The sequence below is a fragment of the Pseudomonas mendocina genome, assembly GCF_900636545.1.
Taxonomy (GTDB): Bacteria; Pseudomonadota; Gammaproteobacteria; order Pseudomonadales; family Pseudomonadaceae; genus Aquipseudomonas; species Aquipseudomonas mendocina.
In genome coordinates this window covers 3,085,162-3,195,893 of the sequence record NZ_LR134290.1, presented here as the reverse complement: position 1 = coordinate 3,195,893, position 110,732 = coordinate 3,085,162, and the positions used below count along the sequence as shown (strand labels likewise).

General features: G+C 63.4%; 110 protein-coding genes, 3 tRNA genes, 2 pseudogenes and 1 riboswitch (2 of these 116 only partly in view). Of the genes and pseudogenes, 69 read left to right on the top strand and 46 right to left on the bottom strand.

The annotated features are described in order from the left end of the window. Positions 1–1,231, top strand: the 3' portion of a protein-coding gene (gene metE / locus EL191_RS14795) for a 5-methyltetrahydropteroyltriglutamate--homocysteine S-methyltransferase (protein WP_041980847.1). The gene continues 1,073 nt to the left of window position 1, outside the view; the window shows 1,231 of its 2,304 coding nt (coding positions 1,074–2,304); its start codon lies off the left edge, out of view; the stop codon is at positions 1,229–1,231. A gap of 196 nt (positions 1,232–1,427) precedes the next feature. After that, a complete protein-coding gene (locus tag EL191_RS14790; protein WP_041980848.1) occupies positions 1,428–2,417 on the top strand; it encodes an alpha/beta fold hydrolase in 990 nt (329 codons plus the stop codon). 84 nt (positions 2,418–2,501) lie between these two features. On the opposite strand, the pseudogene EL191_RS14785 reads toward EL191_RS14790, so the two are convergent. Continuing rightward, positions 2,502–2,690, bottom strand: a pseudogene (locus tag EL191_RS14785) (DUF6316 family protein); the annotation flags it as partial. Between the two features lie 278 nt (positions 2,691–2,968). Here EL191_RS14785 and EL191_RS14780 point away from each other — a divergent pair. Next, positions 2,969–3,919 carry a DMT family transporter gene (locus EL191_RS14780; protein WP_041980849.1) on the top strand — a complete coding sequence of 317 codons (951 nt, stop codon included), beginning with the start codon at positions 2,969–2,971 and terminating at the stop codon, positions 3,917–3,919. Between the two features lie 6 nt (positions 3,920–3,925). Here the strand turns inward: EL191_RS14780 and EL191_RS14775 are convergent, their stop codons facing one another. The 3 genes from EL191_RS14775 to EL191_RS14765 all read right to left on the bottom strand — a co-directional run bounded on the left by EL191_RS14775 (position 3,926) and on the right by EL191_RS14765 (position 7,025). Then, positions 3,926–4,543, bottom strand: a complete 618-nt coding sequence (locus EL191_RS14775; RefSeq protein ID WP_041980850.1) for an NAD(P)H-dependent oxidoreductase — start codon at positions 4,541–4,543, stop codon at positions 3,926–3,928. Further along, positions 4,536–5,930, bottom strand: coding sequence for a class II fumarate hydratase (locus tag EL191_RS14770; protein ID WP_041980851.1), 1,395 nt, complete (start codon positions 5,928–5,930; stop codon positions 4,536–4,538). The genes EL191_RS14775 and EL191_RS14770 overlap by 8 nt, the downstream gene beginning before the upstream one ends. An 84-nt stretch (positions 5,931–6,014) precedes the next feature. After that, complete coding sequence (locus EL191_RS14765) at positions 6,015–7,025, bottom strand: DUF2804 domain-containing protein (protein ID WP_041980852.1); 1,011 nt, start codon at positions 7,023–7,025, stop codon at positions 6,015–6,017. 275 nt (positions 7,026–7,300) lie between these two features. Here EL191_RS14765 and EL191_RS14760 point away from each other — a divergent pair, with 275 nt between their 5' ends. From EL191_RS14760 to EL191_RS14740, 5 genes are all read left to right on the top strand, one after another. Continuing rightward, positions 7,301–7,798, top strand: a complete 498-nt coding sequence (locus EL191_RS14760; protein WP_013716254.1) for a DUF2059 domain-containing protein — start codon at positions 7,301–7,303, stop codon at positions 7,796–7,798. Between the two features lie 11 nt (positions 7,799–7,809). Further along, complete coding sequence (locus tag EL191_RS14755; protein WP_013716253.1) at positions 7,810–8,115, top strand: BolA family protein; 306 nt, start codon at positions 7,810–7,812, stop codon at positions 8,113–8,115. A 216-nt stretch (positions 8,116–8,331) separates the two neighbouring features. After that, the gene (gene trhO / locus EL191_RS14750) at positions 8,332–9,270 is read left to right on the top strand and encodes an oxygen-dependent tRNA uridine(34) hydroxylase TrhO (protein WP_041980853.1); all 939 of its coding nucleotides are present in this window, start codon (positions 8,332–8,334) and stop codon (positions 9,268–9,270) included. A 4-nt stretch (positions 9,271–9,274) separates the two neighbouring features. After that, entirely contained in the window at positions 9,275–9,907 is a 633-nt protein-coding gene (locus tag EL191_RS14745; RefSeq protein ID WP_041980854.1) for a DsbA family protein, read from the top strand. Then, positions 9,900–11,681: an ABC transporter ATP-binding protein gene (locus tag EL191_RS14740; protein WP_041980855.1), complete on the top strand. Its 1,782-nt coding sequence runs from the start codon at positions 9,900–9,902 to the stop codon at positions 11,679–11,681. The genes EL191_RS14745 and EL191_RS14740 overlap by 8 nt, the downstream gene beginning before the upstream one ends. Before the next feature lie 277 nt (positions 11,682–11,958). Here the strand turns inward: EL191_RS14740 and EL191_RS14735 are convergent, their stop codons facing one another. After that, positions 11,959–12,822 (bottom strand): LysR family transcriptional regulator, encoded by an 864-nt coding sequence (locus tag EL191_RS14735; RefSeq protein ID WP_041980856.1) that lies wholly within the window; start codon positions 12,820–12,822, stop codon positions 11,959–11,961. Positions 12,823–12,915: 93 nt separating this feature from the next. Here EL191_RS14735 and EL191_RS14730 point away from each other — a divergent pair, with 93 nt between their 5' ends. The 8 genes from EL191_RS14730 (at position 12,916) to EL191_RS14695 (ending at position 22,027) form a co-directional block, all read left to right on the top strand. Then, positions 12,916–13,653 carry a CTP synthase C-terminal region-related (seleno)protein gene (locus EL191_RS14730; protein WP_041980858.1) on the top strand — a complete coding sequence of 246 codons (738 nt, stop codon included), beginning with the start codon at positions 12,916–12,918 and terminating at the stop codon, positions 13,651–13,653. Continuing rightward, the gene (locus EL191_RS14725; protein WP_041980859.1) at positions 13,650–13,976 is read left to right on the top strand and encodes an antibiotic biosynthesis monooxygenase family protein; all 327 of its coding nucleotides are present in this window, start codon (positions 13,650–13,652) and stop codon (positions 13,974–13,976) included. Before EL191_RS14730 ends, EL191_RS14725 begins: the two co-directional genes overlap by 4 nt. A gap of 223 nt (positions 13,977–14,199) precedes the next feature. Beyond that, positions 14,200–15,282: a 4-hydroxyphenylpyruvate dioxygenase gene (gene hppD, locus EL191_RS14720; protein ID WP_041980860.1), complete on the top strand. Its 1,083-nt coding sequence runs from the start codon at positions 14,200–14,202 to the stop codon at positions 15,280–15,282. 4 nt (positions 15,283–15,286) lie between these two features. Next, positions 15,287–16,420: a homogentisate 1,2-dioxygenase gene (locus tag EL191_RS14715; protein WP_041980861.1), complete on the top strand. Its 1,134-nt coding sequence runs from the start codon at positions 15,287–15,289 to the stop codon at positions 16,418–16,420. Between the two features lie 57 nt (positions 16,421–16,477). Next, positions 16,478–17,464: a fumarylacetoacetate hydrolase family protein gene (locus EL191_RS14710; protein ID WP_041980863.1), complete on the top strand. Its 987-nt coding sequence runs from the start codon at positions 16,478–16,480 to the stop codon at positions 17,462–17,464. Positions 17,465–17,560: 96 nt separating this feature from the next. Further along, positions 17,561–18,211 (top strand): maleylacetoacetate isomerase, encoded by a 651-nt coding sequence (gene maiA, locus EL191_RS14705; protein ID WP_041980864.1) that lies wholly within the window; start codon positions 17,561–17,563, stop codon positions 18,209–18,211. Positions 18,212–18,302: 91 nt separating this feature from the next. Next, complete coding sequence (locus EL191_RS14700; protein WP_041980867.1) at positions 18,303–19,763, top strand: sodium-dependent transporter; 1,461 nt, start codon at positions 18,303–18,305, stop codon at positions 19,761–19,763. A 314-nt stretch (positions 19,764–20,077) separates the two neighbouring features. Then, complete coding sequence (locus EL191_RS14695) at positions 20,078–22,027, top strand: HAMP domain-containing methyl-accepting chemotaxis protein (protein WP_017362511.1); 1,950 nt, start codon at positions 20,078–20,080, stop codon at positions 22,025–22,027. A 3-nt stretch (positions 22,028–22,030) separates the two neighbouring features. On the opposite strand, the gene EL191_RS14690 is transcribed toward EL191_RS14695, so the two are convergent. The 8 genes from EL191_RS14690 to EL191_RS14655 form a co-directional block, all read right to left on the bottom strand. Next, the gene (locus EL191_RS14690) at positions 22,031–22,804 is read right to left on the bottom strand and encodes an SDR family oxidoreductase (protein WP_041980868.1); all 774 of its coding nucleotides are present in this window, start codon (positions 22,802–22,804) and stop codon (positions 22,031–22,033) included. A 114-nt stretch (positions 22,805–22,918) separates the two neighbouring features. Beyond that, a complete protein-coding gene (gene tsaA, locus EL191_RS14685) occupies positions 22,919–23,623 on the bottom strand; it encodes a tRNA (N6-threonylcarbamoyladenosine(37)-N6)-methyltransferase TrmO (protein ID WP_017362513.1) in 705 nt (234 codons plus the stop codon). 10 nt (positions 23,624–23,633) lie between these two features. Then, positions 23,634–23,840: a hypothetical protein gene (locus tag EL191_RS14680; protein WP_013716238.1), complete on the bottom strand. Its 207-nt coding sequence runs from the start codon at positions 23,838–23,840 to the stop codon at positions 23,634–23,636. Positions 23,841–23,883: 43 nt separating this feature from the next. After that, a complete protein-coding gene (locus EL191_RS14675) occupies positions 23,884–24,594 on the bottom strand; it encodes an rRNA pseudouridine synthase (RefSeq protein WP_026042072.1) in 711 nt (236 codons plus the stop codon). Between the two features lie 100 nt (positions 24,595–24,694). Beyond that, the gene (rimO, locus tag EL191_RS14670) at positions 24,695–26,017 is read right to left on the bottom strand and encodes a 30S ribosomal protein S12 methylthiotransferase RimO (protein WP_041980869.1); all 1,323 of its coding nucleotides are present in this window, start codon (positions 26,015–26,017) and stop codon (positions 24,695–24,697) included. A gap of 96 nt (positions 26,018–26,113) precedes the next feature. Beyond that, the gene (locus EL191_RS14665) at positions 26,114–26,662 is read right to left on the bottom strand and encodes a cytochrome b (protein ID WP_013716235.1); all 549 of its coding nucleotides are present in this window, start codon (positions 26,660–26,662) and stop codon (positions 26,114–26,116) included. A gap of 136 nt (positions 26,663–26,798) precedes the next feature. Next, a tRNA-Met gene (locus EL191_RS14660) sits at positions 26,799–26,875 on the bottom strand. A gap of 114 nt (positions 26,876–26,989) precedes the next feature. Beyond that, positions 26,990–27,066, bottom strand: a tRNA-Met gene (locus EL191_RS14655). A gap of 195 nt (positions 27,067–27,261) precedes the next feature. Here EL191_RS14655 and dinB point away from each other — a divergent pair. Continuing rightward, positions 27,262–28,263: a DNA polymerase IV gene (dinB, locus tag EL191_RS14650; protein WP_041981025.1), complete on the top strand. Its 1,002-nt coding sequence runs from the start codon at positions 27,262–27,264 to the stop codon at positions 28,261–28,263. Positions 28,264–28,363: 100 nt separating this feature from the next. Here dinB and EL191_RS14645 read toward each other — a convergent pair whose 3' ends face one another. The 3 genes from EL191_RS14645 to EL191_RS14635 all read right to left on the bottom strand — a co-directional run bounded on the left by EL191_RS14645 (position 28,364) and on the right by EL191_RS14635 (position 32,065). Next, positions 28,364–28,762, bottom strand: a complete 399-nt coding sequence (locus EL191_RS14645; protein ID WP_041980870.1) for an META domain-containing protein — start codon at positions 28,760–28,762, stop codon at positions 28,364–28,366. A 3-nt stretch (positions 28,763–28,765) separates the two neighbouring features. Next, entirely contained in the window at positions 28,766–29,197 is a 432-nt protein-coding gene (locus EL191_RS14640) for a hypothetical protein (protein WP_013716232.1), read from the bottom strand. A gap of 117 nt (positions 29,198–29,314) precedes the next feature. Next, a complete protein-coding gene (locus EL191_RS14635) occupies positions 29,315–32,065 on the bottom strand; it encodes a response regulator (protein ID WP_041980874.1) in 2,751 nt (916 codons plus the stop codon). A gap of 118 nt (positions 32,066–32,183) precedes the next feature. Here EL191_RS14635 and EL191_RS14630 point away from each other — a divergent pair, with 118 nt between their 5' ends. From EL191_RS14630 to EL191_RS14595, 8 genes are all read left to right on the top strand, one after another. Beyond that, a complete protein-coding gene (locus EL191_RS14630; RefSeq protein ID WP_041980876.1) occupies positions 32,184–32,894 on the top strand; it encodes a response regulator transcription factor in 711 nt (236 codons plus the stop codon). Further along, positions 32,891–34,228, top strand: a complete 1,338-nt coding sequence (locus EL191_RS14625) for a histidine kinase sensor domain-containing protein (protein WP_041980877.1) — start codon at positions 32,891–32,893, stop codon at positions 34,226–34,228. The genes EL191_RS14630 and EL191_RS14625 overlap by 4 nt, the downstream gene beginning before the upstream one ends. Before the next feature lie 83 nt (positions 34,229–34,311). After that, positions 34,312–35,280, top strand: coding sequence for a siderophore ABC transporter substrate-binding protein (locus EL191_RS14620; RefSeq protein ID WP_041980879.1), 969 nt, complete (start codon positions 34,312–34,314; stop codon positions 35,278–35,280). 133 nt (positions 35,281–35,413) lie between these two features. Continuing rightward, the gene (gene cysM, locus EL191_RS14615) at positions 35,414–36,319 is read left to right on the top strand and encodes a cysteine synthase CysM (protein WP_013716227.1); all 906 of its coding nucleotides are present in this window, start codon (positions 35,414–35,416) and stop codon (positions 36,317–36,319) included. After that, positions 36,319–37,677: a 23S rRNA (uracil(1939)-C(5))-methyltransferase RlmD gene (rlmD, locus tag EL191_RS14610; RefSeq protein WP_041980880.1), complete on the top strand. Its 1,359-nt coding sequence runs from the start codon at positions 36,319–36,321 to the stop codon at positions 37,675–37,677. Before cysM ends, rlmD begins: the two co-directional genes overlap by 1 nt. Before the next feature lie 159 nt (positions 37,678–37,836). Next, the gene (relA, locus tag EL191_RS14605; RefSeq protein ID WP_041980881.1) at positions 37,837–40,080 is read left to right on the top strand and encodes a GTP diphosphokinase; all 2,244 of its coding nucleotides are present in this window, start codon (positions 37,837–37,839) and stop codon (positions 40,078–40,080) included. A 12-nt stretch (positions 40,081–40,092) separates the two neighbouring features. After that, positions 40,093–40,923 (top strand): nucleoside triphosphate pyrophosphohydrolase, encoded by an 831-nt coding sequence (gene mazG, locus EL191_RS14600; RefSeq protein ID WP_041980882.1) that lies wholly within the window; start codon positions 40,093–40,095, stop codon positions 40,921–40,923. Between the two features lie 180 nt (positions 40,924–41,103). After that, a complete protein-coding gene (locus tag EL191_RS14595; RefSeq protein WP_041980883.1) occupies positions 41,104–41,643 on the top strand; it encodes a DUF2058 domain-containing protein in 540 nt (179 codons plus the stop codon). Between the two features lie 104 nt (positions 41,644–41,747). Here the strand turns inward: EL191_RS14595 and EL191_RS14590 are convergent, their stop codons facing one another. After that, positions 41,748–42,020 (bottom strand): Rho-binding antiterminator, encoded by a 273-nt coding sequence (locus EL191_RS14590; RefSeq protein WP_041980884.1) that lies wholly within the window; start codon positions 42,018–42,020, stop codon positions 41,748–41,750. Positions 42,021–42,127: 107 nt separating this feature from the next. Continuing rightward, complete coding sequence (locus EL191_RS14585; protein ID WP_041980885.1) at positions 42,128–43,372, bottom strand: OprD family porin; 1,245 nt, start codon at positions 43,370–43,372, stop codon at positions 42,128–42,130. A gap of 316 nt (positions 43,373–43,688) precedes the next feature. On the opposite strand from EL191_RS14585, the gene EL191_RS14580 reads away from it, so the two are divergent. Together EL191_RS14580 and EL191_RS14575 are read left to right on the top strand one after the other, a co-directional pair. After that, on the top strand, positions 43,689–44,831 hold the full coding sequence (locus EL191_RS14580) for a DUF5610 domain-containing protein (protein WP_041980886.1): 1,143 nt from the start codon (positions 43,689–43,691) through the stop codon (positions 44,829–44,831). Positions 44,832–44,879: 48 nt separating this feature from the next. Further along, positions 44,880–45,116: a glutaredoxin family protein gene (locus EL191_RS14575; RefSeq protein ID WP_013716219.1), complete on the top strand. Its 237-nt coding sequence runs from the start codon at positions 44,880–44,882 to the stop codon at positions 45,114–45,116. Between the two features lie 62 nt (positions 45,117–45,178). On the opposite strand, the gene EL191_RS14570 is transcribed toward EL191_RS14575, so the two are convergent. The 3 genes from EL191_RS14570 to mobA form a co-directional block, all read right to left on the bottom strand. Continuing rightward, positions 45,179–45,255 (bottom strand) — tRNA-Pro (locus EL191_RS14570). Between the two features lie 130 nt (positions 45,256–45,385). Further along, positions 45,386–45,607 (bottom strand): YgdI/YgdR family lipoprotein, encoded by a 222-nt coding sequence (locus EL191_RS14565; protein ID WP_013716218.1) that lies wholly within the window; start codon positions 45,605–45,607, stop codon positions 45,386–45,388. A gap of 86 nt (positions 45,608–45,693) precedes the next feature. After that, positions 45,694–46,284, bottom strand: a complete 591-nt coding sequence (gene mobA, locus EL191_RS14560; RefSeq protein ID WP_041980887.1) for a molybdenum cofactor guanylyltransferase MobA — start codon at positions 46,282–46,284, stop codon at positions 45,694–45,696. A gap of 68 nt (positions 46,285–46,352) precedes the next feature. Between mobA and moaB the strand changes: the two genes are divergently transcribed. From moaB to EL191_RS14455, 22 genes are all read left to right on the top strand, one after another. Then, a complete protein-coding gene (gene moaB, locus EL191_RS14555; protein ID WP_017362908.1) occupies positions 46,353–46,892 on the top strand; it encodes a molybdenum cofactor biosynthesis protein B in 540 nt (179 codons plus the stop codon). Further along, positions 46,889–48,106: a molybdopterin molybdotransferase MoeA gene (locus EL191_RS14550; protein ID WP_041980888.1), complete on the top strand. Its 1,218-nt coding sequence runs from the start codon at positions 46,889–46,891 to the stop codon at positions 48,104–48,106. Before moaB ends, EL191_RS14550 begins: the two co-directional genes overlap by 4 nt. Before the next feature lie 149 nt (positions 48,107–48,255). Further along, positions 48,256–48,876: a C40 family peptidase gene (locus tag EL191_RS14545; RefSeq protein ID WP_017362906.1), complete on the top strand. Its 621-nt coding sequence runs from the start codon at positions 48,256–48,258 to the stop codon at positions 48,874–48,876. 84 nt (positions 48,877–48,960) lie between these two features. Further along, the gene (locus tag EL191_RS14540; protein ID WP_041980889.1) at positions 48,961–49,485 is read left to right on the top strand and encodes a C40 family peptidase; all 525 of its coding nucleotides are present in this window, start codon (positions 48,961–48,963) and stop codon (positions 49,483–49,485) included. Between the two features lie 6 nt (positions 49,486–49,491). Further along, positions 49,492–49,812 (top strand): hypothetical protein, encoded by a 321-nt coding sequence (locus tag EL191_RS14535; RefSeq protein ID WP_017362904.1) that lies wholly within the window; start codon positions 49,492–49,494, stop codon positions 49,810–49,812. 37 nt (positions 49,813–49,849) lie between these two features. After that, positions 49,850–50,059, top strand: a riboswitch (cobalamin riboswitch). Between the two features lie 182 nt (positions 50,060–50,241). After that, complete coding sequence (gene cobO, locus EL191_RS14530) at positions 50,242–50,853, top strand: cob(I)yrinic acid a,c-diamide adenosyltransferase (RefSeq protein WP_041980890.1); 612 nt, start codon at positions 50,242–50,244, stop codon at positions 50,851–50,853. Continuing rightward, entirely contained in the window at positions 50,853–52,145 is a 1,293-nt protein-coding gene (locus EL191_RS14525; RefSeq protein WP_041980892.1) for a cobyrinate a,c-diamide synthase, read from the top strand. Before cobO ends, EL191_RS14525 begins: the two co-directional genes overlap by 1 nt. Beyond that, on the top strand, positions 52,142–52,795 hold the full coding sequence (bluB, locus tag EL191_RS14520; protein ID WP_041980893.1) for a 5,6-dimethylbenzimidazole synthase: 654 nt from the start codon (positions 52,142–52,144) through the stop codon (positions 52,793–52,795). Before EL191_RS14525 ends, bluB begins: the two co-directional genes overlap by 4 nt. Before the next feature lie 3 nt (positions 52,796–52,798). Then, entirely contained in the window at positions 52,799–53,707 is a 909-nt protein-coding gene (gene cbiB / locus EL191_RS14515) for an adenosylcobinamide-phosphate synthase CbiB (protein ID WP_041980895.1), read from the top strand. Then, complete coding sequence (gene cobD / locus EL191_RS14510) at positions 53,700–54,710, top strand: threonine-phosphate decarboxylase CobD (RefSeq protein ID WP_013716207.1); 1,011 nt, start codon at positions 53,700–53,702, stop codon at positions 54,708–54,710. Before cbiB ends, cobD begins: the two co-directional genes overlap by 8 nt. Then, positions 54,710–56,161, top strand: a complete 1,452-nt coding sequence (locus tag EL191_RS14505) for a cobyric acid synthase (RefSeq protein WP_041980897.1) — start codon at positions 54,710–54,712, stop codon at positions 56,159–56,161. The genes cobD and EL191_RS14505 overlap by 1 nt, the downstream gene beginning before the upstream one ends. 74 nt (positions 56,162–56,235) lie before the next feature. Further along, positions 56,236–56,757 (top strand): bifunctional adenosylcobinamide kinase/adenosylcobinamide-phosphate guanylyltransferase, encoded by a 522-nt coding sequence (gene cobU, locus EL191_RS14500; protein ID WP_041980898.1) that lies wholly within the window; start codon positions 56,236–56,238, stop codon positions 56,755–56,757. Then, positions 56,754–57,809, top strand: coding sequence for a nicotinate-nucleotide--dimethylbenzimidazole phosphoribosyltransferase (gene cobT / locus EL191_RS14495; RefSeq protein ID WP_041980899.1), 1,056 nt, complete (start codon positions 56,754–56,756; stop codon positions 57,807–57,809). The genes cobU and cobT overlap by 4 nt, the downstream gene beginning before the upstream one ends. Continuing rightward, on the top strand, positions 57,809–58,381 hold the full coding sequence (gene cobC / locus EL191_RS14490; RefSeq protein ID WP_041980900.1) for an alpha-ribazole phosphatase family protein: 573 nt from the start codon (positions 57,809–57,811) through the stop codon (positions 58,379–58,381). The genes cobT and cobC overlap by 1 nt, the downstream gene beginning before the upstream one ends. Further along, entirely contained in the window at positions 58,378–59,109 is a 732-nt protein-coding gene (locus EL191_RS14485) for an adenosylcobinamide-GDP ribazoletransferase (protein WP_041980902.1), read from the top strand. Before cobC ends, EL191_RS14485 begins: the two co-directional genes overlap by 4 nt. 72 nt (positions 59,110–59,181) lie before the next feature. Continuing rightward, positions 59,182–59,586 carry a MarR family winged helix-turn-helix transcriptional regulator gene (locus tag EL191_RS14480; protein WP_041980903.1) on the top strand — a complete coding sequence of 135 codons (405 nt, stop codon included), beginning with the start codon at positions 59,182–59,184 and terminating at the stop codon, positions 59,584–59,586. Positions 59,587–59,638: 52 nt separating this feature from the next. Next, on the top strand, positions 59,639–60,844 hold the full coding sequence (locus tag EL191_RS14475) for an MFS transporter (RefSeq protein WP_017362894.1): 1,206 nt from the start codon (positions 59,639–59,641) through the stop codon (positions 60,842–60,844). Beyond that, positions 60,841–60,966 (top strand): hypothetical protein, encoded by a 126-nt coding sequence (locus EL191_RS24665; RefSeq protein WP_017362893.1) that lies wholly within the window; start codon positions 60,841–60,843, stop codon positions 60,964–60,966. Before EL191_RS14475 ends, EL191_RS24665 begins: the two co-directional genes overlap by 4 nt. A gap of 64 nt (positions 60,967–61,030) precedes the next feature. Beyond that, the gene (locus tag EL191_RS14470) at positions 61,031–61,582 is read left to right on the top strand and encodes a glutathione peroxidase (RefSeq protein ID WP_041981026.1); all 552 of its coding nucleotides are present in this window, start codon (positions 61,031–61,033) and stop codon (positions 61,580–61,582) included. 309 nt (positions 61,583–61,891) lie between these two features. Beyond that, positions 61,892–62,818 carry an esterase/lipase family protein gene (locus tag EL191_RS14465; protein WP_041980904.1) on the top strand — a complete coding sequence of 309 codons (927 nt, stop codon included), beginning with the start codon at positions 61,892–61,894 and terminating at the stop codon, positions 62,816–62,818. A gap of 43 nt (positions 62,819–62,861) precedes the next feature. After that, the gene (locus EL191_RS14460) at positions 62,862–63,920 is read left to right on the top strand and encodes a lipase secretion chaperone (RefSeq protein ID WP_041980905.1); all 1,059 of its coding nucleotides are present in this window, start codon (positions 62,862–62,864) and stop codon (positions 63,918–63,920) included. Positions 63,921–63,932: 12 nt separating this feature from the next. After that, positions 63,933–65,681 carry a hybrid sensor histidine kinase/response regulator gene (locus EL191_RS14455; protein ID WP_041980906.1) on the top strand — a complete coding sequence of 583 codons (1,749 nt, stop codon included), beginning with the start codon at positions 63,933–63,935 and terminating at the stop codon, positions 65,679–65,681. Here EL191_RS14455 and EL191_RS14450 read toward each other — a convergent pair whose 3' ends face one another. The 4 genes from EL191_RS14450 to EL191_RS14435 form a co-directional block, all read right to left on the bottom strand. After that, positions 65,682–66,293, bottom strand: coding sequence for a response regulator transcription factor (locus EL191_RS14450; protein WP_013716195.1), 612 nt, complete (start codon positions 66,291–66,293; stop codon positions 65,682–65,684). A gap of 63 nt (positions 66,294–66,356) precedes the next feature. Beyond that, a complete protein-coding gene (locus EL191_RS14445) occupies positions 66,357–67,619 on the bottom strand; it encodes an OmpP1/FadL family transporter (protein ID WP_013716194.1) in 1,263 nt (420 codons plus the stop codon). A gap of 152 nt (positions 67,620–67,771) precedes the next feature. Then, a complete protein-coding gene (locus EL191_RS14440) occupies positions 67,772–68,251 on the bottom strand; it encodes a hypothetical protein (protein WP_013716193.1) in 480 nt (159 codons plus the stop codon). A 199-nt stretch (positions 68,252–68,450) separates the two neighbouring features. Then, positions 68,451–69,305 carry a sulfurtransferase gene (locus tag EL191_RS14435; RefSeq protein WP_013716192.1) on the bottom strand — a complete coding sequence of 285 codons (855 nt, stop codon included), beginning with the start codon at positions 69,303–69,305 and terminating at the stop codon, positions 68,451–68,453. Positions 69,306–69,401: 96 nt separating this feature from the next. Between EL191_RS14435 and EL191_RS14430 the strand changes: the two genes are divergently transcribed. The 3 genes from EL191_RS14430 (at position 69,402) to EL191_RS14420 (ending at position 72,572) form a co-directional block, all read left to right on the top strand. Beyond that, a complete protein-coding gene (locus EL191_RS14430; RefSeq protein ID WP_041980908.1) occupies positions 69,402–70,208 on the top strand; it encodes a lysophospholipid acyltransferase family protein in 807 nt (268 codons plus the stop codon). A gap of 176 nt (positions 70,209–70,384) precedes the next feature. After that, complete coding sequence (gene gdhA, locus EL191_RS14425; protein ID WP_041980909.1) at positions 70,385–71,722, top strand: NADP-specific glutamate dehydrogenase; 1,338 nt, start codon at positions 70,385–70,387, stop codon at positions 71,720–71,722. Positions 71,723–71,891: 169 nt separating this feature from the next. Beyond that, the gene (locus tag EL191_RS14420) at positions 71,892–72,572 is read left to right on the top strand and encodes a spermidine synthase (RefSeq protein ID WP_041980910.1); all 681 of its coding nucleotides are present in this window, start codon (positions 71,892–71,894) and stop codon (positions 72,570–72,572) included. A gap of 139 nt (positions 72,573–72,711) precedes the next feature. Here the strand turns inward: EL191_RS14420 and EL191_RS14415 are convergent, their stop codons facing one another. Continuing rightward, positions 72,712–73,776 (bottom strand): SMP-30/gluconolactonase/LRE family protein, encoded by a 1,065-nt coding sequence (locus EL191_RS14415; RefSeq protein ID WP_041980911.1) that lies wholly within the window; start codon positions 73,774–73,776, stop codon positions 72,712–72,714. A gap of 127 nt (positions 73,777–73,903) precedes the next feature. Here EL191_RS14415 and rnd point away from each other — a divergent pair, with 127 nt between their 5' ends. The 5 genes from rnd (at position 73,904) to EL191_RS14390 (ending at position 78,126) form a co-directional block, all read left to right on the top strand. Beyond that, positions 73,904–75,037: a ribonuclease D gene (rnd, locus tag EL191_RS14410; RefSeq protein ID WP_013716187.1), complete on the top strand. Its 1,134-nt coding sequence runs from the start codon at positions 73,904–73,906 to the stop codon at positions 75,035–75,037. Beyond that, entirely contained in the window at positions 75,034–75,327 is a 294-nt protein-coding gene (locus tag EL191_RS14405; RefSeq protein WP_013716186.1) for a YcgL domain-containing protein, read from the top strand. The genes rnd and EL191_RS14405 overlap by 4 nt, the downstream gene beginning before the upstream one ends. Positions 75,328–75,330: 3 nt before the next feature. Continuing rightward, complete coding sequence (locus EL191_RS14400; RefSeq protein WP_041980913.1) at positions 75,331–76,263, top strand: D-2-hydroxyacid dehydrogenase; 933 nt, start codon at positions 75,331–75,333, stop codon at positions 76,261–76,263. Positions 76,264–76,348: 85 nt separating this feature from the next. Then, on the top strand, positions 76,349–76,798 hold the full coding sequence (locus tag EL191_RS14395) for a YcgN family cysteine cluster protein (RefSeq protein ID WP_041980914.1): 450 nt from the start codon (positions 76,349–76,351) through the stop codon (positions 76,796–76,798). 101 nt (positions 76,799–76,899) lie between these two features. Beyond that, positions 76,900–78,126: a gluzincin family metallopeptidase gene (locus EL191_RS14390; RefSeq protein ID WP_041980915.1), complete on the top strand. Its 1,227-nt coding sequence runs from the start codon at positions 76,900–76,902 to the stop codon at positions 78,124–78,126. A gap of 35 nt (positions 78,127–78,161) precedes the next feature. On the opposite strand, the gene EL191_RS14385 is transcribed toward EL191_RS14390, so the two are convergent. The 3 genes and pseudogenes from EL191_RS14385 to EL191_RS14375 form a co-directional block, all read right to left on the bottom strand. Continuing rightward, positions 78,162–78,632: an RNA methyltransferase gene (locus tag EL191_RS14385; RefSeq protein ID WP_026042123.1), complete on the bottom strand. Its 471-nt coding sequence runs from the start codon at positions 78,630–78,632 to the stop codon at positions 78,162–78,164. A gap of 47 nt (positions 78,633–78,679) precedes the next feature. Next, positions 78,680–78,839 (bottom strand): annotated as a pseudogene (locus EL191_RS24595) (YajD family HNH nuclease); the annotation flags it as partial. 73 nt (positions 78,840–78,912) lie between these two features. Next, positions 78,913–79,281, bottom strand: a complete 369-nt coding sequence (locus tag EL191_RS14375) for a YajD family HNH nuclease (RefSeq protein WP_013716181.1) — start codon at positions 79,279–79,281, stop codon at positions 78,913–78,915. Positions 79,282–79,356: 75 nt separating this feature from the next. Between EL191_RS14375 and EL191_RS14370 the strand changes: the two genes are divergently transcribed. Then, complete coding sequence (locus EL191_RS14370; protein WP_041980916.1) at positions 79,357–79,671, top strand: hypothetical protein; 315 nt, start codon at positions 79,357–79,359, stop codon at positions 79,669–79,671. 76 nt (positions 79,672–79,747) lie between these two features. Here EL191_RS14370 and EL191_RS14365 read toward each other — a convergent pair whose 3' ends face one another. Then, positions 79,748–81,790: a S9 family peptidase gene (locus tag EL191_RS14365; RefSeq protein WP_041980917.1), complete on the bottom strand. Its 2,043-nt coding sequence runs from the start codon at positions 81,788–81,790 to the stop codon at positions 79,748–79,750. Positions 81,791–81,891: 101 nt separating this feature from the next. Between EL191_RS14365 and EL191_RS14360 the strand changes: the two genes are divergently transcribed. The 5 genes from EL191_RS14360 (at position 81,892) to EL191_RS14340 (ending at position 85,391) form a co-directional block, all read left to right on the top strand. Beyond that, positions 81,892–82,365, top strand: a complete 474-nt coding sequence (locus EL191_RS14360) for a hypothetical protein (protein WP_017362877.1) — start codon at positions 81,892–81,894, stop codon at positions 82,363–82,365. Between the two features lie 63 nt (positions 82,366–82,428). After that, complete coding sequence (locus EL191_RS14355; RefSeq protein WP_026042122.1) at positions 82,429–82,875, top strand: HIT family protein; 447 nt, start codon at positions 82,429–82,431, stop codon at positions 82,873–82,875. Positions 82,876–82,879: 4 nt separating this feature from the next. Then, positions 82,880–83,653 carry a class II glutamine amidotransferase gene (locus EL191_RS14350; RefSeq protein ID WP_041980918.1) on the top strand — a complete coding sequence of 258 codons (774 nt, stop codon included), beginning with the start codon at positions 82,880–82,882 and terminating at the stop codon, positions 83,651–83,653. A 4-nt stretch (positions 83,654–83,657) separates the two neighbouring features. Further along, positions 83,658–84,182 carry a DUF2937 family protein gene (locus tag EL191_RS14345; protein ID WP_041980919.1) on the top strand — a complete coding sequence of 175 codons (525 nt, stop codon included), beginning with the start codon at positions 83,658–83,660 and terminating at the stop codon, positions 84,180–84,182. Positions 84,183–84,323: 141 nt separating this feature from the next. Beyond that, on the top strand, positions 84,324–85,391 hold the full coding sequence (locus EL191_RS14340) for a DUF2167 domain-containing protein (RefSeq protein WP_041980920.1): 1,068 nt from the start codon (positions 84,324–84,326) through the stop codon (positions 85,389–85,391). A 129-nt stretch (positions 85,392–85,520) separates the two neighbouring features. Here the strand turns inward: EL191_RS14340 and EL191_RS14335 are convergent, their stop codons facing one another. From EL191_RS14335 to EL191_RS14325, 3 genes are all read right to left on the bottom strand, one after another. Beyond that, the gene (locus EL191_RS14335; protein ID WP_041980921.1) at positions 85,521–86,699 is read right to left on the bottom strand and encodes a vWA domain-containing protein; all 1,179 of its coding nucleotides are present in this window, start codon (positions 86,697–86,699) and stop codon (positions 85,521–85,523) included. Between the two features lie 177 nt (positions 86,700–86,876). Next, on the bottom strand, positions 86,877–87,722 hold the full coding sequence (locus EL191_RS14330; RefSeq protein ID WP_017362874.1) for an AAA family ATPase: 846 nt from the start codon (positions 87,720–87,722) through the stop codon (positions 86,877–86,879). Positions 87,723–87,867: 145 nt separating this feature from the next. Continuing rightward, on the bottom strand, positions 87,868–88,950 hold the full coding sequence (locus tag EL191_RS14325) for a DUF748 domain-containing protein (RefSeq protein WP_013716164.1): 1,083 nt from the start codon (positions 88,948–88,950) through the stop codon (positions 87,868–87,870). Positions 88,951–89,077: 127 nt separating this feature from the next. Here EL191_RS14325 and cysK point away from each other — a divergent pair, with 127 nt between their 5' ends. Next, on the top strand, positions 89,078–90,049 hold the full coding sequence (gene cysK, locus EL191_RS14320) for a cysteine synthase A (protein ID WP_041980923.1): 972 nt from the start codon (positions 89,078–89,080) through the stop codon (positions 90,047–90,049). Between the two features lie 74 nt (positions 90,050–90,123). Here cysK and EL191_RS14315 read toward each other — a convergent pair whose 3' ends face one another. After that, the gene (locus EL191_RS14315; RefSeq protein ID WP_041980924.1) at positions 90,124–91,014 is read right to left on the bottom strand and encodes a DMT family transporter; all 891 of its coding nucleotides are present in this window, start codon (positions 91,012–91,014) and stop codon (positions 90,124–90,126) included. Positions 91,015–91,237: 223 nt separating this feature from the next. On the opposite strand from EL191_RS14315, the gene aceK reads away from it, so the two are divergent. Further along, positions 91,238–92,956 (top strand): bifunctional isocitrate dehydrogenase kinase/phosphatase, encoded by a 1,719-nt coding sequence (gene aceK, locus EL191_RS14310; RefSeq protein WP_041980927.1) that lies wholly within the window; start codon positions 91,238–91,240, stop codon positions 92,954–92,956. Positions 92,957–93,043: 87 nt separating this feature from the next. After that, on the top strand, positions 93,044–93,175 hold the full coding sequence (locus EL191_RS24660; RefSeq protein ID WP_017362870.1) for a PA1414 family protein: 132 nt from the start codon (positions 93,044–93,046) through the stop codon (positions 93,173–93,175). A gap of 6 nt (positions 93,176–93,181) precedes the next feature. Here the strand turns inward: EL191_RS24660 and EL191_RS14305 are convergent, their stop codons facing one another. The 10 genes from EL191_RS14305 to EL191_RS14260 all read right to left on the bottom strand — a co-directional run bounded on the left by EL191_RS14305 (position 93,182) and on the right by EL191_RS14260 (position 104,818). Continuing rightward, positions 93,182–93,913 (bottom strand): MBL fold metallo-hydrolase, encoded by a 732-nt coding sequence (locus EL191_RS14305; protein ID WP_041980929.1) that lies wholly within the window; start codon positions 93,911–93,913, stop codon positions 93,182–93,184. A 91-nt stretch (positions 93,914–94,004) separates the two neighbouring features. Beyond that, a complete protein-coding gene (locus EL191_RS14300; RefSeq protein WP_041980930.1) occupies positions 94,005–95,345 on the bottom strand; it encodes a purine-cytosine permease family protein in 1,341 nt (446 codons plus the stop codon). Positions 95,346–95,523: 178 nt separating this feature from the next. After that, complete coding sequence (locus EL191_RS14295; protein ID WP_041980931.1) at positions 95,524–97,125, bottom strand: 5-guanidino-2-oxopentanoate decarboxylase; 1,602 nt, start codon at positions 97,123–97,125, stop codon at positions 95,524–95,526. 21 nt (positions 97,126–97,146) lie between these two features. Beyond that, complete coding sequence (locus tag EL191_RS14290; protein ID WP_041980932.1) at positions 97,147–98,553, bottom strand: YjiH family protein; 1,407 nt, start codon at positions 98,551–98,553, stop codon at positions 97,147–97,149. Between the two features lie 72 nt (positions 98,554–98,625). Further along, the gene (gene speB, locus EL191_RS14285; protein WP_041980933.1) at positions 98,626–99,585 is read right to left on the bottom strand and encodes an agmatinase; all 960 of its coding nucleotides are present in this window, start codon (positions 99,583–99,585) and stop codon (positions 98,626–98,628) included. Between the two features lie 146 nt (positions 99,586–99,731). Then, positions 99,732–100,454 (bottom strand): class II aldolase/adducin family protein, encoded by a 723-nt coding sequence (locus tag EL191_RS14280; RefSeq protein WP_041980934.1) that lies wholly within the window; start codon positions 100,452–100,454, stop codon positions 99,732–99,734. Further along, on the bottom strand, positions 100,451–101,965 hold the full coding sequence (locus tag EL191_RS14275; RefSeq protein WP_041980935.1) for an amino acid ABC transporter permease/ATP-binding protein: 1,515 nt from the start codon (positions 101,963–101,965) through the stop codon (positions 100,451–100,453). The genes EL191_RS14280 and EL191_RS14275 overlap by 4 nt, the downstream gene beginning before the upstream one ends. Positions 101,966–102,074: 109 nt before the next feature. Next, on the bottom strand, positions 102,075–102,881 hold the full coding sequence (locus tag EL191_RS14270) for an ABC transporter substrate-binding protein (protein ID WP_041980936.1): 807 nt from the start codon (positions 102,879–102,881) through the stop codon (positions 102,075–102,077). A 44-nt stretch (positions 102,882–102,925) separates the two neighbouring features. Continuing rightward, complete coding sequence (locus EL191_RS14265) at positions 102,926–103,966, bottom strand: isopenicillin N synthase family dioxygenase (RefSeq protein WP_041980938.1); 1,041 nt, start codon at positions 103,964–103,966, stop codon at positions 102,926–102,928. A 9-nt stretch (positions 103,967–103,975) separates the two neighbouring features. Beyond that, positions 103,976–104,818 carry a sugar phosphate isomerase/epimerase family protein gene (locus tag EL191_RS14260; protein WP_041980939.1) on the bottom strand — a complete coding sequence of 281 codons (843 nt, stop codon included), beginning with the start codon at positions 104,816–104,818 and terminating at the stop codon, positions 103,976–103,978. 317 nt (positions 104,819–105,135) lie between these two features. Between EL191_RS14260 and EL191_RS14255 the strand changes: the two genes are divergently transcribed. The 3 genes from EL191_RS14255 to EL191_RS14245 all read left to right on the top strand — a co-directional run bounded on the left by EL191_RS14255 (position 105,136) and on the right by EL191_RS14245 (position 108,400). Then, positions 105,136–106,029 (top strand): LysR family transcriptional regulator, encoded by an 894-nt coding sequence (locus EL191_RS14255; RefSeq protein ID WP_013716150.1) that lies wholly within the window; start codon positions 105,136–105,138, stop codon positions 106,027–106,029. 117 nt (positions 106,030–106,146) lie between these two features. Next, the gene (locus EL191_RS14250; protein ID WP_013716149.1) at positions 106,147–107,712 is read left to right on the top strand and encodes a methyl-accepting chemotaxis protein; all 1,566 of its coding nucleotides are present in this window, start codon (positions 106,147–106,149) and stop codon (positions 107,710–107,712) included. Positions 107,713–107,806: 94 nt separating this feature from the next. Continuing rightward, positions 107,807–108,400, top strand: coding sequence for a tRNA-uridine aminocarboxypropyltransferase (locus EL191_RS14245; protein ID WP_026042121.1), 594 nt, complete (start codon positions 107,807–107,809; stop codon positions 108,398–108,400). Positions 108,401–108,445: 45 nt separating this feature from the next. On the opposite strand, the gene EL191_RS14240 is transcribed toward EL191_RS14245, so the two are convergent. Both EL191_RS14240 and EL191_RS14235 read right to left on the bottom strand, forming a co-directional pair. Then, positions 108,446–109,804: an HlyD family type I secretion periplasmic adaptor subunit gene (locus EL191_RS14240; protein WP_013716147.1), complete on the bottom strand. Its 1,359-nt coding sequence runs from the start codon at positions 109,802–109,804 to the stop codon at positions 108,446–108,448. A 12-nt stretch (positions 109,805–109,816) separates the two neighbouring features. Further along, on the bottom strand, positions 109,817–110,732 hold the 3' end of the coding sequence (locus EL191_RS14235; protein ID WP_085982473.1) for a type I secretion system permease/ATPase. It continues 1,235 nt past the right edge of the window; the window shows 916 of its 2,151 coding nt (coding positions 1,236–2,151); the start codon falls outside the window, past its right edge; it ends in the stop codon at positions 109,817–109,819.

Genomic DNA, 110,732 nt, shown 5'->3' with positions numbered 1-110,732 from the left:
ACAGAAGTGCCAGGAGGTCGCCGTGCTCGGCAGGGCACTGGAGGCGCCGGACGACGCCGCTGTTCAGGCCGCGCTGGAAGCCTGCCGTGCGGTACAGGCCGTACGTGCTGCATCGACGCGCATTCACAAAACCGAGGTGCAGGCGCGTCTGGAGGCGATTCGCCCGCGCCACGCTCAGCGTCAGTCAGCATTCGCCGAGCGTATCGGCAAGCAGCGTGAGCGCCTGCAGTTGCCGCTGCTACCGACCACCACCATCGGTTCGTTTCCGCAGACTTCGGCCATTCGCCTGGCTCGCCAGGCGTTCAAGCAGGGCAAGCTCGGCGTTGCCGATTACACCGAGGCCATGCACAGCGAAATTCGCCAGGCGGTGCAGGTGCAGGAGCGTCTGGGGCTGGACGTGCTGGTGCATGGGGAGGCCGAGCGCAACGACATGGTCGAGTACTTCGCCGAGCAGCTTGACGGCTATGCCTTCACCCGCTTCGGCTGGGTGCAGAGCTATGGTTCGCGCTGCGTCAAACCGGCAGTGATCGTCGGCGACCTGAGTCGACCCAGGGCGATGACCGTGGAGTGGATCCGCTATGCACAGAGCCTGACCGACAAGGTGGTGAAGGGCATGTTGACCGGCCCGGTGACCATGCTGATGTGGTCGTTCCCGCGCGAGGACGTGCCCCGTGAGGTGCAGGCCAGGCAACTGGCGCTGGCGATTCGCGACGAGGTGGTAGACCTGGAGGCTGCGGGCATCAGAATCATCCAGATAGACGAGGCTGCGTTTCGCGAAGGACTGCCGCTGCGCCAGGCAGCCTGGCAGCACTATCTGGACTGGGCCACCGAGGCCTTCCGCCTGACCGCCAGTGGCGTGCGTGACGAAACCCAGATCCACACCCACATGTGCTACAGCGAGTTCAACGACGTGATCGAATCCATCGCGGCGATGGATGCCGACGTGATCACCATCGAAACCTCGCGTTCGGACATGGAGTTGTTGGAGGCGTTCGAGCGCTTCGATTATCCCAACGAGATCGGCCCGGGCGTCTATGACATTCACTCTCCACGGGTGCCGGACAGCGCCGAGATGGCCGGGCTGTTGCGCAAGGCGGCGCGGCGTATCCCGCTGGAGCGTCTTTGGGTCAACCCAGATTGCGGCCTAAAAACCCGCGCCTGGCCGGAGACCGAGGCCGCGCTGGTGAACATGGTCGCAGCAGCTCGACAGTTACGCGCCGAGCTGGCCTGATTCCTCTGGTCGCGGCTAAAGCCCCTCCCACGTAGCGAGGGGCTTCATGGCGCGACGTTCTGGCTGGCCGCTATCGTCACCTGACCGCCGACCGTTCGTCCTCCTTCATCAAACTGTCACGCTGATGTGGCAGCGCCGTCGAACGACTTTCACCAGAATCGCGTTCCAGTGGGGTTCTGCGTTTCTGGTGTTTTTCATGCGTGCATTCTTCTTCGTGGTCGCAATGCTGTGCGTCCTGCCGTCTTTTGCGGCCAACCGTTGTGATATTTCCGAGCCAACCCGGTATGCCGACGTCGGCGACGTGCGCCTGGCCTACCAGAGTGTCGGTAGCGAGCGCGACCCGGCTCTGCTACTGGTCATGGGCCTGGGTGGACAGCTGATCCATTGGCCTGACGAGGTGGTCGAGCGCCTGTGCCAGCAGGGCTTTCGTGTGGTGCGCTTCGACAATCGCGATGTGGGGCTGAGCACCTGGCGCAAGCCTGCGCCGAGCATCAATCTGCCTTATGAGGTGCTGCGCTATCGCCTGGGGTTGTCGCTTGGCGCGCCTTATCATCTGCGTGACATGGCGGGGGATGCCCTGGGATTGATGGACAGCCTCGGGGTCGAAGCCTTTCACGTCTTGGGCGCGAGTATGGGCGGGATGATCGCCCAACACCTGGCCGACCTGGCGCCGCAGCGCGTGCTCAGCCTGACGCTGGTTATGACAAGCTCGGGTGCACAAGGCTTGCCAGCGCCAAGCGATGCCCTGGTTGCCCTGTTGGCGCGACGTGAGGCCGGCAGTCGCGAGGCCGCTCTGCAGCAGCAGGCTGACCTGCTCGCCGCGCTGGGAAGTCCGGCCGTGCATGATGATCGTGCTCTGCTTCTGCGTCAGGCCGAAGTGGCCTATGACCGCGCATTCAATCCCGAGGGGGTGCAGCGGCAGTTGCTGGCGATTCTCGCCGAGTCGAGCCGGGTCGAGTTGCTCAACCGCTTGAACGTGCCGACGCTGGTGGTGCATGGCACGGCTGATCCGCTATTGCCGGTGATGCACGGCGTGCATGTCGCGGCACATATCAAGGGCTCCGAACTCAAGCTGATTCCGGGGTTGGCACATCGCTTCCAAGATGCCTTCAAGGAGCCGCTGCTGGCAGCGGTATTACCACACCTGGCGGCGCATCGGGAGGATATGGGCTTGGCGCGTTTGTAGCGAGGCGTGCGCTCAAAGCTCCTGATTGTGCTTGATCGCTTCGCGGCGCTGCAGGTTGTCGATGTGCTCGCTGCTATGGCGCAGCAGCTTGTCGGCCATGGCCATGCGCTCGATATAGCGCGCTATGCTCTGTTCGGCGTCGTGGCGGGAGAGATAGGGGCCTTCCAGCGTGCCTTCGCGTGTGGCGAAGAAATACTGGCCATTGACGGCGCTGACACGTGAACTGCGGTAGTGCGTACCCGGCTGCGGGTCAGCTGTACGTTGGCCGAACATGACGAAAGCTCCATGTGAGGGGGCTGAATAATCTGAGTCTAATGCCAGCGAAGCGGTGCGTTGGGTAAAGCGACAGATGGTCGTAATTGGCTGATTTTTGGTGGTTTTTAGCAATTCTTATGGATTTCTGGCGTCGATCTTCTGGCAGGCTTCAGCTGTCGATCAGTACAGTTATGTTCGTCAGCCAGGCTGAACTGTTACTGTGTCGATAGCCTGACCTCTCCTAGAATGGCCGGCTGCGGACGACATGCTCTGTCGACCGCTTGCCAGAGGTCTCCATGCACATTTCCTCCGGTCGTTGGATATACGGCCTGCTACTCGCCCTGACCACCTCCGTGCTCTGGGGCATCCTGCCAATCAAACTGAAAGAAGTTCTTCAGGTGATGGATCCGGTAACCGTCACCTGGTACCGCCTGGCTGTGGCGGGCTCCCTGTTGTTCGCCTATCTGGCGGCCACTCGGCGCCTACCGCGTTTTCGCCCGCTCGGGCGCAAGGGGGGCTGGCTACTGGCCTTGGCCATCGGCGGACTGACTGCCAACTACGTGCTGTATCTGGTCGGGCTCAACCTGCTTAGCCCCGGAACCACGCAACTGGTGATTCAGGTCGCGCCAATTTTGCTTTTGATCAGCAGCCTGTTCGTCTTTCGCGAACGTTTCAGTCTGGGCCAGGCGATTGGCCTGATGGTGATGCTGCTGGGCTTCGGCCTGTTCTTCAACCAGCGCCTGAGTGAGTTGCTGACCTCGCTGACCACCTATACCACCGGCGTGCTGACCGTGCTGGCCGCTGCTTTCGTCTGGACCTTCTATGGTCTGGCGCAGAAGCAACTGCTGACTTCGTGGAATTCGGTGCAGGTGATGATGGTCATCTACCTGGCCTGTGCACTGCTGCTAACGCCTTGGGCACAGCCAATGCAGGTGCTGGAGCTGAGCCCGCTTCAAGGCTGGCTGCTGCTGGCCTGCTGCCTGAATACCCTGGTCGCCTACGGTGCTTTCGCCGAGGCGTTGGCGCATTGGGAGGCCTCCAGGGTCAGCGCGACCCTGGCGCTGACACCGCTGGTGACCTTCGTTTCCGTAGCCCTGGCCTCGACCTGGTGGCCGGATCACGTGCTGCCTGAGCAGGTCAACTGGATCGCCTATACCGGCGCCGTAGTCGTGGTGCTCGGTTCTGCATTCACCGCCCTCGGTCCGTCATTGATGGCTGCATTGCGGGCACGCAAGACTAGGCGATGAGGTTGCTTAAACGCTGCTGCCCAGCGCTTCAGCCTTGCGCAGCCAGCTCTGGCGCTGTTCTTCACTGGAGGGGCGCACTGGGGCGAACTCGCTCAGGCGGCGGGTCTTGATGCCGGAGAAGCCGAGGATGGTACGCACCATCTGCCGATGCGCCGGGGCGCCGTAGACCCAGCGGAAGTACCAGCGCGGCGTGTCCATGGTCACCAGCAGATCGGCGTTGCGGCCGCTGAGCAGTTTATCCCAGAGCTGCGAGCGGTTGCGGTACTTGAAGGCGAAGCCGGGCAGGAACACCCGGTCGAAGAAACCTTTCAGCAGCGCTGGTATTCCGCCCCACCAGACCGGGTAGACGAACACCAGATGCTCGGCCCAGTGGATCAGACGCTGCGCCTCCAGCAGGTCCGGCTCCAGGCTCTGGCTCTGTTCATAGCCGTCGCGCAGTATCGGGTCGAACTGCATTTCGCCCAGCTTCAGTTGGCGAACCACGTGGCCTTTGCTGCGTGCACCCTGGCTATAGGCCTCCGCCAAGGCGTGGCAGAGACTGTTCTTCTTCGGTGTGCCGAGTACCAGCAGGATTCGTTTGCCATCGCCTTCCAGCGGTGTGGCGCCGCTCTTGCCCTCACTCATGCCGCCCGGCTCCGAGCATGTCTTGTGGTCTGACCCATTGGTCGAACTCCTCTTCATTCAGGTAACCGAGTTGCAGTGCTGCCTGGCGTAGCGTGCTGCCTTCGGCGTAGGCCTTCTTGGCGATCTCTGCGGCTTTGTCGTAGCCGATGTGGGGATTGAGCGCTGTCACCAGCATCAGGCCGTTTTCCAGGTGCGCAGCCATTTGCGCGGCATCCGGTTGCAGGTCCGCCACGCAGTGCTGCTGGAAGTTGCGGCAGCCGTCGGCAAGCAGGCGGATCGACTGCAACAGGTTATGGATGATCACCGGTTTGAACACGTTGAGCTGCAAGTGCCCCTGACTGGCGGCGAAGCTGATAGTGGCATCGTTGCCCAGCACCTGGCAGGCGAGCATCGACAGCGCTTCGCACTGGGTTGGATTGACCTTGCCGGGCATGATCGAGCTGCCCGGCTCGTTGGCTGGCAGGCGTACCTCGGCGAATCCGGCGCGCGGGCCGGAGCCCAGCAGGCGCAGATCGTTGGCCAGTTTCATCAATGCCACGGCCAGGGTCTTCAGCGCGCCGGAGAGCTGCACCAGCGGCTCGTGCCCGGCCAGTGCGGCGAACTTGTTCGGTGCGCTGGTCAGCGGCAGGCCGGAGAGGGCCGCCAGCTCGGCTGCGATGGCCTCGGCGAAACCGGCCGGCGCGTTCAGCCCGGTGCCGACGGCAGTCCCGCCCTGGGCCAGTTCACAGACGGCGGGCAGGGCAGCGCGAATCGCCGCTTCGGCATGGCCGAGCTGGGCAACGAAGGCAGACAGCTCCTGGCCGAAGGTGATGGGGGTGGCGTCCATCATATGGGTGCGCCCGGTCTTGACCAGATTGGCATGGCGCTGCGCCTGCTCTTGCAGGCCGTCACGCAGTTCGGCCAATGCCGGTAGCAGGCAATGGCGCACACCCTGGACGGCGGCAATGTGCATGGCCGTGGGGAAGCAGTCGTTGGAGCTCTGGGCGCGGTTGACGTGGTCGTTGGGGTGGACCGGGCTCTTGCCGCCACGTTGGCCGCCAGCCAGTTCGTTGGCGCGGCCGGCGATCACTTCGTTGACGTTCATGTTGCTCTGCGTGCCGCTACCGGTCTGCCAGACCACCAGGGGAAACTGCGAGTCGTGCTGGCCTTCGAGTACTTCATCGGCCGCCTGCTCGATAAGCCGGGCGATATCCGCAGGCAGTTCGCCGCTGCGGCTGTTTACCCGTGCAGCAGCTTTCTTGATCAACGCCAGGGCATGCAACACGGCCAGCGGCATACGTTCCTGGCCGATGGCGAAGTTGATCAGCGAGCGCTGTGTCTGCGCACCCCAGTAGGCGTCGTTGGGTACTTCGATGGGGCCGATGCTGTCGGTTTCGGTACGGCTCATGGCGTTCTCCGGGCATGTTCGAGGTTGCTGGCAGTTTAGGTCGCGCCGCTGGAGACTGGTTCCGCAACTTATCTATCGCGTCGATTACCAGCGGGCGTGGGTCTCACCCAGCCAGCCCAATGCACTGTCTACCGGAACGCGTTCGCCCTTCGGGCCACGCAGCACACCATCGTAATGGCCGAAGCGCTGCACGGTGTGGGCATGGAAGGGGCCGAACTTGGGACGGGCTCTATGCAACTGGCGGGGAGTGAAGCGCAGGGACACCCGATCGTCCTCGCTGTCCAGGCGCCAGGGTGCCAGCGGTGCCTGCGAACTGCGGACGATATGCAGCGTACTGTCGAGCTGCTGTACTTCACCGCCGAACCAAAGCGAGTTCTCCGACAAACCGCTGTAATCCAGCCAGCCTGTACCGAAGTTGCCGGCGATGCCGCCCGCGGCAGCGAAGGCTGCCCGCTGCCAGTGGCTGTTCAACGGCCAGACGCCGCGGCCGAAGTCCAATGCGGCGAAGCTCTGGCCCGGCACGCAGCTGTAATGTTTATGACCCAGTTGCAGGCTGCCTGCAGCGGGTAGGCCCAACTGACGACTGGTGGCATGAAAGCCACCATTTTTCAGCGGCGCCACCAGATTGACCGACTGCAGGTGGGCAGGGCGCTGAATGTCCAGGGCGATCTGCAGCGGTTGGCCGCCGATATCGGGCGCTGATGCGGTAAGACGCAGGCGACCAGGGTGTTCGTCGATGCGCAGTTGCAGTCGAGAATGACTGAAAGCGTGGCTGTCCAGCGGCACATCGGGCAGCTGGCAGCCCAGGGCGAAAGGGCGCAGTTGGGTGTGGGCGGCTGGCTGGCCGGTTTCCATATCTAGAAAGTAGGCGGCGCCGTAACCGACGTAGTCGAGGTCGGCCAGCGTCAGCGCGAGCATCCATTGCGGCGTGGTGATGCACCAGTGGTTCCAGCGTTTGCGCCGCCCCAGGTGACCGTGCAGGGCGCAGTCCACCAGCGGGCGGCTGGACCAGCCGACAGCCTCGTCCAGCAAACGGCCCTTGCTGTCGCAGAGTGGCTGGAGCGGAAAAGGTGCATGTGAAGTGAGGCTGGTCATCGGGCACGTCCATGTATGTGCGCAGGCTGGCGATCAATTGCCGGTCGGGAGAGTGCGCACGCCTTGATAAGAATGGCGAATATCACGCAGGATGCCGAGCTTGCCCAAGCATGGGCAAGTGCTGGCATTTTGGCAACTGACCAATGGGTGCGCCGGTCTGCATGGCTATTGTGAGCCAGTGCGCAACTCGCCTCGCTTGAGGGTTTTGGGCGTAGGGCACAAAATGCCGCCACCGCAGTCTACCCAGACTCATTCATAACCCTGGACGCCTTCTCATGCTCCGTTTCTCCAAACTCTGCACCGCCGTTCTGCTCAGCGCGAGCGCATCCCTGGCCATGGCCGATGCTGCCAGCCACGCTGCCGATGCCGAGCGTTTTCTCAAGCTGGCCCATGCCGACAAGTTGACCGTGCCGGTGTACGGCCAGGTGCAGCAGATGTTCGCCCAGCGTTTCGCTCAGGCTCCGGATGGCAAGAAGGCGGTGCTGGAGAGCTATCAGGCCAAGGCCAACGCCGCGCTGGACAAGGCGGTGGGCTGGGACAAGCTGAAGCCGGACATGGTCAAGCTCTACACCAGCAACTTCAACGAGCAGGAGCTCAAGGACCTGATCGCGTTCTACGAGTCGCCGTTGGGGCAGAAGGTGCTGCAGAAGATGCCGACCCTGACCGCGCAATCTGCGCAGATCACCCAGAGCAAGCTGGAATCTGCGGTACCTGAGGTGAACAAGCTGCTGGCCGACATGAGCGGCGAGCTCGGATTGCCTAAACAACCCTGATGGAGCTCAAGATGTCCAAGCAAGACCTGATTGCCGCTGCCCTCGCCGCGCTGGAACCCGAGCATCTCGAAGTGCTGGATGAGAGCCATATGCACAGCCGTGGCCTGGAAACCCACTACAAGGCGGTGATCGTCAGCTCGGCATTCGCCGAGCTGAATGCGGTCAAGCGACATCAGAAGGTCTATGCCACCGTCGGTGAGCTGATGGGGCAGATCCACGCGCTGGCGCTGCATACCTACACGCCGCAGGAGTGGGCGGCGCAGGGCGTGGCGCCAGCCTCGCCGACCTGCCATGGTGGCAGCAAGCACGACCATTGAGTCAGGCTGCGCGACGACCTGTCGCTGCGCTTGGTCGCCCGCCGGAGTGCGAGGCCTTCATCTCTGCGGTAGAATTGCCCCCGCGCCGGCCCACGCCGGCGCTTTCGTTTGAGTTCTCGATCTCGCTAGAGCCTGTTTTTAACGCGACAGGTCCTGCACGCAGCAGATCGAGGTCCAGTCCGCCCTTTACGTGGGCGACTACTGAGAGAACTGTTCATGACCGACAAGATCGTCGTCGCGGCGCTGTATAAATTCGTCTCCCTGCCGGATTACCAGGCGCTGCGCGAGCCTTTGCTGCAAACCCTTATCGACAATGGCATCAAGGGCACGCTGTTGCTTGCCGAAGAAGGCATCAACGGCACCGTGTCCGGCAGCCGTACCGGCATCGACGCGCTGCTCGCTTGGTTCCGTCTGGATGCTCGTCTGGCCGATATCGACCACAAGGAATCCTATTGCGATGAACAGCCGTTCTATCGCACCAAGGTCAAGCTGAAAAAGGAAATCGTCACCCTTGGCGTGCCGGGCGTCGACCCCAACCAGCGCGTCGGCACTTATGTCGAGCCGCAGGACTGGAATGCCCTGATCAGCGATCCGGAAGTGCTGCTGATCGATACGCGTAATGACTACGAAGTAGCCATCGGTACCTTCGAGGGTGCCATCGACCCCAAGACCAAGTCTTTCCGCGAGTTCCCGGAGTACATCAAGGCCCACTTCGACCCGAGCAAACACAAGAAGGTGGCGATGTTCTGCACCGGCGGTATCCGCTGCGAGAAGGCCTCCAGCTACATGCTCGGCGAAGGTTTCGAGGAGGTCTATCACCTCAAGGGCGGCATTCTCAAATACCTTGAGGAAGTGCCACAGGATCAGACCAAGTGGCAGGGCGACTGCTTCGTCTTCGACAACCGTGTGACCGTGCGCCACGACCTGTCCGAAGGCGACTACGATCAGTGCCATGCCTGCCGCAATCCGATCTCCGTGGAAGACCGCCAGTCCGAGTTCTACAGCCCCGGCGTCAGCTGCCCGCATTGCTGGGATTCGCTGCCGGAGAAGACTCGCGAAGGTGCCCGTGAACGGCAGAAGCAGATCGAGCTGGCGCGCCAGCGCAACCAGCCGCACCCCATCGGCCGTGACCCCCGCCAACTGAACGAGGCCTGACCCCATGGCGAGCCGCCTGCTCTACGTGATGGACCCGATGTGCTCCTGGTGCTGGGGCTTTGCCCCTGTGGTCGAAGCACTGGCCGAGCAGGCGGCGGGAGCCGGCGTGCCGCTGCAGATCGTGGTGGGCGGCCTGCGTCGCGATCAAGTGGCGATCGACGCCGCCGCGCGCGTGCGTTATCTGGGTTATTGGCAGGCGGTGAACGCCAGTACCGGGCAATTATTCGATTTCGACCGCGGTCTGCCCGAGGGGCTGGTGTACGACACCGAGCCAGCGTGTCGTGCACTGGTCACTGCGCGCAATCTCGACGCGCCCAGTGCCTGGACCTTGCTCAAGCTTATCCAGCGCGCCTTCTACACCGAGGGCGTCGATGTCACCCAGGCCAGCGTGCTGGTGCAACTGGCCGAGCGGGCCGGTATTCCGCGTATCGAGTTCGCCGAGGCCTTCGACAGCCAGGCGATGCATGAGGCCACCGCCGCAGACTTCACCTGGGTGCAGGATCTGGGTATCGCCGGCTTCCCGACGCTGCTGGCCGAGCGCGATGGTCAACTGGCGCTGCTGACCAACGGCTACCAGCCACTCGAGGCCTTGTCTCCGCTGCTGGGCCGCTGGCTGGAGCGCGCTGCCAATGCCTGATCGGTTGAGCTGGGCAGAAATTCGCCGCCTGGCCCTGCGTCACAAGAAAGCGCTGATTCTGGCCAATCTGGTCGCCGTGCTGGCGACCCTGTGCAGCGTGCCAATCCCGTTGCTATTGCCGTTGCTGGTGGACGAAGTGCTACTGCACGACGGTGATGCGGCGCTCAAGGTGATGGACAACTTCCTGCCAGCCAACTGGGAAACGGCGGCCGGCTATATCGGCCTGATGTTGCTGTTGACCCTGCTGCTGCGCGGCTCGGCGCTGATTTTCAACGTATTGCAGGCGCGCCTGTTCGCCAGGCTGTCGAAGGACATCGTCTACCGCATCCGCATGCGCCTGATCGAGCGGCTCAAGCGCATTTCCCTCGGCGAGTACGAGAGTTTGGGGGGCGGCACGGTGAGCACTCACCTGGTCACCGATCTGGATACCCTGGACAAGTTCGTCGGTGAGACCCTCAGCCGCTTTCTGGTGGCGGTGCTGACCCTGGTCGGCACCTCGGCCATCCTGATCTGGATGCACTGGCAATTGGCGCTGCTGATCCTCCTGTTCAATCCGCTGGTGATCTACGCCACCGTGCTGCTGGGCAAGAAGGTCAAGCACCTGAAGAAGCTGGAGAACGACAGTACCTCGCGTTTCACCCAGGCACTGACCGAGACCTTGGAAGCGATCCAGGAAGTACGTGCCGGCAACCGCCAGGGCTACTTCCTGGGGCGTCTTGGCGGGCGAGCGCGTGAGGTGCGCGATTATGCCGTGGCCTCGCAATGGAAAAGCGACGCGTCGAACCGTGCCAGCGGCCTGCTGTTCCAGTTCGGCATCGATGTGTTCCGCGCCGCGGCGATGCTTACCGTGCTGTTCTCCGACCTGTCCATCGGCCAGATGCTCGCGGTGTTCAGCTACCTGTGGTTCATGATCGGTCCGGTCGAACAGTTGCTTAGCCTGCAGTACGCCTTCTATGCCGCAGGCGGGGCGCTGACGCGGATCAACGAGCTGCTGGCGCGCAAGGATGAGCCGCAGTACGAAGGGCGCGTCGATCCCTTCAAGGGCCGTGACACGGTGGGTATCGAGGTGCGCGGGCTGACCTTCGGCTATGGTGAGGAGCCAGTGCTGGATCGTCTCGACCTGTCCATCGGCCCAGGCGAGAAGGTCGCCATCGTTGGCGCTTCCGGCGGCGGCAAGAGCACCCTGGTGCAACTGCTGCTGGGGCTCTATACACCGCAGGCAGGCAGCATCCGCTTCGGCGGCAGCGCGCTGGAGGAGATCGGGCTGGACGGTGTGCGCGACAACGTCGCGGTGGTGCTGCAGCACCCGGCGCTGTTCAACGACACGGTGCGCGCTAACCTGACCATGGGCCGCGAACGCAGCGACGAGGCCTGCTGGCAGGCGCTGCGCATCGCCCAGCTGCATGACAGCATTGCGCAACTGCCGCAGGGGCTGGACAGTGTGGTCGGGCGTAGCGGCGTGCGTCTGTCCGGCGGGCAGCGCCAGCGCCTGGCCATCGCTCGTATGGTGCTGGCCGAGCCCAAGGTGGTGATCCTCGACGAAGCGACTTCGGCGCTGGATGCGGCCACCGAGTACGCCCTGCACCAGGCGCTGGCGCAGTTCCTCGAAGGGCGCACCACGCTGATCATCGCCCACCGCCTGAGCGCGGTGAAGCAAGCCGACCGCGTGCTGGTATTCGACGGCGGCAGCGTGGCCGAGGATGGCGACCACCAGCAACTGATCGCCGAGGGTGGGCTGTACGCCAAGCTGTATGGGCATTTGCAGCAGGGCTGAACTGCCTAGGCTTCGCGCTGAAACCACTCATACGTGATCTGTGTTGTAGGGCGGGTGCAACCCGCCACAAATGGCTGGCGGGTTGCACACGCCCTACGGTTCTACGCTCCCTGTACGTTAGGAACGGCTTCAGCCGCGATGCTCTTTTTCGTAACCCATGCTCCCGGATTGCATCCGGGCTACAGAACCTTCTGGGCTGTCGCGGCTAAAGCCCTCTCATAAGGCATGACAGATTGCTCCGCGCCTGTGGGAGGCGCTTCAGCGGCGACGCTTTATCTCAATCGCTGCTTATCAAGGCTTCGCTCAACTCCTCGAACAAGGTCTGCACCGAACGCAGGGCGCGGCAGTCGGGGCGGGTCAGCAGCCACAGCTCGGTGTCGCAGCCTGGCAGCGGGGCGCTGAGTGCGCGCAGATCCTGCTGATTGCGCAGGATGAAGTCGGGCAGGGCGGCCACGCCGAGCCCGGCGCGGGTCAGTTGCGCCACGGCGTACATGCTGCTGCAGCGGTAGCTGGGCATGACCCCTGGCAGATCATGTAGACGCCAGAGCACCGTGGCGTGATCCGGCATCGACTCATCCGGGGCGATCCAACTCTGCCGCGCCAGGTCGCTGCGATCCTGCCCGTCGTCGCGTGCGCAGACCACGTAGGACACCTTGGCCAGACGGCGGCCGATCAGATGCTCCGGCGGCTGGTTGGTCAGGCGCAGGGCCAGGTCGGCGTCGCGGCGGCTGAGGTTGGCGAAGTCGTTGGAGGTCACCAGTTCCAGCGACAGTGCCGGATAGTTGGGCATGAAGCGCGCCAGCGCCGGCAGCAGCAGGCTGCTCAGCACTGCGTCGGTACAGGTCAGGCGTACCGTGCCGCTGACCACCTGCTTGCCCTGCTCCAGCGCCACGCGTGCGGCATCCAGCGCCTGTTCGGCGCGTTCGGCCTGTTCGGCCAGAGCCTGGGCCGTTTCACTGGGCTCGTAGCCGCGCCGGCTTTTCTCGAACAGTGCCACGCCCAGGGCGGCCTCGAGGCGGCGTACGGCGCGAAATACCGTGGAAACGTCCACCTGGAGCAGCTCGGCCGCTCGTGCCAGGGAGCGGCCACGCACCAGGGCGAGTACCAGGGAAAGGTCGGTGTGATCGATCTGATATTGCACGGCTGCAATCTCTGCTTGTCAGTGCGCCAATTATTATTGCGCGAGCGCCATCTTATAGTGCCAGGCAGACCGCCATGCAAGAGGGGCAAAATCATGTACAGCAAGTGTCGAGTCAAGGTCGCCCTGGTGGGCGACTACAGTGCAGCCATTACTGCGCACCGCGCCATTCCCGAGGCGCTACGCCTGGCTGGTGAAGCGCTGGGGGTGGCGGTCGAATATGACTGGCTGGCCACTGAGCGCATTCTCGATGATGCGACCTTGTTGGCCTATGACGGTATCTGGTGCGTGCCGGGCAGCCCCTATGTCGCCACCGAGGGTGCGCTGCGCGCGATTCGTTTCGCCCGCGAGCAGGGCGTGCCATTTCTCGGCACCTGTGGTGGCTTCCAGCATGCGCTGCTGGAATACGCACGCAATCAGCTGGGTTGGACGGATGTCGAACATGCCGAGCTGTCGCCGCAGGCGCCAACGCCGCTTATCGCGCCGCTGGCCTGTGCCCTGCAGGATGTCAGCGAGCGCGTGCACCTGGTATCCGGCTCGCGTATCGCCGAGCTGTACGGGGTACGCGAGATCAGCGAGCAGTACCTGTGCCGCTATGGCCTCGACGATGCCTTCGTCGAGCCGCTGATGGTGCAGGCGCTGAAGGCCTCCGGGCATGACGAAGCGGGTGCAGTGCGCGCCATCGAGCTTGAGGATCATCCTTTCTTCATTGCCACCCTGTTTCAGCCCGAGCGTGCGGCGCTGGAGGGGCGCCTGCCGCCGCTGGTCGCCGGCCTGGTCGGTGCTTGTGCGGTGCAAGCGGTACATGAAGCGCAGCAGGAGGCAGTGGCTTGATCGCCGCCACGCCAGAGCCACCCTATTACGTGGTGATGTTCACCTCAGTGCGTACCGAGGTGGACGCCGGTTATGCCGAGGCGGCGCAGCGCATGCTGGAACTGGCCGTACAACAACCCGGTTTTCTCGGCGTGGAGTCGGCGCGCAGCGATGGCCTGGGCATCACGCTGTCCTATTGGCAGAGCGAGGAGGCGATTCGCGCCTGGCGTGAGCACGCGGAGCACAGCGCCGTGCGTGAGCAGGGGCGAGCTGATTGGTACGCCGCATTTGTCACACGGGTGGCCAAGGTCGAGCGCGCCTACACCTTCTCGCGCTCTGAGTGAGCGCCAGCGGCAAGCCGGCAGACCACGATGTAAGGTTTTTTTTACGCTAAGCAAGGCATTGCATGCCTTGGCTGCCTGGCGTAACGAAAGTTTGCCAGCGCTGCGCTCGGCCACTGTGTCGAAGTGTCGCAAGTCATCTTGAGAGCGCGTCTGCGCTCGGTTGTCATGAGGTTGTCCGCAACGCATTCGTGCGCTGCCATAACAATGACAATCAGGAGGCGAGATGAACGCCGTGGCCAAGATCGAGCAGCACAACCCCATCGGAACCGACGGTTTCGAGTTCGTCGAATTCACCGCACCGAATGCTGAAGGCATCGAACAACTGCGTCAGTTGTTCACCGCCATGGGCTTTACCGAGACCGCCAAGCACCGCTCGAAAGAGGTGTGGCTGTTCCAGCAGAACGACATCAACATCGTGCTCAACGGCAGCCCCACCGGGCACGTGCGTGCCTTCGGCGAGAAGCATGGCCCCAGCGCCTGCGCCATGGCCTTCCGGGTCAAGAACGCCGCCCAGGCCGCGGCCTACGTCGAGCAGCAGGGCGCCACGCTGGTGGGCAGCCACGCCAACTTCGGCGAACTGAACATCCCCTGCGTCGAAGGCATCGGCGGCTCCCTGCTGTATCTGGTCGACCGCTACGGCGACAAGAGCATCTACGACGTTGACTTCGAGTACATCGAAGGCCGCAGCTCCAACGACAATGCTGTCGGCCTGCAGTGCATCGACCATTTGACCCACAACGTGCGCCGCGGGCAGATGGACGTCTGGTCCGGTTTCTACGAGCGCATCGCCAACTTCCGCGAGATCCGCTACTTCGACATCGAGGGCAAGCTCACCGGCCTGTTCTCCCGCGCCATGACCGCACCGTGCGGCAAGATCCGCATCCCGATCAACGAGTCGGCCGACGACAAGTCGCAGATCGAGGAATTCATCCGCGAATACCACGGCGAAGGCATCCAGCACATCGCGCTGTCCACCGACGACATCTACGCCACCGTGCGCCAACTTCGCGCCAATGGCGTGGACTTCATGACCACCCCGGACACTTACTACGAGAAGGTCGATACCCGCGTCGCCGGGCATGGCGAGCCGACCGACGTATTGCACGAGCTGAACATCCTGATCGATGGCGCGCCGGGCGATGACGGCATCCTGCTGCAGATTTTCACCAACACGGTGATCGGCCCGATCTTCTTCGAGATCATCCAGCGCAAGGGCAATCAGGGTTTTGGCGAGGGCAACTTCAAGGCCCTGTTCGAGTCGATCGAGGAAGACCAACTGCGTCGCGGTGTGATCGCCGAGGAGTGATGCCATGAGCCGTCAATGGATCCGCTTTCCCCTGCGTGAAGGTGAGTGCTCGCGCCAGGCGCACTGCGATCTGCCGCAGGGCACCTACGAGCGCGAGATGGGCCGTGAAGGCTTCTTCGGCCCCACCGCGCACCTGCACCACAAGCATCCGCCCACCGGCTGGATCGACTGGGAAGGCCCGCTGCGTCCGCACGCGTTCAACTTCAACGACATCCCCAGTGAGCGCGATTGCCCGTTGGCAGCGCCGCTGACGCTGCACAACGCCGACGTCAAGCTGCGCGTGTGGCGCACCCACGGCGCCATGCGTCACCTGGTGCGCAATGCCGATGGCGACGAGCTGCTGTTCGTCCATGAAGGCAGCGGGCACTTTTATTGCGACTTCGGCCATCTGGAGTACCGCGACGGCGACTATCTGCTGATCCCCCGTGGCACCGCCTGGCGTATCGAGGCCAGTACGCCGAGTTACTTCCTGCTGATCGAGAACAGCGACGGCGCTTACCAGTTGCCGGACAAGGGCCTGCTCGGCCCGCAGGCAATCTTCGACCTGGCGGTGCTGGAACACCCGCACATAGACGACGCCTTCAAGGCGCAGCAGGACGAGAGCACCTGGCAGATCCGCATCAAGCGGCGCGGCCAGATCAGCACCGTGACCTACCCCTACAACCCGCTGGATGTGGTCGGCTGGCATGGCGACAACACCGTGGTGCGCCTGAACTGGCGTGACATTCGTCCGTTGGTCAGCCATCGCTACCACCTGCCGCCGTCGGTGCACACCACCTTCGTCGCCAACGGCTTCGTGATCTGCACCTTCACCCCGCGCCCGGTGGAATCGGACCCAGGTGCGCTCAAGGTGCCGTTCTTCCACAACAACGACGACTACGACGAAGTGCTGTTCTACCACCGTGGCAACTTCTTCAGCCGCGACAACATCGAGCAGGGCATGGTCACCCTGCATCCGTGCGGCTTCCCTCACGGGCCACACCCCAAGGCGCTGAAGAAGAGCCAGGTCGATCCGGCCACTTTCATCGACGAGGTGGCGGTGATGATCGACACCCGCCGCGCCCTGGAGGTGAGCGATGCCGCTGCTGCGGTGGACGTGGCCGAGTACGTCAATTCCTGGCGTGCGCCAGGTCTGTAGCTGCCCACGAATGTCTGATTGCAATGGTGCGCATGGCGCACCCTACGAGGTTTGAGTATGAAACTCGCATCACTGAACCAAGGCCGCGATGGCGTGTTGATCGTGGTCTCTCGCGATCTGACCCGTGCCGTGCGCGTACCGCAGATCGCCGCCACGCTGCAGGCGGCGCTGGACGAATGGGGCGTGGCCCGGCCCAAGCTCGAAGTAGTCTACCAGCGCCTCAACGATGGTCTGGAGGAGGGCTCCTTCGCCTTCGATCAGGCCGCCTGCCACAGCCCCTTACCGCGCGCCTACCACTGGGCCGACGGCAGTGCCTACGTCAACCACGTCGAACTGGTGCGCAAGGCCCGTGGCGCAGAGATGCCCGAGTCCTTCTGGCATGATCCACTGATGTACCAGGGCGGCGCCGATGCCTTCATCCCGCCGCACAGTCCGATCAGCCTGGCCGATGAGGCTTGGGGCATCGACCTGGAAGCCGAGCTGGCGGTGATCACCGATGACGTGCCGATGGGGGCCACACCGGCCGAAGCGGGCGGCCATATCCGTCTGCTGATGCTGGTCAACGATGTGTCGCTGCGCAACCTGATCCCCGGCGAGCTGGCCAAGGGCTTCGGTTTCTACCAGAGCAAACCGTCGTCGAGCTTCTCCCCAGTCGCCATCACCCCGGACGAACTGGGCGAGAGCTGGAAGGACGGCAAGGTGCACCGGCCGCTGGTGTCGCATATCAACAATGTGCTGTTCGGCCAGCCGGATGCTGGCGTGGACATGACCTTCAACTTCCCAACTCTGGTGGCACACGCGGCTAAGACCCGGCCGCTGGGCGCCGGCACCATCATTGGCTCGGGCACCGTGTCCAACTACGACCGCAGTGCCGGCTCCAGCTGCCTGGCGGAGAAACGCATGCTGGAAATCGTCGAGCAGGGCGAGGCGAAAACGCCGTTCCTCAAGTTTGGCGACCGGGTGCGCATCGAGATGTTCGACGCAGCTGGCCAGAGCATTTTCGGCGCCATCGACCAGGTGGTGGAGCGCTACGGCGCCAGATGAATTGTAGGAGCGGCTTCAGCCGCGATCAGCCTTGAGCGTGCTGAAAACATCGCGGCTGAAGCCGCTCCTACGGTTTGCGTTTAAAAGGAATGCACAATGTTGAAACTCTACGGCTACTGGCGCTCCAGCGCCGCCTACCGTGTGCGTATCGCCCTGAACCTCAAGGGCCTGGCCTACGAGCAAGTGCCGGTGCATCTGATCAAGGATGGTGGCCAGCAGCATGGCGCAGCCTACCGCACGCTGAACCCGCAGGGCCTGTTGCCGCTGTTGGTGGACGAGGAAAACGGCGGCGTACGCATCGCCCAGTCACTGGCGATCATTGAGTACCTCGAGGAAATCTTCCCGGTGCCGACGCTGTTGCCGGCCGATCCGGCCGAGCGTGCGCAGGTGCGTGCACTGGCGCTGCATCTTGCCTGTGACGTGCATCCGCTGAACAACCTGCGCGTGCTGCAGTACTTGTCCAGCGAACTGGGCGTCGCCGATGAGGCGAAGAACACCTGGTATCGCCACTGGGTCGCGCTCGGCCTGGCTGCAGTGGAGGAGGGCCTGGCCGTATTCGAAGGGCGCCTGTCGCTCGGTGAGCGACCTGGATATCTGGAGGCCTGTCTGATCCCGCAGCTGTATAATGCGCGGCGTTTTAACTGTGACCTTGCCGCGTACCCACGCATTGTCGCCATGGCAGCATGCTGTGAACTCCTGGAGGCCTTCCAACTGGCCATGCCGGAGGCACAAGCCGACGCCCAGTGACACCTTTGGCTTCAACCCAAGCCTTGCATTCCGCTGCGCCACGAGCGCGGCGGGTCCGATTCCGTCACAGATAAAAACAAACAGGTGACGCATGACCCGTGAAAAACCGAAGAATCTCTGGCTCTCGCGCTGGGGCTTCATCCTCGCAGCAACCGGCTCGGCCGTCGGCCTGGGCAATATCTGGAAATTCCCCTACATCACCGGCGAATACGGCGGCGGCGCCTTCGTGCTGATGTACCTGGCGTGCATCCTGGCCATCGGCATTCCGGTGATGATGACCGAGATCGCCATTGGTCGTCGTGGCCGCGGCAGCCCCATCGACGCCATCGGTCGCGTGGTGCGCGAGAACAATGGCAACCCGCTGTGGAAGACCGTCGGCGGCATGGCCATGCTCGCCGGTTTCATGATCCTGTGTTTCTACGTGGTCGTCGCCGGTTGGGCCTTCGCCTACACTTGGAAGATGCTCGACGGCTCCCTGGCCGCCACCAGCGTCGAGGCGCTGGGCGGGGTGTTCGAGGCGCACAACGCCAACCCCTGGCAGCTCGGTGGCTGGAGCGTGCTGGTGGCGTTGCTGACTCTGTGGATCGTGGCCAAGGGCGTACAGCAAGGTATCGAGAACGCGGTTCGCTGGATGATGCCAGGCCTGGCCCTGATGCTCGTCGCGCTGGTCGGCTATGCCTTTACCAGTGGTAGTTTCGACGCCGGATTCGCCTTCCTCTTCCACTTCGATGCCTCGAAGATCACCGGCGAGGCGCTGCTGGCTGCCCTGGGTCATGCCTTCTTCACCCTCAGCCTGGCTTCGGGCGCCATTCTCACTTACGGCTCCTATGTGCCGGATGGCCAGTCCATCGCCCGTACCACCTTCATGGTCGCCATCTGCGACACCCTGGTGGCGTTGCTTGCCGGTCTGGCGATCTTCCCGATCATCTTCGCCAACGGCATGAGCCCGAGCGCCGGGCCGGGGCTGATCTTCATGAGCCTGCCGCTGGCCTTCCAGCAGATGCCATTTGGCACCGCTTTTGGCGTGCTGTTCTTCGCCATGGTGTCGATCGCCGCGCTGACCTCGGCGATCTCGATGATCGAAGCCACGGTGGCCTACCTGAACGAGAAGCACGGTATCAGCCGTGTGCGTGCCGCCCTGGCTTCCGGGGCTGTGCTGCTGGTGATCAGCCTGCTGGCCATGCTGTCGTTCAACCTGCTGTCAGGCTGGACGCCTTTGGGCAAGAACCTCTTCGACTGGCTGGACTACCTCACCTCGCGCTGGATGATGCCGCTGGGTGGCATCTTCATCGTGCTTCTGGCTGGCTACGCGCTGCGCAGCGAGATCATGCGCGAGGAGCTTGACCTGCCGCCGGCCGGCTATGCGCTGTGGCTGTTCATGGTGCGCTACGTCAGCCCGGTGCTAATCATGGTGGTGTTCCTGCATGCACTGGGCTGGCTGCTGTTCGACCCGGTCGCGCAGTGGTACTGGATCGCGGGCGCCATTGGCCTGCTGGCGGTGGTCGGTGAAGCCCTGCGACCGCGGGTGATGCCGGTGCTCGCCGGCCGCTAAGACTCCGGCTCAAGCCAAACAGGCGCAGCTTCGTCGGAAGCTGCGCCTTTTTTATGGCGTTGAGGGATAGGTCTGATCGGCGATAAATCGCCAGTTGTTGGGCGTCAATAAGCGGATAGTTGCCGAATCTTCCCGCCTGCTCGTACGACTATGGCTATGCTGCGAGTAATGAATTGGCTAATTGCCAGTACTCAAGCGGTGCCACTCTCCTGCCGATAATCTGAATTCGATATGGCATAGCAGTTGCGTAGCCCATCGGCCAGGTCGCGTCCATGAGGCGCGGCTGTATAAGAAAAAAACCTGGAGTCGCCGTTATGTTCAATCCTGCTGCACGCCTTTTCGCCAATCTTGCCGTAGGCAAGAAACTCTTTATCGGTTTCGGTCTGGTGCTATTGCTGACAGCCGCCATGACGGTCAGTGGCTATCTGGCGGTCCAGGCGGTGTTGAAAGGACACGAACAGGTCGGACAGCTGGCGCAGGTGAATCAGGAAATCCTCCAGGCACGCCGCCTCGAGCGCAATTTCGCCATCGAGCAGACCCAGGAGAGCGCCGAGCGTGTGCGCGAGAGTCTGCTCATGGTACAGGGCATGCTGGAGCGCCTCGGCAAGGATGTGGCCGAAAACACGCGCGTACAGACCATGCAGCAAGCCACTGCCGAGTACCTCAAGCAGTTCGATAATTATGTCGAGCAGCAGGGCAAGGCGCGCGAAGCACGCCAGGACATGCGCACTGCTGCAGCGGAAACTCGCGATCAGTTCGAGGTGATCGAACTGGACATGTACGACGCAGTGCGCGAGTTGCGTCTGCAGGGTGACCGCCTGCGTGGCAGTGACCCGCTGACCCTGGCGGAAACCGCATCCGGCCTGAGCAAGCGCATGCTCGATCTACGGGGGCACGAGAGTCTTTACATCATCGATGGCTCGCCAGAAGCGCTGGAGGAGTGGGAGTACGTCAGCGAAGACCTGCAGACCGTCGCCGGCAGCCTGAAGGTCTGGCTCGACGACGATCAGAAAGCAGCCATCGACACCGCCTTGCAGGCGCTGACCCTTTACCAGCGTTCCTTCCTCTACTACCAGCAGCTGCGTGAGCAGAACCAGGCGACCGAGAAAGCCATGATCGAGCGCGCGCGCTCGGTCGTCGATCTCGCCGAGTCGGCCCAGGCCAGCGCCGAAACCTATATGCGCGCCGATACCCAGCGTGCGCTGGTGATGCTCGGCATCATGGGTGTCGCTGCGGTGGTGCTGGGACTGTGCGCTGCGCTGCTGATCACTCGCCTGATCGTTGTGCCGCTGCGCCAGACCGTGACCTTTGCCCAGCGTATCGCAGCCGGTGATCTCAGCCAGGACATCCCGCAGGATCGCCGCGACGAAGTCGGGCAACTGCTCGCTGCCATGCAGGATATGACCGTCAGTTTGCGCAATCTGGTTGGTCGCATCGGTGGCGGCGTCGGCCAGATCGCCGCGGCTGCCGAGCAGCTTTCTTCGATCACTGCGCAGACCAGCGCCGGTGTGCAGACGCAAAAGCTGGAGACCGAGCAGACCGCCACCGCCATGCATCAGATGGCGGCCACCGTACAGGAAGTGGCGCAGAACGCCGAGCAGGCCTCGCTGGCGGCGCGCGATGCCGACCTGGAGGCGCAGCAGGGCAATCGCGTGGTGCAGCAGGCCGTCGATCAGATCGATAGCCTTGCCGGCGAGGTCGAGCAGTCGGCCAAGGCCATCGCCGACCTGAATCAGGAGAGTGCGCGTATCGGCACCGTGCTGGAGGTGATTCGCAACGTCGCCGAGCAGACCAATTTGCTCGCGCTCAATGCTGCCATCGAGGCGGCGCGAGCGGGTGAGCAGGGCCGCGGCTTCGCCGTGGTCGCCGATGAGGTGCGGGCACTGGCCAAGCGCGCACAGGACAGCACCGAGGAGATCGAAAGCCTGATCGCAGGCTTGCAACGCATGGCCAAAGGTGCTGTGCAGCAGATGGACAGCAGTCGTGACCTGACGCGTCGGACCGTCGAGCTGGCCGGTGAAGCCGGTGATGCCCTTGGCCGTATCACCCAGGCGGTCAGCACCATCGAACAGATGAACCAGCAGATCGCCGCAGCCGCCGAGCAGCAGAGTGCCGTGGCCGAGGCGATCAACGAGAGCGTGACCCGCGTGCGTGATATCGGCGAGCAGAGCGCCGCGGCCAGCGAGCAGACCGCATCTTCCAGTGCCGAGCTGGCGCGCCTGGGCGTGGAGCTGCAGGGGATGGTGCGGCAGTTCCGCACCTGACCCTCAGCCCAGGTGAAAGCCGCCGTCGATGGGGATGATGGCGCCAGTCATGTAGGCACCGGCGCTGCCTGCCAGGCTCAGCGCCAGTGCGGCCATCTCTTCCTCACGTCCCCAGCGCTTCATCGGGATCACTGCGGTATCGGCGGCCAGCGCGGCTTCATCCTCGGCGATGAAACGGGTCATCTTGCTCGGGAAGCGCCCCGGGGCGATCACGTTGACGTTGATGTGATCGCCCACCAGTTCCTTGGCCAGCATGCGCGACAGCTGATGCAGCGCGGCCTTGCTGGGGCCGTAGGCGTAGGCTTGCTCGCCCATGGCGCTGATACCGGCCACCGAGCCGATATTGATCACCCGTGCCGGGCAGTCCGGCGAGCCGGCCTTGCGTAGCAGCGGCAGTAGCTGCTGGATGCAGCCGAATACCGAGGTGACATTGAGCTGCATGACTTTCTCCCAGCCCTTGGCCGGGTAGCTTTCCAGTGGTGCGCCCCAGGTAGTGCCGGCGTTGTTGACCAGAATATCCAGCCGTCCGATGCGCTCGCTCAGCTCCCTGGCCAGCGCCTGTACGCCTTCTTCGCTGGCCAGGTTGGCGGCTATGCCGGTGCATTGGCCCAGCGCCGACAGCTCGCTGGCGGTTTGCGCGCAGGCTTTGCCGTCACGGGCACAAACATAGACATGGGCGCCTGCCTCGACGAAGGCCTTGGCGATCATCAGGCCGATGCCGCGAGTGCCGCCAGTGACCAGGGCTGTACGCCCGGCAAGGGAGTAGTAAGGATGCATGTGAAGGCCTCGAAGAATAGTGAGGTCTTCACCCTAGGGCTTGGCCCCAGGGAAAGCAGGCATCATTGCCCGCCGAAATGACGCTTCATGCACGGCCGTAAGGTGCACTGCGTTTCAGGCTGCGCCGTCGACCCGCTGCAGGTCCAGCACGCGTATACGCCCTGGCTCGGGGTAATGCCAGTGCACGTCCAGGTCCCAGAAGCGCGCGCCGTAGCGCCGTTCGGGCTGCGGTTGCTGATAGGCCGGGCGTGGGTCTTGCGCCAAGCACTGTTCGATCAGCTCCACCAGCGGCTCGGCCAGACGCAGCGCATGCTGACGTGCCAGCAGCAACGCATCGTCTTGCCAGACCACCGCGATCAGTGGCGGCGGCGCCTCGGCCATGTCATTACGTGCGTCGGCCACGGCATCGGCATAGGGCACATACGGCTTGATATCCAGTACCGGCGTGCCGTCGAGCAGATCGATGCCGGACAGGTGCAGGCGACCCGCTTCGACTTTTTCCAGGCGCACCACCGATTGGCCGATGCCGTTGGGGCGATGGGTGGCACGGGTGCTGAATACGCCGACCGACTGGTTGCCGCCCAGGCGTGGCGGGCGCACCTTCAGGCGCGGTTTATCTTCCAGCGCCTGGTGAAACAGAAACAGCAGCCAGACGTGACTGACCTGTTCCAGCCCCTGCACGGCATCGCCCTGATCGAACGGTGGCAGCAACTCCAGCACGCCGCGTGCAGCGGGTGCGAGATGCGGCTGGCGGGGGATGGCGAATTTTTCCTTGAAGCAGGAGCGGACGATACCGACCGGGGAAACCTGATGCTGCATGGCGTTCTGCTTAGCGTCTGGAAACCGGTGCGTCATGTGCCACCCGGCAGCCGGCATCGCGGAACGGGCCGGTGAAACGAATCCAGCCCTCGCCAGGGCTGGTCTGGGCGCAGGTCAGGTGGCCGTCGACCTTGCTCTGCCAGAGAAAGAAGGGCGCCGGCGCGGCGAAGCTGGGCAGGCTCATGGCGAGCAGGGCGGTAAGCAGCAGAGTGCGCATGATGATGGTCTCCAGAGCGTGACGAACACAGCCTAACACGGCCTCAGAATCGTTCCTTGTCACCCAGATAGCGCCACTGCCCGACTGGCAGTTTGGCCATCGGCACGCCGCCGACGCGGATGCGCTTCATCGCGTTGACTTGCAGGCCCAGCGCCTTGCAGATCTGCTGCAGCAGGTCGGGCGCAGGATTCTTCAGGGCGAAGCGCAGGCGCTGCTCGCTCTGCCAGCTGGCCTTGCACGGTGGAAACTGCGTGCCCTTGTGGGCCAGCCCCTTCTTCAGGCGCTCGAAGGTGCTGGCCGGCAGTTCGCCAGTGACATCGACCAGATACTCCTGCTCCAGCTTGGCGCCGTCCTCGCGCAGCTTGCGCTGGGCGCGCCAGTCCTGGCTGAGGATCACCAGGCCGCTGGCGCCGTGCTGCAGTGGCAGGCTTTGCTCCTGGCGCAGGAAGTGGCCATGCAGAATGCGCTGCGCATGCGGGTCTTCTTCCCAGTGGTTCTCGCGTGCCAGCAGATGCTGTAGCTGTGCGGCGTTGGAGCCGGCTGGGCAATGCACCAGCAGAGTGACCGGCTCCACCGGCTCGAGGCTGGCGCCTGGCAGCAACTCGACGCGCTGATCGTCGACCTTGAACTGCGGCGCCTCGACCACCTGGCCGTCCACGGTGACCCAGCCACCAGTGATGTACAGATCCGCCTCGCGCCGAGAACAGCCGAACAGTTCGATGACGCGTTTGGACAGGCGGGTGGGTTCGGTCATGGTGGCACTCGACAAAAAGAAGATCATTGTACCGGCAAGGTGTTGGCAGGTCGGAAAGAAAAAGCCCCGCAGGCTGCGGGGCTCTTCGGACTGGAGTGGATCAGACCAGTTCGCCCCACATGTCGTACTCGTCCGCATCGACGATGCGCACACGCACCTTGTCGCCTGGCTTGACGTTGGGGGAGTCGATGAACACGCTGCCGTCGATCTCCGGGGCGTCGGCCCAGGAGCGGGCTACGGCGCCTTCGCCGTCCACTTCGTCGACCAGCACATCCATCTCCAGGCCGATCTTGGCCTGCAGGCGCGCTGAGCTGATGGCCTGCTGGTGCGCCATGAAGCGCTCCCAACGCTCCTGCTTGACGTCATCCGGCACCGGCTCGAGGCCCAGATCGTTGGCCGGTGCACCTTCTACCGGCGAGTATTGGAAGCAGCCGACGCGGTCGAGCTGTGCCTCGGTCAGCCAGTCCAGCAGGTACTGAAAGTCTTCCTCGGTCTCGCCAGGGAAGCCAACGATGAAAGTGGAGCGGATGGTCAGCTCCGGGCAGATCTCGCGCCACTTCTTGATGCGCGCCAGAGTCTTGTCTTCGAAGGCCGGACGCTTCATCGACTTGAGCACTTTCGGGCTGGCGTGCTGGAAGGGGATATCCAGGTACGGCAGCAGCTTGCCGGCGGCCATCAGCGGGATCACGTCATCGACGTTGGGGTAGGGGTAGACGTAGTGCAGGCGCACCCATACGCCCATGGAGGAGAGCGTCTCGCACAGTTCCAGCATGCGCGTCTTCACCGGCTGGCCGTTCCAGAAGTCCAGCTTGTACTTCAGGTCCACGCCGTAGGCGCTGGTGTCCTGGCTGATCACCAGCAGCTCCTTAACGCCAGCCTTGACCAGGCGCTCGGCTTCGCTGAGCACGTCGCCCACCGGGCGGCTGACCAGCTTGCCGCGCATCGAGGGGATGATGCAGAAGCTGCAGGTATGGTTGCAGCCTTCAGAAATCTTCAGGTACGCGTAGTGGCGCGGGGTGAGTTTGATGCCCTGCGGCGGCACCAGGTCGATCAGCGGGTTGTGCTCGGTCTTCGGCGGAATGACCTCGTGTACGGCGTTGACCACCTGCTCGTATTGTTGCGGGCCGGTGACGGCCAGCACGCTCGGGTGCACGTCGCGGATGCTGTCTTCGGCCACGCCCATGCAGCCGGTGACGATCACCTTGCCGTTCTCGGCCAGGGCTTCGCCGATGGCGTCCAGCGACTCGGCTTTGGCGCTGTCGATGAAGCCACAGGTGTTGACCACCACGACGTCGGCATCCTGGTAGGTCGGCACGATCTCGTAACCTTCCATGCGCAGTTGGGTCAGGATGCGTTCGGAGTCGACAGTTGCTTTCGGGCAACCAAGGCTGACGAATCCGACTTTCGGGGTGGCGGTGGACATGCGGGCTAACCTCTAAGGGCGCCTGAATGGCGCCTCTGATCAAAAAGTGCGCAATTCTAGCGGCGCTTCGAGCACTTGACCAGAGGCGTCGTCACCTCAATTACGCTCAGGCAGCATGCGCTTCAGGGTGTTATCACGGACCACATAATGATGGTACAGACCGGCGAGTGCATGCAGGCCGATCAGCCAGTAGCCAGCGGTACCGGCCAATTCGTGCAGTTCCTTGATCTGGCCGGCCAGTTCCTTGTTTGGGGCGATAAGCGCCGGCAGCTCCAGGCCAAAGAAGGGGATGGGCTTGCCGGCGGCACTGAGAATCAGCCAGCCGGCCAGCGGTGCTCCGATCATCAGGGCGTACAGTGCCAGGTGCATCAGCTTGGCGAGCAGGTTTTGCCAGCCCGGTGGAGCAGGTTCGATGGTAGGCGTCGGATTCAATGCGCGCGCCAGCAGGCGCAGCCAGACCAGTGCGAATACTGTCAGGCCGAGCATGAAGTGCCATTGCTTGAGCAGCTCGCGTGTATCGCTGCCCTTGGGGAAATTGCCTTTAAGTTCGATACAGGCGTAGACGGCGGCGATAAGAAGCAGCATCAGCCAGTGGAGGCCAATGGACAGGCTGCCATAACGGGATGGGGTGTTCTTCCAGTTCATGAGACGTTCCTCGGTCAATCCCCTGCATTTGCGGCAGGTGCATTGAGCATAGGCCCGCTTGGCTTAAGAGAAACTGAGGAAGATCAATGATCGGAAACGAAAAAGGCCACTCAATCGAGTGGCCTTTTTCTGAAGGTGGTTGCGGGAGCAGGATTTGAACCTACGACCTTCGGGTTATGAGCCCGACGAGCTACCAGACTGCTCCATCCCGCGCCGGCAATTCTACGCCTGCTTAAAGTGTTGTCAATCGATTTATTGCTTTTGATCGAAAAAGTTAATTTCGAGCAAATAAAAAGGCCACTCGTTTGAGTGGCCTTTTCGTGAAGGTGGTTGCGGGAGCAGGATTTGAACCTACGACCTTCGGGTTATGAGCCCGACGAGCTACCAGACTGCTCCATCCCGCGTCTGTGGGGCGGCATTCTACAGCCAGATGCTGCGGTGTCAACCGCTATTTGCGAGAAAAGTGTTTTCAACTCAGATGCTTAGCATCAAACAGCTGTTAGACTGCAACGCTCCAGGCCAGGCTGGACAAGGCTTCCGAGGATGTTGTGCGCAAGATAATTCATGTGGATTGCGACTGCTTTTACGCCGCCATCGAGATGCGTGACGACCCGAGCCTGGCCAATCGTCCGCTGGCCGTTGGCGGTTCGGCTGACCGTCGTGGGGTGATCGCTACCTGCAACTACGAGGCACGTGCCTATGGCGTGCGTTCGGCTATGTCCTCGCGGCATGCACTTAAGCTGTGCCCGGACCTGCTGATCGTCAAGCCGCGCTTCGAGGTGTACCGCAGTGTATCGCGGGATATTCACGGCATCTTTCGTCAATTCACCGACCTGATCGAGCCGCTGTCGCTGGACGAGGCCTATCTGGATGTCAGCGACTCGCCGCACTTTTCCGGCAGCGCTACGCGTATCGCCCAGGAAATTCGCCGACGCGTGGCGCAGGAGCTGCACATCACTGTATCGGCCGGCGTGGCGCCGAATAAATTCCTGGCCAAGATCGCCAGCGATTGGCGAAAACCCAATGGGCTGTTCGTCATCACGCCGGATCAGGTCGATGATTTCGTCGCCGAGTTGCCGGTGGGCAAGCTTCATGGCGTTGGCAAGGTTACGGCCGACAAGCTGACGCGGATGGGCATTCGTACCTGCCTGGATCTGCGTGACTGGAACAAGTTGGCGCTGGTGCGCGAGTTCGGCAGTTTCGGTGAGCGTCTGTGGCGGTTGGCTCACGGCATCGACGAGCGCGAAGTGAAGGTGGACAGCCGTCGCCAATCACTGAGCGTGGAGCACACCTACGATCAAGATCTACCTGATCTGGAGGCCTGCCTGGAAAAGCTACCGGCACTGCTCGAGGAGATGAACGGCCGCCTGCAACGCCTGGATGCCAGCTATCGGCCGGACAAACCTTTCGTCAAGGTGAAGTTTCACGACTTTACCCAGACCACCTTGGAGCAGGCGGGGGCCAGTCGGGATCTGGACAGTTATCGACTCTTGCTGAGCAATGCCTTTGCCCGTGGCGACAAGCCGGTGCGGCTGCTTGGCGTTGGAGTCAGGTTGCATGACTTGCGTGGACGGCAGGAGCAGTTGGAGCTGTTTGCCTAGTTGCCGTTGTGGGGGGCTTTAGCCACGAGGTTTTCGAGGTTTTATCGCGGCTGAAGCCGCTCCTACAGGAACAGGATGCGTTCTGTAGGGCAGCGTCGTGTCATTCCGCCCAGAGGCGAATCGGCTTGCCACTCGCCGGCCATAGCTGCAGTTGGCCGATACCGTTGAAGTCCCAGCGCTGTACCTCACGGAGAGCTGCGAGGAAGCGTTGTTCCTGTTCCATCAGTGCCGGTGCGCACATCTTGCGGGTGCTGCCGGCCGGCTCGAAGCTGAGCGAGTCGCCTTTGAGCGTATAGCCGGCGAACCAGTGATTGCAGCCTGCGTGGCCATGGGCACGGCCGTCAGCGGCGAAGGTGATGGTCAGATGGCTGCGGTCGATCAGCGGGCGCTCGCCGATCCACTCCACGCGGTAGCTGCGTTCGGTTTCTAGCTGCGGTGCGTCGCTGGCGCAGCCGGCCAGTGTGGCGGCGAGCAGGGCGAGGGGCAGGGCGCGATACATGGGTCAGGCCTCCTGGCAGGTACGACACAGATGACGGCCGGCGTCGTTGCGCCAACCCAGCTCGCTGATGCGGGCCTCGGCAGCCGGCGCTTGTGCGGCTTTGCCAAGGGCTGCATCGACGGCGAATTCGAAATCCAGCTGCTTGCCGCAGCCGTCGCAGTTCACCTGCCAGTTGTGAATGGCCAGTTCCTTGAACTGCGGTCCTTTGCACACCGCCAGCCACTGCCCGGGTGGGTTGATCAGGTGGCGAACCTTTTCCACGTCCAGGCGCATGTGCAGATCGCGGCTGCCTTTGAGGGTGACCAGCAATGTGTCGGCCGCCTGGATCGAGCCGCCGTTGCCGGTGACCTGATAGCGGCCTGGCGCCAGGGCTCGGCACTCGGTGAGGGTGTGCTGCGGGTTGAGCAGGGAATAACGGAAATCGTGTTCGGCCATGGGTCCTCCGGTTCAGCCGGCATGCTATCACGCGCCGGCCTTGTCCTCATGGCTCAGCCGGCTGGTTCCTAGGTCGCAAGGCCTTGCCTCAGGGCCGGATGGACAACAATCTGGTTGTCAGGCGCTCTGTGCGGCTGCTTCGGTCAGGCGTGCGATGGCGTCGTCCAACTCGTCCAGCGCGCGCCGGGCCTCGGGGTCATCCTGCTTGAGCAATGTCTCGCTGCGCTGGCAAGCGGCGCGCAGTTGCGGCACGCCGCAGTAGCGTGTGGCGCCGTGTAGTCGATGAACCCGTTCGATCAGTGCGGTGCGCTCGCCAGCATCACGCGCCTGGCGAATGGCCTGGCGGTCACCCGGCAAACCGGCCAGCAGCATGCTCAACATGTCGGCTGCCAGGTCTGCCTTGCCGGCTGCCAGGCGCAGGCCTTCTTCTGCGTCGAGCACCTTGGGTTGCAGCTGGGTGGGTGCGGGTGGGCTGACCCTGTGGCTCGGCTGATTGCGCAGGTTCAGGCCGGTCCACTTCAAGACCACCTGGGCCAGTTGGCGTTCATTGATCGGCTTGGTCAGGTAGTCGTCCATACCGCTCTGCAGCAGAGCGCGCTTCTCGTTGGCCAGGGCGTGGGCGGTCAGCGCGATGATTGGCGTGGCGCTACGGCCTTCAGCGCCTTCCCATTGGCGAATCGCCTCGGTGGCTTCGCGACCATCCATGCCGGGCATCTGCACATCCATGAATACCAGGTCGAAGCAGCCTTGCTGGATGGCCTCTATCGCCGCGTAGCCGCTGTCCACCGCCGTGACCTGGGCGCCCAGGTCGTCGAGCAGGGTTTGCACCAGTAGCAGGTTGGCCGGGTTGTCATCAACGCAGAGGATCTGCGGTCGGCGCGTGTCGCCAATGGTAATTGGCTCGCTGGCCGGGCGCTGCGGGCTGACCATTTCCACTAGCGCCTTGTGCAGCTTGCGCGTGCAGGGCGGCTTGGCCTGCAGTTGGGTGTAGGCGTCGGGCAGCGTTTCGTGGAACAGCCCCAGCTCGGTGGTCGGGCACAGCACCAGGGCCTTGCAGCCAAGGCTGTCTAATTCATGGATACGCTGGCCGAGGGCCTCGGGCGGCATCTGGCTGGCGGTGATGCCCAGCACAGCCAGGCTCAGTGGCTGTTCGCCATGCTGCTGGTCGTTCACGGCCTCGAAGAGCTGGCCAGGGTCGGCGAAGCTTTCCACTTCCAGGCCACAGTCCTCAAGCTGATGAGTCAGCGCCTGACGTGCCAGCTCGTGGCTCTCCAATACGGCTACGCGGCGGCCCAGCAGGGCGGTGCGCGGCAGATCTTCGGCATCGTCGCGAGCCTTGGGCAGGGTCAGGGTGATCCAGAATTCCGAACCTTCGCCTGGAGTGCTGTCGACGCCGATTTCGCCGCCCATCTGCTCGATCAGGCGTTTGGATATTACCAGGCCAAGGCCGGTGCCCCCCGCCTGGCGGCTGAGCGAGTTATCGGCCTGGCTGAAGGCCTGAAACAGTGCGCGCAGGTCTTCATCCGACAGGCCGATACCGGTATCCATCACGCTGATGCGCAATTGCGCGCTGTCGGCGCTTTCGTCCTCGACCATGGCGCGCATGACAATGGTGCCTTCGCGGGTGAATTTGATCGCGTTGCTCACCAGGTTGGTCAGTACCTGCTTCAGACGTAGCGGGTCGCCGCGCAGGGCCAGCGGTGTGTCGCGGTAGATCAGGCTGACCAGCTCCAGCTGCTTTTCATGGGCGGCGGGGGCGAGGATGGTCAGCGTGTCTTGCAGCAGGTCGCGAAGATTGAAGGGGATAGACTCGAGCACCAGCTTGCCAGCCTCGATCTTGGAGAAGTCGAGCACCTCGTTGATGATGCCAAGCAGGCTATCGGCAGATTTTTCGATGGTCGACAGATAGTCCTGCTGACGCGGGCTTAGTTCGCTTTTCTGCAACAGGTTGGTGAAGCCGAGAATGCCGTTGAGCGGGGTGCGAATCTCGTGGCTCATGTTGGCCAAAAATTCGGACTTGATGCGGCTGGCCTCGAGGGCCTCCTTGCGCGCGAAGTCCAGCTCGATGTTCTGGATCTCGATGGTTTCCAGGTTCTGGCGCACGTCCTCGGTGGCCTGCTCGATACTGTGCTGCAGTTCTTCCTGGGCGTTCTGCAGGGCTTCGGCCATGCGGTTGATGCCGGCGGCCAGCTCATCCATCTCATGGCTGCCCAGTGGTGGCAGGCGGGTTTGCAAGTGGCCGTCCTTGAGTTGGGCGACGCCGGCTTTGATCTCGCGCAGCGGACCGTTGATGCTACGACTCATGCGCAAGGCGAGCAGGGCGGTAACGGCAAGGCCGCCGGCGATCAGCAGCAGGCTGGCGAACAGGCTGCGGTAACCGCTGAGCAGCGTGCCCTGGTGCGAGAGTTCCAGTTCGACCCAGCCGAGCAGCTCCAGCTTGCGTTCCTCATCCAGGCCGTCGCTGAGCGCCAGATGCTGGTCGTAGACCGGCAGCAGAAAGCGCGTAGCGTCCTGGCCACTGAGCAGGCTGACACCCGGCTGGCCGGTGGGCGAAGGGTTGAGCATGCTCGGTCCGGCATGTGCCAGTAACGCCCGCTCGGGGGCGAGAAAGCCCACCGCGCGAACGTCCGGGTGCTCCAGCGCCTGCTGGGCGATGCGTTCGAGCTTTTTCACATCGTTCTGTTCCAGCGCCGGGGCCGCGAGGGGCGCCAGGTGTTCGATCAGCATCTCGCCACGCTGCAACAGCTGGGTCTGCAGGCCCGATAGCTGCACCCAGGTGAAATAGCCACCGAGTACCAACGCCAACAGGCTGGTGGGCAGCAGGGTGAGCAGCAATACGCGCCCTTTGATGCTGAGATCCTTGAACACGACCGTCCTCCTTCAGAACATCTGGGCAGTGTAGCGATTCGGCACGCTGGAATCTGTAGGTGAGCGATTGTCGTTTAGTAGGTAGAATTGTTCTCATCTGTCTGTTCGGTTTCTCACCATGATGAGCTCCACTACTGCCTCGGCTCGAATTCTCGCGGTCGAGGACGATCCTCTGCTTGCCCGTCACCTGCAGTCCCATCTGGTGGGCTGTGGCTTCGATGTGACGCTCAGCCATGACGGCAGCGAAGGCCTGCAACTGGCCGAAAGCGAAGATTTCGATCTGATCCTGATGGATATCCTGCTACCCGGCACCAACGGCCTCAAGGCGCTGCAGCGTCTGCGCCGGCAGCGCAGCGTGCCGGTGCTGCTGATGTCGGCGCTGGGGGACGAGCAGAACCGCATCGCCGGTTTCAGTCAGGGCGCCGACGACTATTTACCCAAACCCTTCAGTCTCGGCGAGCTGAGCGTGCGGGTGGAGGCCATTTTGCGGCGTGTCGCCTATGAACGGCGTGAGCCGCAGGCGAGCGCCGAGGGCAGTGGCTTGCAATTCGACGAAGGGCGCAGCGATGTCGCCTTTCGTGGCAACTGGGTTGGTCTGACGCCCAGCGAATACCGGGTGCTGGAGCTGCTCTGGCGGCACAAGGACGAGGCGCTGAGCAAACCCTTCCTTTATCAGCAGGCGCTGCGCAGGGCTTACGCCCAGCACGATCGCAGCCTGGACATGCACGTCAGTCATATCCGCCGTAAGCTGCAGGCCGTTGGTCACGAGGCCACGCGCGTCGATACCGTGTGGGGCAAGGGCTACGTGCTGGTGCAGGCCGGCGCATGAGCCTGCCCGGAAGGCACTCGCTGCTATGGCGCCTGGCTGGTGCACTGGCGCTGTTCTGTCTGTTGCTGGTCAGCCTGCATGTGGATATTGGTCGCGAGTTGATCGACGCGACGTCCTACCTACCTGACTCTACCCGGCAGACGCTCAAGGGCTATGCCCAGGAGGCGGAAACCAGCTGGCGTGAGGAGGGGACTCCTGGCGTCGATGCGTTCCTCAAGCAGTTGCAGGAGCGTGAGCAGGTGTGGGCCGTGGTCGTCGATCAGCACAAGGATTCGCTGTCCTCGCAGCCCCTGAGTGCAGAGCAGGAGCAGCGCCTGGATTTCGTCCGTAGGCTGGATTTCGCAGTGGGGCGGCCGGGCAGTACGCCGACCTTCTATATTCCCTTCGTCGACAGCGATGCCAGGCTGGTGATGGAGCTGCCGCAGCGCCTGAACCCACGCAAGTACAACGAGCTTTGGGAGCTGCTGCTGCAGCGCGTACTACCGGCGATTCTGGCGATGGTAGTAGCGCTGCTGCTGTACCGCCTGCTGATCGCGCCGCTGGCGATTCTACGACGTCAGGCCGCGGCACTCAGCGCTGGCGACCTGTCCGCCCGGCTCGGGCCGCAGGTGACACGACGCAAGGATGAGCTGGGGGAGCTGGCGCGCACCTTCGACCACATGGCCGAGCGTCTGGATCGCACCGTGGCATTCCAGCGCCAGTTGCTGCGCGACCTGTCCCACGAACTGCGTACGCCGCTGGCCCGTCTGCGGGTGGCGGGGGAGAGCGAACAGGATATCGAAGCCCTGCGCCAACGCCTGGCGCGTGAGGTGGCGGAGATGGAAAAGCTGGTCGGCGATGCACTCGAACTGGTCTGGCTGGACACCGAGCGGCCCAGTTTGCCGCTGGAGGAGGTGGACATCGTCAGGCTCTGGGACGTGCTGCGGGAGAATGCCGGCTTCGAGACGGGCTGGTCCATAGAGCGTATGCCCTGCGAGCTGCCGGCCGACTGCAGGGTGCTGGGCAACCTCAATGGTCTGGCGCAGGCCCTGGAGAACATCCTGCGCAATGCCATTCGCCACTCGCCGGAGGGAGGCGTGGTGCGCTTGGCTGGACGGCGCGAGGGTGAGCAGTGGCTGCTGTGGGTCGAAGATCAGGGGCCGGGTGTCGCCGAGAGCGAGCTGGAGAATATCTTCCGGCCTTTCACCCGCCTCAGTGCTGCCCGCCCTGGTGGTGACGGCTTTGGTCTTGGGCTGGCCATCGCGCGAAGCATGATCGCCACTCAAGGGGGGCGCCTGTGGGCAGAGAATGCCAGGCCTGGGTTGCGGCTGAAGCTCCATCTGCAAAGTGTATAGTTTGTAAATGAAATTTACTCTCATTTGTCTGCCGGTATCATGCCTGCAAGGTTGACAAGCCGCATGGCAATTGAGGGCAAGTGATGAATTCGAGGCGTATCCCCCTGGGCCGGATCGGCGTTGCGCTGATTGCTCTGCTGATGCTCTGCGCATCGGCTCAAGCAGGCTATCCGTTGGCCATCGAGCATGCTCAGGGCACGCTGACTCTGGACGAGGCGCCCAAGCGTGTAGCGGTGTTCGATCTGGGTGTGCTCGACACGCTCGATGCCCTTGGTATTGCCGTTGCCGGCGTGCCGCAAATGGTCGGGCCGGCTTATCTGAAAAACAGGTACGGGGCGCGCGAGGCGGTCAATATCGGCACCTTGTTCGAACCGGATCAGGCAGCGCTGGAACGCCTCAAGCCTGACCTGATCATCATCGGCGGCCGTTCCAGCAATCAGTTCGAGATGCTTGCCACGTTGGCGCCGACCATCGATCTGAGCATCGCGCCGGACCAGTTCCTGGCGGGTGTGCGGAGCAACATAAAGGTGCTGGGCGAGATATTCGACAAGCAGGGCCAAGCTGCGCAGCTCGACGCAGAATTGCGCCAGGAGCTGGCTGCGGTGCATGCCAAGACCGCCGGTCAAAGCTCGCTGACCCTGTTCACCATCAATGATGCGCTGATACTGCATGCGCCGGGCGAGCGCTTCGGCATGCTCAACGAAGTGCTGGACACGCGTTCGGTGGTGGAAGCGGTCGATCCGGCAAGCGTGCCTCAGGGCCGGCCAGCGCCGGATTCGCCCGAGGCCAGGGAACTGCGCGAGCGTCAGAGGGTACGCCTGCAGGCAGCCTTGAAAGAACAGCCGCAATGGCTGGTGATCCTCGACCGTGGCGCAGCCACTGGCGGCGAAGGCAAGGGCGTCGAAACCCTTGGCAAGCACGCCGGTATCGCCGCCAGTCCGGCCTGGCAGCAGGGCAAGGTGTTCTATCTGGAGCCCGCGACCTGGTACATCGCCACCGGCGGTTATCAGGGGCTGATGCGTACCCTGAAGGATTTTGCCGCCGCGCAATGAATGAAGTGGCGCTGCACGGATTGCAGTCCGTGCAGCGCCTCGGATCACGCCTTGAAACCGACATTGGCGTGATGAAGCCACGGGTTCGGCGTATCATGACGCCCCTTCGCGTCAGTCTGGATTCGAGCGACCCATGACCCTGCAATTTCCCACCATTGCCGACTGCATCGGCAATACCCCCCTGGTACGTCTGCAACGCCTGGGCGGTGACACCAGCAACACCCTGCTGGTCAAGCTGGAAGGCAACAACCCGGCCGGTTCGGTCAAGGACCGCCCGGCACTGTCGATGATCAACCGCGCCGAGCTGCGTGGTGATATCCAGCCCGGCGATACCCTGATCGAAGCGACCAGCGGCAATACCGGTATCGCCCTGGCCATGGCCGCGGCGATCAAGGGTTACAAGATGATCCTGATCATGCCGGACAACTCCACCGCCGAGCGCAAGTGGGCGATGACCGCCTATGGCGCCGAGCTGATCCTGGTCAGCAAGGAGGAAGGCATGGAAGGCGCTCGGGATCTGGCCGAGAAGCTGCAAGCTGAAGGGCGCGGTAAGGTGCTCGACCAGTTTGCCAATGGTGACAATCCAGAGGCGCATTACAGCGGTACCGGCCCTGAAATCTGGCGCCAGACCGGCGGAACCATCACCCATTTCATCAGCTCCATGGGCACCACCGGTACCATCATGGGCACCTCGCGCTACCTCAAGGAGCAGAACCCGGCGATCCAGATCGTCGGTCTGCAGCCGCAGGAAGGCTCGGCCATCCCGGGCATCCGCCGCTGGCCGGAAGAATATCTGCCGAAGATCTATCAGGCCGAGCGTGTCGATCAGGTGATGGACATGGGCCAGGCCGAGGCTGAGCACGTCATGCGGCGCCTGGCACGGGAAGAGGGCATCTTCTGTGGTGTTTCCTCCGGCGGCTCGGTGGCCGGCATGCTGCGCTTGTCGCAGCAGGTAGAGAACGCAGTGCTGGTGGCGATCATCTGCGACCGTGGCGACCGATACCTGTCGACCGGCGTTTACGAAGAACCGGCACACTGATGGCCAGACGCAACTCCAACCTGCGCTTTCAGCCCAGTGGCGGCAGTCGCGCGGTGCAGGTTCCGGTCGGCAAGAAGCAGAAGCTCGCCATCGAGCGTCTGGCCGGTGACGGCCGTGGTATTGCCTTTGAAGGTGGGCGCACCTGGTTCGTCAGCGGTGCACTGGCTGGCGAGCAGGTCGAGGCACGTGTGCTCGGTGCTCGCAGCCAGACCGTCGAGGCGCGTGTCGAGCGCATCATCACTGCCAGCAACGAGCGCCGTGCGGCGCCTTGCGCGCATGCCGATCGCTGTGGTGGTTGCAACCTGCAGCATATGCCGCATGCCGATCAGCTTGCCCTGAAACAGCGCACGCTGGCCGAGCAGCTGTCCCGTCTGGGTGGTATCCAACCAGACGAGTGGGCAGCGCCGTTGACGGGCCCAGAACTGGGCTACCGCCGCCGTGCGCGCGTCGCCGTGCGCTGGGACGCCAAGGCGCGTCAGCTACAGGTTGGCTTCCGTGCCGAAGCCAGCCAGGACATCGTCGCCATCGATGAGTGCCCTGTGCTGGTACAGCCCTTGCAGCCTATTTTCAGCGCCTTGCCGGCTTTGCTACGCAGCTTGGAAAAGCCGCAGGCAGTTGGCCATGTGGAATTGTTCAGCGGTACGGCCGAATCCGTGCTGCTGCGCCATACCGCCGCCCTGGCCGAAACTGACCTGAAGCGCCTGCGCGTGTTCTGCAGTGAACACCGCGCGCAGCTGTGGCTGCAGGGCGAAGGTCAGCCCCAGCCGGACGACCCTTGCGCCGAGCTGGGGTTCGAACTGCAGCGCTGGCAATTGCAGCTGGCTTATCGGCCTGGCGATTTTGTGCAGGTCAATGGTCTGGTCAACGAGGCGATGGTCGCGCAGGCGCTAGACTGGTTGGCAGTGCAACCTGGTGAGCGGGTGCTGGATCTGTTCTGCGGCCTGGGCAATTTCGCCCTGCCGCTTGCGCGGCAGGGCGCTGAAGTGGTGGCCGTGGAGGGCGTCGAGGCAATGGTGCTGCGGGCTGCAGCCAACGCGCGAAACAATGGCTTGGGCAATGCGCACTTTTATCGTGCCGACCTGTCCAACCCGCTGGCCAGTGAGGCGTGGGCGCGCGGTGGTTTTCCCGCGGTGCTGCTCGACCCGCCGCGCGACGGGGCGCTGGAGGTGGTACGTGGGATGAGTGAGTTGGGCGCACGGCGTCTGGTCTATGTATCCTGCAACCCGACCACGCTGGCGCGCGACGCCGCCGAGTTGGTGCGGCAGGGCTACCGCCTGCGCCGCGCCGGGATTCTCGACATGTTCGCGCAGACCGCGCATGTCGAGGCGATGGCTTTATTCGAGAAGCCCGAGGCCTAGCCTCGGTCCAACAGGTCGTTTTTCAACGATCTGTCAAAGCGGTACGTTCGGTGCCGCAGGGGTGCGCAGGATGCGCATCCTTTCAGTTAATCCGACCGGCTCAGAGAAGGCCGGCGACTGCTCGGTGTAGCGTATGCGCACCGTAGGGAAGGTAAGACGATGGTTCAGGTGAGAGCGCATCAGCCAGTCAACGACGACGGCAGCATCAATCTTGAGGCCTGGTTGGATCATGTCACCCGCGTCGATCCGGCGCTGGATCGCAAGGCGTTGCAAGAGGCCTGCGAATTCGCCCGCGATCTGGAACAGCAGGCCAACACCACCCAGCATCATTGGAGCGAGGGTGGGTCGACATTTCGCGCCGGCCTCGATATCGCGGAAATCCTTGCCGATCTCAAACTCGATCAGGATTCGTTGGTCGCAGCGATCATTTATCGCGGCGTGCGTGAGGGCAAGATCACCCTGGCCGCCGTTCACCAGCGTTTCGGCCCAGTGGTGGCCAAGCTGATCGAAGGCGTGCTGCGTATGGCAGCGATCAGTGCCAGTATCAATCCGCGTGAGTCGGTGGTGGTCGGCTCGCAGACGCAGGTCGAGAACCTGCGCAAGATGCTAGTGGCCATGGTCGACGATGTACGGGTGGCGCTGATCAAGCTGGCCGAGCGCACCTGCGCCATCCGCGCGGTCAAAGAAGCCGACGAAGAGAAGCGCCAGCGCGTCGCGCGCGAGGTGTTCGACATCTACGCACCGCTGGCTCACCGCCTGGGCATCGGCCATATCAAGTGGGAGCTGGAGGACCTGTCCTTCCGCTACCTGGAGCCGGATCAGTACAAGCAGATCGCCAAGCTGCTGCATGAACGCCGCCTGGATCGCGAGCAGTACATCAACGATGCCATGGCGCACCTGCGCCAGGAGCTGGAAGCTACTGGTATCAAGGCCGACATCAGCGGCCGGGCGAAACACATCTATTCGATCTGGCGCAAGATGCAGCGCAAGGGCCTGCAGTTCAGCCAGATCTATGATGTACGGGCGGTGCGCGTGCTGGTGCCGGAGGTGCGCGACTGCTACACCACCCTGGGTATCGTGCACACCCTGTGGCGGCACATCCCCAAGGAGTTCGACGACTACATCGCCAACCCCAAGGAGAATGGCTATCGCTCGCTGCACACCGCCGTGCTCGGCCCGGAAGGCAAAGTACTGGAGGTGCAGATCCGCACCCACTCCATGCACGAAGAGGCTGAGCTGGGCGTCTGCGCGCACTGGCGCTATAAAGGCACCGACGTCAAATCCGGCTCCAACCACTATGAAGAGAAGATCTCCTGGCTGCGTCAGGTCATCGAGTGGCATGAGGAGCTGGGCGACATCGGCGGCCTGGCCGAGCAGTTGCGTGTGGATATCGAGCCGGATCGGGTCTACGTCTTCACCCCGGACGGCCACGCCATCGACCTGCCCAAGGGCGCCACGCCGCTGGACTTCGCTTACCGCGTACACACCGAGATCGGCCACAACTGCCGTGGCGCCAAGATCAACGGGCGCATTGTGCCTCTGACCTACAGCCTGCAGACCGGTGAGCAGGTGGAGATCATTACCAGCAAGCAGGGCTCGCCGAGCCGTGACTGGCTCAACCCCAACCTGGGCTACGTCACCACCAGCCGTGCCCGGGCGAAGATCGTCCACTGGTTCAAGCTGCAGGATCGTGACCAGAACGTCGCTGCTGGCAAGCAGTTGCTCGAGCGTGAACTGGCACGGATGGCCTTGGTCGGTGCGGACTTCGACAAGCTGGCCGAGAAGGCCAACCTGAAGAGCGCCGAGGACCTGTTCGCGGCCCTGGGCGCCGGCGACGTGCGCCTGGCCCATGCGGTCAATCTGGCCCAGCAACTGGTCGAGCCGGAGCGTGGTAACGAGCAGCTCGAGCTGATCCCGCGCAAGGCGCAGGGCTTCAAGCCGGGCAAGCGCGGCGACATCCAGATCCAGGGTGTCGGCAACCTGCTGACGCAAATGGCCGGCTGCTGCCAGCCGCTGCCGGGTGACCCCATCGTTGGTTACATCACCCTCGGTCGCGGCGTCACCATCCACCGTCAGGACTGCCCCACGGCGCTGCAACAATCCGCGCGCGAGCCTGAGCGGATGATCCAGGTGAGCTGGGGGCCGGTGCCGGTGCAGACCTATCCGGTGGAGATCGTCATCAAGGCCTACGACCGTTCCGGTCTGCTGCGGGACGTCACCCAGGTGCTGCTCAACGAGAAGCTCAACGTGCTGGCGGTCAACACCCGCTCGAACAAGGAGGACAACACCGCCTCCATGTCGATCACCGTGGAGATTCCCGGGCTCGATGCGCTCGGGCGTCTGCTGGCGCGCATCGGTCAGTTGCCCAATATCATCGAGGCGCGTCGCCACCGCGTGGCGTGACAGGACGCATTCATGTACCAACTCGACGACCTGCTGCACCTGATGGCGCGCCTGCGTGACCCGCAACACGGCTGTCCGTGGGACCTCAAGCAGAGCTACGCGAGCATCGTGCCCTACACGCTGGAAGAGGCCTACGAAGTCGCCGACGCCATCGAGCGGGGCGACTTCGATCACCTGCCGGGCGAGCTCGGTGACCTGCTGTTCCAAGTGGTTTACTACAGCCAGTTGGCGCAGGAGGAGGGGCGTTTCGACTTCGCCAGGGTGGTCGATGGCATCACCAGCAAGCTGATTCGCCGCCACCCGCATGTGTTCCCAGATGGTGATCTGTATGGCGCTACGGACGCGACGAAGCTGGAGGAGGCCGCGGTCAAGCAGCGTTGGGAAGAGCTCAAGGCGCAGGAGCGCGCCGAAAAGGCCGCGGCGCCTGAGCAACTGTCCCTGCTCGACGACGTACCCACTGCGCTGCCGGCGCTTTCGCGTGCCGCCAAGCTGCAGAAGCGTGCGGCCCAGGTCGGTTTCGACTGGCCAGAAGCGCTGCCGGTGGTGGACAAGGTGCGCGAAGAGCTGGATGAAGTGCTCGAAGCCATGAGCGAGAACGACGCCGAGGCGGTGGCCGAGGAGATCGGCGATCTGCTGTTCGTGGTGACCAATCTGGCGCGTCACCTGAAGGTCGATCCGGAAGCCGCACTGCGTGCTGCCAATGGCAAGTTCGAGCGACGCTTTCGCTTTATCGAGCAAAGCGTTCGCGAAGCCGGCCGCAGCTTGGATGGCTGCTCGCTGGAGGAGCTGGACGCCCTTTGGGGGGAGGCGAAGAAGCTGGAGAAGCAAACTCCCGGTTGCTGAACACTCCAGTCGGATGAAATCCGCAAAGCGTTTGATTCGTCCCGCACGGACTGCGTCAGAGCTTACGCGAGGTTTTCGGGCTGGAGCCGCTGCGCCTTAGCCCTTATGCTGGGCGTCTTGGACTGGCAGCGCGCAATCTGCGTCGCTGCCGCAACACAATTATGTTCGGGATCTTTATTCATGGGTCTTTCCCTGCGCGACCAGCTGCTCAAAGCCGGCCTGGTCAATGAAAAACAGGCCAAGCAGGTTGGCAAACAGCAGCAGAAGCAGAAGCGTCTGGCGCACAAGGGCCAGGCCGAGCTGGACGACAGTACCCGTCAGGCCGCACTGCAGGCCCAGGCCGAGAAGGCGGCACGCGATCAGGAGCTGAACCGCCAGCAGCAGGAAAAAGCCGAACAGAAAGCCCGTACCGCGCAGATCAAGCAACTGATCGAGCGTTCGCGCCTACCCAAGCTCGATGGCGAGGACTACTACAACTTCGTCGACGACAAGAAGGTCAAGCGCCTGCCGGTCAACACCCTGGTGCGCAACAAGCTGTCCAACGGCTGGCTGGCCATCGTTCGCCATGGCGGTGGTTATGAAATCATTCCGCGTGAGGCGGCGCTGAAGATTCAGGAGCGCGATGCTTCGCGTATCCTCCTGCTCAATACCCACGTTGAAGAGCCGGATGCCGATGATCCTTACGCGGCCTATCAGATCCCTGACGATCTGATGTGGTGATGCTGCGTTACTGCACGCTTGCTTGCATAGGGTGCGCTATGCGCACCTCAGGTTGATGCGCTTGCCGCTGGACGTGCTGCACCCTTGGGCTAGCCGAGCCGCATTCAGCAGCTCTTGCCGCTCAACAATACCCGGCCAAAGCTGGCGCCTGCGTCCTGTGGGGTAATGGCCAGCAACCGATCCATGCGTAGGCGCTGCTCGCTATCGGCCGTGCGTACCAGGAGAAATTCCTCCTTGCTCGCCGTGGTTTCCGTGGTCAGGGCCTGGCCATGCAGATGAGAGCCGTCGACCAATTCGATATCCAGTTGATAGCGGTGCATGCAGGCGATCTCGAGATAGTCGTAGAGATCGCAGGCCAGGGGTTGGTAGTCGTCCATCGCGTTATCCTCCGAGATCGTTAGAGCCTAGCCGACTGTTTTTCAGATAGACAAAAAACGCCGCAACCCGGTACCGGTGTTGCGGCGTTTTCCTTTCGGCGTGGAACTTACATCAGCGGGATGGTGTAGCTGACGATCAGGCGGTTCTCGTCCAGATCACCGATGGTCGCATTGGAACGCACCATCGCGTTACGCCAGCGTACACCGAGGTTTTTCAGCGGGCCTTCCTGAATGATGTAGCTGATGTCGACGTCGCGCTCCCATTCCTTGCCACTGGCGCCACCTACACCGTCGAAGCCGTCGCCGGTGACGTAGCGTACGAAGGCCGTCAGGCCTGGTATGCCATAGCTGGCGAAGTTGACGTCATAGCGTGCCTGCCAGGATTTCTCGTCCTTGCGGGTGAAGTCGAGAATCTGGATGTAGTTGACGATGTAGGGGTCGGTTTCGGCGAGGAAGGGGAAGGCATTGTCGCCGCCGACCTTCTGGTAACCCACGCGGAAAGTGTGCGCGCCGATGCCGGCCCAGAGATTGACCGAGGTCAGGTCGTTGTCCAGCTTGCCGCCGAGCTTGCGGCCGTTGTCCTGGGAGTCGAAGTAGGCCAGGTTGGCGCCCAGCTTCCAGTCGCCAATCGGCTGTACATGGATCAGGTTGTACAGCTTCTGGTCATAGATATCCTCCAGTTCGCCATACCACACGCCAACGGTGGTGTTGCCGCCGTTGAACTTGTAGTCGCCACCGGCGAAGTTGTAGCGGTCGCTCTCGCCGGCCACGTTGGTGGCGGTGATATCGACCCTGTCGGTGGAGGCGCGCTGGTTCACTTCACGCAGTTGGCCGCCATTGAGCGTCAGGCCATCGATTTCCTGCGAAGTGATCATGCCGCCGGTGAACACCTGTGGCAGCAGGCGTGAGTCACCCGAGGAGACGATGGGCAGCTTGGGCATCAGCCCGCCGACCTTGCCGACGGTCTTGGAGATACGCGCCTTGACTGCTCCGCTGAACTCCGAGTACTCGTCCGGTCCTTCGTTGCCGAAGGCATTGGGCAGCAGGCCAGTACCTGCGCGCTCGTCTGACGAGTCGAGTTTCAACCCCAGGCCGGCATAAGCGTCCAGGCCAAAACCCACTGTGCCCTCGGTGAAGCCAGACTCGGCCTTGAGAATGAAGCCCTGCGCCCATTCTTCGCGCTTGGACTGGGCTACGCCCGGGTCGCGCAGGTCGCGATTCATATAGAAGTTGCGCAGTTCCAGAGTGGCTTTGCTGTCGCCGATGAAGTCAGCCTGTGCCAGGCCTGGCAATGTCAGGCTGGCGCCCAGCGTGGCCAGGGCCACGGCACGGGCGATGGGAGTCTTGCTCATTATTGTTGTCTCCTCGTTGTTATTAGCAGGTCGGCCACAATCTGACCGGCCAGTTACGGCGCGATGAAATAAAGCATCTGGCTAGCGAGTCGACTGTAAGACTTTAGTCTGGCGGGGCTTCAGGCAATTTCGGGGCAGGGCGGGCGCGGGCTCTAGGCTGTGGTTATCGAGGATTTTCGAGGTTCGCCGCCGATCAGAAAAAATCGTGCGCAGGCAATCGGGCTGAGAAAAATCGGCAACCGTTGGTCGATAAAGGTTAAAGCTTGCCTTCATTCGGTCGTTAAGTTCGGCAGATAACCTATTCAGGTACCCAGCCATGAATCCTCTGAGCACTCTCAACTCCGCCGCGTCCCGTACTGCGCAAGCCAGCCAGTCCATGGCGGCGCGCAACAATGCTGCCGACGCGCAAGCCACACTGGCCAACCGACTGGCCGAGAAGTTGGGTGTGCCACCGGGTTCGCTCTCCGGTTCGCGCGACGATTACACCCCAGAAAAGGTATCCGGGCGGATCATCGGTTTCATCGAGCAGCGTCTGCAGACTGAGGCGGCTGCTGGTGCTGACCCGGCCAAGCTGGATAAGCTCCTGACCCAGGCGCGCGAAGGTGTAGAGAAAGGCTTCGCCGAAGCGCGCAAGATTCTCGATGGCATGGGCGCTCTCAAGGGGCAGGTGGCCAGCGACATCGACGACACCTACAAGCGCATCCAGGATGGCCTTGGCGATCTCGACAAGCGTTTCGGCAGTGCTGCTTCGAGCAATTCGGACAAGGTGGGGGTGGCGGCAGGCTACAGCGAGCGCTTCAGTGCATTGGCGGAGACCTTCGACCTGTCGGTTACCACCCGTGATGGTGACCGCCTGCGTATTTCCGTGGCGCAGGCCTCGGCCAGTTGGTCGCAGAGCAGCTTTGCTGCCTCCAGCGATGGCAAGTCCACGAGCGTGGTCGGCAGCAGTCAGTCCGGCAGCATGCGCATCGGCGGCTGGCAAGTAGATGTTGAAGGTGAACTGGACGAGGACGAGGTCAAGGCGCTGGAGAAACTCTTCAGCCAGGTTCAGGAGCTTTCCGACAAGTTCTATGCAGGCGACCTGGCCGGCGCCTTCGACCGTGCTATGGCGTTGGACATGGACAGCGAGCAACTGGCTTCGATGTCCCTGCGTCTTACCCAGACCAGTGTGCGTCAAGCCACCGATGCCTACGGCGCGGTGGCCGGGCAGGGGGCCAGTGCGGTCAATGGCGGGCTGCAGGAGTATGCACAGGGGCTGCTCGATGCACTGCGCACTGCCGGCGACCTGGGCAAGGATGCCGGTGGCATGCTCAAGGATCTGCTCAAGGGTGGTTTCTCGCTCGATGAGCGCTTCGACCAGCCGCGCCTGGACAAGGCCGACAGCCTCAATCGCAGCCTGCTCGACGGTTTGCAGTCGTTGCTCGCCAGTCAGGCGGGCAAGGTTGGCGAGGCGAGCTGATTCAGGCCGATGCTAAACTGCGCACCTTGCTGATACTAAGGTGCGCTCATGACCCCTGAATGCCAACTTTTCGGAACCCTGGGCTGCCATCTCTGCGAGGTGGCCGAGGCGCTGCTGATGCCGTTCGTCGAGAACGGCCTGCTGGTCGAGTTGATCGACATCGCTGAGCATGAGGGGATGGTCGATCAGTACGGTCTGCGTATCCCGGTACTGCGCCGTTGCGACACCGGCAGCGAGCTGAACTGGCCATTCGATGCCGAGCAGGTGGTGGCCTTTCTGAGCTGAAAACCCCTCACCGACAAAACGCAGGCAATAAAAAACCCGCCGATTAGGGCGGGTTTTTGATTTGGTCGGAGAGACAGGATTCGAACCTGCGACCTTCTCGTCCCGAACGAGACGCGCTACCAAGCTGCGCTACACTCCGAATGAGGCGTATTCTACCGAAAAACTTTTACTGCACAAGGGGTTAGCCTGAAAAAATATGCAGGCCAATCATCCTTTTCTGCAGCCCGGCGCGAGCCGGTTGTCATTCAGCAGAGCCCCAGGATCTCGCCTCAGAGTTCCTTGACGGTCTGCACCTGATCCTTGTTGATAGTGGCGCGCTTGCCGTCGAGCTGCTCGAATTCGTAGAAGCCGGATTCTTCATCGAACTTGGGCTTGTCCACGGTCTGGATCTCACGCCCGTCGTTCAGCGTGATCACCGACGGCGTGGAGCAACCGGCCAGTACAGCGAGGCCGAGGGTCATCAGCAGGGCGGGGATGATCCGTTTAGTCATGGTTTGTCTCCTTGCATACAAATGGGGTGCCATACCCTCGCTCAGACGTAAAACTGTCGTACGAGTTCCGCAACTGGCGTTTGGCTTCAGCTTGCAGGCGCACTTTGCGCCAGAGTTTCGGGGGTGTTGAGGTTGGCCAGCCGCATATCGTCCAGGTCGCAATCGACGGCCATCGGCGATAGTCGGCTGAACCAGCGTTGCGGGCTGCGTTCTCCGGTTTGCCAGGCGTGCTCCAGATCATCCTTGAATCGTGTTGGCAGCAGGCAGAATAGCGGTTGCCAATAATTGCCCTGGCGAATTACCACCGGCTGGCGGCCGGCGTGGGCGAGGAGTGACTCGATCAGTGCGCGGTCCACCAGCGGTGCATCGCAGGGCAGCACCAGCATCTGCTCGTGACGTGCCGCGCGCATGCCGGCGCGAATGCCGGCCAGCGGTCCTTGAAAATCCTGGTCCGGATCGGTGACCAGTTGGTCTGCATAGTGGGCGTAGCGCTCGTTATTGCGATTGCAGGAGATGATCAGGTCATCGCTCAACGGTCTGGCCAGATCGTGCAGCCAGGCAATCAGCGGCCGGCCGCGCCATTGTTCCAGCCCCTTGTCTCGCCCTCCCATGCGCTGGCCGCGACCGCCGGAAAGTAGCAGCACCGAGAAGGCGGGGAAGGAGGGGGATGCGGGCATGCGGGCAGTCTCCGAAGTCAGGCTGTGTGATATAACAGCGCCCATTCTCCCCCAATTGGAAGCCTGCCATGAACCACAAGGCCGATGCGGTTTTCGTGCCGCTGAATATTGCCGTGCTGACCGTCAGTGATACGCGCACGCTGGAGACCGATACTTCGGGGCAATTGCTGGTCGATCGCCTGACTGACGCAGGCCACCAGTTGGCTGCCCGTGTGTTGCTCAAGGATGATCTGTACAAGATTCGCGCCCAGGTCGCGACCTGGATCGCCGAGGATCAGGTGCAGGTTGTGGTGATTACCGGCGGTACCGGTTTCACCGGGCGCGACAGCACGCCGGAGGCTGTCGCTTGCCTTCTGGACAAGCAGGTCGACGGTTTTGGCGAGTTGTTCCGGCAGATATCCGTGGCCGATATTGGCACTTCAACCGTCCAGTCGCGCGCGTTGGCCGGCTTGGCCAATGGCACGCTGGTATGCTGCCTGCCCGGCTCGACCAATGCCTGTCGCACGGCCTGGGATGGGATTCTCGCTGAGCAGCTGGATGCACGGCATCGTCCCTGCAACTTCGTGCCGCACCTGAAACCGGTGGCTGCCTGCGAGTCGCGCGGATGACTACCTGTTGCGATCATCCCGGCTTGCTGCCCATGGAGGAGGCGCTGGAGCGTCTGCTGGCATTGGCTGCCGCCGCGCCCATCGAGCAGACCGAACAGGTGGCGCTGGCCGACGCCGATGGCCGGGTGCTGGCTGAGCCGCTGATCGCGGCTCTGGATCTGCCGCCCTGGGCCAACAGCGCCATGGACGGTTATGCCCTGCGGTTGGCCGACTGGAGCGATCAGCCGTTGCCGGTCAGTCAGCGCATTCAGGCTGGTACTGCGCCTGCGCCCCTGCAGCCGGGAACCTGTGCGCGCATTTTCACTGGCGCTCCGCTGCCTGAAGGCGCCGACACCGTGGAAATGCAGGAAAACGTCGAGGTCGATGAAGCGGGGCGCGTGCATTTCCGCGAGCGGCTGAAGGTCGGGCAGAACGTTCGCGCTCAAGGTCAGGAGACCCGCACGGGTGAATGCGTGCTGCCCGCTGGCACGCGCCTGGGGCCTATCGAGCTTGGGCTGGCCGCCTCTCTGGGCGCGGCGCAGCTCTCGGTGCGTCGGCGCTTGCGTGTTGCGGTGCTGTCCACTGGCGACGAATTGGTGGAGCCTGGGCAGGCCCTCGGTCCGGGGCAGATATTCAACAGTAACCGACGCTTGCTGATCGCCTGGCTGCAGCGCCTGGGCTGCGCTGTAGTGGATGCGGGCATATTGCCCGACGATCTGCAGCGCACCCGAGAAGCGCTTGGCGCCTTGGGCGCGGTCGATCTGATTCTTTCCACGGGTGGTGTTTCGGTGGGAGAGGCGGACTATCTCGGCCTGGCGCTACGCGAGGCGGGTGAGCTGGCCCTGTGGAAGCTGGCCATCAAGCCGGGCAAGCCGCTGACCTTTGGTCATTACCAGGGCGTTCCCGTGATAGGTCTGCCGGGCAATCCGGCTTCGACGCTGGTCACCTTCGGTTTGCTGGCGCGTCCTTACATGCTGCGTCGTCTCGGCGTGCAGCGTGTGGAGCCTCTGGGTTTCGCGATGCCGGCGGGGTTCACCTGGGCCAAGCCGGGCATGCGCCGCGAGTATCTGCGTGCGCGTCTGGAGAGCGGCCGTGTGGTGCCTTACGCCAACCAGAGCTCGGGTGTTTTGCGAAGCGCCGCGTGGGCGGAAGGGCTGGCCGAATTGATGGAAGGCAGCACGCTGGCGGAGGGGGATATGCTGCGGTTCATCCCTCTGAGCGAGATTCTCGGTTAGGCCCTGAATCGCCCGGCCAGGCAGGTGGTCGGGCGCTTTAGATGGTGCGGCGAAACCACTGGGTCACATTTCTGACGATAGAATTTGCAAATGGGCGTTATAGAAGGCATAGTCGCCAGCTTGTAAATTCAACCGACACGGTCGTGCCCATGCTAAAACGCTTCGCACCCCTCGTGCCTCTTGCACTCACAGTCTTTCTCGCTGCCTGCGCCGGCCACTCGCCGCAACCGCAGATCAGTGAAGCCAAGGTCGAGCCTACTGCTCGTCCACTGTCTCATCAGGCTGAGCCTGCTGACGATGAAATCAACGCGCTGATCGACGACAAACCCTACGAAATGCCGCAGTTGGCCGACAGCCTGCTCGATCTTGGGCGTTCGCTGATCGGCACTCGCTATCGCTACGGCGGCACCTCGGTGCAATCCGGTTTCGATTGCAGCGGTTTCGTCGGTTACCTGTTCCGTGAGGAAGTCGGGCTGGAGCTGCCTCGCTCCACTCGCGAGCTGATCAACCTCGACGCGCCCAAGGTGGCGCGTGCTGACCTGGAGCCGGGCGACCTGATCCTCTTCAATGATCGCGGTCGTGGTCGTGTCAGCCACGCTGGCATCTACCTGGGTGACGACCAGTTCATCCATTCCAGCAGCAGCCGCAGCGGTGGCGTGCGCATCGACAGCCTCGATGACAGCTACTGGAACCGCAGTTACCTGCAGGCCAAGCGCGTTCTTGCGTTGGCCCCGGTAGAAGAGCAGATGGCAGCCAAACGCCACAATTGATGTGTCACGGCGTAACTCCAGGGTTGCGCCGTTTGTCTGCAATCGGCAGAGTAGGGCGCATTCAGGCTCTGGATCGCCTCGCTTATGCCCGTCACGACCCGCGTCGTCCTCGTTTTCCTCGCACTGCTGCTGAGCGCCTGTAGCAGTCGTGCTCCAGCCCCACAGCCCATTTACCACCCGCCGGTCTCTTCGTCCTCCTATCAGGGCGGCGCGGAAGATGTGTTGTTCCGTGCTCTGGGGTTGGTAGGTACGCCCTATCGGTACGGTGGCAACACGCCGGAAGGTGGTTTCGATTGCAGTGGTCTGATCGGCTACGTCTACCGCGATGCTGCCGGTATCAGCCTGCCGCGCTCGACCCGCGAGTTGAGCGCGATGCGCACTCCTGACGTTCGCCGCGATGCGTTGCAGAGTGGTGATCTGGTGTTCTTCGCCACCAACGGCGGGCGCGCCGTTAGCCATGCCGGCATTTATGTCGGAGAGGGGCGTTTCGTGCATGCGCCATCCAGTGGCGGCACCGTGCGCCTGGACAGCCTCGACAACGTCTATTGGCAGCGCGTCTATCTCGATGCCAAGCGTGTGATCACGCCCGAGCTTGCACGCAACCCCTGATTCGCCATGGCCGAGCCCATTCGCCTGCCGCCCCAGCCTGAGGTCTGCGCGCTTTGCGCGCGGCCGGTTGCGCTGACTCGCCATCATCTGATTCCCAAGGCGCTGCACGACAAGGCCTATGTGCAGAAACGCTTCGCTCGTCATGAGCGTATTACCGCCACACTCTGGGTTTGCCGGGCCTGCCATAACCAGATCCATCGACTGTTCACTGAAAAGGAGTTGGCGTTGACCTACAACAGTCGGGATGCACTGTTGGCGGACGAGCGCTTGCGTACCTTCGTCGAGTGGCTGGCGAGCAAGCCGGCCGGATTCACGCCGAGGCATTAGTGCATCGGCGTTGACGGGCAGGGTTGCCAGCCTCTACCCTGCGCGCCTTGCTTCAGGTGCCCTGCGTCGTCATGACTGATGGCGACAGGGTGAAACAGGGAAGCCGGTTCCAACGCCGGCGCTGCCCCCGCAACGGTAGGTGAGTCAAACGCCGCTCAACGCCACTGTGCATCGCACGGGAAGGCGCAGCGTCGAACCTTGAGGTTCGCTCACAAGCCCGGAGACCGGCCTGTCGCAGTACCACGGCATCGCGGAGGGCGCTGTCCGGCCAACGCTCCGGTTCTGCCGGACGTTCGTGTTGCCTGTCTTCCGCTCGCCTGACCAGCCATTGGTGCCTGGATGAGGATGCGCGGTGCATCGCGATCCCTTCATTACCGTTCGCTCTGTTCATGCAGGCAACGGAGGGCGCCTGACTTGCAGGAGCACAGCATGAGTGAGTCCGCCGAACGCGACGTCCGCCACAAGGCGCGGATGCAGCGCAAGAAAGCCCTGATCGACGAGAAGATCGCCCAAGCCCAGGACGAGTACGGCCTGTTGCTGGTGCACAGCGGCAACGGCAAGGGCAAGAGCAGCAGCGCCTTTGGCATGGTCGCGCGTGCCCTCGGTCACGGTATCAAGGTTGGTGTGGTGCAGTTCATCAAGGGCGCGGCCAGCACTGGCGAGGAGACTTTCTTTCGCCGCTTCCCCGAGGAAGTCAGTTATCACGTGATGGGCGAGGGCTTCACCTGGGAAACCCAGGATCGCCAGCGCGACATCGCCAAGGCGCAGGAAGCCTGGGCCGTGGCTCGACGCCTGCTCAGCGACGAATCTGTTGGCCTGGTGGTGCTGGATGAGCTGAACATCGCCCTCAAGCATGGCTACCTCGAACTGGAGACGGTGTTGGCCGATATCGAGGCCCGGCCGCTGCTACAGCATGTGGTGGTGACTGGTCGTGGCGCCTTGCCGGGGATGATCGAGGCGGCCGACACGGTCACAGAAATGAGCCTGGTCAAGCATGCGTTCAAGTCCGGGGTGAAGGCGCAGAAGGGCATCGAATTCTGATGAATGCACGTCACTGCCCGGCGCTGTTGATCGCCGCCCCCGCGTCTGGTCAGGGCAAGACCACCGTTACTGCGGCCCTGGCGCGCCTGCATACGCGCCAGGGGCGTCGGGTGCGTGTGTTCAAATGTGGGCCGGATTTTCTCGACCCGATGATCCACGCTCGTGCCAGTGGTGCGCCGGTTTACCAGCTCGACCTGGCCATGGTCGGCGAGGCGGAGAGCCGGCGGTTGCTGGGGCAGGCGGCTGGCGAGGCTGATCTGATCCTGATCGAAGGGGTCATGGGCCTGTTCGACGGCAAGCCCTCGGCGGCCGACCTGGCCCGCCATTTCGGCGTGCCGGTACTGGGAGTGATCGACGGTGCGGCCATGGCGCAGACCTTTGGCGCTCTGGCCCATGGCCTGGCCACCTTCCAGCCTGATCTGCCCTTCGCCGGCGTACTCGGTAATCGCGTCGCCAGCGCGCGTCATGGCGATATCCTGCGTGATGCACTGCCGCCCAGCATCCGCTGGTTCGGCGCCTTGCCGCGCAGTGCTTCAGTCGAGTTGCCCAGTCGGCATCTGGGCCTGGTGCAAGCGGCTGAGTTGGCTGATCTGGATGCGCGCCTGGATGCTGCGGCCGATGCGCTGGCGGCTACCGCCGATGTCGACCTACCGCCGGCGGTGAGTTTTGCCGCGCCAGTGATTGAGCCGCTACCTGAGCTGCTGGCTGGAGTTCGTATCGGCGTGGCGCGTGATGCCGCGTTCGCCTTCCTTTACCAGGCCAACCTCGATCTGCTGCAGGCACTGGGCGCAGAGCTGCGTTACTTTTCGCCGCTGGCCGATAGCGAGCTGCCCGAGGTGGATAGCCTTTATCTGCCTGGTGGTTACCCCGAGTTGTACCTGTCCGTGCTGGAGAGCAATCAGGCCATGGCCGACGCGATTCGCGCCCATCACCAGGCCGGCAAACCGCTGCTCGCCGAATGTGGCGGCATGCTCTATCTGCTCGATGAGTTGCGCGACAAGCAGGGCAGCAGCGGGCGCATGCTCGGCCTTCTCAGTGGCAGCGCCGCGTTGCAGCCACGCCTGACGGCTCTGGCCCTACAGGACGTGACGCTACCGGAAGGTGAGCTGCGCGGTCATAGCTACCATCACTCGCGGCTGGAAAGTCCGCTCGAGCCACTGGCACAGGGCCGCTGCTCGAACGGCAAGCCGGTGGCCGAAGCGGTGTATCGCCTGGGGCGGCTCACTGCCAGCTACATCCACTTCTACCTGCCCTCCAACCCGGAGGCGGCCGCCGCGCTGTTGCGTCCATGAGCGAGCACGCCTTCAGCCCCGAGGAGCGTGCGGCGGTATACCGGGCCATCGCCGAGCGCCGCGACATGCGTCATTTCGCCGGCGGCGAGGTGCCGCCCGAGGTTCTGGCGCGCCTGCTCGAAGCGGCGCACCACGCGCCCAGTGTCGGGTTGATGCAGCCCTGGCGCTTTTTGCGCATCAGTGATCCGCAACTGCGTGAAGCCGCTCATGGGCTGGTAGAGGCTGAGCGAGTGCGTACCGCCGACGCTTTGGGCGAGCGCAGTGACGCGTTCATGCGCCTGAAGGTCGAGGGCATTCGTGACTGCGCCGAGCTGCTGGCGGTGGCACTGATGGAGGGGCGCGAGGCGCATATCTTCGGGCGACGCACACTGCCGGAAATGGATATGGCCTCGGTCGCCTGCGCCATTCAGAATCTGTGGCTGGCTGCGCGTGCCGAAGGCCTTGGGCTCGGCTGGGTATCGTTGTTCGACCCCGAGGCGCTGGCCGAGCTGCTGGGTATGCCGGCTGGCAGCAAGCCGGTGGCACTGCTGTGCCTGGGGCCGGTAGACGCCTTCTATGAGAAGCCGATGCTGGTTGAAGAGGGCTGGGCCACGGCTCGGCCGCTGAGCGAGTTGCTGTTCGAGAATCAATGGGGAGTGCAGGGTGACTGAACGATGAGCCTGGCGCTGATCACCTGTGCCGGTGTGGCGCTGGATGCCGTGCTGGGCGAGCCGCGTCGCGCGCACCCGCTGGTGGCCTTCGGGCGCCTGGCCGATCGCCTGGAGCAACGCTTCAATCCCGCCGGTGGCGGCTGGCGCAGCCATGGTGTCACTGCCTGGTGCCTGGCGGTGCTGCCGCTGACCCTGCTCACTTGGGTGCTGGTGCAGGTCAGTGGTCTGGGCTGGGCCGTGGAAATCTTCGCCCTGTATTTCGCCCTCGGCCTGCGCAGCCTTTACGAGCATGCGCAACCGGTGGCGCGCGCACTGCGCCTGGGTGATCTGAAGCTTGCGCGGGAGCGCGTCGGCTGGATGGTCAGCCGCAACACCCATGAGCTGGACGCCACTGGCGTGGCGCGTGCCGGCACCGAGTCAGTGCTGGAGAACGGCTCCGATGCGGTCTTCGCCGCTTTGTTCTGGTTCATCGTCGCCGGTGCGCCTGGTGTCGTGCTGTATCGCCTGAGCAATACACTGGACGCCATGTGGGGGTATCGCAACGAGCGTTTCGAGCGCTTTGGCTGGGCGGCCGCGAAAATCGATGACGTACTCAATTACATCCCGGCGCGCCTGGTGGCGCTGACCTATGCGCTACTCGGGCATACCCTTCTGGCGCTGCGTTGCTGGCGCAGGCAGGCGCCGTTGTGGGACAGTCCCAATGCTGGCCCGGTGATGGCGGCCGGTGCAGGCAGTCTCGGTGTGAGTCTGGGCGGGGCGGCCGAATACCATGGCGAGCGGCACGAACGTCCGACGCTGGGCGAAGGCCCTGCGCCGTGTGCGCGGGAAATCGAGCGGGCAATGAACAGAGTGGTTGCCGGCGTTGCCTTGTGGCTGCTGTGCCTGATGATCTGGGAGGTGCTGGGTGCTTGAACACGGAGGTCGACTGCGCGCCGCGGCGCAGCGCTACGGCATTCCCCTGGAGGATTGGCTGGACCTGTCCACCGGTGTGGCGCCCTACGGTTGGGAGCTGCCGTCCGTTCCGGCTCAGGCCTGGGCCCGGTTGCCCGAGGCCAACGACGGCCTGGAGGCCGCCGCTCGCGATTACTACCGTGCCGTCAGCCTGTTGCCGGTGGCTGGCTCGCAAGCGGCGATCCAGACGTTGCCACGCCTGCGCGGGCACAGCAGCGTGGGCATTCTCGCCCCGACTTATGCCGAGCATGCAGCGGCCTGGCGCCGCGAAGGCCATCGCATCACCAAGCTCAGCGAGGGTTCGGTGCATCGAGCCCTGCCACAGCTCGACGTGTTGCTGGTGGTCAATCCCAACAATCCGACTGGTCGCCTGATCGAGCCGGCGCGCCTGCTCGACTGGCACGATGAGCTGGCCGAGCGCGGTGGCTGGTTGGTGGTCGACGAAGCGTTCATGGACTGCAACCCGGAGCAGAGCTTGGCTGCCTACAGCGATATGCCGGGGCTCATCGTGTTGCGTTCGTTCGGCAAGTTCTTCGGCCTGGCCGGCCTGCGTCTGGGCTTCGTGCTCGCCGCCCAGGCACTGCTGGATGAGCTGGAGGCGCTGCTCGGACCCTGGGCTGTCAGTGGTCCGGCGCGCAGCGTAGCGTTGAGTCTGCTGCTCGATCGTGAGGGGCAACGCCGCCAGCGCGAGCGCCTGCTGGCCGATGGCGAGCGTCTGGCAGCGCTGCTGCGTGATTGCGGTATGCCGGTAACCGGCGGCTCGGCGCTGTTCCAGTTCTGCTGCACCCGACGGGCGGTGCCTTGCATGGAGCTGTTGGCGCGGCGCGGCATCCTGGTGCGGTTGTTCGCAGAGCTGGACAGCCTGCGTTTTGGCCTGCCAGCGGATGAGGCTGGCTGGTTGCGCCTGGAACAGGGACTGCTGGAGTGCGCGCCGATCCTGGCCAGCCTCGAGGAGACGCTCTGATGCCGACGTTGATGGTGCAGGGCACCACCTCCGATGCCGGCAAGAGCACGCTGGTAACGGCGCTGTGTCGTTGGGCGCGCCGCCAGGGCGTGTCCGTGGCGCCATTCAAACCACAGAACATGGCGCTCAATTCTGCCGTGACCGCCGATGGCGGCGAGATCGGCCGTGCCCAGGCGGTGCAGGCGCAGGCGGCCGGGTTGGCGCCACACACCGATATGAACCCGGTGCTGCTCAAGCCCAACAGCGACATGGGGGCTCAGGTGATCATCCATGGTCGCGCCATTGGCAATATGCAGGCACTGACCTATCACGGTTACAAGCCGGTGGCGATGGCGGCGGTTCTGGAGTCCCACGCTCGTCTGCTCAAGAGCCATCAACTGATACTGGTCGAAGGCGCCGGCTCGCCGGCCGAGATCAACCTGCGTGCCGGTGACATCGCCAACATGGGCTTTGCCGAGGCAGTCGATTGCCCGGTAATCCTGATCGCCGACATCGACAAGGGCGGCGTGTTCGCCCACCTGGTCGGCACCCTGGAGCTGCTTAGCCCGAGCGAGCAGGCACGGGTCCAGGGCTTCGTGATCAACCGCTTTCGCGGTGATATAACACTGCTCAAGCCAGGGTTGGACTGGCTGGAGCAGCGTACCGGCAAGCCGGTGCTCGGCGTATTGCCGTACCTGATGGATTTTCATCTGGAGGCCGAGGACGCCGTCGACACCCGTCAGCAGACCAAGGAAGAACAGGCGTTGCGCGTGGTGGTTCCGGTACTGCCGCGCATCAGCAACCATACCGATTTCGACCCACTGCGCCTGCATCCGCAGGTTCAGCTGACCTTCGTCGGCCCAGGCCAGGCCATCCCGCCTGCGGACCTGATCATCCTGCCTGGTTCCAAGAGCGTGCGCGCCGATCTGGCTCGCTTGCGCGAGCAGGGCTGGGACGCGGCCATTGCCCGCCATCTGCGTTACGGCGGCAAGGTTCTGGGCATCTGTGGCGGCCTGCAGATGCTGGGGCGGCAGATTCATGACCCGCATGGCCTGGAGGGCGCTGCTGGTAGCAGCGAGGGCCTGGGTCTGCTGGATTTCGAGACGGTGCTGGAGCCGGAGAAACAGCTACGCAACGTGCGCGGCGAACTGTGCCTGGAACAGGCGCAGGTCAGCGGCTACGAAATTCACGCAGGCGTCAGTAGCGGGCCGGACCTCAACGGCGCCGTGCGGCTCGACGATGGTCGCAGCGACGGCGGCCTCAGCGCTGACGGCCAGGTGCTCTGCACCTATCTGCACGGGCTGTTCGAGCAGGCGCCGGCCTGTGCTGCGCTGTTGCGCTGGGCCGGGCTGCGCGAGGTGCAGACCGTGGATTACCAGGCGCTGCGCGAACGCGATATCGAGCGCCTGGCGGACCAGGTGGAGCTGCATCTGGATGGCGCCTTGCTGAGCCGGTTATGCGGGCTGGCTTAGGGTGTGCGTGTACAGCATGAATCGATGGCGGTGTGCACGATCTAGGTGCCCCTGCGAAACACCACGGAGTGACAATGCTTGAACTGATCCTCGGCGGCGCCCGTTCGGGCAAGAGCCGGTTGGCCGAGAAACTGGCTGATAAATCGGGGTTGGAGGTGGTGTACATCGCCACCAGCGAGCCACTCGATGGCGAGATGAACGCTCGTGTCGTGCAGCATCGCGCGCGGCGACCGGCGCACTGGGCGTTGGTCGAAGAGCCGCTGGAGTTGGCTCGCGTACTGCGCGAACAGGCCGCCCCCGGGCGCTGCCTACTGGTGGACTGCCTGACCCTGTGGCTGACCAATCTGCTGATGCAGGATGATCCGGCTCGGCTGGCAGCCGAGCATGAGGCGTTGCTGGGCTGCGTGGGCGAGCTACCGGGGCGCATTGTGCTGGTCAGCAACGAAACCGGGCTGGGGGTGGTTCCGCTGGGCGAACTGACGCGTCGTTATGTCGATGAGGCTGGCTGGCTGCACCAGGCGCTGGCCGAGCGCAGTCAGCGCGTGGTGTTCACCGTCGCCGGGCTGCCCATGGTGCTCAAGGGAGATGCATTATGAGTCTGCAATGGTGGCAGGGGCCGTGTCAGCCGCTCGATCACGTTGCCCGGTCCAAGGCTGAAGCCCGTCAGCAACAGTTGACCAAGCCGGCCGGCTCGCTCGGCCGGCTGGAGGCGCTGGCCATTCATCTGGCTGCGCTGCAGGGGCGCGAACGACCGAGCCTGGACAAGCTGTGGATCGCTATTTTTGCCGGTGATCATGGCGTGGTAGCCGAAGGTGTTTCCGCCTACCCGCAGGCCGTGACCGGGCAGATGCTGGCCAACTTCGTCACTGGCGGCGCGGCCATCAGCGTGCTGGCGCGTCAGTTGGACGCCGCACTGGATGTGGTCGACCTGGGCACTGCCGAGCCGTTGCCGCCGCTGCCCGGGGTAAGGCACCTGCAGGTTGGCGCCGGTACGCAGAACTTCGCCCGCGATCCGGCCATGACTCTGGCTCAGGCAGTGATTTGTCTGGAGGCGGGACGCGACAGCATTCTGCGTGCCCGCACCTTAGGCTGCGACCTGCTCGTGGGGGGCGAGATGGGCATTGGCAATACCACCGCTGCGGCAGCGCTGGCCTGCTGGCTGCTGGACTGCCCGGCGAGCGATCTGGCCGGCCCCGGCACGGGGCTGGACGGCGCAGGCGTGGCGCACAAGGCGCAGGTCATCGATGCGGCGCTGGCACTGCACCGGGCGCAGATCGATGACCCCTTGCAGGCGCTGGTCCACCTTGGCGGCTTCGAGATCGCCGCTCTCGTTGGCGCCTACCTGGCAGCTGCACAGCAGGGCATCGCGGTACTGGTCGATGGTTTCATCTGCAGCGTCGCCGCCTTGCTCGCGGTACGCCTGAACCCTGGTTGCCGCGACTGGCTGCTGTTCGCCCACCACGGTGCCGAGCCAGGTCACGTGCGTGTGTTGCAGGCGCTGCAGGCCGAGCCGCTGCTGGAGTTGGGCTTGCGCCTGGGCGAGGGCAGCGGGGCTGCCTTGGCCGTACCCTTGCTGCGTCTGGCCTGTGCCCTGCACGCACAGATGGCGACCTTCGCCGAAGCCGCCGTGGCCGAGAGACCGAGCTGATGCTCTATCTGGAGTTGCTGCGTCACGGTGAGACGGAGCAGGGCGGCGGCTTGCGCGGCAGCCTGGATGACGCGCTGACCGAACAGGGCTGGGCACAGTTGCGCGCCGCCGTGCACTGGGCTGGGCCCTGGGATCGGTTGATCAGTTCGCCGCTGCAGCGCTGCGCGCGCTTCGCCGAGGAAGTGGCGGCGGCTCATGGATTGCCTCTGCACTATGAGCCGGGGCTGCAGGAGCTGCATTTCGGTGACTGGGAAGGGCGTAGCGCTGCGCAACTGATGGAAACCGATGCAGAAGCGCTGGGACGCTTCTGGGCCGACCCGTATGCCTTCACGCCGCCCAATGGCGAGCCGCTGCTGCAGTTCGAGGCACGCGTACTCGTTGCCTTACAGGGGCTGGTGACGGCGTATGTCGGCCAGCGTCTGCTGCTGGTTACTCACGGTGGCGTGATGCGCCTGCTGTTGGCGCGGGCACGTGGCCTGCCGCGCCAGGATCTGCTGCAGGTCAATGTCGGTTACGCCCAGCGCTTTCGCCTGAGCCTGGACGCCGACGGGCAACTGACGGAGTTGCCATGACTCCACTGCTGATTGCCCTGCAGTTCCTTACGCGACTACCGGTCAGTCTGCCGGGCATGCCGACGCCCGAGCAGATGGGGCGCTCGCTGCTCTGGTATCCAGTGGTAGGGCTGTTGCTCGGCCTGTTGCTGTGGCTTGCACATCTACTGCTGGGGCAGACTTCGGCTCTGTTGCAGGCCGCGATCATCCTGGCTCTGTGGGTGGGGCTGAGTGGAGGGTTGCATCTGGATGGCCTTGCCGACACCGCAGATGCCTGGGTGGGCGGTTTTGGCGACCGTGAGCGCACGCTGACGATCATGAAGGACCCACGCAGCGGGCCGATCGCCGTGGTGGTCCTGCTCCTGCTGCTGTTGCTCAAGTTCGCTGCGCTGCTGACGTTGTTGCAAGCCGGAAAGGGCGCCTACCTGATACTGCTGCCCTGGCTGGGGCGCAGCCTGCTGCCGCTGTTGCTGGCAACTACGCCTTATGTCCGCGCCGGCGGCCTGGGTCAGGCGCTGGTCGATCATCTGCCGCGCCATCAGTTGCCCTGGGTGCTCGGTGCGCATCTGCTGGGTATGCTGCTGTTCGGCTGCTTGGGGTTGCTGGCGCTGGTCACGGCATTGTTGCTGTTCGTCTGGCTGCGTCGTGCGCTGATGCAGCGCCTGGGCGGTACCACAGGCGATACCGCTGGGGCCCTGGTGGAACTGGCCGAGTGTGCTGCATTGCTGGCGCTGGCATTGAGCCTCTGAAGCAACTGTTATGGCGACGCGCTACGTAACTGTATGAGTGCGAATCGCTGATGCGGGTATATACCTGTATCCATGTTGCCGACTTCCTGTCTTTGTACCCAACTGCGCCGTGCCAGCCGTGGCGTGACCCGTCGCTACGATGACGCGCTGGCTGGCGTCGGGCTTGGGGCTGCCCAGTTTTCCCTGCTGCGCCATGTGCAGCGGCTCGGGCGGCCGAGCATTTCCGCGCTGGCCGAAGCCATGGGGCTGGACCGCAGCACCCTGGGACGCAACCTGAGGGTTCTGGAAGAACAGGGGCTGGTGCAACTGGGGGAAGGGCTTGATTTGCGCGCTCGCGAGATACGGCTCACAGAGGCCGGTCTGCAACGTATCGAACAGGCGCTGCCGCTGTGGGAGAAGGCGCAGTGCGAGCTGAATGCTCGGCTGGGCGCAGAGCGCCGTACCGAGTTGATGAAACTGCTCGACGAACTGGCCTGATGGGCCCTTTACTGCCTGAACGGTCGCTGGCGGCCGTCTGCTGGAGACAACGATGACAACTGCATGGCGCTCAACCACCTGGCTGCTGCTTGGCGCGTCACTGATCCTGGCGCTATCGCTTGGCACCCGCCATGGTTTCGGCCTGTTCCTGCCGCCGATGAGTGCGGAGTTCGGCTGGGGCCGCGAGGTGTTCGCCTTCGCCATCGCGCTACAGAATCTGATCTGGGGTTTGGCGCAGCCGATCACTGGAGCACTGGCCGACCGCTTTGGCGCGCGCAAGGCCATCGTCACCGGCGGGGTGCTCTATGTGTTGGGGCTGCTGTGCATGGGCATGGCGGATTCGCCTCTGTCGTTGTCGCTGAGCGCTGGCCTGCTGATCGGTATCGGCCTGTCCGGTACCTCGTTCTCGGTCATTCTGGGCGTAGTCGGCCGTGCGGTTCCGGCGGAGAAGCGCAGCATGGCCATGGGCATCGCTGCGGCAGCCGGATCTTTCGGCCAGTTCGCCATGCTGCCGGGTACGCTGGGCCTGATCGGCTGGTTGGGCTGGTCTTCGGCATTGTTGGCGCTGGGCCTGCTGGTCGCGCTGATCCTGCCGTTGGCCGCGATGATCAACGAGGCGCCGTCACCGGTGAGCACCGGCCCGCAGCAAACCTTGGGTGAGGCGCTGCGCGAGGCCACCAGCCATTCGGGGTTCTGGCTGCTGGCGCTGGGCTTTTTCGTCTGTGGCTTTCAGGTGGTGTTCGTTGCCGTGCACCTGCCGGCCTATCTGGTCGATCATCACCTGCCGGCGCTGACCGGCACCACGGTGCTGGCACTGGTCGGCCTGTTCAATATCTTCGGTACCTACATCGCCGGCTGGCTCGGCGGCCGCATGGCCAAGCCGCGTCTACTGAGCATCCTGTACCTGTTGCGTGGCGTGGTGATCACGCTGTTTCTGCTGGCGCCACTGACGCAGTGGAGCGCCTATCTGTTCGGCATCGCCATGGGCCTGCTGTGGCTGTCGACAGTGCCGCTGACCAACGGCACCGTGGCCACCCTGTTCGGTGTGCGCAACCTGTCGATGCTCGGCGGTATCGTCTTCCTGTTCCACCAACTGGGCTCCTTCCTCGGTGGCTGGCTGGGCGGTTACCTCTACGACACCACCGGCAGCTACGACCTGGTCTGGCAGATTTCCATCGGCCTCAGCCTGATGGCTGCCGCGCTCAACTGGCCGGTGCGCGAGGTGCCGGTGGCGCGCCTGCAGGGGGCGCCGGCGTGAGCCGCAAGGTGCTGACATTCAGTGCCGTGGCGCTGGCCTTCGGTTTGCTGTTGGCGCTGGCCTGGTGGGGCTGGCGCCAGGGCGGGCTGGCCTTGCTGCAACTAGGTGTCGGCATCTGCTAGTTGCCTGAGGACTGGGCTGCGAGTAGCGTGGCGAAAAAATGTGTTGTTGCCCGAGGTCATCGCCATGTCTCTTCGCCGTTTTGCCTGTGTTGTGCTGCTCGCCGGTCTGGCGCTGCCGGTGTTGGCTGCCGAGTGCCCGGCGATGCTGCAGGGTGAACTGCCCAAGCTGCGCGCCAAGGGCGAGAGCATCGAGCTCTGTCAGTTCGCCGGCAAGCCGTTGGTGGTGGTCAATACCGCCAGCTTCTGCGGCTTTACCCCACAATTCAAAGGACTCGAAGCGCTTTACCAGCGCTACAAGGATCAGGGGCTGGAAGTGCTGGGCGTGCCGTCCGACGATTTCCGTCAGGAGTCTGCTGACAGCCAGGAGACGGCCACTGTCTGCTACGTTAATTATGGCGTGACCTTCGCCATGACCGAGCCGCAACCGGTTTCTGGCGATGACGCGATTCCCCTGTTCAAGGGGTTGGCGCAGCAGAGCAGGGCGCCGCGCTGGAATTTCTTCAAGTACGTGGTCGACCGCCAGGGCAAGGTGGTGGCCAGTTTCTCCAGCCTGACCAAGCCGGACGATCCCGAGCTGATCGCCGCCGTCGAGCAAGCCATCGCCTCGCAACCCTGAGAACCTATTCAAAGCCAGGTGCGTCAAGGCTCGGCAGGCCGCTTGCGGCTAACGCGCTTTAGCGCTGCCTGAAGGGCGAGCGAATTGAATACTGCTGATTGTGCTCGGTACAGTCGCCCGCGATTCCGACCGTTGCCGCCTCGTATTGCATGGCTCTGGCTCGCGAGACGTTGAACAGGATCTGAGCCTTTCCACTTCACCGTCCTTCACCCATCTGGGCGATGGGCCGTGTTCGCGTGCCTCCCTAGACTGTTCGAGCGCCGGACGCAGTTTCCCGGCGTGCCCAACAAGAACAATAAGGAGGCACCCATGCGTCGCGTCTATACCGCTACCGTTGCAACCCTCGCTCTGCTTGGCGCCGTCGAGGCCCAGGCCAACTACACCAAGACCAAGTATCCGATCGTGCTGGTGCACGGCGTGACCGGATTCAACACCATCGGCGGTCTGGTCAACTACTTCCACACCATCCCCTGGAATCTGGAGCGTGATGGTGCTCGGGTTCACGTCGCCAGCGTCGCAGCGTTCAACGACAGCGAGCAGCGCGGCGCTGAAGTGGCCCGGCAGATCGTACCCTGGGCCACCGCCGGTGGTGGCAAGGTCAACCTGATAGGCCACAGCCAGGGTTCGCCGACTTCACGAGTGGCCGCCTCGCTGCGCCCCGATCTGGTGGCCTCGGTAACCTCGATCAATGGTGTCAACAAGGGTTCCAAGGTGGCCGATGTGGTGCGCGGTGTCCTGCCGCCGGGCAGTGGCATCGAGGGCGGTGCCAATGCCATCGCCAATGCCCTTGGGGCAGTCATCAACCTGTTGTCCGGTTCGAGCAATCCGCAAAGCGGCATCAATGCACTGGGCACCCTGACCACTGCAGGTACCAGCGCGCTGAACAGCCGTCATCCTTGGGGCGTCAACACAAGCAGCTACTGCGCCAAATCCAGCGAAGTGCACAACGTGCGCGGGCACAGCATCCGTTATTACTCCTGGACCGGTAACGCCGCCTACACCAACGTGCTGGACGCAGCCGACCCCTTCCTGGCCTTTACCGGGCTGGTTTTCGGCAGCGAGAAGAACGACGGTCTGGTCGGTGTCTGCTCGACCTACCTGGGGCAGGTGATCGACGACGGCTATAACATGAACCACGTGGATGCGATCAACCACCTGTTTGGCATCCGCGGCTGGACCGAGCCGGTGTCGCTGTACCGCCAACATGCCAATCGCCTGAAGAACAAGGGCGTCTGATCCCTGACGAAAACGGCGGGGTGCCCCGCCGCAGCGAGGTCGCATGTCCAGATTCTTCAGCCTTTCTCTGGTTGCCGTGCTGGTGGCCGCTGGCCTTACGCTGTACTGGCGTTGGCCGGCAGCTCTGCCCGAGTCGGCGCCACTGGTCGCGGTCGTCGTGCCCTCAGCGCGGACTTCGGCGCAGATGCCTGCGTGGCCCTCGGCTATGCGATCTGTACCGAGTCAGGCACCAACTGCGGCGGGCTTGCCCAGCCTGGCTGGCACCGAGGTGGATGGTCAACTGCGGGTCGATGCCACGGGCAACCTGGTGCTCGACCTGGGGATTCGCGACTACTTCGATTATTTCCTCAGTGCCGTCGATCGCTCTGGCCTCGATGCGGTGATCGAGGCGCTGCTGGCTGATGCCAGGGCGCGCCTGCCTGAGCCCGCGCTCGGGCAACTGATCAGCCTGCTAGGTGATTACCTGGACTACAAGCGCGCCAGCCTTGCACTGATGCAGCAACCTCTGGATGCACGCCAGCAGGTCGACCCAGGGGCGCAGTTGCAGGCTCTGCAAGCAGCTTTCACGCGCCTGGATGAACTACGCCGCGCGCATTTTTCCGCCGCCGCACAGGAGGCGTTGTTCGGCGCCGAGCAGGCCTATGCTCGCTATACACTCGACAACCTGGCGCTGCAGCAGCGCGCCGATCTCAGCGATGCTCAGCGAACGCAGATGGCCGATCAGTTACGTGCACATCTGCCCGATGCCATGCGCGCCAGCGAGCAGCGCCAGCAAGTGGCGCTGGAACAGTTGCAGCGTAGCGAGCAGCTATGGCGCGACGGAGCGGACGAGCAGCAGGTGCGCGAATTTCTGGCGATGACCTATGATCCGCACACGGTTCAACGCCTGCTGGATGAGCAGCGCCGCGAGCGCGACTGGCAGCAGCGCTACCACGCCTATCGCGACGAACTGGCCGGTCTGCAAGGTCGAGGACTGAGCGAGGGCGATGGCCAAACGCTGCGACGCCAGCTACGTGAGCGGTTGTTCAGCCGTGAAGATCGACATCGTGTGGAGACCTATGACGCCATCGCCGCGAAACAGCCGGAGCCGCTCGAACCCTGACGAGCGCTACTCATGAGTGAACCCTTGCTGCTCGCTCAGCAGCGCCGAGGCTATCGCGCTCTGCGTTTCGCTACGGAGCTGGAGGTCGGGTTCACCGAGCATAGGGTTCAGCGCATTCGTCGCCGTCTGCCTCTGATCGCCGCTACCGCAGCGCTGTTTCAACTGATCTATGCGCTGCTCGATTTCCTGCTCATGCCTCTGCCTATCAGCCTGTCCGTGCTGCCGCTGCGCCTGGTGGCGCTGACGGCAGTATCGCTCTCCTACCTCTATTGCCGCCGCCTCGAGGTGCCGTCTGCGAGGGTACTGCTGGTCTATGCCGCGGCCTACTGGATCAACGGTGTCAGCGTCGCGCTGATCGTCCACCTGTGCTGGCAGCAGGGCGTGGCGATGCCCTATGACGGCCTGTTTCTCATCCTGCTGTTCGGCTACGCCTTGCTGGGGTTGTCATTCCGCGCGATCAGCCTGTGCAGCTGGGGTTTCTGCCTGCTGTTCGTCGGCCTTGGCGTGTTGTTCGGCGAGACCGGAGGCGAACTGGCCTACCAGGGCCTGTTTCTGTTCTGCGCCAATCTGATCGGTACCGTCGGCGCCTATATGCAGGAGCATGGCCAGCGTGGTGCCTGGTTGAATCTGCGCCTGCTCGATCTGGCGCGCCAGCGTGCCGAAGCCGATGACGCACGCAAACTGCGCCTGCTGGCGGCGGCCAGCCATGACTTGCGCCAGCCGCTCAATGCCATGGGCTTGTACGCCGAGCATCTGGTGGAGCAGGGGGGTGACCCGCAGACCCGGCGCATCAGTGCGCGGCTGGCCGCTTCGGTCGAGCAACTGGGGCGTCTGTTGCAGTCGCTGCTCGACTACACCCGCCTGACCTTGCCAGGTGGCGTGCAGGCCAGGCCACATGCATTCGCCCTGCGTCCATTGCTCGAACGGCTGATCGCCGAAGTGGCCCCGGAGGCGCAACAGCAAGGCCTGCATCTGGAGTTGAACTGCGACGATTGTGGCGCGCGCAGCGACCCGCTACTGCTCGAGCGACTGCTGCGCAACCTGTTGAACAACGCAGTGCTGCATGCACAGGCGCAGCACTTGACCCTGAGTGCGCAGCCTGATGGTGATGTCGTCGAGCTGGTGGTGGCCGACGACGGCCGCGGCCTGAGCGAAGCCGAGCAGACGCTGGTTTTCGAGGAGTTTCGTCAACTGGACAATCCGGGGCGTAATGCCGAACGTGGTCTAGGGCTGGGGCTGGCCATCGTGCGACAGCTGGCCGAGGTGCTGGAGCATTCGCTGCAACTGCATTCCCGGCCTGGTGTCGGGGCACGTTTCGTTCTGCGCCTTCCAGCGGCCGAGGTGCCCGTGCAGGTGCCGCGAAATGACGGTGCGCTGGTGCTGCATGGGCGCATCCTGCTGCTCGAGGACGACACCGCCGGGCGCGAAGCTCTGGCGGGGTTATTGAGCCGCTGGGGCTGCGAGGTACAGGCTTGCGGCGATCTGGCCAGTGCGCTGCGTGCCTTGCAGCAGGCTATTCCTCAGGTGCTGATCAGCGACTATCGACTGGCCGAGCAGGGCGATGGTCTGCAGGCTATCGAGCGCTTGCGCGAGGCTGCCGGGCAGATGTTGCCGGCCCTGTTGATCACGGCGGATCTTAGCCCCGAACTGCACGAGCGTTGTCTGCCGGCCCATGTCATTCCTCTCGGCAAACCGCTGCTACCGGCGCGTCTGCGTCAAGTTCTGGCCACTCAGCTACAGGTGCGTCAGGCGGTTTGCTGATCACAGCCAGCCGCGTTGTCGGGCGGCGCTGACGCAGGCGGTGCGAGTATGCACGGCCAGGGTTTCGAACAGCGCCTTGAGGTGCGTCTTCACCGTATCTTCGGCCAAGCCCAATTGGCGGCTGATGACCTTGTTTGGCAGGCCCTCAGCCAGCAGTCGAAGAATCTCCAACTGCCTGGGCGTCAGCGGCGATGGGCTACTCGGTACAGGCAGCGTTTCACCCAGCAGAACGCGAGTCACAGCCCGGCGCAGGGCATTGCCATCGGAACTCTTGGAGATGAATCCCAGCGCACCAGCGGCCAGAGCGGCCTGCGCCTCCAGCGTCGAGTCGCTGGCACTGAGGATTGCCACCGGCGTGCTCTCACCGCGTGCCAGCCAGCGTTGCAGCAGCTCGATACCGGGTTCGTCAGGTAGGCGCAGGTCGAGCAGGATCAGGTCATAGCCATGCTGGCGCAGGCGTTGCTCCGCTTCGGCGGCACTGTGCGCGGTATGGATCTGCAGGTTCTGGCTCAGTGGTGACAAGGCCAGGGAAAGGCCATCGAGGAAGATGCGGTGGTCGTCGACCAGCAGCAGGCGGAGATTGTCGGGCAGGGTGGTGCAGAGGGCAGTCATGATGTTCTCACGCGGCTTTTATTGTTGTTCTGCCGCGTGAGTTTAGCCAATGCCGAGCCTCGATTAGAAGCGGTAGCTGAGCGAGGCCCCCAGGCCGTGCGCGCTGTTCTTGTAGCGTGCGCGGTAGGTGCCACGGGTAGCGCTGGCGTGGTTGACGTCCACCGATTCCTCCTGCAGGTAGGAGTACGCCAGGTCGATGGTCATGTCCTGATTCGGGCTCCAGCCAGCACCAACGCTGAAGATGGTGCGGTCGCCGGAGGGCACGCGCGGCGAGCGGTCGACGTTGTTGGTTGGCGACTGGTCGACGGCGACACCGGTACGCAGCGTCCACTGCGGATTGAGCTTGTACGACAGACCGATCGCATGGGCCCAGGTGTCGTGCCAGTTCTGTTCCTCGACGATGGTAGCCAGTGGTGGCGGCAGCGTAGAGGTTTCGTTTTCGATACGGATTTCCTTGAAGCGACTCCAGCGTGTCCAAGTACTGCCGAGGTACAAGGTCCAGCGATCATCAAGTTCGTGGGTTAACGAAAGGTCAACTGATTCGGGAGTGGTAAGGTCGAGCGAGGCATCGTACTTACCGGCCAGGCCTGCCAGTGCACCACCGACCCGTACCTGGGTATCGCCCTCGAGCTCGTACTTCACGCGTGAATGGTAGGTCATACCTAGACGGGTTTGCGGAGTGAATTCGTACAGCACGCCGACGTTAAAACCGACCGCCGTATCATCGCCTTTAACCTTCACCTTACCGTCCTCTGTGCCGGCATTGAGCGAAGAGGAAAGCTCACCCTCGATATGGTTGAAGGTGGGACCGAAGCCTACCGACAGCTTGTCGTTGAAGCGATAGCTGAGCGTCGGTTGCACAGTAATGACACGCACGTAGCTCTTGTCGGCGTAGTAGCGGCCTTGGTAGCCGCTTTCGTAGTCGGTCATCAGGCCGAACGGTACGTAAATGCCGAGGCCGAAGGCGACCTTGTCGTCCAGCGGCTTGACGTAGTACCCCATGGGAACACCGGTAACGGGCACCATGTCGCCGTCATTGCTACCGGCCACGGGGCCGAAGGCAGAGTTGGCCGTGGCATGGCTGATATCGCTCTTGGCATAAATGGCCGCGGCACCGACATAGACCTCATCGCGCTTGAGGCGAGCCATGCCTGCGGGGTTGCCAAACACTGTGCTGGCGTCGTCGGCGGACGAAGAGCGACCGGCGAAGGAGGTGCCCATGCCGGAAATGCTCTGCTCGTTGAGGGCGAAGCCACTGGCGAAGCCATAGCTGGATGTGGCGGTGATGGCGACGGCCAGACCGGTCTTGAGAAGGCGTTTGCTCACGGGGAAGCTCCTGTGGTGAGGCGAGGGGGGCGCACGCTACAGTTTTTCCTGACTGCTGCCAAGGCGCTGAAGTTCCCGAAATAGAGCGCATTGTCGGACAATTGGTGAGATTTGACATTGATCTTCTTCGAGGTCGTTTTCTGACGACTTGGTCAGGCTACCTGGCTCACCTGCTCGATGCAGCGTTGCCAGGCTTCGAGAAAGTCACGCTGACGACCTTGCGGCTGAAAAACCTTGCACCAGATTCGGCCCAAGGCCATCAGGTCATTGGCTGCGGGTAGTTCCAGTTTTTCGGCTTCCACCAGCAGCCAGGCGATTGCCGTGGCGTAGCGCAGGTTGACCGTCAATTCCAGGTGCGGTGCTTCGAGGAAGGCGTGCTGGCTGGCGAGGCCGCGGACGCGGCTGGCAAGCTCCGGGTCGAAGGCCAGATGCTTATCCCAGAGCGCCTGATGGCGCTGCTCGCTGATGCGATACAAGCCATGGCCTTGCGGGGTGTCCAGCGCGCTGCCAAGTGCCGATTGGCAGGCTGCAGCGCCCAGCAACAGGGCTTCGGCCGTGGCGCTATGGCGCTGCAGATAGAGAAGGGTAGGGCGGATCACGTGCTGGCTGAGATCGCAGGCGGCTATTCCCATGACATCCTCGCGGAGGGTGCCGGTGGGGCCGGGCGCGTGGCAGCTTTTCTAGTGGATCTTCGATAAAGGCCCCACCGGGAGCGGGGTTAGCCGCTCATTTTCAAGTCTAGTGCGATATTTCAGCTGTAAAGGGCTGTTTTTAAATTGATTCCAGCTTTGAGTTATTGGGCATATTTCGATTGGTGCTTAAAACTCATTGTCAGTCACCCGTTGCGATCGGGTGTGACGGATCGGTGATCCATTCGCTCCATGATCCTGCATACAGCGGGGCCAGCGGATAGCCGGCCAGGCTCATGGCGAACAGGTTGTGGCAGGCCGTAACGCCGGAGCCACAGTAGGCCACCAGGTTTTCCACTGGGCGGTCACCGCGTAGTTTGTCGAAACGCTCGCGCAGCACTGGTGCGGGCAGGAATCTGCCGTCGGCGTCGAGGTTGTCGGTGAAGGCTGCGCATTGCGCCCCAGGAATGTGTCCGGCGACCGGGTCGAGTGGCTCCACTTCGCCACGAAAGCGCGGCAGTGCTCTGGCATCGAGCAAGGTGAGATCCGGATTGCCCAGGCGCAGGGCCAGTTGTTCGGCACTCAGCAGCAGGTCACTGTCGGGTTGCGCGGAAAAATCACCGGGGGTGTTCTCTGGCGGAGCAATGGTCAGCTCCTGGTCGGCCTCGCGCCAGGCCTTCAGGCCGCCATCGAGCAGGTAAAGGCCGTCGCGCTTGCCCAGCCACAACAGCAGCCACCATGCCCGCGCCGCGTAGGCGCCGGGGCCATCATCGTACAGCACCACCTGGCTGTCCGCGCGCAGGCCGCAGCTGCGCAGGCGTTCGACCAGTGAGCTTGGGTCTGGTAGCGGGTGACGACCGGTTACGCCCTTGATCACCGGGGCGGACAGGTCCTGTTCGAGGTCGAGGAAGTGAGCGCCGGGGATATGCCCGTCGAGGTAGCTGCGGCGGCCATAGGCCGGGTCTTCGAGGGCAAAGCGGCAGTCGAGTACCAGCAGGTTCTCCTGCCCCAGGCGTTGCTGCAGGTGTGGCGCGCTGATCAGTTGAGCGAGTGACATGGTGCCTCCTGTGTCGTGGACGCGTTTGCCGGCATCATACCGCCTAGCCAATCCGCTGCACCCGGATCGATCTCCCGATACGTAAGGAGCCGTTTCATGCTGAGTCTGCAACCCATCGCGCACAGCGCCAATTTGGCCCGCCGTGTCGGCGTGGCGCTGGGGTCCCTGAGTGTGACGCTATATTTCTGCCTGCTGGTGATTGGCCGTGCCGCCTTGGGGCGACTGCGCCGTGAGCATGTCGATGGTTATACCCGCGCCTGGTCGGCGGTATTACTGCGCCTGGTGCGCATGCATATGACCGTGCACGGCCAGTGCCCGGATTTCAATGATGGCCGGCGTTACCTGATTCTCTGCACGCATTCCAGCCACTACGACATTCCAGCGAGCTTCGTCGCCATGCCCGGGTCGATTCGCATGCTGGCCAAGAGCGAGCTGTATCGCATTCCGTTTCTTGGTCGCGCCATGCGCGCGGCCGAGTTTCCCTCGGTGGCTCGGCACAATCCACAGCAGGCCCGGCGTGATCTGCTGCGTGCCCGTCAGATGATGGAAAGCGGCATCGTGCTGTGGGCTGCGCCGGAGGGGACCCGCTCGGCGGATGGCCACCTACAGCCGTTCAAGAAGGGCTGCTTCCACCTGGCGCTGGACACCGATGCCATGATCGTCCCGGTGGCCATCCGCGGTATTCAGCATGTGCTGCCGGCACGCACCTGGCGCCTGAATCTCGATCAACCGGTGCAATTGCTGATCGGTTCGGCTATCGATGCCAGTCGCTATGACCGCGAAAGCCTTGCGACCCTGATGGCCGATACGCGGCAGAGCATGGAGGTCCTGCTGCAGGGCGCCGAAGCTCCGCCGTTAGCGCCGCTCGAAGTGCCGGTGGTGGTCGAAAACTGTGCGCGGTAGGGTGGATTATGGTGCGCGTCTCGATATTTACAGAGGGCTTTAAAACGGGTTATTTGAGCATCGGCTTGGGCTAATGCACTAAAAAGTTTCATCAAAGCGACATTTTGATCTGTTTTGGTGCTTTGCTGCCTGATAGAGTGCCGGCCACTTTTGTCTTTGTGGTGTCGAGGTGCCGCATGTCGTTGTCCGTTGATTCTTTCCTGGCGCGCCTGAAACAGCGCGATCCCGACCAGCCAGAATTCCACCAGGCGGTGGAAGAGGTCGTGCGTAGCCTGTGGCCTTTCCTCGAAGCCAATCCGCGCTATCGCGATGCCGGTATTCTCGAGCGCATGGTCGAGCCCGAGCGCGCGATCCTGTTCCGTGTACCCTGGGTCGACGACCGTGGTCAGGTGCACGTCAACCGTGGTTACCGTATCCAGATGAGCAGCGCCATCGGCCCGTACAAGGGTGGCCTGCGTTTCCATCCCTCGGTGAACCTGGGCGTACTCAAGTTCCTGGCTTTCGAACAGGTGTTCAAGAATTCGCTGACCTCGCTGCCCATGGGTGGCGGCAAGGGCGGTTCGGACTTCGATCCCAAGGGCAAGAGCGAGGGCGAAGTGATGCGCTTCTGCCAGTCGTTCATGACCGAGCTGTATCGCCATATCGGTGCCGACCTGGATGTGCCGGCTGGTGACATCGGTGTCGGTGGGCGCGAGATCGGTTACCTGTTCGGCCAGTACAAGCGCCTGTCCAATCAGTTCACCTCGGTGCTGACCGGCAAGGGCCTGAGCTACGGCGGCAGCCTGATCCGCCCGGAAGCCACCGGCTACGGTTGCGTGTATTTCGCCCAGGAGATGCTCAAGCGCATCGACCAGGGCTTCGAAGATAAGCGCGTGGCCATCTCCGGTTCCGGCAACGTTGCCCAGTACGCGGCGCAGAAGGTCATGGAATTGGGCGGCCGGGTGATTTCGCTGTCCGACTCCGAGGGCACTCTCTATGCCGAGAGCGGCCTGAGCGATGAGCAGTGGTGGTACCTGATGGACCTGAAGAACGTGCGCCGTGGCCGTCTGCGTGAAATGGCCGAGCACTACGGTCTGCAGTTCCTCGCCGGCCAGCGCCCCTGGGACCTGCCGTGCGACATCGCGCTGCCCTGCGCGACGCAGAACGAGCTGGACGGCGAAAACGCTCGCACGCTGCTGAAGAATGGCTGCATCTGTGTGGCCGAGGGCGCCAATATGCCCTCGACCCTCGAAGCGGTGGACCTGTTCGTCGAGGCCGGCATCTGCTACGCACCGGGCAAGGCGTCCAACGCCGGCGGTGTGGCCACCAGCGGCCTGGAAATGAGCCAGAACGCCATGCGTCTGCACTGGAGTGCCGGCGAGGTGGACGAGCGTCTGCATGGCATCATGCAGAACATTCACCACGCCTGTGTGCACCATGGTGAAGAGAATGGCCGCATCAACTACGTCAAGGGTGCCAATATAGCCGGCTTCGTCAAGGTCGCCGATGCGATGCTGGCGCAAGGCGTGGTCTGATAGCTGCGCAGAGTCTGACGTTGACCGGATTCTGAATGCAGCGCTGCTATGACCTCGAGGCCCCGCGTGTGAACGCGGGGCCTCGTCATTTCTGGCGCGGGGCTGTGTTGCCCGAGTGATTCAGGCATGCTGCCTGCCCTCACGCTCGCTACACAGGCCCTCGCCACGCATGAAACGTTTTGTCCTGCTCGACACCGCTCCGATCCCGGGTACGAATGGTGCGTTGAACCTGTTCGAATATGGGGAAGATTTCGTCATCAAGATCGCCGGTGGTGATGGCGGGCAACTGATGAATACGCGCATGCACGGCTCGGAAGATGCCCTGGCGGCGATTCCCTGCAAGCAGATCGCCGGTCGTCCACAGGCGCGGGTGCTGATCGGTGGTCTGGGCATGGGCTTCACCCTGGCCTCGGCACTCCAACACCTGGGCGCGGATGCCGAGGTGGCGGTGGCCGAGTTGGTGCCAGGGGTGGTCGAGTGGAACCGCGGCCCGTTGGGGGCGAAAGCCGGTTACCCCTTGAACGACCCGCGTGCACTGATCATTCAGGAAGACGTCGCCAAGGTGCTGCAAGCAGCCGCGCAGCGTTACGACGCGATCATGCTGGACGTCGACAATGGCCCCGAAGGCCTGACTCAGAAGGGCAATGACTGGCTGTACAGCATGGACGGCCTGCGCCAATGCGCCAAAGCGCTGAGGCCCAAGGGCATGTTGGCGGTGTGGTCGTCCAGCGCCGACCACGCGTTTTCCGAGAAAGTGCGCAAGGCAGGTTTCAGGGGCGAGGCGGTGCAGGTGTATGCCCACGGTAATCGGGGCACGCGGCACACCATCTGGATTGCCCAGAAGGTCTGAGTCTGCAGCCTTTCGATTAGGCGGGCTGAAGCACGCCCTGAGGGTGGGCCGGGCGGCGATCCGCTTCAGCCCACCAGTTTGGGCACGACTGCGAATGACCGCTATGCCTTTTTGGTGTCATTCGCAGGTGGGCTCTCGTTTAGTGAATCTGCAGTTTGCCGATGCGATCGTTGTCCAGGCTGCCGAAGTACAGGTAATCACCCACCGGCTTCACCGACGTGACCATGCGCAGGTGCGTGCCGCTGGTGTCGTGCAGGCTGCGGACGATCTCGCCTTTCTCGTTGAGGGCGATGGCGAAACCGTAAGGGATCGCCTTCGGCCACATTGCGCGCGGCAGCTTGGCCAGTTGCGCCTTGAGCCAAGGGTGGCGATGGAGGAAGTCGGCGTCGGCCTTGCGTGGGGTCGGTAGCGCCACCCAGAACGTGCCCTTGCGGTCGCCCTGCAGGTTGTCCGGCAGGCCGGGCAGGTTGTCGATGAAGATGTCGTGCTGGCCGGCCTTGTCGCCCTTGAGCCAGTAGCGAGTGATGCGATAGCGATAGGTCTCGTTGACCAGGACGAAGTCTTCATTCGCCGAGAGTGCCACGCCATTGGCGAAGTACAGGCCATCGAGCAACACGTGGGTTTTGCCGCTGGCCGGGTCGTAGCTCAGCAGGCGTCCATGCGGGCGGGCTTCGAGCAGATCGAGCAGGTAGTCCGGCTGTTCGAAGCGTGATGAAGCGTCGCTGAAGTAGATGGTGCCGTCACTGGCAATATCCAGATCATCGGTGAAAGCGAAGGGCTGGCCGTCCGCCTCGGTGCTCAGCACCTTGATCGCGCCCTGCGGGTCGATGCTCAGCAGCCCCTTGTAGGCGTCGGCGACGATCAGGTTGCCACTGGCGTCGAAGCTCATGCCCAGCGGACGGCCGCCAGTATCGGCGAAGGTTTCCAGGCTGTCGTCTGCCAGAACGCGCACTATGCGTCCATCATGCAGGCCAGCGTAGACCCGGCCCTGGCCATCGACGGCAGTGTCTTCCGGGCCGTGAACCTGGCCGCGTGCCAGCAGCTCGGCCTTCATCAGGGTGTCGTTGGGCTCCAGTACGCCAGTCATCGCCGGGGCTGGCGCGGCGTCCCAGGGCAGCGGATCGATTGGGCTCGGGGTAAGGGCGAGGTAACCGGCCGCTGCAGCCAGCAGCACGACGAGCAGGGCAAGCAGTTTTTTCAGCATTGTTGTTCTTCCGTGTCGGAGGTGGTGCGCGGCACAGATTACACAGTTCCGCTGATCGACGGCAGGCCGCGCCCCGTGCGATGGCCTGGGCATATATACTGCGCGGCATTGTTCATGGGAGAGCCGCGTGGCTAACGACATTCACTGGATTCTCGACGACGCCGGCCTGGCCGAGCATTGCGCCGCCTGGCAGGCGCTGCCTTTCGTCGCGCTGGACACCGAGTTCATGCGCGTCGACACGTTCTACCCCATCGCCGGGCTGCTGCAGGTCAGCGGCGGCGACGGCGCCTATCTGATCGACCCCTTGCGCATCAGTGACTGGCGGCCTTTCGCTGCGTTGCTCGAAGCGCCGAACGTGGTCAAGGTGCTGCATTCGTGCAGTGAAGACTTGGAGGTCTTCCTGCGCCTGAGCGGCAGCCTGCCGGCGCCGCTGTTCGATACGCAATTGGCCGCGGGTTATCTCAACCTCGGTTTCTCCATGGGCTACTCGCGCCTGGTGCAGGCCCTGCTCGATATCGAGTTGCCCAAGGGCGAAACACGTTCCGACTGGCTGCAGCGGCCGCTGTCCGAGCTGCAGGTGCGCTACGCCGCCGAAGACGTGCTGCATCTGGTCGAAGTGTACCGTGCGCTGATGGCCCGCCTGGCGCCGCAGAAGGTCGAGTGGGTGCTGGAGGACGGTGCCGAACTGGTGGCCAACCTGAGCCGTGAAGTGGCGCCCGAGGATGCCTGGCGCGAGGCCAAGCTGGCCTGGAAACTGTCGCGTCAGCAACAAGCGGTGCTGCGCGCGCTGTGCGCCTGGCGCGAGCGCGAGGCGAGGGCGCGCAATCAGCCGCGTAATCGCGTGCTGCGCGAGCATTCGTTGTGGCCGCTGGCGCGTACCCAACCGGATAACCTGGTGGCGCTGGCGCGTATCGAGGACATGCACCCGAAGACCGTGCGCCAGGATGGCGAAACCCTGCTGAAGCTGATTCGCGAGGCCGCGGCGCTGCCCCCCGAGCAATGGCCCGAGGCCTTGCCCGAGCCGTTGCCGATCGAAGCCTCGGCGCTGCTCAAGAAGCTTCGCGCCGTCGGCCAGCGCGAGGGCGAACGCCTGGATATCGTGCCCGAGCTGATGTTGCGCAAGAAAACCCTGGAGGCCCTGCTGAAAAGCGGCTTTCCCAATGGTCCGTACCAACTGCCTGATTCCCTGCGTGGCTGGCGCCGGGAATTGATGGGCCAGGCTCTTCTGGACTGCCTGGCCGCTGAAGGAGAATCCGCGTGAAACGCATCTGTTCCATCTACAAGAGCCCGCGCAAGAACGAGATGTACCTCTACGTACTCAAGGCCGAGGCCCTGACCCGCGTGCCCGAGGGCCTGCTCGCTGTGTTCGGCCCACCTGCGCATGCCTTCGACCTGGTGCTCAGCCCGGAGCGCCAGTTGGCACGGGAAGACATCGCCACGGTGCTGGAAAATCTCGAGAAGCAGGGTTATCACCTGCAGATGCCGCCGCCAGAAGAAGACTACATTCAGCACCTGCCTGACGAATTGCTGTGCCGTAACGATCCGGTGTGAAGCATGCGTTTGCTGATTGCCGAAAGCGACCACGCCCTCTATGCCGAGCGCATTCGTAGCGCCTGTCCTGACTTGCAGCTGGTAGCCAGCACGCAGCCCGAACAGCTGCGTGCGCTAGCTGGCGGATGTGACCTGTGGCTGGGGCCGCCTGACCTGCTCGCGCCCTTGCTGCGCGAAGGGTTGCGTCCACAGTGGCTGCAGTCGACCTGGGCGGGGATCACGCCGTTGCTGGCGGCCGGCCTGCCGCGAGATTATCGCCTGAGTCGCGCCGTTGGCATCTTTGGCCAGGTGATGGCCGAATACGTGCTCGGCCATATGCTGGCCCATGAGCGGCGACTGTTCGCGCGGCTGGCAGCGCAGGTCGAGCAGCGCTGGGATCACAGCCTGCCGCGCAGCCTGCGTGGGCGCCGCGTGCTGGTGGTCGGTTGTGGTGATATCGGTCAGTCCGTAGCCACTTTTCTGCAGCCGTTCGGCGTACAGCTGCGTGGTGTGGCCAGTCAGGCACGTGAGCAGGCGCCCTTTGCCGAAGTGGCGGCCATGGAAGCCTTGCCACGGTTGGTCGTCTGGGCCGACTACGTGGTCAACCTGCTGCCGGACACACCGACAACCCGCGATTTGTACGATGCCGATCTATTGGCGCATTTCCGCGAAGAGGCGGTGCTGATCAATGCCGGGCGCGGCGTTGCGGTGGTCGACGCCGATCTGCTCGCGGCGCTCGAGCGCAACCAACTGGCGGCTGCAGTGATCGATGTCTGCCGTGAGGAACCTCTGCCGCCAGGCCACCCGTTCTGGACGGCGCCGCGCCTGCTGCTCACCGGTCACAGCTCGGCGCCTACCGATCCGACGCTGATGGGCGAGCTGTTCATCGATAACCTGACGCGCTGGCAAGCCGGCGAACCACTGCGTGGTGAAGTGGACTTTGTCCGCGGGTACTGAAACCGTTGGGTCAAGGCCGCTTGGCCCTGCCTGCTGTCCAGGCTAGACTGCCGCGCTTTTTTCCACCCGAGTCCATACTGCTCTCATGGCCGCCAACCTCGCACCCTTCTGGAAACGCAAGACGCTCGCCCAGCTCGACCCGGGCGAGTGGGAGTCGCTGTGCGACGGCTGCGGTCTGTGCTGCCTGCAGAAGCTCGAAGACGAGGACGATGGCGCCGTCTACTACACGCGTATCGCCTGCAAACTGCTGGACCTGCAGACCTGCCGGTGCAGTGACTACCCCAATCGGGTCAAGCATGTGCCCGACTGCATCCAGCTCACCCCGGCGCAGGCCGATCAGTTCCAATGGCTACCGCCGACCTGCGCCTACCGTCTGGTCAGTGAAGGCAAGGATCTTCCGCGCTGGCATCACCTGGTGAGCGGTGATCCGGAGGCGGTACATGCCGAGCGGATTTCCCAGTCGGGACGTATGCTCAGCGAGAACAGCGTGGCCGAAGATGACTGGGAAGATCATCTGATTTTTCGCGCTGGTTGATTGCCGCGCGGCTTCGTGGCAAATCTGTCGTCCGTCCATGGAATTTGCCCTGTGGCGCAGCGGTCATATGCCGCCATGTCCCGCATCAGGAGTGTTGCTCGATGTCCCTTCGCTTGCCGTTGTACTCGTCTCTGCTGCTTCTGAGCCTGCCGGCTTTCGCCGCTACACAGAAGGTCGATCTGGATTATCACGTGCGCTTTCTGCCCGAGAGCCATCAGGCCGAGGTCAGCATCACGCTGGAGAAGGGCGAGCGCGTACGCAGCCTCGATTTCAATCTTGGCGAAGATGGGCGCTTCAGCGACTTCAAGGCCGATGGCCAGTGGTCGCAGGAGGTTGCCGGGCGTGGCAAATGGCAACCGGGCGAGGGTAAGAGCGTGCTCAGCTATCGGGTCTTGATCGACAGCGAGCGCAAGCCTGGCCGTTACGATGCCAGGATGACCGATGACTGGGCGCTGTTTCGCGGGGACGATCTGGTGCCCGCGGCCAAGCTCGATCAGCGTGACAAGACCGATCTGGTGGCGCGCCTGCAGTTCGAGCTGCCCAAGGGCTGGAAGAGTGTGGAAACCGGTTGGCCGCGCATCGGCAAGAATCGTTTCCGTATCGATAACCCGGAACGCAAGTTCGACCGCCCGACCGGCTGGATGCTGGCCGGCAAGCTGGGCACCCGCCGCACGCGCCTGGGCGATACCGAAGTCGCCATTTCCGCGCCGATCGGCGAAGGCATGCGACGCATGGACATCATGACCTTCCTCACGTTCGTCTGGCCGCAGATGCAGCAGGTGTTTCCGCGCGATCCGGACAAGCTGCTGATCGTCGGCGCTGGCGACCCGATGTGGCGCGGTGGCCTGTCGGCGGCCAACTCCTACTACATGCACGCCGACCGTCCGCTGGTCAGCGAGAACGGCACCAGTTCGCTGGTACACGAGCTGGTGCACGTGTTCGGCCGTATCTATGGGCGCGACCGCAGTGACTGGATCGCCGAAGGCCTGGCCGAGTACTACGCCATTGAGCTGATGCGCCGCGCCGGCGGCATCAGCGAAGACCGCTATCAGAAAATCCGCGAGCAGCTGATTCGCTGGAGCAAGCCGGTCAACAGCCTGCGCACCGACAATGCCAGCGGCCCGGTCACGGCGCGTGCTGTGCTGCTGCTGCAAGAGCTGGATCGGGAAATCCGCCAGAAGACCAAGGAGAAGGGCAATCTCTCCCTGGACGACGTCACCCGCGGGTTGATGCGTCTGGACAAGGTCAGCACCAAGGATTTCATCGATATCACCGAGAACGTCATTGGCGGCCCGTCGAAGACGCTGGATACGCGGCTGCTGCGTTGAGCGCTACCGCTTCGGCCTCTATTCTGCGGATAGGCTCAGAACAAGGGGCCGGAACGGGTGTTGTTACCTTTGGCCAGGCGATCGTAGAGCACCACGTTGACCGTGGCCGCCAGGTTCATGCAGCCCTGAGTCGGGATGTACACCACTTCACCTGCGCACCAGTCGAGAATCTCCTGCTGCAGCGAGCCGTCTTCCGGGCCGAAGATGTACAGCGCCCGGTCTGGATGGGTATAGGCAGGCAGGGCGCGGGCGTCATCGACCAGCTCCACCGCCACCGGCGTGCAGCCCAGCGGCAGGATTTTGCGCAGATCATCGATATTGATCAGCGGGATATCCTGGTGAACCTTCTTGGTATCGGTGATGAAATCCTTGGCGCGGTCGTAGCGGGTTCCGGTGTAAAACACCGAGCTGACGCCATAGCATCCCGCTGCACGCATGATGGAACCGACGTTTTCCGGGGATTTCGGATTGAACAGGCCGATGCAGGCGTATCTCTTGTTGGCCACGGTGGCACTCGCAAAAGACCCGATTATACGGTGCTGACTGCCAGGCCCTAGTCCTTTTTCAGCAGGCCGGTCAGGTCGCCAAAGGCCTTGCAGATCGATTTGGCGGATTGCGGGGCCTTCGGCGAAATACTGCTGGTAGGTGTGCGAGTGTTCGTTGTCCTGACGGAACAGGCACAGTAGTTCCCAGTTGGAATCATCCATCAGGTTGCCGATTGCTCCGGCTCCGTGTGGGAGCGCAGCCCATAGCGTGTGCGCCAGCAGGTTCGCTAGGGGCTGCGGTTCACTCCTGTTTAGCGTCAGCCTGGCCGAGCAGAGCTGCGAGACCTGCCAGCCCCTTGTGCGTGACCTTGCTGCCGGAGCCCGCACTGGCCGCCTCTTCCTTCTGGTAGTGCAAATCGACCTGACGCTGGTGTTCGTTGTCGTGGCAGTACAGGCACAGCAATTCCCAGTTGGAACCGTCTTCCGGGTTGTTGTCGTGGTTATGGTCACGATGATGCACGGTCAGTTCACTCAGGCGCTTGCCGCTGAACTCACGGCCGCAACGGCCGCAGATGTGCGGGTACATGCGCAGCGCTTTTTCCCGGTAACTGGTTTCGCGGCGTTGCTGGGCTTCGGCGAGAATCTTGTCGAGCTTGCTGGTGGTATTCATGAGGCGATTCGCTGGAACGTTCGTGGGCAGGTGTTGCCAGAATAGAACGAAAGCCAGTCGAGCAGGAGAACCATCATGCGTATTCCTATTCTCGCCGCGATGATCCTGGCATCCAGCGTCGCCACATTGGCATGGGCGCAGCAGCCCATGCGCATGCCATCAGCCCCGGAGGCCGGTTCGCCGGGAACAGCGACGCCACAGCCTTATGGCCAGCCTTCGACAGCAGTACCGATCAAGCGCCAGGGATCGGCGCCCCTCTTGCCGCCGCCCCAAGGGCAGCCCCTGCCCGGGGCGGCGCCTCGTTCCAATGGCGATCAGTCGATTCCTCAACTGGACGAGCAGATACGCCGCAACAGCCAGGGGCTGGAAGGGCAGCGCAAGCAGGAGTGAGCGTCGGTTTTTGTAGGAGCGGCTTCAGCCGCGATTCCCCAAATATCGTGGCAAGCGGAATGCTGCTCAACCGCTCCTACGGGTGCGCTATCCCCAGTACGCGGAATATGAACGCGTACTCCAGCGCCACATCCTTGATGCCCTGATAACGCCCACTCATGCCGCCATGTCCCGCGCCGAGGTCAGTCTTGAGTAGCAGCAGGTTGTCGTCGGTCTTGTCGCGGCGCAGTTTTGCCACCCATTTGGCGGCCTCCCAGTACTGCACGCGGCTGTCGTTGTAGCCTGCCACGGCGAGAATCGCCGGATAGGCCTGGGGCCTGACGTTCTCGTAGGGGGCGTAGGCCTTGATGCGCTCGAAGACCTCGGGCTGGTTCGGATCACCCCATTCGTCGTACTCGGTCACCGTGAGCGGCAGGTCCGGGTTGAGCATGGTATTGAGCACGTCGACGAAGGGCACTTCGGCGATGGCAGCGGCGAACAGCTCGGGGCGCTGATTGAGTACGGCGCCGATCAGCAGGCCGCCGGCGCTGCCGCCGCTGATCGCCAGTTGCGAGGCGGTGGTCAGGCCCTCGGCGATCAGGCGTTCGGCACTGGCGATGAAGTCATCGAAGCTGTTCTGCTTGTGCGCAAGCTTACCGGCACGGTACCAGGCTTCACCCATCTCGCCGCCACCGCGGATGTGCGCGATGGCGAAGATGAAGCCGCGGTCGAGCAGGCTCAGGCGAGCATGAGAGAACCAGGGGTCTAGGCTGGCGCCATAAGCACCATAGCCATAGAGGTAAAGCGGGGCCGGTTGGCCTGCGGCGAACACCTCCCGCCGCGCCACCAGGCTGATGGGGATCTGCGTACCTTCGGCCGTATTGGCCCAGAGACGGCGGCTCTCATAGGCGTCGGCATCGAACGGGCCTTCCACCGGCGTCTGCTTGAGCACCTGTTGTGCGCCCGTGGCCAGTTCCAGCTGACGTACCTGCGCGGGGCGGTTCAGCGCTTCGTAGCGTAGGCGAATCACCGGGCTGTCAAATTCCAGGCTGTCCTGCACGTAGAGGCTGTAGGCCGCATCCGGCAGTTGCACGCGATATGCCATCTGGCCTTGCGGTTGCACTTCGAGGATAGGCAGACCACCTTCGCGCAGCGCCAGGACGATGGCGCGTTGGTTCAACGTAGCGCCTTCCAGCATCACCTGCGGGTCATGTGGACGAATCTGCTGCCAATGCGAGCGCTGCGGCTTGTCCTCGGTGGCGCGGTAGAGCGCGAAGTTGATACCGCTCTGGTTGCTGCGGATCAGCCAGCACCACTCGCCGTTGAGCATGCCGTGGTCGACGTCGTACTCGTGATTTTCCTCGCGGGGCGCCAGGCAGGTGAAGGCGTCTTGCGGCCTCTGGGCATCCAGCACCCAGACTTCGCTGGTGGTCTTGCTGCCCAGTTGCAGAATCAACTGGCGTTCGGAGCTGGAGCGATAGCAATGCAGGAAGAAGCGGCCATCGGCTTCCTCGAATACCGCTTCGGCTGCGGCCTCACCGAGGCGGTGACGATAAAGTTTGTAGGGGCGGTGGGTGTCGTCCAGTTCGGTGAAGAACAGCGTCTGGCTGTCGTTCGCCCAGGTCATGCTGCCGTCGCAGCCGTCGAAGGGCAGCTCGCTGATCTGGCCGCTGTCCAGCTCCTTGACGAACAGGCGGTAGATCTCGTCGCCGCTGCTGTCGAGGCTGTAGGCCAGGCGTTGCTGGTCGGGACTGATGCTGAATGCGCCGACGGAAAGAAAGCCTCCTCCGGCCAGCTCGTTGGGGTCGAGCAGCAGCGTTTCGCTGGCGCTGTCGACCTGCAGCGAACCGTCGGCAGGACGGCGGCAGCGATAGTGCCGTGGATACTCGTCACCCGCTGTGGTGCGCTGGTAGTAGAGGTAGTCGGCCCAGGGCGTGGGCAGCGACAGATCAGTCTCGCGGATACGCCCCTTGATCTCCTCGAACAGTTGCTCGCGTAGCGCCTGCTGCGGTTCCAGCACGCTTTCCAGGTAAGCGTTCTCCGCCTGCAGATGGGCCAGTACTTCCTCGCTGTCGCGGTTCTCCAGCCAGCGATAGGGATCGTTGCCGGCTTCCTGGCGGGCGATGGGGGCAGAGGGCATGGCGAAACTCCAGATCGGCCTGGCCGGCAGGAGCGCCGAGCCGGGTAAAAACCGCTATCATAAGCGCCCCTTTGCCAGACCTGCCACGCCGGCGCCTGCTTATGATGAATGAAAACGACTACCTCCTGGCCTGGGCGGCCTACGGCTTCGCTGCCCTGGGTTGCCTGTTGGTATGGATGCGCCTGACCAGTTGGATGTGGCGCTACCTGCGCGAGCCGCTCGCCGTGCTGGTCGCTGTGCTGCTGTTCAGCCCGACCATCGTCGATCCGACGCGTGAGCTGTTCGCGCCCGCACTGGCGGTCACCGCCATGGACGTTTTGCTCAAGGTTGGCAACAACGCCTGGCGTGCTGTCGCCGATCTGGCGCTTTACAGCCTCATTGCGCTGGCCGTATACCTGTTGTTCGTCGCCGTGCGCTGGCCCATCGAGCGTTGGTGGAAGAACCGCAATGGCCAGGCGGTCTCCGAGCCTGACGAAGACTCGCGCACCCTGCGCGAGCGCATGGAAGAGGACGACGATCTGCCGGTTCGCGACTACGGGCGTGATCGCAGCGGCCGTATGGAGCCGCGTATCTGATTTGCCCCCTTGCGCCTGCTGGCCCGTGCGTTCAGCATGATGGCCTTGTGCAAGGGAGGCTCGATGGATTGCGTGTTCTGTGCCATTGCCGAGCGTCGGCTACCCGCTCATCGGCTTTACGAGGACGATGACTTCATCGTTCTACTGGATATCTTTCCCATGCGTCCGGCCCATGTGCTGATCGTCAGTCGCCAGCATGCGCCGTTCCTGCGTGATTTGCCGGCAGCGGTTCGCGAGCGCCTGCTGGCCTTGTCGGAGCGCATCGCCAGTGCGTTGCGTGAGGCCGGCTACGGTGTCAACGGCATCAACATACTGATCAACGATGGTCCGGATTCCAACCAGCACGTGCCCCATCTTCATCTACACCTGATTCCGCGACGGCCGGGTGACCTGCCGGCGCTGCTCTGGCGACTGCTGGTGCGTTTTCTGCCGCAGGGCCGCAAGCGACTCGACGCGCGTCTGCAGGACGAAGCCGAGCGTCTGCGCCTGATACTCGGCAAGGAGAATTGATTCGATGTGCGAATTGCTCGGCATGAGCGCCAATGTCCCCACCGATATCGTCTTCAGCTTTACCGGGCTGATGCAGCGTGGCGGCCGCACCGGGCCGCACCGTGATGGCTGGGGCATCGGTTTCTACGAGGGGCGTGGCCTGCGGTTGTTCCAAGACCCGCGGGCAAGCAGTGAGTCCGAGGTGGCGCAACTGGTACAGCGCTACCCGATCAAGAGCGAGGTGGTGATCGGCCACATCCGCCAGGCCAATGTCGGCCAGGTTTCATTGGTCAACACCCATCCCTTCAGCCGCGAGCTGTGGGGGCGCAACTGGTGTTTCGCGCACAACGGTCAGCTCGCTGGTCTGCAAGGCTCCACCAGTTTCTATCGACCGGTGGGCGAGACCGATAGCGAGGCTGCCTTCTGCGACCTGCTCAACCGCGTGCGGCGCGCCTTCCCAGAGCCGGTCTCGGTGGAAATGCTCCTGCCGGTACTGGTCGCAGCCTGCGCCAGCTACCGTCAGCTCGGCGTGTTCAATTGCCTGCTCAGCGATGGCGACTGGTTGTTCAGCTTCTGCTCGACCAAGCTGGCGCATATCACCCGGCGCGCCCCTTTCGGTCCGGCGCAACTCAAGGACGCCGATCTCAAGGTGGACTTCCAGTCGGAAACCACACCCAACGATGTGGTGACGGTCATCGCCACTGAACCTCTGACCGACAACGAACAATGGTCGCTGTACCAGCCGGGCGAGTGGCGCCTATGGCGCCGCGGCGAATGCATCACTCACGGCAAGGCCTGATCCCATGCTTAGAAGCTACCTGCGTCTGACGCTGTTCGCCTTCGGCCTGTTGCTTGGCGTACAGGTGCCGGGCTTCATCGATGACTATGCCAAGCGCGTCGAGGCCCATCGCCTGGAGTCGCAACAGAGTCTCAAGGGGTTTCAGGAAACCGCACAGAAGTTCTTCAAGGGCGACATGGATGCGCTGGTGGCGCACTACCGCGTCAGCGACGACCCGGTGATGCGCAGCGATGCCAACAGCGTCGGGCACCTGGTGCAGCGCTCGGCACTGCTTGAACGCGAGTGGCAGGCCATGCAGGGACCTTGGTACGCCCAGGCCTGGCACCTGGCGACTGGCGCCGATCACGAGCTGTTCCAGGAAACCTTGCAGGCTTACCGCTATCAGGTGCTGTTCACCCCCGATGCAATCCTCTGGGGTGTTATCAGCGCGTTGCTATTGGCTTGGCTGGCTGAGCTGCTGGTGCTCATGTTCGGCTTGATGTTCGGGGTAGGGCGGACCACGCGTGCCCAGCAACGCCACTGGCGTTGAGCACGATAAACCGCCGGGAGCCACTGCCTTCAGGATGGCAGGCCACAAAAAGGTGCGCTGGTTCGCCTGAAGCCAGGGATAGGGTGTGTTAATGTAATACCGCGTTACATTTACCTCTTACCCTGTTGCACTGGAGTTTCCATGTCGATCAAGGATTCGATCCTGGCCGCCGCGCTGGCTGCCGTCCTGCCGTTCACGTCCGTTGTATACGCCAATCCCGAGCCAGAGCCTGAGAGTGCTACGGTCAGCGAGGAGGTCACCGAGAGTGACGATTCGGCGCAGTACATCAGCCCCGAAGAATTCGTTGCCAGCCTGGAGTTCAAGACCGGGCGAGTGGTGCTTGGCAACAACCTGGCTACCCTCAATCTGCCCGATTCTCTGGTGTTCCTCGATGGCGAGAATGCCCAGCGTCTGCTGGTCGATGGCTGGGGCAACCCGCCAGACGACGTCCCGCCCCTGGGCATGATCCTGCCGGCCGGTGTGTCACCGTTGGCCGATGAGTCCTGGGGCGTGACCGTCGAGTACGAAGACAGCGGTTATGTGTCCGACGAGGACGCCGCCGATATCGATTACGGCGACATGCTCAAGGATATGCAGGCCGACATGCGCGAGGCCAACACCTGGCGTGAAGAGAATGGCTACGAGCCGGTACAGCTGGTCGGCTGGGCCGCTGCGCCCCGCTACGATGCCGAAGGCAAGAAACTGCACTGGGCCAAGGAGCTGAAGTTCGGTGACAGCGAGACCAATACCCTCAACTACAACATCCGCGTGCTGGGCCGTAAGGGTGTGCTGGTGCTGAATTTCGTCGCCAACATCGACCAGCTGGCTGAAATCGAAGCCAACGTACCAGCCGTGCTGGCTGCTACCGAATTCAACCCCGGTCAGCGTTATGCCGAGTTCGATCCCGATCTGGACACCGTGGCCGCTTATGGCCTGGGCGCACTGGTAGCCGGCAAGGTGGCTGCCAAGACCGGCCTGCTGGCCATGCTGCTGGTACTGCTGAAGAAGTTCTGGTTCATCCCGGTGGTGGTGGTCGGCTGGCTGTTCAAGCGTATCGGCTTGAGCAAGAAGGACACGCCGAGCGAAGAAGCGAGTGCACCGGCTGCTCCTGTGGCAGCGCCAGCCGAGGCCAAGGTCGAGGAGCCGGTACAGGCCCCGGCGCAGACGGTGATGGACCTGAACAAGCCGGACGACGCGGACAAGCGTTGAGTTCGAATCTTGCGTAGCCCGGATGCAATCCGGGGCCGAGGTTCATAAGTACCCGGATTGCATCCGGGCTACAAAAACGCCGCGAATCCTGTGCAGGGTTCGCGGCGTTTTTCATCGCTGCTTGAAGTCTTACTTGGACAGGTACTTCATGCCGTCTTCCAGCCCCTGCAGGGTCAGCGGGTACATGCGATCTTCGATCAGTTCGCGCACCAGGCCAGTGGAGGCGGTGTAGTTCCAGGTGTCCTTGGGGTAGGGGTTGATCCAGATGATTTTCTTGAACTTCTCGGTGAAGCGCTTCATCCAGACGTAGCCGGCTTCCTCGTTCCAGTGCTCGACACTGCCGCCAGCCTGGGTGATCTCGTAGGGCGCCATGGCCGCGTCGCCGACGAACACCACCTTGTAGTCGGCGCCGTACTTGTGCAGCAAGTCCAGGGTCGAGGTGCGCTCGCTGGTGCGGCGCATGTTGTTCTTCCACACGCTCTCGTAGATGAAGTTGTGGAAGTAGAAATATTCCAGGTGCTTGAACTCGGTCTTGCAAGCGGAAAACAGCTCCTCGCAGACCTTGACGTGGGCGTCCATCGAACCGCCGATATCCAGCAACAGCAGGAGCTTGACCGTGTTGCGGCGCTCCGGGCGCATCTGGATATTGAGCAGGCCGCCGTCTTTGGCGGTGTGGTCGATGGTGCCGTCCAGATCCAGCTCTTCGGCAGCGCCCTGGCGGGCGAACTTGCGCAGGCGGCGCAGCGCCACCTTGATATTGCGCGTGCCCAGTTCGACCTGATCGTCGAGGTTCTTGTATTCGCGCTGGTCCCACACCTTGGCGGCCTTGCCCTGGCGCTTGCCGGCATCGCCGACGCGAATGCCTTCCGGGTTGTAGCCGCCGGAGCCGAACGGGCTGGTGCCGCCGGTGCCGATCCACTTGTTGCCGCCGGCGTGCTTTTCCTTTTGCTCCTCGAGGCGTTTCTTGAACTCCTCGATCAGCTTATCGAGGCCGCCGAGGCTCTGGATCTGCGCCTTTTCCTCATCGGTGAGCAGGCGCTCGAATTCCTTGCGCAGCCATTCCTCGGGGATCATCGCCTCGATGTGTTCATTGAGGTTTTCCAGGCCCTTGAAGTAGGCGCCGAAGGCACGGTCGAACTTGTCGAAGTGACGTTCGTCCTTCACCAGGATCGCCCGCGCCAGGTAGTAGAACTCGTCCATGTCGGCGAACACGACGTTGTGCTTGAGCGCGTTGATCAGGTCGAGCAACTCGCGCACCGACACCGGCACCTTGGCCGCGCGCATTTCGTTGAATAAATTGAGCAGCATGCTTATGCCCTCATGAAAGTCTGTGACTGCCTGTGGCCACTGCCCGCGCCGGAGGAAGGGCGAGCGAGCTAGAGCCAGGCAAGGCGAGAGCAGGCGAGCAAGCGCAGTGTACTTTTGTACATGAGCATTGCGAGCCTGCTCTCAACGCAGCCTGGCCGACGCGCAGCCGCCCGATGTTTACCGAGAAGCGCGGCGGGTCATGAAGGCCAGGCGCTCGAGCAGTTGTACATCCTGCTCGTTCTTCACCAGAGCACCGGCCAGCGGCGGGATCGCCTTGGTCGGGTCGCGTTCGCGCAGCACTGCTTCACCGATATTGTCGGCCATCAGCAACTTGAGCCAGTCCACCAGTTCGCTGGTCGAGGGCTTCTTCTTCAGGCCCGGTACCTTGCGCACGTCGAAGAACACATCCAGCGCCTCTGCCACCAGCTCGCCGCTGATGTTGGGGTAGTGCACGTCGACGATCTTCTTCAGGGTGTCGCGATCCGGGAAGGCGATGTAGTGGAAGAAGCAGCGGCGCAGGAAGGCGTCCGGCAGTTCCTTCTCGTTGTTCGAGGTGATGATGATGATCGGGCGCTGCTTGGCCTTGATCGTCTCGTTGGTTTCGTAAACGTAGAACTCCATCTTGTCGAGTTCCTGCAACAGGTCGTTGGGGAACTCGATGTCGGCCTTGTCGATTTCGTCGATCAGCAGGATCACGCGCTCGTCGGACTCGAACGCCTCCCACAGCTTGCCTTTCTTGATGTAGTTGCGAACGTCGTGAACCTTGTCCGAGTCGAGCTGCGAATCGCGCAGGCGGCTGACCGCATCGTATTCGTACAGGCCTTGGTGCGCCTTGGTGGTGGACTTGATGTGCCAGGTAATGAGCTTGGCGCCGAAGGCGTCGGCCAGTTGCTCGGCGAGCATGGTCTTGCCGGTGCCCGGCTCACCCTTGACCAGCAGCGGGCGCTGCAGGGTGATGGCGGCGTTGACCGCGAGTTTGAGGTCGTCGGTGGCGACGTAGGACTGGGTGCCTTCGAACTTCATCGGAAAATCCTCGGAACGGTAACGCGCGGGGCCGGCCCGCAGCAGAAATTCAGAGCGCGACTATAACGCGCAGCTCCGGTGGCTGTGAACGCAGACGCAGTATTCAGTCACTGAATGGGCAGTCACCGCTGCTTGCGACTACAGCTCAATTGCCGTCTTGCTGAGGTGGCGGGCGTTCGTAGCGGGGCGTGAAGGCTTCGACGAAACCATTACGCAGGATGGCGATGAAGGCCTGGAATGCGCTGGTCTGCTGGTTGTGCACGCTGCCGCTGAGTTCGACACGGGTGGCAAATTGGTCGCGGCGCTGGTTCTTCAGCAGTGTCTCGCTGCCCCCTACGATGGCTTCCCATATGGAGCGCAGGACGCCTTTATCTTCATCTTCGACGTCCTGCTCCCAGTCGAACACCTCGACATCACGTAGCAGGGGTTTGATGTAACCGTTGAGCTGAGCATTTTTGGCTTGCGCTTCGATGACCAGGTCGCCGTTGCCGCGCTTAAAGTCGAAGCGGCCGTAGGCGCGGGCAAAGTCGTTGAAGCGTGTTAGGTCGATGTCCTTCGCGCGCAGGCGCAGCTCGAAATCCTCGAATTGCTCGAATGGGTCGAAGGTCGCCTCGGCTTCCAGTGGCGCGTGCTCCAGCAACAGCGCCCGACCTTCGAAGTGTGCGACGCGGTCGCCTGGTTCGTCACCGACATTGGTGAGGTTGTATAGGCTGGCGTTGACCTTGTCTGCGCTCAGTTCAACCTGGGGATCGGTGGTGAAGTTGTGAAAGCTGATGCGGCCGTCGATCACCCGCAGTTCGTTGAGGGTGATGGGCAGCAGCTTGTTCAACTGGTCGCGCCAGTCGGTACCGGCACCGGTCTGGGTGGCCTGGTCATTATCGCCACCATCGACGAAGTTCAACTGCGGCCGCTCGAAGAACACCTCGGCCACCACCGCATGCTCGCGCCATAGCGCCGGCCAGCTCACGGAAAGGTCGATCAGCGGGGCATCGAGCAACGGCACTGGCACATCGCCCGTCTCCTTGACGATGGTCAGCTCGTTGATGCGATAGGCGCCGCGCCACCAGGCCAGGTCGATATCAGCGATATGCCCTCGGTAGTCGCCCATCTCGGCGAGCTTGTCGTTGAGGTAGTCACGGATCAGCCAGGGCAGCGCGAGCTGCGCGGCCATTAGCAGCAGGACCAGGATGAGCAGGGCTTTGAGGGGCCAGCTGTAGCGTCGTTTCATGGCAGCGTCTGTCGGACAGTTATCTTCGATGGACTACGCTCACGCCGATCTGTTCGGCTGGACTGCTGTCGCACCTGGGCATAGGCTGATGCTCTTGTTCGTCATTTCACCTGCTAAGGAAGGGACCATGAGCCGCATTTTCGCTGACAACTCCCAGGCCATCGGCAATACGCCGCTGGTGATGATCAACCGCCTGGGACCGAAAGGCGTGACCATCCTCGCCAAGATCGAGGGGCGCAATCCGGCGTATTCGGTCAAGTGCCGCATCGGCGCCAGCATGATCTGGGATGCCGAGGAGCGCGGCGTGCTCAAGCCGGGCATGACCATCGTCGAGCCGACCTCCGGTAATACCGGCATCGGCCTGGCCTTCGTCGCTGCCGCACGTGGCTACAAGCTGGTGCTGACCATGCCGTCCTCGATGAGCCTGGAGCGGCGCAAGGTGCTCAAGGCCCTGGGCGCCGAGCTGGTGTTGACCGAGCCGGCGAAGGGCATGAAGGGCGCGATCGAGAAGGCCAACGAGCTGGTGGCCGCCAACCCTGACTACTACCTGCCGCAGCAGTTCGAAAACCCGGCCAACCCGGCCATCCACGAAAAGACCACAGGGCCGGAAATCTGGCGCGACACCGAAGGCGCCATCGACGTGCTGGTCTCCGGCGTCGGCACCGGCGGCACCATCACCGGCGTTTCGCGTTACATCAAGCAGGCCCAGGGCAAGCCGATCCTCTCGGTAGCGGTGGAGCCGGTGAGTTCGCCGGTGATCAGCCAGACCCTGGCGGGTGACGAGGTCAAGCCGGCCCCGCACAAGATCCAGGGCATCGGCGCAGGCTTCGTGCCGAAGAACCTCGACCTGGCGATGGTCGATCAGGTCGAGCAGGTCGATGACGACGAAGCCAAGGCCATGGCCCTGCGCCTGATGCGCGAGGAAGGCATCCTCTGCGGGATTTCCTGTGGCGCGGCGATGGCGGCGGCGGTGCGTCTGGCCGAGAAGCCGGATATGCAGGGCAAGACCATCGTGGTGATCCTGCCGGACTCCGGGGAGCGTTATCTGTCCAGCATGCTGTTCAGCGATCTGTTCACCGAACAGGAATTGCAGCAGTAAGACCTGATTTTCTTGCGAGCAAAGCCGCCTTCGGGCGGCTTTTTCATGGAGGCGCTCAGTGCGCGTAGCGCAGCCTACGCCTTGGCTACGCCAGGCCTGACCACTAGCCAGAGCGCCAGGGCGATCAGTACGCAGCCGGGCAGGTAGTCCCAACTCAGTGGCTCATCCAGCAGCAGGGCGCCCCACAGTACGCCAAATGGCGGAATCAGGAAGGTGGTGGTGCTGGCCCTGATCGGCCCGATATCGGCCAGCAGGCGGAAATACAGCACATAGGCGAACGCCGTGCAGAGCAGGCCAAGACCGGCCAGTGACAGCCATACTTCGAGGCCGCCCCAGCTGGGCGGTGGTTGCAGCGCCAGGCTTCCGATGAACGGCGGTAGCAGGAACAGGCTGGCCCCGGCCAGGCTGGCGAAGGCGGTCAGACGGTTGTCCAGGCCGCCCTGCTGGCCGATCCAGCGCCGGGTCAGGAAGCCGGCGAAGCCGTAGCAGGTGGTGGCTACCAGGCAGGCGCCGGCGCCGAGCAGCAGTTGCAGGTCGAAGGCCACCGGCCCGGTGCGGGTCAGCACCGCCACACCGAGCAGGCCGAGAAATACGCCCGCCGCCTTGCTTGGGGTGATGCCCTCATGGAAGAACAGCGCACCGATCAATACGCCCATCAACGGCGTGGTCGCATTGAAAATCGCCGAGTAGCCGGCCGGCAGGATGAGCGCCGCCAGGCAGTACATGGCCGAAGGCAGGCCGGCATTGATCACGCCCAGGCCCAAACAGATGCGCAGCTTGCCGCGAAAGTCCCAATTGCTGCGCAGCAGCATAAGCACGGCAAGTAGCCCGAGCGTGCCGAAGCTGGCGCGAAAGAACGCGGTCGGCATACTGCCGAGGACCGGTGCGGCAACGCGCATGAACAGGAAGCTGGCGCCCCAGATGGCGGCGAGCAGCAGCAGGCGGAGCAGGTCGGCGGTACGCAAGGCGAAGTATCCGGCAGGGTGGGGCCGAGAGTGTTGCCGCTAGGCGGGGTTCTGGCAATCCGCATGGCGCTTTCGAATGTTTGGCCAGGGCGCTGCTGCAGCGAAGCTGTGGGAGAGGCTTCAGCCGCGATGAGCAATCGTGGAGGTTTGGCGATTCCCGGTTGCATCCAGGCCAGCGTTGTCGGCTAATCTCGGCTGACTACTGTACGGACGAGGCACATGTATGGGGCAACAATGGCCAGCCGGCGAGATCGCTCGCCTGATCCTCGACGGCTTCGACGATTACCGCGAGCATTTTCGTCAGATCACCGATGGAGCCCGCGTACGCTTCGAGCAGGCGCAGTGGCAGGAGGCGCAGCAGGCCTCGGCGGCGCGGATCAACCTGTATGAAGAGAAGGTGGCGCAGACCCGCGAAGGTCTGCTCGCCGGCTTCGATCAATCCTTGCTGGACGTGGACCTGTGGCCGCTGGTCAAGAGTGCCTATATCGGCCTGATCGACCTGCGCTTCGACGACGAGCTGGCGGAAACCTGGTTCAACTCGATCTTCTGCAGCCTGTTCAGCCATGACCAGATCAGCGATGGCTGCATGTTCATCCATACCACCCGCCCCTCGCTGCGCAACCAGCCCAGCGCTGCGCAGACGCGCAGCTATCGGCCTGCTGGCGAGCTGCATGCGACGCTGCAGGCGATCTTCGAGGATTACCGTTTCGATGTGCCTTACGAGGACCTGCCTCGTGACCTGCAGCGCCTGGAAGAACAACTGCGTGCCAGCCTGCCGGACTGGGTGTGCAAGGACCCGGAGCTGTGCATCGAGCTTTTTTCCTCGGTGCTGTATCGCAACAAGGGCGCCTACCTGATCGGACGCATCTACAACCGTGAGGAGCAGTGGCCGCTAGCGATCCCGCTGTTGCACCGCGAAGGGCGGGGCATCCAGGCCGATGCGGCGATCACCGACGAGGCGGAGGTGTCGATCATCTTCTCCTTCACCCGTAGCTACTTCATGGTGGATGTGGCCATACCTGCCGAGTTCGTCGGTTTTCTCAAGCGCATCCTGCCAGGCAAGCACATCGCCGAGCTGTACACCTCGATCGGTTTCTACAAGCACGGCAAGTCCGAGTTCTACCGCGCCTTGATCGGCCATCTGGCCAGTACCGACGACCGCTTCATCATGGCGCCGGGTGTGCGTGGCATGGTCATGAGCGTGTTCACCCTGCCGGGTTTCAATACCGTGTTCAAGATCATCAAGGACCGTTTCGCCCACGCCAAGACGGTGGACCGCAACACGGTCATCGAGAAGTACCGCCTGGTCAAAAGCGTCGACCGCGTCGGGCGCATGGCCGATACCCAGGAGTTCGCCGATTTCCGTTTCCCCAAGGCCAAGTTCGAGCCTGAATGTCTGGCCGAGCTGCTGGAGGTGGCACCTTCGACCGTGGTGGTGGAGGGCGACACCGTGCTGGTACGTCACTGCTGGACCGAGCGGCGTATGACGCCGCTCAACCTCTACCTGGAAAGTGCCAATGAGGCGCAGGTACGCGAAGCGCTGGACGACTATGGCCTGGCCATCAAGCAGCTTGCAGCAGCCAATATCTTCCCTGGCGACATGCTGCTGAAGAACTTCGGCGTCACCCGCCATGGCCGTGTGGTGTTCTATGACTACGACGAAATCTGCTTTCTCACCGAGGTGAACTTCCGCCGCATTCCGCCGCCGCGTTTCCCCGAGGACGAGATGAGCGCCGAACCCTGGTATTCGGTAGCGCCGATGGACGTGTTCCCCGAGGAGTTCCCGCCGTTTTTGTTCGCCGACATCAAGCAGCGGCAGCTATTCAGCAAGCTGCATGGCAATCTGTACGAAGCTGATTACTGGAAGCAGTTGCAGGAGGCGATTCGCGCAGGCAAGGTGATCGACGTGTTCCCCTATCGGCGCAAGAGCCCGGTAATTTGACCGGGCCTGGTTGAAATCCGGTTTGTCCGGCCTAATCTGATAAGTGAGCCGCTGGCTCTTCCCTTTACTTGGCAGGAGGTCGTACCCATGCTCGCCAAGCTGCAAGAACAACTGCAAGCCCTGTTGCAGGCCCTTGGCCTCGTCCCGCAACCTCAGCCGATTCGTATCAGCGAAGCCGAGCAGGAGCGCCTGCGCCGTGAGGCGCGTCAGCGTCGCTGAAGCCCGTCACATGAGCCGACGGGCGTCGAACCAGGCGTCTATCAGCTCGCGCATCCGCTGCCCCGAGAAACTCGCGAAATGCCCGCCGTGCACGGTGCGTACGGGCAGTTCGCGCAGCCGTGCCAGGCTGCGCGCGTAATCTTCCAGGTTCGAATGGTAGGCATCCTCGATCAGCGGGCCATCGTAGAGGATGTCGCCTGAAAACAGCGTTTGCGTGCTTGCTTCCCACAGGCTAATGCCACCCGGTGAGTGGCCGGGTGTGTGCAGCACCTGCAAGACCCGATTACCCAGATCCAGCACGTCGCCATCCTCGATCAGGCGCGTGGCCGGCGCTGCTCGCACGCGGTATTCGGCGTAGCACAGCGGGCAATCCGGGTGCGCCTCGAACATCTCGTCGCCGACGTAATCCGTGGCCAGGGTATTGGCGCCGTCCGGCGCGGCGAGGATATCGGCTTCGGCCGGATGCACCAGACGCTCATCGAACTCGTGATGCCCGGCGATATGGTCGAAGTGGCAGTGACTGGCGACCGCCAGCAGCGGCTTTTCGGTCAGCCACGGCAGTTGCTCGCGCAGACTTACCAGCCCGGAGCCGGAGTCGATCAGCACGTCATGCTCGCGCCCCTGCACATGCCACATGTTGCAGCGATAGAAGGGGCGTACGTAAGGCTCGTGGATCAGGCAGATGCCGTCGTGGCGGTGCTGCACCTCGAACCAGCGGTCGCGACTGACGATTTTCATGACGGGGACTTGCCTCATTGGCGGGTTGCACCCGCCCTATAGATTCATATGGCGGGAAGGGCGGGTGCAACCCGCCACGATTGTCATCACGCTACGCCAGCTGTGCTCGTGGCACCAGCACCCAGCGACGCAGCACGGCATAGCTGGCGGCGGTGAGCAGGAACACCGGCAGCGAAGCGCCCCAGGCCAGCGGCGAGACCCAGCCCCAGTAGTAGGCCAGCACCGCGCCCAGGCCATAGGCAACGAAGGCCGCCGGGTTGAAACCGTTCAGGTAACGGTAGCGGCCGCCGTCTTCGCTGAGCAGTTCGTCCACCGCGTAGTCGCCCTTGTGGATCAGGAAGTAGTCGGCGATCAGCACGGCGAAGGCCGGGATGAACACGCTGCCGATCACCAGCAGGAAGCTCTGGAAATTGTCGAGGATGCCGGGGATCTGCGAGCCGAGAATCGACAGCACGCCGATGGCCAGTGCCGGTTTCCAGAACGGGGTTTTCGGGCTGATGTTGAGGTACGACAGCGAGGCGCTGTAGACGCACATGACGTTGGTGGTCATCACCGAGAGGAACACCACGATGGCCGCTGGCAGACCGAAGCCGAAACCGGCCAGCAGCACCGCCGGGTCATAGGTCTGCTCCATGCCGGTCAGTACCGAGAAGCCCGACACCGTAGCGCCCAGGCCCATGGCCAGCAGGGTGGCGGCTACATAACCGACCCAGGTGCCGACCGCCGCCACGCCTTGACTGCGGCAGTTGCGGTTGTAGTCGGCGGCCAGTGGAATCCAGGAGAACGCGGTGGCGATGACGATATCGAAGGCGATGCCGGGAGTGATCTGGTTACGCGGCTCGGTCGGCATGGCCAGGAGGCTGGTGAAGTCGAACTTCTGTCCCATCACGTAGAATACCGCGCCGGCCAGCAGGAGCATGCCGATGGCGGCCCAGCGTTCGACCCGCTCGATGCCCAGATGACCGCGCAGGGCGATCAGCAGTACCAGGGTTTCGCAGAGGATGGTGAACAGCGGCAGGTTGGAGTAACCGGTCAGGTGCTCCACTGCATAGTTGAGGCTCATGCCGGCCAGCAGCGCCTGGATCCAGCTCCAGGCCAGCAGAGTCAGCAGGTTGACCAGCGAGGGCAGCTTGGCGCCGCGCGAGCCGTAGCTGCCGCGTGCCAGCACCATGGTGGTGAGGCCCGAACGCTGGCCCATCAGGCCGACCAACACCAGCGGCAGGATGCCGATGCCCGAGCCGATCAAGACGATGAGCATGGCCTGGGTGAATTTCAGATCCGGTACCAGCAGCATGCCGGTGAGGATGGTGGTGACCACCACGTTGGCGCCCAGCCACAGGGCGATGGTGCCGCCCAGGCCGAGGCTGCGATGCGACTTGTCGGTAGGAGCAAGGCCGTCCTGGCCGAAATGCTGGCTGAGATTCTTGAACATGGAACGACTCCCCGATACTTGATTGTTGGTATTGGTGGGTGGCAGTCAGTGATACAGCTGAGTCTTGTGGTTATGCCCCTAGCCCGGATGCAGTCCGGGGCGGGATGTCGCGGCTAAAGCCCCTCCCACAGGGATACCCTGCTTTCTGTAGGAGCGGCTTTAGCCGCGATTGATCTAGTCAGGGATGAAAGGGTGCGGCCTCCTGCACTTCGATGATCAAAGGGCGGTCTTCAGGCGCGCTGCGCAGCAGCTCGGCCAGATGGGCGTGGTCGCGCGCACGCTCGGCGGCGCAGCCAAAGCCCCGGGCGATGGCTAGCAGATCCGGGGTGTAGATATCGACGGCAATCGGGGTGATATCGCGGCGTTGCATGTAGCGCTTGATCTCGCCATAACCGGCGTTGTTCCACAGCAGCACGATGATGCCGACCCGCGCTTCCACGGCGCTGGCCAGTTCGGCGATGGTGAACTGGATGCCGCCATCGCCCATCAGGCTGATCACCGGTCGCGCCGGCTCGGCCAGCCTGGCGCCGATGGCTGCTGGCAGGCCGTAGCCGAGGGTGCCGTAACCGGTGGAGGCGTTGAACCAGCGCCGCGCGCCGTCCAGCTCGACCAGATGATTGCCGCTGTACACGGTCTGCGTCGAATCGCCGACGAAGCGGGTATCGGGCAGGGCATCGAGGATGCAATCGAACAACTGCCGGTAGTGCGCCCAACCACTGAAATCTTCGGCCAGACGCTCCTGCACGGCTGCGGTACGCTGGGCCCCGGGACTGTGTTCGCCTGGCTGACGGGGATCGAACTCGGCCAGCAGCATGCGCATGGCCAGGCGCGCATCGCCCTGAATCGCCAGGTGCGGGGTGAAGTTGCGCTGCAGTTGCTGGCCGTCGATGTCGACGCGAATCAGCCGGCCAGGCAGGCGGAAGTCGCCGTCGAACACCACGTCGTAGTCGGTCTCGCCCAGCTCGGTGCCGATGGCCAGTACCACGTCTGCTTCCAGCGCCAGGTCGCGCACAGGGCGCAGCGACTGGTTGCTGCCCAGCAGCAGCGGATGGCCCGGCGGAAGCAGGCCTTTGGCGTTGATGGTCAAGGCTGTCGGTGCATCCAGCGCGGCAGCCAGGGCGCGCGCCTCGGCCTCGGCGGCGACGCAGCCACCACCGAGCAGCAATAACGGGCGTTCGGCCTGCTTGAGCAGCCCGGCGGCCTCGCGGATCAGCGCGCGGTTCGGCGCCGGGCGGCGTACCGTCGGGCGCGGCGCCAGGGTCATGTGCGAGGCGTCGGCGGTGATGATGTCCAGCGGCAGCTCGATGTGCACCGGGCGTGGCCGCTCGCCTTCGAACACGGTAAAGGCGCGGGACAGGACTGCGGGCAGCTCCTCGACGCTCATCAGCGTGTGGCTGAAGGCGGTGACGCCTGCGGTCATCGCCCTCTGGTTGGGCAGCTCGTGCAAATAGCCCTTGCCCAGGCCCAGGCGTTCGCGCTCGTTGACGCTGGAGATCACCAGCATCGGGATCGAGTCGGCGTAGGCCTGGCCCATGGCGGTGAGGATGTTGGTCATCCCCGGCCCGGTGATGATGAAGCACACGCCAGGCTTGCCCGAGACGCGCGCATAGCCGTCGGCCATGAAGCCGGCACCCTGTTCGTGGCGCGGGGTGACATGGCGGATGCCGCTGTGCGGCAGGCCACGGTAGAGCTCCACGGTATGCACGCCGGGAATGCCGAACACGGTGTCGACGCCCCAGGCTTCGAGTTGCTTGACGAGAAATTCGCCGCAAGTGGTCATGGTCAGGTCCTTGTGTCGACGTCAGCCAACGATCCAGTGCGCCATCAGCGCGATGATCGGCAGGGTGATCAGGGTGCGGATGATGAAGATGACGAACAGCTCCAGCAGGTTCAGCGGCAGCTTGGCCTTGAGGATCAGCACGCCCACTTCGGACATGTAGATCAGCTGGGTCAGCGACACGCAGGCCACCACGAAACGGGTCAGCTCACTTTCGATGCCCTTGCCCAACACGGCCGGCAGGAACATGTCGGCGAAACCCACCAGCATGGCCGGCGCCGCCTTGGCCGCTTCCGGCAACTGCAGGGCTTCGAGCAGTGGGACGAAGGGGTAGGACAGCCAGCTGAAGATCGGTGTGAACTCGGCAATCGCCAGGGACACGGTGCCGATGGCCATCACCAGCGGCAGCAAACCGAGCCAGATGTCGACCACGTTGTGTACGCCGATCTTCACCATCTGCACGGGAGAGGGATTGGCATTGGCGCGCTGGACCGCTTGGGTCAGGCCCCAGCGCAGCAGCGAGGTGCCAGCCGGCACGTCTTCCTTAATCTGCTTGCCGACGCCGGCGACGTACTCGTCCTTCTTCCATGACAGCGGCGGGATACGCGGGGTGATGATGGCGGCAGCGAGGCCAGCGACCACCACGGTCAAGTAGAAGGGCACGAACAGGTGGTCGAGCTTCATGAAGCTGGTGATCAGCAGGCTGAAGGCGATCGAGGCGATGGAGAAGTTGGTGGCGATCACCGCCGCCTCACGGGCGCTGTAGAAACCCTTCTGGTACTGCTGGGCGGTGATCAGCACGCCAACGGTGCCGGAGCCAAGCCAACTGGCGATGGCGTCGATGGCCGAGCGGCCCGGCAAGCCGAAGATCTTGCGGAACACGTTGCGCACCAGGGTGCCGCAGAACTCCATCAGACCGTAGTCGGTGAGCAGCGGCAGAATCAGGCCGGCGACCAAGAAGAAGGTGATCAGTACCGGAGCCAGGTCTTTCAGTACCACGCCGCCAGTGTTGGCGCTCCAGACCCATTCAGGGCCGAACTGCCAGAAGGTCATGGCTGCGAACAGCGCGCCGACCACGCGCAGGCCGAGCCAGAGTGGGTGGAGGTTGAACAGATCATCCAGCGCGCGGCGTTCTGTGATCCAGCGCGGCTTGAGCAGGCTGCCAAGTATGCCCAGTACCGCCGAGAGGATCAGCAGGGTGGTTGCAATGGCGGGCAGATGGTCGTTGACCGCAGCCTTGAGCGCGTCGGCCATGACGCCGAGGCCGATGGTTACCTTCTCCTCATAGACGATGGGAGTCAGAAACAGCAGCACGCCGAGCAGTGACGGGATCAGGAAGATCAGAAACTGGCGCAGGCTATAGGGTTGCGCGACACGGTCGGTGACTGGTGGCTGCTTATTCAGTGTTGGAGCAGCGTCTTCGTGATTCATAAGGGCACCCTAATTGTTGTTGTTTGCCGGGTGCCTTCAAGGACACCCGTGCGGGTATTGAAAAGCCGTGGGTCAGCGACGCTGGACTCCAGGAAGCACGCAGAGCATTTCGTAGAGCAGGTTGGCGCCGAGCAGCGAGGTGTTGCCGGTGGTGTCGTAGGGCGGGGAGACCTCGACCAGGTCACCGCCGATCAGATCCAGGCCTTGGCAGCCGCGGATGATCTCCATCGCCTGGATGGTGGTCAGGCCGCCGATTTCCGGGGTGCCGGTACCGGGCGCCCAGGCCGGGTCGATGCCGTCGATGTCGAAGGACAGGTACACCGGGCCGCCGCCGACCTTCTCGCGCACCTCGGCCATCAGCGGCGCCAGCGACTGGTGCCAGCACTCTTCGGCCTGCACCACGCGGAAACCCTGCTTACGACTCCAGTTGAAGTCCTCGGCGGTATAGCCCTGGGCGCGCAGGCCGATCTGCACCACGCGCTCACTGTCGAGCAGGCCTTCTTCCTGGGCGCGGCGGAAGGTGGTGCCGTGGGCGATCTTCTCGCCGAACATGTGATCGTTCACGTCGGCGTGGGCATCGACGTGCACCAGGCCGATCTTGCCGTACTTCTTGTGCAGGGCGCGCAGGATTGGCAGGGTGATGGTGTGGTCGCCGCCCAGGGTCAGCGGCTTGATGCCGAATTCGACGATCTCGTCGTAGGCCTCTTCGATGATGCGTACGGCGTCGAGCAGGTTGAAGGTGTTGATCGCCACGTCGCCGATGTCGGCCACGTTCAGCGAGTCGAAGGGGGCGGCGCCGGTGGCCATGTTGTACGGGCGGATCATCACCGACTGGGCGCGAATCTCGCGCGGGCCGAAGCGGGTGCCGGAGCGCAGCGAGGTGCCGATGTCCAGCGGCACGCCGACGAAGGCGACGTCGAGCTGGCGTTTTTCCTCGGTGCTCTGGATGTGGGGCAGGCGCATCATGGTGGCGATGCCGCCGAAGCGGGGCATTTCATTGCCGCCCAGGGGCTGGTGAAAGGTCTTGTCCATGGGTAGGCCTCAGGCTCGTTCTGGTTGTGGCCGGAGTCTTGACCGGCCAGGCGTTTGGAAAAATCGGCTGGGGCAAAAACTTACTTCAGGATTACCTAAAGTAAGGCTGCAAGCCGCGGTTCATAAGGGTTGGCGGGGTGTGCTCATTAGTCGCGGTAGCTGGGGTCGAGGCGATCGAGCTTGCGTAACCAGGCCTGCCAGATCAGTTGGCGCTGCCATTCGGCGCCCTGCAACTGCTCGCAGGCGTGCTGCGCCAGGTGCGCGGGTATCTCGCTGCAGGGCTGACCACCGCCAGTGGCAGCGAGCTGGATCTCGCAGGCGCGGTTCAGGTAATGCATGACATAGAAGGCATCGGCGACGCTGGCACCGACGCTGAGCAGGCCGTGGTGGCGCAGCAGCAGGGCGATGTTGTTGCCCAGCGAGGCCTGGATACGCACGCGCTCGTCCAGATCCAGCGCCACGCCTTCGTAGGCGTGATAGCCCAGGCGCCCGTGGAATTCGGTGCTGATCTGGTTGAGCTGCAGCAGACCGGCGTCCTGCGCGGCCACTGCCATGCCTGCCAGCGTGTGGGTGTGGATCACGCAGTGAGCGTCGTCGCGGGCCATGTGCACGGCGCTGTGGATGGTGAAACCGGCGACGTTGTAGTCGGCGTTGCCCTCGACCACCTTGCCGTGCATGTCCACCACTATCAGGTCGCTGGCGCGGATCTCCTCGAAGAACAGGCCGAACGGGTTGATCAGAAAGCGCGGCTCGCCGTCGCCCGGCAGGCGCACGGAAAAGTGCGTGTAGAGGGTGTCGTCCCAGCCGAACAGGGCGGCCAGGCGATAGGCCGCAGCCAGGTCGCGGCGCAGGGTGGCGATGTCGTTCATGCATTCTCCAGGCCGATGAAGCGGCGTACGCGTTCGTGGTTGCCGGTGCGGATGGCGTCGGGCGAGGCGTCGAGCTGGACGTGGCCGTTTTCCATGAACAGCACGCGGTCGGAAATCGACAGGGCGAAGTCCATCTCGTGGGTGACGATCAGCATGGTCATGCCCTCGCGGGCCAGGTCGCGGATCACCGCGAGCACGTCGCCGACCAGTTCCGGGTCGAGCGCCGAGGTGGGCTCGTCGAACAGCATGATGTCCGGCTTCATCGCCAGGGCACGGGCGATGGCCACGCGCTGCTGCTGGCCACCGGAGAGCTGGTGTGGGTACTTGTTGGCGTGGGCCAGCAGGCCGACCTTGTTCAGCAGCGCCAGGGCCTGCCGGCGCAGGTCGGCGGTATCGCCCAGGCCGTGGTAGCGCGGCGCGAGCAGCACGTTGTCGAGAATGGTGCGGTGCGGGAACAGGTTGAAGCTCTGGAACACCATGCCGATGCGCCGCACGCCTTCGCGCTGGCGACGGTTCTCGGGGCGGTCGCCGGCCTGGATGAAGGCTTCGCCGAACAGCACGATCTCGCCTTCGTCGATGCTCTCCAGACCGTTGACGGTGCGAATCAATGACGTCTTGCCGGAGCCGGACGGGCCGATGATGGAGATCACCTCACCGGGCTGCACGCTCAGGTCGATGCCCTTGAGCACATGGTGATCGCCATAGTGCTTGTGGATGTTGCTCAGGTGCAGCGCCGCCGGGGCGCCGGGCTGGCGCGCCTGGGTACTGCTGGCCGTTATCTGCGGTAGGCTGCTGCGTAGTTCTGTGACCTGTGCGTCGCTTAGGGTGCTCGGCTTACGGCGGCCCAGGTCGAGGTGGCGCTCCAGGTACTGCAGGCCCCAGCCGAACAGGCTGACGATCAGCACGTAGTACACGGCCACCGCGCCGAGGGTTTCCAGCACCAGGAAGTTCTGCGCGTAGAGGCGCTGGCCGACCAGCAGCAATTCGCTGAGGGAGATCACCGAGACCAGTGAGGTCAGCTTGACGATGGTCACGTACTCGTTGGTCAGCGTCGGCAGGGCGATACGAAAGGCCTGCGGCACCACGATCAGCCGTTGCGCACCGAGCCGGCCGATGCCCAGGGCGCGGGCGGCCTCGCGTTGACCCTTGGCTACAGAGAGTAGGCCGCCGCGGTGGATCTCCGCCATGTAGGCGGCTTCGGTCAGCACCAGGGCGAACAGGCCGGCATAGAAGGGGTTGGACAACACCTTGCCGCTGGCCGGCATGAGTTGCGGCAGGTTGTAAACGAAGATCAGCAGTACCAGCAGCGGTACGCTGCGGAAGAACCACACGTAGATCGCGGCTGGCGCACTGAGCCAGCGGCTGGCGGCCTGCTTGGCACTGGCCAGGCCGAAGCCCAGCACCAGACCGAGCAGCCAGGCCAGGCTGCTGAGTTTTACCACCGTCCAGCACGCGGCCCAGAAGGCCGGCATGGAAAACAGGGAGAAGAAATAGCTCCATTCGAACGGCATATGGGGCACCTGCGACTCAAGCCGAAAAAAGGCCGCTGACCGGCGCGAGCACCGGCCAGCGGGGTGAAGCGGTCATGCCTGGGCGGTATCACTCGCCCACGGATTTGTCTCAGGCTTCTTCCAGGTTGTATTTCTTCAGCAGCTCGCTGTACTCGCCGCTGGCCTTGAACTCGTCCAGCGCGGCCTTCAGCGCGTCGAGCAACTGGGCATTGCCCTTTTTCACGTAGATGCCCAGCACCTGCGGGTAGATCGAGCCCTTGGAGCTGATGGCGATGCGGCCCTTGGCGCGCTCGACGATGCGCAGCGAGGCGGCGTCGATCTCCAGGTGTGCCTGGATATGGCCGGAGAGCAGCGCCTGGGTGGTTTCGGCGGTGGTCGGGTACTGGTTGATGGTGATGGCGCCGGCGCCTTGCTCCTTGCAGTAGCCGTCGGAGACTTTCTGCAGTGCCGGAACCCACGAGGTGCCCTGTTGCAGGCCGACGGTCAGGCCGCACAGCTCTTCGGGGGTCGCCGGTTTCTTCTCGGCGTCGCTGCGCACCATGATCGCCGCGCCAGTCTTGGCGTAGGGGATGGCGTCGGCTTTCTCCAGGCGCTCGGGGAGGATGTACATGCCGGAGATGATGGTGTCGAAACGGCCGGCGTCGAGGCCAAGGATCAGGTTGGGGAAGCTGATGTCGCTGAAGCTCGCCTCAAGGCCCAGACGCTTGGCCAGCGCTGCGGAAACCTCCGGGTCGAAGCCGAGCACCTTGTCGCCTTCGTAGTATTCGAACGGTGGGTAGGAAATCTCCATGCCCACCTTCAACTCGCCGCTGGCGAGGGTCTTGGGCGTTTCGGCAGCGTGGGCGCTGGTGAACAGGCCGGCCAGGGTGCACGCGAGGGTCAGGGCGGTAGTGCGCAGCGGGGTACGGGTTGCCATTGTGCTTATCTCCGGATCAGGTTTTGTATTGGCAGCGTGGAAAATCACAGCGCGCTCGGCTGATGCTTGAGGTGGCCGAAGCTGGACGGTGCGCGGGCGCGTTCGGGCAGTTGCAGCTGGCCATCCTCGACGCGCTTCTTCAGGTATTGGTAGGTTTGCAGCGCCTGGCTCCACATGTGCTCGCCGATGCTGATGGTTTCGTAGTGCTGGCCGGTGGCTTCGAACTGCGGCAGCGGGCGGATCTGCGTGTGGTAGTCGCAGGCATAGAAGAAGGGGAAGGAGTAGCGCTCCTGGCTGACCTTGCGTACGCGGTGCGAGGTGGCGACGAAGGTGCCGGCGCTCATCACTTCGAGCATGTCGCCGATGTTGACGACGAAGGTGCCCTCGCGCGGCGGTGCGTCGATCCACTGGCCAAGGTCGTTCATCACCTCCAGCCCCGGGCGGTCGGCGAGCAGGATGGTGAAGCACTCGTAGTCGGTGTGTGCGCCGATGCCGGGGGCGTCCTGGGCATCGCCGTCGAAGGGGTAGTGGATCAGGCGCAGCTTCGACGGCGGGAAGTTGGCCATCTCGTCGAAGGTATTTTCCGGCACGCCGAGGGCCAGGGCGAAGCCGCGGAACAGCGTGCGGCCAAGCTGGAAGATGCGCGCGTAGTAGGCCTGCACCGCTTCCTTGAAGTTGGGCAGCGTGGGCCAGTCGTTGGGCCCCAGCAGCGGCGTGCCGGCCAGCACCAGCGGATTGTCGGCGGGGACTTCGAAACCGATGTCGAAGGCTTCCTTGTGATCCGGCTTGCCAGTGCCGTAGCGCTCCTCGCCCTCGGGCACGAAGCCCTTGTGGCTGGCCGAGGCGCCGATGTAGTGGCGCATCTTGGCGTCCAGCGGCTGGGCGAAGTAGTCCTCGGCGGCGCGGTGCAGGCCGTCGATCAGCGCCTGCTCGATGCCGTGGCCGCTGATGTACAGAAAGCCGACCTCGCGGGCGGCGCGGCCCAGCTCCTCGGCCACGGCCAGTCGTGCGGCCGGGGCGCTGCTGAACAGGCCGGCGATGTCGACCACGGGGATTTCGGTGAAATGCTTGGCGTTGGTGTTCATCACGACTCCTCAGCGACTGGTGAAACGGTGGAAGTGCTGGCGCTCGCAGCGCGCCATCCACTGGTTGAGCTGCCACAGGTCGGCCACCGGCACGTCGGTGAAGGGCAGGTGGTGCAGGTAGCCGTCGGGGCCGAATTCGGGGGTCAGGGTGGTGGTCTGCAGGCCACGTTTTTCCTGGCTGCTCCAGATGCTTTCCCAGTGGCGCTGATGGAAGGCCAGCACCTCGGCGTATTCCGGAGCGCCGGGGTGCGGTACTTGCGGGCCCTGGTCGTAGCCCACGCGGGCCTGGATATGGTCGACCCGCTCGATAAAGGCGGAAAGGTCGTCGGCGGGATCGTCGAGCAGGCGCTCGCAGGTCACCAGCCAGTGGCTGATGTCGCTGGTGAAGCGCAGTTCGGGCACCTGGCGAATCACGTCGAGGGTGACCCAGGGGCTGTACAGCGAGCGGCCACGGTGAATCTCGAAGCACACCTTCAAGCCACTGGCATCGGCCAGTTCGACGGCACGGGCGAAGAAGTCGACCTGCTCGCTCAGCGCCCAGCGATCGTTGCCGGGCAGCACGTTGACCAGGCGTGGGCCGAGTTCGGCGGCCCAGTCGAGCTTCATGCGCAGATCTTCGAGGTGCACCTGCGGGCTGTCGCTCTGACGCGGCAGCACCGGCGTGGAAGTGAACAGAGTGGCGATATAGGGGACGTTCTGCTCGCGCAGCAGGCGGGCATTGATGGCGCGCTGCGCGGCGGTCTCGGGGATGCGCGCTTCGAGTCCGTCGAAGCCGGCACCGAGCGCTTCGTCGAGCGCTTGCTGCCAACTGCCGCGATAACCCCAGAGGGTGCGGAAGATTTCCAGTCGCATGGCCGTCTCCTGGAGAGGGCGAAGGTCAGCGGCAGATTGGCGAAGGGGCGTGGTGTAGCGCCCAGTGGCGTTCGGTTCGGGCCCGGCGCCTGGTTATGGCTGCATTGTTGGCTCAGCGCGCGAATGGGTTAAATCGCATTGAGCAAATACTTAGTTCAGTGATTACTGAACTATCGTGGATGGGGAGTGGGGGCGGCTTCGTCGCGATAATCGCGGCTGAAGCCGCTCCTACAAGAGACTGAACAGCGCGTTCTCTGTATGTCTGCGGGGCTTGCATGGCGCTACACTGGCGCTCCGTTCATCCGCCGTACGCCCCCATGTCCTTTGCCTTGCCCGACCTGAAACTGCTGAAGATTTTCGTCGCCGTGGTGCGCCACCAGGGCTTCGCTTCTGCGCAACAGGAACTGAATCTGTCCACTTCCGCCATCAGCACCTACATGAGCCAGCTGGAAAGCCAGCTCGGTATCGTGCTTTGCCATCGCGGCCGTGGCGGCTTCAGCCTGACCAGCAAGGGCGAGCTGTTCCATCAGGAAACCCTGCGCCTGCTTGGCGAACTGGAAGGCTTCGAGCGTTATTCGGCGGCGCTCAAGGGCGAGCTGCGCGGTACGCTCAACCTCGGCGTGCTGGACTCCACCGTCAGCGACCCGGCCCTGCCGCTGGCCGAGGTGATCGGTGCCTACAGCCAGGAACACCCTGGCGTGCATCTGCACCTGTCGGTGATGAGCCCTTACGAGCTGCAGTTGGCGGTATTGGACAACCGCCTGGATCTGGCCATCGGCGCCTTTTCCACACGCATGAACGGCCTGGTCTATCAGCCGTTGTACCGTGAGCAGCACTGGCTGTACTGCAGTGAACGGCATGCCTTGTTCGAGCAGCGGCGGATTCCCGAGGAGCTGATCACCCAGCAACGCATGGTGGGCCGTGGCTACTGGAGCCAGGCCGAGTTGGCGCGCCATGGTTTCAAGCACAGTGCGGCGACCGTCGAGTCGATGGAGGCCCAGCTGATTCTGGTGCTTTCCGGCGCCTATATCGGCTACCTACCTGAGCATTACGCCCAGCACTGGGTGGATCAGGGCAAGCTGCGCGTTCTGTTGCCTGCTGTCTTTGGCTACCAGGCTCCGTTCTCCCTTATCCTGCGCCGCGGGCGCACCCGCGAGCCTTTGATTCAGACCTTCCGCGATCTGCTGAAGACGCAACTGAATCAGAACTGAAACAGTGTCGCCTTTCTTCTCCGAAAGGCGTACAGCCTAACGCTGGCGCGCTTATTAGGCTGTGCTAGTACTTATTCATACGTCTGCCTCAACTCCAACGCCACCAGGGAAGCCTAGATGCGCCAGAACCTGCCCGTGACTCAGCGGGAAAGAACCTTCCCCGCGGAAGAACGCCTGATTTCCACCACCGACCTCAACAGCAAGATCACCTACTGCAACGATGCTTTTGTCGAGATCAGCGGTTTCACCCGCGAGGAGTTGATCGGCCAGCCGCATAACCTCGTACGACACCCGGACATGCCCCCTGCGGTGTTTGGCCATATGTGGGAGACGATCAAGCAGGGCAAGCCCTGGATGGGGATCGTCAAGAATCGTTCGAAGAACGGTGACTTCTACTGGGTCAGTGCCTATGTCACACCGGTCTATGAGAACGGTCGCATCGCCGGCTACGAGTCGGTGCGCTCCCTGCCGACGGAGGCGCAGAAGCGGCGTGCCGAGACGCTTTATGCTCGTCTGCGAGCGGGCAAGTCGCCGGTGCCGAAGCTCGAGTACTGGACTTATGATCTGGTGCGCTCCTGGCCATTGATTGCAGCGTCATTACTGATCGTTGCGGCGCACTGGCTGATCTCGGGCTGGCCGCTGATGGTGTTCATCCTGCTGACGCTGTTCGCCCTTGGGTCTTATCAGCTGTACCGCACTCGCCAGCTCATTCGTCGGACCTTGGCCGAGCATCCGAAAGCCTTCACCAGCGGCCTCGTGGCGCTGACCTACAGCGATAATCGCGGTGCCCAGGCGTTGCTGGACATGGCGATGATCAGCGAGGAGGCCCGTTTGCAGACGGCGCTGACGCGGCTGGAAGATGCCGGCGAGAACGTCAAGAAGCGCGCCACCCAGTCTGCAGAATTGTCGCGCTCTGGCGCGCAGTTGCTTGACCAGCAGCGGGCAGAAACCGACCAGTCGGCGACAGCCATCAACCAGATGGCGGCGACCATTCAGGAGGTCGCACACAACGTACAGAACACCTCGCATGCCGCCGAGGAGGCGGATCGCCTGGCGCGGGAAGGGCGTGACCTCGCCGTGGGGAGTCTCGATTCCATGCGACAGATGGCCAAGGCCGTCAACGATATCGGGCAGGCCGTCAACGAGTTGGCCAATTCCACCCAGTCCATCGGCAGTGTGGCCGATGTAATCACCTCGATTGCCGAGCAGACCAACCTGCTGGCGCTCAATGCTGCTATCGAGGCGGCGCGCGCAGGTGAGCAGGGTCGTGGTTTCGCCGTCGTGGCCGATGAGGTCCGGTCGCTGGCTTCGCGCACGCGTCAGTCCACCGAGCAGATCCACCAGATCATCTCCGACTTGCGTGCCGGGGCCGAGCGTGCCGTGTTGACGGCAGGCAAGGGCGAGGAAATCTCCCGCGGCAGCGTGCAGAGTGTGGAGTCGGTGCGTGATGCGCTGGAGGGCATCAGCTCGGCGGTAACTCGCATTACCGGCATGAGTCAGCAAATGGCTGCGGCTTCCGAAGAGCAGAGCCATGTGGCGGACGATATCAGCCGGCAGATCACTCGTATCGCTCAGCTTTCCGACCACAGTGCCGGCCAGGCGCATCAGGGCGCGGCCATCAGCCGTGAACTGGAGGAAATGGCCGACTACCTGCACAGCCTGGCAGAGCGTTTCAATCGCTGATGCTGCCGCCCGGGTGCGATCCAGGGAATGATTGGATGTTCCTGGGTTGCATCCGGGCTACGCGTGGGCAGGGCCTTCTGGCAAACTGCACGGTATGCCTCGTCCGACCTGTTGCCGTTGTCAGCGTCCCCTCAGTCATTGCCTCTGCCCGCTGATTCCCGATCTCGATAGCCATACTCGTGTGCTCATCCTGCAGCACCCGAGCGAGGTCGGCCATGCGCTGAATACCGCTCGCCTGGCTGCGCTTGGCTTGCGCAATGCAGAGCTGCGCGTCGGGGAGGTGTTCGAGGACCTGCCGCAACTGCTCGAACAGCCTGACTATCGAGCCTGCCTGCTGTTTCCTGGTGAAGAGTCCGTCGCCCTTGGCGCTTATGCGCCTGACGAGAAACCCTTGTTGTTGGTAGTGCCAGACGGTACCTGGCGCAAGGCGCGTAAGCTGCTGCACATGAACCCGTCATTGGCGGCGTTGCCACGGGTCAGCCTGGATAGCGCTGCGCCGTCGCGTTATCGCCTGCGCAAGGCGCCGGAAGAGGGTGTGCTATCGACCATCGAGGCGATCGTTGCGGCCCTGGGTGCACTCGAGGCGCCACGGGGTTTCGAGGCATTGCTGCGGCCATTCGATGCCCTGATCGAGGGGCAGATAGCGGCGATGGGAGAAGAGGTCTTCATTCGCAATCACCGGCGCTAACGAGGTGCGCACAGCGCCCCCTACGCAAGCCTGCACGGCAGGTATTCAACGTTCGCGCATGGCTTCCGAGCGGGCCTTGAGCACGGGCTTGAGCAGGTAGGCCAGCACGCTCTTTTCACCGGTAATGATGTCCACGGTGGCGACCATGCCGGGAATGATCAGCAACGGGTGTTCGTCGCTGCCGAGATGGCTTTTATCCGTGCGTACCTGGATCAGGTAGAAGCTGTTGCCTTCCTCGTCGGTGATGGTGTCAGCGCTGATCAGTTCAAGATTGGCCTTGAGCCCGCCATAGATGGTGTAGTCGTAGGCGGTGAACTTGACCATGGCTTTCTGTCCGGGATGCAGGAAGGCCACGTCCTGCGGGCGCACCTTGGCCTCGATCAGCAGGCTGTCGTCCAGCGGCACGATCTCCAGCATGTCGCTGCCCGGCTGTACCACGCCGCCGATGGTGTTGACCTTGAGTTGCTTGATCACTCCGCGCACCGGTGAGGTAACGGTGGTACGGGTTACCTTGTCTTCGATGGCGACACTGGTGGCGGTGATCTTCTGCAGCTCGGTGCGTACCTCGTTGAGCTCCTTGAAGGCATCGGAGCGAAAGCTCAGCTCGGATTCGTCCATCTTGCTCTTGATCTCGCTCATCGCCGCTTCGGCGCGGGGGATGGCCAGGTTGGTGGCTTCCAGTGAGCCACGCAGCTCCACCAGGCTACGGCGCAGGCGCAATACTTCGACCTGGGAAATCGCCCCGGAGGCCACCAAGGGTTGCGACATGTTCAGCTCCTCCTGCAACAGCCCGAGGCTGGAGCGGTACTGCTGGGCCTTGGAGCGGAACTCGGCGAGCTCCTGTTCTTTCTGGCGTAGCTGCTCGCCGAGGGTGCGCTGTTCGCTCTGCAGGCGCTGCTGCCTTGAGCGGTACAGGGCCAGTTCGTCTTCGGCCAGTTGTGGCGCACCTTGCGCAATCTGCTCCGGGAGCCTGGGTTCACGCCCCTCGGCCTCGGCGCTGAGCCGTTCCAGGCGGGCCATCAGTGCCAGGCGATCGGCTTCGGTTTCGCCACGGTTCGACAGAAAACGAGTGTCATCCAGCCTCAGCAGCGTGTCGCCCTTGTCCACCACCTGGCCTTCGCGGACGAAGATTTCGCTGACGATGCCGCCTTCGAGGTTCTGAATCACCTGCACCTTGCTCGAGGGAATCGCCTTGCCCTCGCCGGTAGTGACTTCCTCCAGCACGGCAAAGTGCGCCCAGGCCAGCGCGGTGAGCAGGCAGGCGCTGACGGCCCACACCGTGATGCGACTCAACCAGGGCGAATCCTCGAGGATGGCGCCTTCCACTTCCGGCATGAATTCGGTGTCCTGGCGTTTCTCGCGCAGGCTGTCAAGGTAACTGCCGAGGCTCTGAGTGGCTTGCATGGCAGGGCGCTCCTACAGGCTGGCCGGGCCGACGCGGCCCTTGCGCAAGGCTTCGATGACGGCATCCTTCGGCCCATCCGCCACTACATGACCGTTGTCCAGCACGGCCAGGCGGTCGACCAGGCTGAGCATGGAGGCACGATGGGTAATGAGGATCAGGGTCTTGCCCTGGACCCAGCTGTGCAGACGCTGGCGCAAAAGGTCTTCGCTGGTGTTGTCCATGGCGCTGGTCGGCTCGTCGAGCACCAGAATCGGAGGATCGAGCAACAGCGCGCGAGCCAGCAGCACGGCCTGGCGTTGACCCCCGGAGAGCAGTTGGCCACGCTCGCCCACCGGGCGGTCGAAACCCTGCGGATGTTGGCGCGCCAGGTCGACCACGCCAGTTAGCTCGGCGACTTCGAGCATGCGTGTATCGCTGATGTAACGCGCACCGAGGGTGAGGTTGTCGCGCAGGCTGCCGGCCAGCAGCGGCAGGTCGTGGGCGACGTAGCCGATCTGATGGCGCAGGTCGGCAACATCGAGCTGACGCAGGTCGAGGTTGTCGAGCAGGATCTGCCCTTCGTCGGCGCTGTAGAACGCCATCATCAGACGCGCCAGGGTGCTTTTGCCCGAGCCACTGCGACCGATGATGCCGAGCCGCTCGCCGGCGCCGAGGCGTAGGCTGACGTTGTTCAGTGCCGGTGCGCTCTGACCGGGATAGGTGAAGCTGATCTGGCGAACGTCCAGCGCCCCCTTGAGCTGGGTGCGGTCCAGCGGACGCTGTTTGTCCTGGCGCTCCTGAGGCAGGGCCATCAGCGCGTCGGTGCTGGTCATGGTCAGGCGTGCCTGCTGGTAGCGGGTGATCAGTCCGGCGATTTGTCCGAGCGGCGCGAGAATCCGGCTGCCGAGCATGTAGCAGGCCACCAGCGCGCCGACGCTGAGGTTGCCG

Bases quoted from the DNA above. Each gene is read 5' to 3' on its own strand.
- EL191_RS14790 (WP_041980848.1), top strand. From the start codon at position 1,428: ATGCGTGCATTCTTCTTCGTGGTCGCAATGCTGTGCGTCCTGCCGTCT.
- EL191_RS14780 (WP_041980849.1), top strand. From the start codon at position 2,969: ATGCACATTTCCTCCGGTCGTTGGATATACGGCCTGCTACTCGCCCTG.
- EL191_RS14775 (WP_041980850.1), bottom strand. From the start codon at position 4,543: ATGAGTGAGGGCAAGAGCGGCGCCACACCGCTGGAAGGCGATGGCAAA.
- EL191_RS14770 (WP_041980851.1), bottom strand. From the start codon at position 5,930: ATGAGCCGTACCGAAACCGACAGCATCGGCCCCATCGAAGTACCCAAC.
- EL191_RS14765 (WP_041980852.1), bottom strand. From the start codon at position 7,025: ATGACCAGCCTCACTTCACATGCACCTTTTCCGCTCCAGCCACTCTGC.
- EL191_RS14760 (WP_013716254.1), top strand. From the start codon at position 7,301: ATGCTCCGTTTCTCCAAACTCTGCACCGCCGTTCTGCTCAGCGCGAGC.
- EL191_RS14755 (WP_013716253.1), top strand. From the start codon at position 7,810: ATGTCCAAGCAAGACCTGATTGCCGCTGCCCTCGCCGCGCTGGAACCC.
- trhO (WP_041980853.1), top strand. From the start codon at position 8,332: ATGACCGACAAGATCGTCGTCGCGGCGCTGTATAAATTCGTCTCCCTG.
- EL191_RS14745 (WP_041980854.1), top strand. From the start codon at position 9,275: ATGGCGAGCCGCCTGCTCTACGTGATGGACCCGATGTGCTCCTGGTGC.
- EL191_RS14740 (WP_041980855.1), top strand. From the start codon at position 9,900: ATGCCTGATCGGTTGAGCTGGGCAGAAATTCGCCGCCTGGCCCTGCGT.
- EL191_RS14730 (WP_041980858.1), top strand. From the start codon at position 12,916: ATGTACAGCAAGTGTCGAGTCAAGGTCGCCCTGGTGGGCGACTACAGT.
- hppD (WP_041980860.1), top strand. From the start codon at position 14,200: ATGAACGCCGTGGCCAAGATCGAGCAGCACAACCCCATCGGAACCGAC.
- EL191_RS14715 (WP_041980861.1), top strand. From the start codon at position 15,287: ATGAGCCGTCAATGGATCCGCTTTCCCCTGCGTGAAGGTGAGTGCTCG.
- EL191_RS14710 (WP_041980863.1), top strand. From the start codon at position 16,478: ATGAAACTCGCATCACTGAACCAAGGCCGCGATGGCGTGTTGATCGTG.
- maiA (WP_041980864.1), top strand. From the start codon at position 17,561: ATGTTGAAACTCTACGGCTACTGGCGCTCCAGCGCCGCCTACCGTGTG.
- EL191_RS14700 (WP_041980867.1), top strand. From the start codon at position 18,303: ATGACCCGTGAAAAACCGAAGAATCTCTGGCTCTCGCGCTGGGGCTTC.
- EL191_RS14695 (WP_017362511.1), top strand. From the start codon at position 20,078: ATGTTCAATCCTGCTGCACGCCTTTTCGCCAATCTTGCCGTAGGCAAG.
- EL191_RS14690 (WP_041980868.1), bottom strand. From the start codon at position 22,804: ATGCATCCTTACTACTCCCTTGCCGGGCGTACAGCCCTGGTCACTGGC.
- tsaA (WP_017362513.1), bottom strand. From the start codon at position 23,623: ATGCAGCATCAGGTTTCCCCGGTCGGTATCGTCCGCTCCTGCTTCAAG.
- EL191_RS14680 (WP_013716238.1), bottom strand. From the start codon at position 23,840: ATGCGCACTCTGCTGCTTACCGCCCTGCTCGCCATGAGCCTGCCCAGC.
- EL191_RS14675 (WP_026042072.1), bottom strand. From the start codon at position 24,594: ATGACCGAACCCACCCGCCTGTCCAAACGCGTCATCGAACTGTTCGGC.
- rimO (WP_041980869.1), bottom strand. From the start codon at position 26,017: ATGTCCACCGCCACCCCGAAAGTCGGATTCGTCAGCCTTGGTTGCCCG.
- EL191_RS14665 (WP_013716235.1), bottom strand. From the start codon at position 26,662: ATGAACTGGAAGAACACCCCATCCCGTTATGGCAGCCTGTCCATTGGC.
- dinB (WP_041981025.1), top strand. From the start codon at position 27,262: ATGCGTGACGACCCGAGCCTGGCCAATCGTCCGCTGGCCGTTGGCGGT.
- EL191_RS14645 (WP_041980870.1), bottom strand. From the start codon at position 28,762: ATGTATCGCGCCCTGCCCCTCGCCCTGCTCGCCGCCACACTGGCCGGC.
- EL191_RS14640 (WP_013716232.1), bottom strand. From the start codon at position 29,197: ATGGCCGAACACGATTTCCGTTATTCCCTGCTCAACCCGCAGCACACC.
- EL191_RS14630 (WP_041980876.1), top strand. From the start codon at position 32,184: ATGATGAGCTCCACTACTGCCTCGGCTCGAATTCTCGCGGTCGAGGAC.
- EL191_RS14625 (WP_041980877.1), top strand. From the start codon at position 32,891: ATGAGCCTGCCCGGAAGGCACTCGCTGCTATGGCGCCTGGCTGGTGCA.
- EL191_RS14620 (WP_041980879.1), top strand. From the start codon at position 34,312: ATGAATTCGAGGCGTATCCCCCTGGGCCGGATCGGCGTTGCGCTGATT.
- cysM (WP_013716227.1), top strand. From the start codon at position 35,414: ATGACCCTGCAATTTCCCACCATTGCCGACTGCATCGGCAATACCCCC.
- rlmD (WP_041980880.1), top strand. From the start codon at position 36,319: ATGGCCAGACGCAACTCCAACCTGCGCTTTCAGCCCAGTGGCGGCAGT.
- relA (WP_041980881.1), top strand. From the start codon at position 37,837: ATGGTTCAGGTGAGAGCGCATCAGCCAGTCAACGACGACGGCAGCATC.
- mazG (WP_041980882.1), top strand. From the start codon at position 40,093: ATGTACCAACTCGACGACCTGCTGCACCTGATGGCGCGCCTGCGTGAC.
- EL191_RS14595 (WP_041980883.1), top strand. From the start codon at position 41,104: ATGGGTCTTTCCCTGCGCGACCAGCTGCTCAAAGCCGGCCTGGTCAAT.
- EL191_RS14590 (WP_041980884.1), bottom strand. From the start codon at position 42,020: ATGGACGACTACCAACCCCTGGCCTGCGATCTCTACGACTATCTCGAG.
- EL191_RS14585 (WP_041980885.1), bottom strand. From the start codon at position 43,372: ATGAGCAAGACTCCCATCGCCCGTGCCGTGGCCCTGGCCACGCTGGGC.
- EL191_RS14580 (WP_041980886.1), top strand. From the start codon at position 43,689: ATGAATCCTCTGAGCACTCTCAACTCCGCCGCGTCCCGTACTGCGCAA.
- EL191_RS14575 (WP_013716219.1), top strand. From the start codon at position 44,880: ATGACCCCTGAATGCCAACTTTTCGGAACCCTGGGCTGCCATCTCTGC.
- EL191_RS14565 (WP_013716218.1), bottom strand. From the start codon at position 45,607: ATGACTAAACGGATCATCCCCGCCCTGCTGATGACCCTCGGCCTCGCT.
- mobA (WP_041980887.1), bottom strand. From the start codon at position 46,284: ATGCCCGCATCCCCCTCCTTCCCCGCCTTCTCGGTGCTGCTACTTTCC.
- moaB (WP_017362908.1), top strand. From the start codon at position 46,353: ATGAACCACAAGGCCGATGCGGTTTTCGTGCCGCTGAATATTGCCGTG.
- EL191_RS14550 (WP_041980888.1), top strand. From the start codon at position 46,889: ATGACTACCTGTTGCGATCATCCCGGCTTGCTGCCCATGGAGGAGGCG.
- EL191_RS14545 (WP_017362906.1), top strand. From the start codon at position 48,256: ATGCTAAAACGCTTCGCACCCCTCGTGCCTCTTGCACTCACAGTCTTT.
- EL191_RS14540 (WP_041980889.1), top strand. From the start codon at position 48,961: ATGCCCGTCACGACCCGCGTCGTCCTCGTTTTCCTCGCACTGCTGCTG.
- EL191_RS14535 (WP_017362904.1), top strand. From the start codon at position 49,492: ATGGCCGAGCCCATTCGCCTGCCGCCCCAGCCTGAGGTCTGCGCGCTT.
- cobO (WP_041980890.1), top strand. From the start codon at position 50,242: ATGAGTGAGTCCGCCGAACGCGACGTCCGCCACAAGGCGCGGATGCAG.
- EL191_RS14525 (WP_041980892.1), top strand. From the start codon at position 50,853: ATGAATGCACGTCACTGCCCGGCGCTGTTGATCGCCGCCCCCGCGTCT.
- bluB (WP_041980893.1), top strand. From the start codon at position 52,142: ATGAGCGAGCACGCCTTCAGCCCCGAGGAGCGTGCGGCGGTATACCGG.
- cbiB (WP_041980895.1), top strand. From the start codon at position 52,799: ATGAGCCTGGCGCTGATCACCTGTGCCGGTGTGGCGCTGGATGCCGTG.
- EL191_RS14505 (WP_041980897.1), top strand. From the start codon at position 54,710: ATGCCGACGTTGATGGTGCAGGGCACCACCTCCGATGCCGGCAAGAGC.
- cobU (WP_041980898.1), top strand. From the start codon at position 56,236: ATGCTTGAACTGATCCTCGGCGGCGCCCGTTCGGGCAAGAGCCGGTTG.
- cobT (WP_041980899.1), top strand. From the start codon at position 56,754: ATGAGTCTGCAATGGTGGCAGGGGCCGTGTCAGCCGCTCGATCACGTT.
- cobC (WP_041980900.1), top strand. From the start codon at position 57,809: ATGCTCTATCTGGAGTTGCTGCGTCACGGTGAGACGGAGCAGGGCGGC.
- EL191_RS14485 (WP_041980902.1), top strand. From the start codon at position 58,378: ATGACTCCACTGCTGATTGCCCTGCAGTTCCTTACGCGACTACCGGTC.
- EL191_RS14480 (WP_041980903.1), top strand. From the start codon at position 59,182: ATGTTGCCGACTTCCTGTCTTTGTACCCAACTGCGCCGTGCCAGCCGT.
- EL191_RS14475 (WP_017362894.1), top strand. From the start codon at position 59,639: ATGACAACTGCATGGCGCTCAACCACCTGGCTGCTGCTTGGCGCGTCA.
- EL191_RS14470 (WP_041981026.1), top strand. From the start codon at position 61,031: ATGTCTCTTCGCCGTTTTGCCTGTGTTGTGCTGCTCGCCGGTCTGGCG.
- EL191_RS14465 (WP_041980904.1), top strand. From the start codon at position 61,892: ATGCGTCGCGTCTATACCGCTACCGTTGCAACCCTCGCTCTGCTTGGC.
- EL191_RS14460 (WP_041980905.1), top strand. From the start codon at position 62,862: ATGTCCAGATTCTTCAGCCTTTCTCTGGTTGCCGTGCTGGTGGCCGCT.
- EL191_RS14455 (WP_041980906.1), top strand. From the start codon at position 63,933: ATGAGTGAACCCTTGCTGCTCGCTCAGCAGCGCCGAGGCTATCGCGCT.
- EL191_RS14450 (WP_013716195.1), bottom strand. From the start codon at position 66,293: ATGACTGCCCTCTGCACCACCCTGCCCGACAATCTCCGCCTGCTGCTG.
- EL191_RS14440 (WP_013716193.1), bottom strand. From the start codon at position 68,251: ATGGGAATAGCCGCCTGCGATCTCAGCCAGCACGTGATCCGCCCTACC.
- EL191_RS14435 (WP_013716192.1), bottom strand. From the start codon at position 69,305: ATGTCACTCGCTCAACTGATCAGCGCGCCACACCTGCAGCAACGCCTG.
- EL191_RS14430 (WP_041980908.1), top strand. From the start codon at position 69,402: ATGCTGAGTCTGCAACCCATCGCGCACAGCGCCAATTTGGCCCGCCGT.
- gdhA (WP_041980909.1), top strand. From the start codon at position 70,385: ATGTCGTTGTCCGTTGATTCTTTCCTGGCGCGCCTGAAACAGCGCGAT.
- EL191_RS14420 (WP_041980910.1), top strand. From the start codon at position 71,892: ATGAAACGTTTTGTCCTGCTCGACACCGCTCCGATCCCGGGTACGAAT.
- EL191_RS14415 (WP_041980911.1), bottom strand. From the start codon at position 73,776: ATGCTGAAAAAACTGCTTGCCCTGCTCGTCGTGCTGCTGGCTGCAGCG.
- EL191_RS14400 (WP_041980913.1), top strand. From the start codon at position 75,331: ATGCGTTTGCTGATTGCCGAAAGCGACCACGCCCTCTATGCCGAGCGC.
- EL191_RS14395 (WP_041980914.1), top strand. From the start codon at position 76,349: ATGGCCGCCAACCTCGCACCCTTCTGGAAACGCAAGACGCTCGCCCAG.
- EL191_RS14390 (WP_041980915.1), top strand. From the start codon at position 76,900: ATGTCCCTTCGCTTGCCGTTGTACTCGTCTCTGCTGCTTCTGAGCCTG.
- EL191_RS14375 (WP_013716181.1), bottom strand. From the start codon at position 79,281: ATGAATACCACCAGCAAGCTCGACAAGATTCTCGCCGAAGCCCAGCAA.
- EL191_RS14370 (WP_041980916.1), top strand. From the start codon at position 79,357: ATGCGTATTCCTATTCTCGCCGCGATGATCCTGGCATCCAGCGTCGCC.
- EL191_RS14365 (WP_041980917.1), bottom strand. From the start codon at position 81,790: ATGCCCTCTGCCCCCATCGCCCGCCAGGAAGCCGGCAACGATCCCTAT.
- EL191_RS14360 (WP_017362877.1), top strand. From the start codon at position 81,892: ATGATGAATGAAAACGACTACCTCCTGGCCTGGGCGGCCTACGGCTTC.
- EL191_RS14355 (WP_026042122.1), top strand. From the start codon at position 82,429: ATGGATTGCGTGTTCTGTGCCATTGCCGAGCGTCGGCTACCCGCTCAT.
- EL191_RS14350 (WP_041980918.1), top strand. From the start codon at position 82,880: ATGTGCGAATTGCTCGGCATGAGCGCCAATGTCCCCACCGATATCGTC.
- EL191_RS14345 (WP_041980919.1), top strand. From the start codon at position 83,658: ATGCTTAGAAGCTACCTGCGTCTGACGCTGTTCGCCTTCGGCCTGTTG.
- EL191_RS14340 (WP_041980920.1), top strand. From the start codon at position 84,324: ATGTCGATCAAGGATTCGATCCTGGCCGCCGCGCTGGCTGCCGTCCTG.
- EL191_RS14335 (WP_041980921.1), bottom strand. From the start codon at position 86,699: ATGCTGCTCAATTTATTCAACGAAATGCGCGCGGCCAAGGTGCCGGTG.
- EL191_RS14330 (WP_017362874.1), bottom strand. From the start codon at position 87,722: ATGAAGTTCGAAGGCACCCAGTCCTACGTCGCCACCGACGACCTCAAA.
- EL191_RS14325 (WP_013716164.1), bottom strand. From the start codon at position 88,950: ATGAAACGACGCTACAGCTGGCCCCTCAAAGCCCTGCTCATCCTGGTC.
- cysK (WP_041980923.1), top strand. From the start codon at position 89,078: ATGAGCCGCATTTTCGCTGACAACTCCCAGGCCATCGGCAATACGCCG.
- aceK (WP_041980927.1), top strand. From the start codon at position 91,238: ATGGGGCAACAATGGCCAGCCGGCGAGATCGCTCGCCTGATCCTCGAC.
- EL191_RS24660 (WP_017362870.1), top strand. From the start codon at position 93,044: ATGCTCGCCAAGCTGCAAGAACAACTGCAAGCCCTGTTGCAGGCCCTT.
- EL191_RS14305 (WP_041980929.1), bottom strand. From the start codon at position 93,913: ATGAAAATCGTCAGTCGCGACCGCTGGTTCGAGGTGCAGCACCGCCAC.
- EL191_RS14300 (WP_041980930.1), bottom strand. From the start codon at position 95,345: ATGTTCAAGAATCTCAGCCAGCATTTCGGCCAGGACGGCCTTGCTCCT.
- EL191_RS14295 (WP_041980931.1), bottom strand. From the start codon at position 97,125: ATGACCACTTGCGGCGAATTTCTCGTCAAGCAACTCGAAGCCTGGGGC.
- EL191_RS14290 (WP_041980932.1), bottom strand. From the start codon at position 98,553: ATGAATCACGAAGACGCTGCTCCAACACTGAATAAGCAGCCACCAGTC.
- speB (WP_041980933.1), bottom strand. From the start codon at position 99,585: ATGGACAAGACCTTTCACCAGCCCCTGGGCGGCAATGAAATGCCCCGC.
- EL191_RS14280 (WP_041980934.1), bottom strand. From the start codon at position 100,454: ATGAACGACATCGCCACCCTGCGCCGCGACCTGGCTGCGGCCTATCGC.
- EL191_RS14275 (WP_041980935.1), bottom strand. From the start codon at position 101,965: ATGCCGTTCGAATGGAGCTATTTCTTCTCCCTGTTTTCCATGCCGGCC.
- EL191_RS14270 (WP_041980936.1), bottom strand. From the start codon at position 102,881: ATGGCAACCCGTACCCCGCTGCGCACTACCGCCCTGACCCTCGCGTGC.
- EL191_RS14265 (WP_041980938.1), bottom strand. From the start codon at position 103,966: ATGAACACCAACGCCAAGCATTTCACCGAAATCCCCGTGGTCGACATC.
- EL191_RS14260 (WP_041980939.1), bottom strand. From the start codon at position 104,818: ATGCGACTGGAAATCTTCCGCACCCTCTGGGGTTATCGCGGCAGTTGG.
- EL191_RS14255 (WP_013716150.1), top strand. From the start codon at position 105,136: ATGTCCTTTGCCTTGCCCGACCTGAAACTGCTGAAGATTTTCGTCGCC.
- EL191_RS14250 (WP_013716149.1), top strand. From the start codon at position 106,147: ATGCGCCAGAACCTGCCCGTGACTCAGCGGGAAAGAACCTTCCCCGCG.
- EL191_RS14245 (WP_026042121.1), top strand. From the start codon at position 107,807: ATGCCTCGTCCGACCTGTTGCCGTTGTCAGCGTCCCCTCAGTCATTGC.
- EL191_RS14240 (WP_013716147.1), bottom strand. From the start codon at position 109,804: ATGCAAGCCACTCAGAGCCTCGGCAGTTACCTTGACAGCCTGCGCGAG.